This window comes from Pseudonocardia sp. Ae331_Ps2, from assembly GCF_001932405.1.
GTDB lineage: Bacteria > Actinomycetota > Actinomycetes > Mycobacteriales > Pseudonocardiaceae > Pseudonocardia.
This window is the reverse complement of the sequence record NZ_MCIM01000001.1, coordinates 4,772,344-4,887,686: the sequence shown is the minus strand read 5'-3', so window position 1 is coordinate 4,887,686 and position 115,343 is coordinate 4,772,344. Positions and strand designations below refer to the sequence as shown.

Here is a 115,343-nt window from a genome sequence, read left to right as displayed (position 1 = left end):
CGCACGGCCGCACCGACAGTCCGACACCCGGCCGAACCCTCACCCGCCATCCGCCCCGCTGCCCACGGGCTCGCGGTCCACCGGGCCCGCCGGCGGGCCCGCCTCCGACGTCGTGCCGCCACGGTCTGTGGGCACTAGCCTCACGCCCCGTGACCGACGCGACCCGCACCACCGTGCTCGACCTCGTCGCCGACCCCGGGTTGCCGACCGAGCTCGCCCACCGGCTCGTCCGCGACCTGCCGGCCGCGCTCGGCGCGCACGACGACGCCCGCTGGGAGGTCCGCGTCGCCGACGAGCCGATCGTGCTGGACGAGCGCGGCGCGCTGCCCGCTCTCGACATCGGCGACCGGGTGCGCGAGCGGGACGGTGCCGACGCCGTCGTGCTGCTCACCGACCTGCCGCGCCGCTCCGGGGCGGACCCGGTCGTGGCCGACGGCGGGACCGGGCACCGGGTGGGCCTGGTGTCGCTTCCCGCACTGGGCGCGATCAACCAGTACCGGCGGTGCCGCGACACGGTGGTCCGTCTCGTGACCGGGCACCTGATGCCCGCCGACCCCGCGCACGCCGGAGAGGCAGGAGCGCCGGACGCCGGCCATGCGGGCCCCCTGACCCGGATCGACCCGGGGTCGGGAGCCAGGTCCGACGACGACCGCCGGGGCCGGGACCAGGACCGGGGGCAGGCAGGCGCGGACGGGGACGACTCCGGCGCCGGCAGCGGCGGGGTCGAGGACGACATCGACGTCCGGCTGGCACTCACCGGGCTCCGCGGCCGGGTCCGGCTGCTGGCCGGGCTGGTCCGCGCGAACCGTCCGTGGCGGCTGGTGCCGAGCCTGTCCCCCGCCATCGCCGCGGCGGCGGCCGGGGCCGCGTTCGGGATCTTCTACTCCAACATCTGGGAGCTGGCGACGGCGCTCGGGACCGCCCGGCAGGTGACGGTCATGCTGATCGCCCTGGTCGGGATGACCGCGTGGCTGATCCTCGACAACCGGCTCTGGGAGTCGCGGCGACACCGCTCACTGCGCGAGGAGATGCTGCTGTCGAACCTGTCCACGGTGATCACGGTGGCCTGCGGGGTGCTCGCGATGTTCGCCCTGCTGTTCGTGCTCGCGCTGGTGGCGGCGTTCCTCGTGATCCCGCCGGACTACCTCTCCTCGAAACTCATGCGCGAGTCCGGGCCGGACGACTGGATCATGATCGCCTGGCTGTCGACGTCCATGGGGACCGTCGCCGGGGCGCTGGGTTCCGGGTTCGCCGACGACGGCGCGGTCCGTCAGGCCGCGTACAGCCGCCGGGAGCAGGAGCGGCGGGCACGGCTCGACCGGGCCGACGACCGCGACCGTGCCAGTGGCCACGACCGCGGCGGCGACCGCGACGGCGACCGTGGCGGCGACCGTGGCGGCGACACCCGGGCCTGACCCGCACCGGTCGCGTCCCCGGCTCCGCCGACCGCCCTGGATCCGGCAACGGACAGCGCCAACGGCCAGGACCCGGGCGGGTCAGCCCCCGACGAGTGCGTTCCGCAGGACGCGCAGCGCCGCGGCGTCCCTCGGCGCTCCGTCCGCGGCGGCGTCGAGCCGGGCGACCAGGTCGGCCGGCAGGTCGAGCACGATCCGGACCGGTGCCGCGTCCGGTGCCACCTCCGGCGCAGCGCCCGGGGTGCCGGTGCCGTCGTCCTCGGCAGTGGCCCCAGAGGAGGTGGTCCCAGAGGAGGCGGTCCCGGTGGAGGTGGTTCCGGTGGAGGCGGGCCCGTGCTCCCCTCGGCCGCGCAGGACCAGGGCCAGCACCGGCAGTGCGATGGTGCCGAGCGCGTCGACGATCCCGGCGACACCGAACCAGCGCCAGTACCACTCGCCGCCGCCGACCGCGCCGTCGGTGATCACCGGCAGCGCCAGCATCGTCGCGACGACGGCGATCGCGGCCAGGGTCAGCACCAGGCCCGTGCGGATCACGGTCCGCCGTCGCTCGGCGAGCAGCAGGAGCAGGTTCGCGTGCGCGAGGCTGATCGCGACGATCGTCGCCACCAGCAGGGTCTTCAGCACCGAGCCGTCGCCGTCGTCCTCGAAGAGTTCGTCGCCGCTCCAGACCAGCCACAGGGCCGCTCCCGCGGCGACGACGCTCGCCGCCAGGCCGGCGAACCCGAGGAGCCGCACGGCACGGGTGACGACGGCGAGATGGCAGAGCGCCGAGGTGCCGAACGCGGCGACGATCAGGGTGGTGGCGACGATCCGCGCCTGCAGGTCACCGAAGCCGCCGCCGAGCAGGGCGACGATCCCGCAGAGCGAGGCGACGAGCAGCGAGGCGACCACCGCGACGATCATCGCGCGGCGGGCCCCGCGGACCGGGGAGGCAGCTGGTGCGGTCATGCCGGCGAGGCTAGGGCCCTGCGGGGCGGTCGGGCCTCCGTAGGGCTACGGCAACCCGAACGGCATCCCTGGCGGCAGCCCGGGCAACGTTCCGGGGCAGCAGGGTGGCGACACCCTCCCGGTGCTGGGCGACGGCGTCGTCGACCCGCCCGCGCCGGGCCCGGCCCGCCGCCCGGGTGGAGACGAGTGCGGCGAGGGTCCGTCGGTCGGGTCCGGCGATCTCGACGCGGCCGAGGTCGTGGCCGGTGAGCAGGTCCATCGCGCGGGCCAGCACGTCGGGCGGGAGCGGCGCGTGGACGTGCAGCCGGGCCCGGGCGCGGCGGAGCCGGTCGGGGCTCCACGGGCCGGGGTCGGCGACACCGCGGTAGAGCTCGTCGAGCCGTGGGTCGCCGCCGGGCAGCCGCACCCGCACGTCCCGGTGGGTCTGGTTGAGCACCGCGTCGACGATCTCCACCAGCTCCCACCCGCGCGCATCGGCGTCGACGGTGGCGAGGACGTCGGGGACCGCGCCGGGCAGCGGTGCACCGCGCACGCCCGGGTCGGGGACGAGCGCGGCGATCCGGATCCGCTCACCGTCCTTGCCGCCACCCACCGTGTCGTGGTCCGCCGGGCGGCCACCCCAGTCGGGGCCGTCGTGCCAGGCCACCGCGGCCGGTTCGTGGACCAGCAGTGCCCCGTTGTTCCAGGCCCGGTAGGCCAGGTCCCAGTCCTCGCCGCCGTAGCCGACGTAGCGCTCGTCGAAGCCGCCGAGGTCGTCGAACAGGCCGCGGTGCAGGGCGAGCACGGCACTGATGACCAGCTGCCAGTCCGTGCCCGAGGCGTCGAGCAGGTCGCGGGTGCGCCGGTAGCCGTCGGCGAGCCAGGCCGGGTCGGGCAGCTGAGGTGCGGCGGCCGGATCGTCGCCCGGTGCGGTGCCGGACAGGTCGGCGTGCCGACGACGGCCGACGGCGAGCACGTCCGGGCAGGCCGCGATCCGTGCGGTGATCGCGGCGAGGAACCCGGGCCCGGGGACGGTGTCGGCGTCGAGGAACACCAGGATCTCGCCGTCGGCCCGTGCGGCACCGCGGTTGCGCGCGGCGGCGGCGCGGAAGCCGCGGTCGTCCTGGGTCACTACCCGCACCGGCACCGGTCCGGCGAGCGCGGCCGGGTCCGGCGGCTCCGGCGACCCGTCGTCGGCGACGACCACCGACACCGGCGGGAGCGTCTGGCCCTGCAGCGCGGCGACGGTGCGGGCCAGCTGCGCGGGCTGGCGGTAGTGGCACACCACCACCCCCACCAACGGCGGCGGCCCGGTGTGTGGCGCCAGCAGGTCCCAGCGGTTGCCCGGCACGCTCACCGGGCGAGCAGCCCGCGGTAGAGGGCGGCGTGCCCGGCCCCGGCGTCCGGCCAGTCCGGGACCGGGCCGCGGGTGGCGGTGGGCCGGGTCAGGGCGTCGGCGACGAGGGCGTCGCGGCGGTCCTCGTCGTCGTAGAGCGCCACCGAGCCCGGGGCGGCGACGGCGGCCTCGCGGGCGTAGGCGCCCACCGCCGCCAGCGGGTAGCGGCCGTGGGCCAGCCACGCCAGCAGCGAACCGCTGGCGCTGACGGTGCGGCCCGGCGCGACCGGGACGGTGACCGCCGCGGCAGCCGCGGCGAGCGCCGCCGGTTCCAGCTGCCCGGTCAGGATCCACTCCACCCCGCGGGAGCGGGCGTGCCCGGCGAGGGACCGGGCGAGGTCGTCGTGTCCGTCGGAGACCGCCCCCGCGGCGACGACCGCGGGCCGGTCCGGGTGCGCCGCGGCCGCGTCGATGACGGCCTCGTGCCCCTTGCCGGGGTAGACGAACCCGAGCACGCCGAGCGTGCGGAGCCCCGCCCAGCCCGGCGCCTGCTCCGCGGGCACGACGACCGGCAGCGGCAGCGCCACGGTCACCGGGTCGACCGCGCCGAGCGCGCGGGCCTTGTCGGCCTCGTGTCCCGCGGACACGACGACCGCGTCGGCGGCGGCGACCACACGCCGGTACCCGGCGCAGCGGCGGGCGTCGCGGGCCGGGTCGGGGTCGGCGCCGGGGAGGTCGTGCAGGGTCACGACCAGCGGCCGGGGCAGGACCCGCGCCTGCTCGACGAAGGCGTCGGCGGCCGCGGCGACATCGGCGCCCCAGAGCGCGTCGGTGAACTGGGCATGGGAGAGGTCGGCCTGGCCGGAGCCGACCGGGACGAGGCCCTCGGCAGCCACCGCGGCGGCGACGGCAGCGGCGTGCCGGACCACGCCGTGCCCGGACGCGCCGGGCGCGACGACCCGCACGGTGACGGTCACCGCGCCACCCCGGCCAGGACCCGGCGGTACTCGCGGGCGTGGGCGTCGGCGACCTCGGCGCGGAGCCGCTCCCGGTCGTCGGGGTCGGCCCGCCAGGCCGGGCGGGTCCGGTGGGCCAGCGCGACGGCGGCGCCGAGCGAGGCGCGGTCGGGGCCGTCCTCGGTGAGGGCGTAGGTCAAACAGGGCGCCTGCTCGTGGAAGTGCCCGACCTCGGGGACCAGCGCGGCCGTGCCGAGGTCGTGGCAGGCCTCCAGCCAGCCGGAATGAGTCCCCCACCGGTACGGGAGCACCGACACGTCGAGCTCCTGGAGGTAGGCGTGGAAGGCGTCGTCGTCGAACGGGGGGGTGCACCCGCAGCTCCAGGCGGGGCTCGTCGCGCAGGGCGTGGGCCACGGCGCGGCCGCGGGCGTCGTCGTGCGCGTCGACCCGCAGTGCCACCTCGGGCGGGGCGGTCGCGGCGAGCGCGCGGGCCACCCCGACCGGGCCGGCGTTGGTGCGGTGGCTCTTGGCGTGCAGGCCCACGACGAACCCGTCGGCGCGGCGGGGCCGGGGGCGGCGCAGCCAGTCCGGCCCGACGACGGCCGGGTGCCCCAGCACCAGCGCGTCGCGTCCCCAGCGCTCCCGGATCCGCGCGGCGGCCCCCGGGGTCAGCGTGACCAGCCCGGCGGCGGCCGGCACCAGCACGTCGAGGGCCGCGGCGTGCGGCGCCGGGTCGGCGTGGTGCGGGTTGCGCAGGTCGTGCACGGTCAGCACCAGCGGGACACCGGTCTCCTCCAGCGCCGCGACGAGTGCGCGCAGCTGGTCGGGGGTGCGGTCGTCGAAGCCGAAGTGGACGTGCAGCACGTCCACCTCCCCGGCGTGCGCGCGCAGGTGCTCGGCGTCGAGCCAGGGCGAGGGCCACCACACCCCCGGACGGGCGCCCGGGACCGGCGGGTCCGGGAGCCGGACCACCTCGGGGTGGTGCAGCGACGCCACGTAGGGATGGGCGGTGGGCACGGATGCCACGCGCACGCGACGGCTCCTCTCCTCGGATCCACCGGGATGCCCGTCCGGGCGCGGATCAACCGCGCGGGCCACGATGACCGGGTGACCGATCCGCGCCGCCGCCACTACGGCGTCCTCTACGGCCTCGACGCCCCGACGCCGGGACCGCTCGCCCTGGTGTGGGGCAACTGCCAGGCCGAGTCGGTCCGGGTGCTGCTCGCCACCGTCGCCGACCTGCCGGTCACCCCGGTCCGCATCCCGCCGGTGCACGAGCTCACCGCCGACGACCTGCCGCACCTGCGCCGGCTGCTGTCCCGGACCCGGCTGCTCGCGTCCCAGCCGGTCCGCGACGACTACCGCGACCTGCCCCTGGGCACCGCCCAGATCGCCGCCGGCCTCGCGCCGGGGGCGGTCGTCGCGCGCTGGCCGGTGATCCGCCATCCCGCGCTGCACCCGTGGTCGGCGATCGTGCGCCACGCGTCCGACCCGGCCGCCGTCCCGCCCGGGGTGCCCTACCACGACCTGCGGGTCCTCGCGGCCGCCGCCGGACGCCCGGCGGGTCCGCCGCCGACGCCGGACGCGCTGCGCGAGGTGGGCCGGCGCGGGATCGCCGAGCTCGCCCGGCGGGAGGCCCGCGACACCGACGTCGGGGTGTCCGACGCGATCGCGGGATTCGGCGCGGCGGCCGCGCACACCCTCAACCACCCCGGCAACGAGGTGCTGACGCTGCTCGCCGGGCGGATCCTCGACGCCGCCGGGATGCCGGGCGTCGTCGGTGACCCCGGACGCACCCTGCTGGGCGGGATCCGGGCCCCGCTGCGCGCCGACGTCGTCGACGCCCTCGGACTGGACGTGCCGCCGCGCCCGCACTGGTGCGTCTCCGGCCGGGCGGTCGCCGAGGACGAGGTCGCCGCGGCGCAGCGGGCCTGGTACGCCACGCACCCCGGATGGGTGGACGCCGGACTGGCCCGACACGCCGACACGCTGGAGGTTCTGGGGCTGTAGCCGGGTCCCGGCGACCATGGTCGAGTTGTGGGGGGCTCCGGGGAGCCGCATGATCGGTGGAACGTCCGGGTTCAGCCGCCAGCTCGCACGGTTCCGTCCTTCGAGCCTCGGAGCGTGTCGACCCATGACCCCGTCCGCCTTCCGCCGGTAACCTCCCGGATCGCGCTCATCGCCTCGGCCCGCTACCCGATCCGTGAACCGTTCCCGGGTGGGCTGGAGGCCCACACCGCCGGGCTCGCGTCCCGGCTGCGACGTCGTGGTCACGACGTGACCGTGTTCGGCGCGCCCGGTTCCGATCCGGGGCTGCGGGTCCGGGAGATGGCGGTGCTGCCGCCGATCTCGCCTGCCGCGCGCAGCGACGTCGGCATGCCGGCGGAGTGGTTCCTCGCCGAGCACCACTCCTACCTGGAGCTGCTGCTGGCGCTCTCCCGCGAGCGCGGACGCTTCGACGTGGTGCACAACAACTCGCTGCACTACCTGCCGCTCGCGCTGGCCGACACCCTCGACGCGCCCGTCCTGACCACGCTGCACACGCCGCCGACCCCGTGGATGGAGTCCGCCGTGCGGCTCGGCGACCCACGCCGGCTGCGGTTCGCCGCGGTCAGCGCGCACACCGCCCGCTCGTGGGCGCCGACCGGAGCCCGCGCGACGGTCGTCCGCAACGGCGTCGACATCGCGGCCTGGGAGTACGGGCCGGGTGGCGGGGTCCCGGTGTGGTCGGGCCGGGTCGTGCCGGAGAAGGGCCCTGTGGAGGCGATCCGCGCGGCGCGGCTGGCCGGGACCGGGCTGCGGCTGGCCGGGCCGTGCCCGGACCGGGCGTTCTTCGACTCCTGCGTCGCCCCGCTGCTCGGCGACGGCGTCGACTACGTCGGCCATCTCGACCACCGCGCGCTGGCCCGCCTGGTCGGGGACGCGACCGTCGCCGTCGTGTCGCCGTGCTGGGACGAGCCCTACGGTCTGGTCGTCGCCGAGGCGCTGGCCTGCGGGACCCCGATCGCCGGGTTCGCCAGGGGCGCACTGCCCGAGATCGTCGACCCGCTCAGCGGGGTGCTGGCCGAGCCCGGCGACGTCGAGGGTCTGGCCGAGGCGATCCGCGCGGCGTCGCTGTTGTCGCGCACCGACGCCCGCCGGCACGCCGAGGCGACCTGCTCGGCCGAGGTGATGGTCGAGGGCTACGAGCGCATCTACCGGGCCCTGGCCGCCGCATGACCGGCGGCACGATCGTCTACTACGTGCACCACCACGGCAGCGGGCACGCCCACCGCGCCGCCGCGATCGCCGCGCACTGCCGCACCCCGGTCGTCGGGGTGGGGAGCAGGCCCGCCCCGCCCGGCTGGCCCGGCGCCTGGCACGAGCTGCCCCCGACACCGGCGGCAGCGACACCTGCGCCAGTACCGGTACCGCCGATGTGACCGCGGGCGGGACGCTGCACTGGGTGCCGCGCCGGCACGACGGTCTGCGTGCTCGCACCGCCGCGGTCTCGGCGCTGCTCGCCGCGGGACCGGCCCGGCTGCTCGTGGCCGACGTGTCCGTGGAGATCGCCCTGCTGGCGCGGCTGCACGGGGTTCCGGTCGCCGTCGTCGCGCAGCCCGGGGAGCGGCTCGACCGGCCGCACCGCACCGCCTACGACCTGGCCGAGGTGCTCCTCGCGCCGTGGCCCGCGGACCCGCCGCGGCCGTGGCGCCCGGAGCTGACCGGCCGGACGGTGCACCTGGGCGGCCTGTCCCGCTACGACGACCGCACCGCCGGCCCGAGCCCGGGCCGGCGTCGGGTGCTGGTCCTGACCGGCAGCGGCGACGGCGGCGCCGACCCGGCCGCGCTCGCCGCCGCGGCCGCCGCCACCCCGGACTGGACCTGGCGGGTCGCCGGCGGCCTCACCGGCGCGCTGGCCGGCGCCCCGCCGAACCTCACCTGCGCCGGCTGGACGGGCGAGGTGTGGGCGGAGCTGGCCGACGCCGACGTCGTCGTCGGCCACGCCGGCCAGAACGTCGTCGCCGAGATCGCCGCCGCGCGCCGGGCCGCGGTCGTCGTCCCGGCCGAGCGCCCGTACGGCGAGCAGACCGCCACCGGTGCGGTGCTGCGGGCGGCGGGGCTCGCCACGGTCCGCGACCGCTGGCCCGCCCCGGCCGACTGGCCGGGGGTGCTCGACGAGGCGCTGTCCCGCGGCGGGGCGGGCTGGTCGCGCTGGTCCGACGGTCGGGCCGCGGAACGGGCGGCCGCGGTCCTCGACCGGATCGCCGCGTGAGGGCGCCCGCGACGCGGGTCGCCGTGGTCACCGTGGTGCGCGGCCGCACCGACCACCTCGCCCGCCAGCGACGTGTGCTCGCCGCGGGCCCGCCGGTGGGCCACGTCGTCGTCGGGATGGGCGAGGACCCCGTGACCGACGGCGAGGGCCCTCCGACCCGGGTCCTGACCGTCCCCGCACCGGGCCCGTTGCCGCTGGCCGCGGCACGCAACGCCGGGGCGGTCGCCGCGCTCGCCGACGGGGCGACGCTGCTGGTGTTCCTCGACGTCGACTGCCTGCCCGGTGACGACCTGGTCGACGGCTACCGCCACGCCGCGGCACGGCGCCCGGACGCGCTGCTGTGCGGGCCGGTCACCTACCTGCCGGCGGGGGTGCTGCCGGAGCAGGACCTGCACCGGCACACCGATCCGCACCCGGCGCGCCCGGCCCCGGCCGACGGAACCCTGGTGGCCGAACCGCGTCGCGAGCTGTTCTGGTCGCTGTCGTTCGCCGTCACCGCCGACGCGTGGCGGACCGGCGGCGGGTTCTGCGAGGACTATGCCGGCTACGGCGGCGAGGACACCGACTTCGCGCTGTCCTGCGGGCTGGACCTGGTGTGGGTGGGCGGGGCGCACGCCTACCACCAGCACCATCCGCCGGCCCGTACCGACCCGGCCCGGATCGCCGAGATCGTCGGCAACGCCCGGCTGTTCCACACCCGGTGGGGTTGGTGGCCGATGGCGGGCTGGCTGCGCGAGCTGCACGCGGCGGGCGCAGTGGAGTTCGACCCGCGGCGCGACGTGCTGCGGGTCGGATGAGACCGGTCGGGAACTAGCAGGCGGTGCGGGGCGGGCAGGCGCAGAACTGCACCGGCCGCATGCACGAGTAGCACAGGTCCGACGCCCGGCCCGGCCGCGCACGGCGGGCCAGGGCCCGGTGTGCGAACGCGAGGATCGACATGACCAGGATCTTTCCCGGCGACGCCGCGTTCACACGCCTCCGGCCCGGATATGGGACGGACGGCGGCGCGGCTGCGACGGACGGCCCCGGCCCGCGCGACGTCCGGTCGAGCGGTTGCCGCCGTCCGTCTCAGCGCGGTCTCACTCCGGGCCCTGCGAGCGCAGCTCCTCCACCCGCCCCATCGCCGCGCGCAGCTCGGCCAGCCACTCGTCGGTGTGCCGGCCGACCAGGCGCACCGACCAGGCCAGCGCGTCCGACCGGGACCGGGCCACCCCGGCGTCGACGAGGGTGTCGAGCACCGCCCGCTCGGGCTGGCGCAGCCGGGTCATCACCGGCACCGAGATCGTCGTGAACAGCTCGCGGGTCCCGCCGATCCGCGCGCCCCAGGCGACCTTGCGCCGGTAGCGGCTCTCGGCCTGGCGGGCGATCTCGATCCGCCGGTCCCGGGTCTCCTCCCGGAAGCGCGAGATCCGCCCGGCCTCGGCGGCCGCGGCGTCGGCCCGCCCCTCGTCGGTGTCGGGGTGGTCGGCATCGAGCGGGGGCAGCTCCCCCACCACGACGATCTCGTCCCGGTCGACCGTCACCTCCGGCGCCCCGGTGAACCACCCGTCGGGCAGCCGTCCGGAGAACCACGCCGCGGCGTCGTCGGCCGGGGGGAGGTCGGCCTGCTGCCAGCCGCCCCGCCCGCGTCCTCGTCCTGTCATCGCGCACCTCCCGCATCGATGCTCACATGATTACACCGTCGCGAGCTGGGATGCCAGCAGCACGGCGCCGAGGGTCACCATCGCGGCACCCGCGACCCGGGACACCACGCGCGCCGCGGCGGGCCGGGCGGCCAGGACGGCGCGGGCGCCGACACCCACGCCGGTGTAGACGAGCGCGCAGCCGAGGACGTGCACGAGGCCGAGCAGGAGGATCTGACCGCCGACGGGGACCGGCGCGGCCGGGTCGGTGAACTGCGGCAGCAGCGCCAGGAACAGCAGCAGCGCCTTCGGGTTGAGCCCACTGACCCCGGCGCCACGGACCAGGTCGCCGAGCCCGGACCCCCCGCCGTCGACGGCCGCCACGGCGGGACCGGCCGGTCGGAGCAGTGTCGTCGCACCGAGCACCAGCAGGTAGACCGCGCCGACGGCGGTGAGCACGGTGAGGACCTCCGGCCGGCGCGCGACGACCGCGGCGATCCCGGCCGCGACCAGCCCGGTGAGCGCCAGGTGCCCGCCGAGCAGCCCCGCCAGCGACGGCAGCACGGTCCGCCCGCGCAGCCCCGCGCGGATCATGTACGCCCAGTCCGCGCCGGGCGTCAGGACCAGCAGCAACGACAGGCCGGAGAACCCCAGCACACTTCCGATCGGCATGCCACGACGCTAGGCACGAGGCGCCGACAGGTGTTCCCGTTGTTCCCACCGAGCACCCGGCATGGTGCAAGATTCTTCTCCGTGGACACGATCGACCGGAAGATTCTTGCCGAGCTGCAGGCCGACGGTCGCCTGACCGTCACCGAGCTGGCCGAGCGGGTGCGGCTGTCGGTGTCGCCGTGCCACCGCAGGCTGCGTGCCCTGGAGTCCTCCGGGGCGATCGCGGGCTACCGCGCCCACCTCGACGCGCACCGGCTCGGCCTGGGGTTCGACGCGCTGGTGTTCGTGACCATGCACGAGGCCGTGCAGGACACGGTGCAGGCGTTCGAGTCGGCCGTCGACGACATCGAGCAGGTCGTCGCGGCGCAGCGGCTGTTCGGCGACCCGGACTACCTGCTGCGGATCATCACCCGGGACCTGCCCGCGTTCCAGCGGCTCTACGACGAGCGCCTCACCACGCTGCCCGGCGTGCAGCGGCTGTCCTCGACCCTGGTGATGAAGGACGTCGTCGCCGACCGGGGGCTGCCGCTGGAGCACGGGCTCGACACCGGACGACGAGGATCATGACGTGCTCAGGGGGTGAACAGCACCTTCACCGCGCCGTCGCTCTTGTCCTGGAACATCGAGTAGGCCTGGGCCGCCTCCTCCAGCGGGACCCGGTGGGTGGCGAAGTGGTCGACGCCGAGCGGGTCGTCGTCGCCGAGCAGCGGCAGCAGGTCCGGGACCCAGCGCCACACGTTGGCCTGGCCCATCCGCATCTGCACCTGCTTGTCGAACAGGGTGAGCAGCGGCAGCGGGGTGGCGCTGCCGCCGTAGACGCCCGACAGTGAGATCGTGCCGCCCCGGCGCACTGCGCCGATCGCCAGCTCCAGCGCCGCGGTCCGGTCACTACCGGCCGTCTCCATGACCGTGCGGCCCAGCCCGAAGGGCATCGCGGCCACGAGCTTCTGGGCCGCGGCCGCGACCGGGGACCCGTGCGCCTCCATGCCGACCGCGTCGATGACGGCGTCGGCGCCACGGCCCCGGGTCATCGACCGGATCGCGCCGAGCACCTCGTCGTCGCCGTGGCCCAGGTCCAGCGCGGTCACCCCGCGCGCCTCGACCCGGGCCAGGCGTTCCGGCACGACGTCCACGCCGACCACCCGCCGGACCCCCAGGTGCGCGGCGATCCGGGTGCACATGTCGCCGATCGGCCCGAGCCCCAGCACCACCAGCGTCCCGTCGGCGGGCGTCGCGGCGTACTGCACGGCCTGGTAGGCGGTCGGCAGCACGTCGGACAGGAACAGGAACCGGTCGTCCGGCGGCCCCTCGGGGACCCGGATGGGCAGCGAGTTGCCGAACGGCACCCGCAGGTACTCGGCCTGTCCGCCGGGCACCTGCCCGTATAGCTGGGTGTAGCCGAACAGGGAGGCGCCGGTCCCCTGCTCGCGGTTCTGGGTGGTCTCGCACTGCGACTGCAGGCCGCGCTCGCACATCCAGCAGTGCCCGCAGCTGACGTTGAACGGGATCACGACGCGGTCACCGACCGAGAGCTCGGTGACGGCCGATCCCACCTCCGCCACGACACCCATCGGCTCGTGGCCGAGGATGTCGCCGGGGGTCAGGAACGGGGTGAGCACCTCGTAGAGGTGCAGGTCGGAGCCGCACAGGCCGGAGCTGGTGATCTGGACGACCACGTCGTCCGGCTGCTCGATGACCGGGTCGGGAACGGTGTCCACCCGGACTTCGCGGCGGCCGTGCCAGGTCAGGGCACGCATGGGGTCTCCTCGGGGTCGCCGGTGGTGTGGGCGCCCGGCTACCCGGGCGCACCCCGGCGAAACCGGCACGGGCGTCCGGCCGGCAACCCGCATCCGGCGGTCCGTCCCACCGCGGCCCACCGCGTGGCCGTGGGAGTGGTGCCGGGCCGGGTCGGCATACTCGACCGGGTCCGTGGCACCGGTCGGTCGACGTGCCGGCGCGGCCACCCGCGCACCGGCGGGCTGCCCGTCGTGACCGGCATGACGTCCGTGAGCCCGGGTACCGCGGATGCACGGCGGGCCCGCGGGCCGTGGCACGGGAGGGGGACCGCGTGGCAGAACGGGTGGCAGAACGGGTCGACGCCGTCGTCGTCGGGGCCGGGCACAACGGTCTCGTCGCGGCGAACCTGCTCGCCGACGCCGGCTGGGACGTCCTGGTCTGCGAGGCCGCCCAGGCGCCGGGCGGCGCCGTGCGCTCGGCCGAGATCACCGCGCCCGGCTTCGTCAGCGACCTCGCCAGCGCCTTCCACCCCCTCGGCGCCGCGTCCCCGGTGCTGCGCGAGCTCGACCTCGGCGCGCACGGGCTGGTGTGGCGCCACGCCCCCGCCGTGCTCGCCCACCCCACCCCCGACGGCCGGTGCGCGGTGCTGCACCGCCGCCTCGACGACACCGCCGACGCGCTCGACGACGACCACCCCGGCGACGGCGCCGCGTGGCGCGCCCTCGTCGCGCAGTGGGACCGGATCGGCGACGACGTCCTCGCGGCCGCGCTGCGCCCGTTCCCACCGGTCCGCCCGGCGACCCGGCTGCTGCGCACGCTCGGCACCGGCGACGCCCTGCGGCTGGCCCGGATGCTGGTACAGCCGGTCGCCCGGATGGCCCAGGAGCACTTCGGGGGCCGGGCCGCCCCGCTGCTGCTCGCGGGCAACGCCCTGCACACCGACCTCGGGCCGGACTCCGCGGCGGGCGCCGCCTACGGCTGGCTGCTGGCGATGGTCGGGCAGCGCGTCGGCTTCCCCGTCCCGGAGGGCGGTGCCGGTGCCCTGACCGGCGCCCTCGTCGCCCGGCTCACGGCACGGGGCGGTCGGCTCGACTGCGGACGACCGGTCCGGACCGTGCTGGTCGGACCGTCCGGGCGGGCCAGCGGTGTCGTGGACGCGGCCGGGCAGCGTGTCCTCGCCCGCCGGGCGGTGCTCGCCGACGTCGACGCGCCCCGCCTCTTCCGCGACCTCGTCGGCGAGGAGCACCTGCCGGCCCGCTTCGTGGCCGACCTCGACCGGTTCCAGTGGGACCACTCGACGGTGAAGCTCGACTGGGCGCTCGACGGGCCGGTCCCCTGGACCGCGCCGGGCGCCCGGTCGGCCGGCACCGTGCACCTGGGCGCCGACCTCGACGGCCTGCGCCGCTACGCCGCCGACCTCACCGCGGGCCGGCTGCCCGGCGACCCGTTCCTGCTGTTCGGGCAGATGACCACGGCCGACCCGACCCGCTCCCCGCCCGGCACCGAGTCGGCGTGGGCCTACACCCACGTGCCGCGCGGGCTCGGCTGGGGCCGCGACGAGGTGCTGCGCTGGGCCGACCGGATGCAGCAGGTGGTGGAGGACCACGCCCCCGGGTTCGGGTCGCTGGTCCGGGCCCGCGCCGTCGCCGGGCCCGCGGACCTGCAGCGCCGCGACGGCAACCTCGTCGACGGGGCGATCACCGCGGGCACCTCCGCGGTGCACCAGCAGCTGGTGTTCCGTCCGGTGCCGGGTCTGGGCCGCGCCGACACCCCGGTGCCGGGCCTGTTCCTGGCCGGGGCGTCGGCGCACCCCGGCGGGGCGGTGCACGGCGGGCCCGGCGCCAACGCGGCGCGGGCCGCGCTGGCCGCGGCGGGGGCGACCGGTGCGCTCTACCGGGGCGCGGTCCGGTTCGCCCACCGGCGGCTGTACGGCTGAGCCCGACCACCCTCCGGTCGGGTTTGGACCCGCGGGGGACGGACATACGGTCATCCGTGACCATCGATCACCGACCCGCCGTCACCGGCACCGGCGTCCTGGACCCGGTGCCCGCGCCGACCGGCCCCACCGAGCCGTTCCCGGCCGCACCCGGGGCGACGCTCACGGCCGTCGTGGCCGCCGGTGAGCTGGACCTCCCGCTGCCCGGCGCCGGGGCGACCGCGACCCGGTGGGCCCGGCTGGCCCGCATCGCACGACGGGACCTGCCGGTCGCGCGGCTCGCCGAGGGGCACGCCGACGCCGTCGCGATCCTCGCCGACCTCCACCGCTCCCCCGCCCCGGGCGCCAGTTACGGGGTCTGGGCGTCGCGGTCCGGCGGCGGGGCCCGGCTCGACGGCGGCCGCGACGGGCTGCGCCTCACGGGCACCGTGCGGTTCTGCTCGGGCACCCACCTGCTCGACCGGGCCCTGGTCGTCGCCGGTGCGCAGGACGGCACCCGGCTCGTGGACCTGGACCTGCGCGCCCCGCAGGTGGAACGGGTGACCGCCTGGCGGGCGTCCGGGATGGCCGCCAGCGACACCCACGACGTCGTACTGCACGACGTGCCCGTGCCGGCCGAGGCCGTCGTCGGCGGCCCGGACGCCTACACCGCGCGCCCCGGCTTCGCCCACGGCGGCGCCGGGGTGGCCGCGGTGTGGCTGGGTGCCGCCGCCGCGGTCGTCGACCACGTCGCGGAACCCCTGCGCACCACCGACCCGGACCCGCACCGGCTCGCCGCGCTGGGGGCGGTGCACGCGGCCGTCGCCGCCGCCGACGCCCTGCTCGCCGTCACCGCCGCCCGGATCGACGCCGACCCCACGAGCCCCCACCACGACGCGGTCGCCACCGTGCGGGCCGCGGTGGAGCGGGCGTGCCGCACCGTCCTCGACGCCGCCCCGGAGATCGCCGGGGTGGCCGGGCTGGCCGGGTCGCCGCTGCTCACCGAACGTCTCGCGGACCTGCAGATCTACCTCCGCCAGCACCACGGCGGACGCGACCTCGCCGCCCTCGGGCGCGCCCTGGTCGCCCCGGTGACCTGATGGAGCCCGTACAGACCGCGCACGTCTGGGAGGACGCGGCCGTGACCCTCGCCCGGCGCGAGCTGGACCCGTCGGCGTTCGGCCGCCTGGTCGTGGTCTGCGCCCACCCCGACGACGAGACCCTCGGCGCGGCCGGGCTCATGCGCGGCGTCGTCGCCGCGGGCGGCACCGTCGAGATCGTCCTGGCCAGCGACGGGGAGGCCGCCCTGCCCGAGGTCGGGTCGATCGACCGGGCCGAGCTGGCCCGCACCCGCCTCGCCGAGCTCGACGCGGCGCTGGCCGAGCTGGGCGTCCCCGCGACGGTCCACCGGCTCGGGCTGCCCGACTCGGCGCTGCACGAGGACCAGCTCGTCGGGCCGCTGACCGGGCTGCTCGCCGGCGCCGACGCCTGGGCGAGCCCGTGGCGCGGCGACCCCCACCCCGACCACGCCGCGGTCGGGCGGGCCTGCCCCCGGGCCGCCCCGGTGACCGCCCACGGCTTCGGGTTCCCGATCTGGGCGCGCACCCGGATCCCACCGACCGACCCCGGCGTGCCGTGGGAGCGCGCCCACCGGCTGACCCTGTCGCCCGAGGACCGCGACGCCCGGCGGCGCGCGATCGCCGCGCACGCGTCGCAGTCCGCGGTGCCGCCCGGCGGGACCCGGGCGGTGCTGTCCGCGGCGACGCTCGCGCACTTCGACGGCGACCACGAGGTCCACTTCCGGGAGCCGTCACCCTCGGGGGCGCCGCCGGAGCTGTTCGCCGGGCTCTACCGCGACGGCGCCGACCCCTGGGACGTGCGCGGCTCGTTCTACGAGCGGCGCAAGCGCGACGTCCTGCTGGCCTGCCTGCCCCGGGACCACTACGCCCTCGCCGCCGAACCGGCGTGCGGGCTCGGCGAGCTGACCCGCGCGCTGGCGGCCCGCTGCGACCGGCTGGTGGCCTCCGACGTCGTCGACGAGGCCGTCGCCGCCACCACCGAGGCCGTCGGCGGGACCCCGGGCGTCGAGATCCTCCGGGCCGACGTCGACGACGACCGGGCCGTCCCCGGCGGGGTCGACCTCGTGGTGCTCGCGGAGTTCCTCTACTACCTGCCCGCCACGCGGGTCGACGCCGTGCTCGACCGCATCGCGGGTGCGCTGGTGCCGGGCGGCGACCTGGTGCTGGTGCACTGGCGGCAGTGGCCCGCCGAGGCACCAGCCGACGCCGCGGCCGTGCACGCACGCGTGCTGGCCGACGACCGCTTCGACACCCTCGTCGAGCACACCGACGAGCAGTTCCTGCTGCACGTGGTCCGGCGCCGGTGAGCCGGCCCGTGCGGACCCGTGGCGCACCGTCCGCCGTCGGGGTGCTCGTCCCCGCCCACGACGAGGCGGCCACCGTCGCCGCGTGCGTCCGCTCCGTGCTGACGTCCCTCGACCACACGCCAGGGCTCACCGCGCGGGCGCTGTGCGTGGTCGCCGACCGCTGCTCCGACACCACCGCCGCGCTCGCCAGGGCCGCGGCCGCGACGCACCCGGCCGCGGCCCGGGTGCGGGTGACGGTGCTCGAACCCACCGCCGGGGTGGCCCCGCTGCCCGGCGGCCGGCCCGTGCAGCGGCCGCACGAGGTCGCCGGACCGGTCACGATCGGCGCGGTCCGCGAGGTCGCCGCCCGCACCCTGGCCACGCTGCTCGCCGCCGACGGCGCCACCCCCGCCACGAGCTGGCTGCTCGGCACCGACGCCGACGGCACCGTGACCCCCGGCTGGGTGGCCGCGCACCTGGCGCTGGCCGCGGCCGGCGCCGACGCCGTCGCCGGTGGGGTGGTGCTCGACGTGCCCGGGCTGCCGCGCCCGCCCGGGGAGCCGGCGCCGCCCGAGCACCCGGTGTACGGCGCCAACCTGGGGGTGCGCGCCGACGCGTGGGCGGCGGTGGGCGGGTTCCCGCCGCTGGCCTGTGGCGAGGACCACGGGCTCGTCGCCCGGCTGCGGGCCGGTGGCTACCGCGTCGTCCCAGGTGCGCCCGGGACGGTCCGGACCAGCGCCCGCACCCGGGGCCGTGCCCGCGGCGGGCTGGCCGACCTGCTGCGCGACGCCGGTCCGGCGCTCCCCCAGCCCCGGCCGGGTGTCGGCGCGGGCGGGGCGGGCATGCCGGTCGCGTGAGCCCGGCGGGCGCCGGGGTCAGCGGGCCACGGCGTGCAGCAGCAGGCCGGTGACGGTGCCGTCGGCGATCAGCCGCCCGATCCGCTCGGACTGCTCGCGGGCCGCGGCGTGGCGCGGATCGTGCCCGTGGTCGCGGTCCAGGACCGCGTCCACCCGGGCCGTGCTGTCCCGCCAGTCCTGCGGGGACGGGGGAAAGGCGGTGAGCGCCGCCTCGTCGGTGAGCGCGAACCCGGCGTCGTGCAGCAAGGCGCGCAGCTCCGGCGCCGACGGGAACCGGTTGCCCTCCGGGGACCCGGCCGGGCGTTCGGTGTCGGCCAGGAACACCAGCAGCCCGAGCGACCCGCCAGGGCGGAGCACCCGGTGCAGCTCGGCCAGCACGGCGGCCTTGTCCTCGACCGTGCAGAGCACGCCGAGACACCAGCAGGCCGGGAACGCACCGTCGGCGAGCGGGACGGCGTCCCCGGCCCCGACCAGCGTCGGCAGCCCGAACAGGGCGGCCGCGGTCCGGCAGGCCGGTCGCTCCACCCGGCGGCACCGCAGGGCGCAGATCACCGGGCGGACCCGGACTGGACCGGCGGCGCGCGGGTACCCCGCGCGGATGACGACCCCGGACACCGCGGTGATCGACGTCGACGGCACGCTCGTCGACACGAACTACCACCACGCCCTCGCCTGGTCCCGCGCCCTGCGCCGGTTCGACGTCACGGTGCCGCTGTGGCGGCTGCACCGCGCCGTCGGGATGGGCGGCGACCAGCTGGTACCCGCCGTGGCGGGGCAGGAGTTCGAGGACGCCCACGGCGACGACGCCCGCGCGGCCTGGAAGGAGGAGTTCGACCCGCTGCTCGGCGAGGTCGTCGCGTTGCCGCAGGCCGCGGAGCTGCTCGCCGACCTGCGCGACGGCTTCGGGATGAAGGTCGTGCTGGCCAGCTCCGGCGACCCGGAGCACGTCGATGCCTACCTCGACCTGTTCGGCGGGCGCGAGCTGGCCGACGCCTGCCTCACCCGGGAGGACGCGCGCCGCACCAAGCCCGACCCGGACCTGGTCAGGACCGCGGTGCGCCGGGTCGCCGGGTCGACCGCGTTCGTGCTGGGCGACTCGGAGTGGGACGTGCGCGCCGCGGCGGCCGCCGGGCACCCGGCCTACGCGGTGCGCACCGGCGGTGCCGGTGTCGACGAGCTGACCGCGGCCGGCGCCGTCGAGGTCCTCACCGACCTCGCGGCGGTGCGGCAGGCGATCCCGCGGATCCTGCGCGGCTGAGGCGGCGCCTGCATCACGATGGTCGACCCGCCCGCCCGGCGGCACCGGGCGCTGCGACCCCGCCGTCCCTGCGGTGGCAGCATCGTCGTCGGCCCCGTGGTCGCGAGGCCGGTCCTCCGACAGCCGCGGGAGCACCCATGTCGATCATCGCCGTCGAGGAGCACTGGACCTCCCCCGCGCTGGACGCGGCGCTGGCCGCCCTGCCGGCGGACCGGCGGGACCCGAGCACCGCGCTGAACGACATCGGCGACCACCTCGCGCAGCTGCACGACCTCGGCGCGGGCCGGATCGCCGCGATGGACGCCCAGGGCGTCGACCTGCAGGTGCTCTCGATCGCCCCGCCCTCGACCGGGCCGCTGGACCCGGCGGACGCGGTCGCGCTGTGCCGCGAGCTCAACGACACCGCCGCCGCGGCCGTCGCCGACCGTCCGCGACGCCTGCGGGCGATGGCGACCCTGCCCACCGCGGCGCCGTCGGCGGTCGCGGCCGAGCTGGAACGCGCCGCCGACCTGGGCATGGTCGGGGCGATGGTCTACGGCCGCAGCGGCGAGCTCCTGCTCGACGACCCGCGCCTCGACGACCTGTTCGCCGTCGCCGCGGCGCGTGCGCTGCCGGTGTTCGTGCACCCGCAGGTCCCGCCGCCCGCCGTGCGCGACGCGTCGTACTCCGGGTTCGGCACCACCACCGACCTGGCGCTCGCGACGTTCGGGTGGGGCTGGCACGTGGAGGCCGCCGTCGCGGTGCTGCGCCTGATCGCCCGCGGTACCTTCGACCGGCACCCCGGTCTGACCGTCGTGCTCGGCCACTGGGGGGAGCTGCTGCCCTACTGGGCCGACCGGGCGAACGGCGTCGCCCGGGTCGCGGGGCTGGAACGCTCGGTGCCCGAGTACGTGCGCGAGAACATCGTGCTCACCTGCTCGGGCATGCTCGACCCCGCGCACCTGCAGCACGCGCTCGCGGTGACGACGCCCGACCGGCTGCTGTTCTCGACCGACCACCCCTTCCAGCACCCGTCGCGGGTGGAGGTCGAGGCGTTCCTCGACGAGTTCGACGCCACCGACCGCGCCCTGTTCACCGAGGGCAACGCCCGCCGGCTGTTCCGGATCGAGGGACCGGTCGGCCCGGACCGGTGACGGCAGTGCTGTCGGCAGGGGTATCGGCAGTGGTGTCGACCGCCACCGGTGTGTCACGCGCCGACCGGGCCCGCGCGGGGTAGGGTGGCACCCGGATCAGATCTGCCGCCCGTCCCGGGCGTTCCGACGGCCGGGGCGGAGAGCGGGTCCCGGACACCGTCGACGGCCTGTGGCGCTTCCCGCAGCCGGACCGCCGACCTCCGTGACTGCGATCCCCCACCGGCCGGTTCGTGGTGCGGAGGGGCCATCAGGCCCTTCGTCACGTCGAGCACGTCCGGCCGCGGCCCCCACAAGGGACGCGGCCACGGACCGGCGCCGCAGGACGTCGACAGGAGCAGTACGTGGCGCGAGGAGGCAGGCCCCGGACCGGGGCTCGCCAGGGCACCCCCCAGCGACGTCGCCGCCCGCGCGGCAACGACGTGATGTCGGTGCTGACCGGGGCCGCCCGCGAGGTGCGGACGGCTCTGCGGAGCGGCCGGGTCACCCCGGCCACCCGCACCAAGTTCCAGACGGTGGCGCTACTGCTGCGTGACGAACGGGCCCGGGTCCGTGACCGGCACGACGACGCGAAGCGCGCCGAGACCCTGCAGCGCCTCGACGAGATCGCGAAGGCGCTGGCGATGGACGCGGTGCGCGACGCCGGCCTGCTGGCACTGCTCGCCGACGACGCCGTCGTCTCCGACTCGGCGCGCGCGCTGAAGCGGGAGATGCTGCGTTCGGCCGGTATCGAGGTCGACGAGCCGGAGCCGGAACCGGAGCCCGTCGACGTCCCGCAGGTCCCGGCGAAGCCGCAGGTCGTGCCGCGGTCCGTGGTGGCCCGGCAGATGGCCAACCCGTTCCTGGCGCCCGACTTCTCCGCCGCCCCGCCGAGCGGCCCGCGCCCGACCCCGCTGACCGGCTGGGAGCTGCTCGGCCCGCTGCTGCGTTCCTTCGAGCGTGCCGGGGCCGGTGCCCCGGCCTGCATGGAGCTGCCCGAGCCGTCGACCCGCCCGATCCCGGGTGGCCGGGAGCTGATGCCGCACCAGGCGAAGCTCGTCGCCGCCGCCGAGAACGGGCACCGCACCTTCCTGCTCGCCGACGAGCCGGGCCTGGGCAAGACCGCGCAGGCGCTGCGCGCGGCGGAGGCGGCGAACGCCTACCCGCTGCTGGTGGTCGTGCCGAACGTGGTGAAGACCAACTGGGTGCGCGAGGCCGCGCTGTGGGCGCCGCGCCGGTCCGCGACCGCGATCCAGGGCAACGGCGACTCCGTCGACGGCTTCGCCGACATCGTCGTCGTCAACTACGAGGTGCTCGACCGGCACATCGGCTGGCTGGGCGACTTCGGGTTCCGCGGCATGGTCGTCGACGAGGCGCACTTCATCAAGAACCGCACCTCGCAGCGGTCCAAGCACGTCCTGGAGATCGCCGAGAAGATCCGGGCCTTCATCCCGCGACCGCTGCTCATGGCGCTGACCGGCACCCCTCTGATCAACGACGTCGAGGACTTCCTCGCCATCTGGCAGTTCCTCGGCTGGATCGACGCGACCAAGCCGCGCGCCGAGCTGCTCGACGCGCTGACCGCGACCGGGATGACCCCGGCCGACGGGCTGTTCGAGCGCGCCGCCCGCCAGTGCGTCGTCGACATGGGCATCGTGCGTCGTCGCAAGATCGACGTCGCCGCGGACATCCCGGCCCGGCGCATCGCCGACCTGCCCGTCGAGATCGACGGCCCGACCGGCCGGTCGATCCGGGCGGCGGAGAAGGCGCTGGCCCGGCGGATGGTGGCCCGCTACACCGCGGCGCTGGCGGCCCGGCGGTCCGGCCCGGGCGTCGAGGGCATCGACCACGGCCTGGTCCGCGACGTCGCGGGCTGGGAGCAGAAGGACGCGGCGGAGGCGGGCTCCGGGGACAACGTGTTCACGATGATGCGCCGCCTCGGCCGGGCCAAGGCCGGGCTGGCGGCGGACTACGCGGTGCAGATCGCGCGCAGCGCGGGCAAGGTCGTGTTCTTCGCCAAGCACGTCGACGTCATGGACGCCGCCGAGCAGACCTTCGCCAAGCAGGGCGTGCGGTACTCCTCGATCCGCGGCGACCAGACGCCGACGGTGCGCCAGCGCAACATCGACGCGTTCGTGAACGACCCGGGCGTCGCGGTGGCGGTGTGCTCGCTGACCGCGGCGGGGGTCGGGCTGAACCTGCAGGTCGCGTCGAACATCGTGCTCGCGGAGCTGTCCTGGACCGCGGCCGAGCAGACCCAGGCGATCGACCGCAGCCACCGGATCGGTCAGTCCGAACCGGTGACCGCGTGGCGGATCCTCGCCGCGCAGACGATCGACGCCCGGATCGCAGACCTGATCGACGCCAAGGCCGGTCTCGCGGCGGCGGCACTCGACGGCGCCGACGACGTGTCCGGCTCGTCGGCCGACGTGCAGCGCGAGGCGCTGGTCGCGCTGCTCACCGAGGCACTGGAGGCCGATCTGGCTGCCGCGTGAGCGGCGGTCGTCGTCGCGGCCGGGACCGACCCGCGCGTCCACCGTCGGGCGCACGCCTCACCGCGGGACCCGCTCCAGGAAGCGCCGCAGGTGCCCGGCGACGACGTCGAGGTGGCTCTCGAGCAGGAAATGGCCGCCGTCCACCAGGTGCACCTCGACGTCGCGGGCGTCCCGGGCGAACGCCCGTGCCCCGTCCGGTCCGAAGATCTCGTCGTTGCGCCCCCACACCGCGAGCACAGGGACCCCCGAGGTCCGCAGGAACTCGTGCAGGCGCGGGTACAACGGTCGGTTGGTGCGGTAGTCGCGGAACAGCGCGAGCTGGACCGCGTCGTTGCCCTCGCGCGAGACGAGCGCGTGGTCGTGGTGCCAGGTGTCCGGGTCCACCGTGCCCGGGTCGGGCACCCCGTGCAGGTACTGCCACCGGATCGCGTCGAGGCCGAGGGCAGCACGGACGGGGGGCTCGGTCTCCGGGCCGGGCGCGGCCCCGTAGGCCCAGACGTCGGTCCAGAAGGACTCGACGAACCCGTCCTCGTAGCCGTTGCCGTTCTGGGTGACGATCGCGGTGATCCGCTCCGGGTGGGAGAGGGCGAGCCGCCAGCCGATCGGTGCGCCGTAGTCCTGGACGTAGAGCGCGTAGCGGTCGACCCCCAGCAGCTCGAGCAGCCCGTCGGTGACGTCCGCGAGCGCGTCGAAGGTGTAGTCGAACTCGGCCGCCGGCGGGGCGGCGGAGTGCCCGAAGCCGAGGTGGTCCGGTGCGATCACGTGGTGGTCGCCGGCCAGCAGCGGGATCAGGTGCCGGAACATCGACGAGCTGGTCGGGTAACCGTGCAGGAGGACGATCGTGGGTGCGTCCGCGGGACCGGCCTCCCGGTAGAAGACCTCGTGTCCGTCGACGGTCGCGGTCCGATGGTGGACGAGCGGCATGGCTAACTCCTTCACGTGCTCGATGTGGTTAGACACCGTCACGGAAGCACGCTCGCATGTAACCTGTCAAAGAAGTCGATGCGGTTAGGAGGCGACGTGGACCTGCTACTGGACCTGCTCAACAGCAGACCCCTGGTCGACGGCACGGAGCGCGACGCCCTCCGCGACCCCACCTCGGGACGCCGCTGGGCACGGGGGCACGGCGGGGACGGCGACCCGGAGGAGCTGGCGGCACTGCGCCGCGCGCGGGACGCACTCACCCGGGTCGCACGGGGGGACGCCGACCCGGGTGTCGCGCTGGCCCCGCTCCTCGACGGCGTGCGCCGGACACCGGAGTTCACCGACGGCCGGCTGACCTGGCGGACCGTCACGCCCCCGCACGCCCGGCTCGCCGTCGAGGCCGTACTCGCCTGGGCCGCCGTCGAGGAGCAGCTGCCCGGGCGGCTGCGCCCCTGCGCCAACGACGCGTGCCGACTGTTCCTGCTCGACCGCAGCCGCGCGAACCGCGCCCGGTGGTGCTCAATGGCGGTCTGCGGGAACCGCGCCAAGGCGCGCCGGCACTACGAGCGGACCCGCTGAGCCGGCCTCAGCCGGCCGACCCGACCAGGGCGGTCACCCGGATCTCGATCCGCATGGTGGCGAGCCCGAGCACGGTGACCCCGGTCTGGGTCCACACCGGCGCGCGCCCGCCGAGCCGGTTGCGGAACTCCCGGACCATGACCCGGTTGTGCTCGTCGCCGATGGCCTCGGCCCCGGGCTCGACCTTGTGGTAGGAGTTCACGTGGACCACGTCGGCCCAGGTCGCGCCCGCCTCGGCGAGCGTGCGCCCGACGTTGTCGAACGCCTGCACGATCTCCTGTTCGAGGTCCTCGGCGACGACCAGGTCGTCGTTCCAGCCACCCTGGCCCGAGGTCTCCACCCGGTCGCCGATCCGGACCGCCTGGCTGTAGCCGAGCAGGTCGCGGGCCGTGACGCCGTAGCCCGGCGTGACGTGGAACGTGAGGGTCGCGTGGTCAATGACTTCACTCATGAATTCAAGCTACAACTCATGGCTTCACCTGTAAAGTACGAGCTCGGAACCAGGGACGGGGGCGACGGGTGACGACGGAGCGGGCGACGCCGGAGGTCGGTGGTGACGAGCCGACGTGGCTGGACGGCGAGGAGAAGGCGGCGTGGACGAGTGTGATTTCGCTGATCATGCTGCTGCCCGGCCGGCTGGAGGCCCCGCTGCAGCAGGCGCACGGCATCACGCTGTTCGAGTACCTGACGCTCAGCCATCTGTCCGAGGCACCGGGACGCAGGCTGCGGATGAGCGAGCTCGCCTTCCTGACGAACGGCTCGCTGTCGCGGCTGTCCAACGTGGTGAAGCGGTTGGAGGGCCGCGGCTGGATGCACCGCTCCCCCGATCCCGACGACGGCCGCTACACCCTCGCCGCCCTCACCGACGCCGGGTTCGACGTCGTGCACGCCGCTGCACCGACCCACCTGCGTGCGGTCCGGGACGTCGTCCTCGACCGGCTCGACGCGCAGGACCGGGCGGCGCTGGGCCGGATCGGCGTCGCGCTCGGGGTGCAGGACTTCCCGCCGCGCGCGGGGTCGCCACATTTCCGATCCGGAACCCCCGGGACGGAAGAGGATGGGCCTCCGGTTCGTTGACCGAGAGGTCACCGTGTCGATCCGTGAGGTGCTGTCATGCCGCTACCGCTGCCGTTGTCGATCCTGGACCTGGCCACCGTCGCCCGGGGTGAGACCGTCGCCCAGGGCCTGGAGGCCAGCACCAGGCTGGCGCAGCGCGCCGAGGACTGGGGGTTCCGGCGGATCTGGTACGCCGAGCACCACAACATGGGCTCGATCGCGTCGGCTGCGACGAGCGTGGTCATCGCCCACGTCGCCGCGCACACCGAGCGCATCACGCTCGGCTCCGGCGGGGTGATGCTGCCGAACCACTCGCCGCTGCAGATCGCCGAGCAGTTCGGCACCCTCGCCGAGCTCCACCCCGGCCGCATCGAGCTGGGGCTCGGCCGCGCGCCCGGCACCGACCAGGCGACCGTCGCGGCCCTGCGGCGGGATCCGCGCGCGTCGGAGACCTTCCCGCAGGACGTGCAGGAGCTGCAGGCCTTCCTCGGGACGACCAGCCTGGTCCCGGGCGTCGAGGCCCACCCGGGCCGCGGCACCGGGGTCCCGCTGACGATCCTCGGGTCCTCGCTCTACGGCGCGCAGGTCGCGGCCGCACTGGGGCTGCCCTACGGCTTCGCCTCGCACTTCGCGCCGGACGCCCTGGAGCAGGCCGTGGCGCTCTACCGCCGCGAGTTCCGGCCCTCGGAGCAGCTGTCCGCCCCGCACGTCCTGGCCGGGGTGAACGTGATCGCCGCGGACTCCGAGGACGAGGCGCAGCAGATCCAGCGCGAGGTGCAGCGGTCCCGGGTGCGGCTGTTCACCGGCCGACGGGGAGCCTCGCTGACCGACGCCGAGGCCGACGCGGTCCTCGACAGCGCCTCGGGCGAGCAGATCCGGTCGATGACCCGCTACACCGCGGTCGGGACACCGGAGACCGTCACCGCGTACCTGGAGGAGTTCGCCGCCCGCGCCGACGCCGACGAGCTGATCGTCACCGGTCCGGCGCCGCGCCGGGAGAGCTGGTGGCGCAGCTGGGAGCTGCTCGCGACGAAGGTGCAGACCACCGACTGACGGCGGCCGTCAGCGTTGCGGCGGGCCGACGCTGTCGCGGGACACCAGCACCGGGGCGATCCTCCGGTGCACCGCCTGCGGCGCGTCCGGACCGTCGCCGTGGTTCAGCAGCAGGTCGAGCGCCTCCCGGGCGACGGCCTCGAAGTCCGCGCGCAGACTCGTCAGCGGCGGGATCAGGTGCGCCGAGACGGGCACGTCGTCGAACCCGACGACGCTGACGTCGCCCGGGACCCGCCGGCCGCGGTCGTGGAAGGCGTGCAGCAGGCCGGTGGCCAGCGCGTCGTTCGCGGCGAACACCGCGGTCACCTCGGGCATCCGGGCCATCAGCTCCCCCGCCCGGTACCCGGCGTCCGCGCTCCAGTCCGCGGCCATCACCGGGGGCACCTCGGCCCCGGCCGCACGCAGTGCCGCGGCCCAGCCGGCCGCGCGGCCCGCCGCGTCGAACCAGTCGGTGGGGCCTGCGACGTGCCAGACGGTCGCGTGCCCCGCGGCCAGCAGGTGCTCGGTGGCGATCCGACCGCCCTCGACCTGGTCGACCGTCGCCATCGGCAGCTGCTGCTCGGGGTCGCCGTCGACGGTCACGAGCGGGACGTCACCCGGGACGGAGTCGAGCGCCTCGGCCACCGACGCGACCGGCGCGATCACGACGATCCCGGCGACCTGCCCGTCGAGGTGACGCTGGACGGCCTCGCGCACCGACCCGCCGTCGATCTCGCGGACCCGGACGACGCTGACCCCGAATCCGGCACCGACCGCCTGCTCCTCGAACGCGGCGAGCAGCGAGACCGGACCGAACAGGGTGGACCGGGGGGCGACGATCCCGAGCACCCGGTCACGGCCGGTCACCAGGGTGCGGGCGGCACGGTTCGGCCGGTAGCCGAGCTCCTCGATCGCGGTGCGGACCCGCACCCGGGTGCTCTCCCGGACGTTGGGGTGCGCGTTCAGCACCCGGGACACCGTCTGGTGGGAGACCCCGGCACGGCGGGCCACGTCGAACATGGACGGTGCCCGCCCCGGCCTCGGCCCAGGCTCCATCGCGATCCCCACGCCCACCCCCTCCGATCCGTGCAGCGTAGCCGTCCGTGACCGTCCCCCTGCCGAGGGCGTTCGCCGTGGCGGCACCCAGCCCCGACGCCGGGCGGGCGGGTCGTGCTCAGGCGTCGCCGCGGGCGCGGCGCTTGTTCCACACGTCGAACGCGACGGCGAACAGCAGCACGAGTCCCTTCACGACCGACTGCACGGACTGGTCGACGCCCATGAGCTGCATGCCGTTGCTCATCACGGCCATGATCAGACCGCCGACCAGCGCGCCGACCACGGTGCCGACACCGCCGGTCACCGCGGCGCCGCCGATGAACGCGGCGGCGATCGCGTCGAGCTCGAACATGTTCCCCGCCGCGGGCTGGGCACCGTTCGACCGGGCCGAGTAGATCACCCCGGCCACGCCGGCCAGGAAGCCCATGTTCACGAAGATCCAGAACGTGACGGCGCGGACCCGCACCCCGGACAGCCGGGCCGCGGCGGCGTTGCCGCCGAGGGCGTAGACGTGGCGGCCGAACACGGTGCGCCGGGTGAGCAGGCCGTAGGCGAGCACCAGCACCGACAGGACGACCAGCACCACGGGCAGCCCGCGGGAGGACGCCAGCTGCCAGGCGAACGCCATGACGACCAGCCCGACGAGTGCGATCCGGCAGGCGAACAGCGGGAACGACTCGACCTGCTGCAGGTCGAGGACCTTCGCGACCCGGCTCCGGTAGGCGAGCACCGCGTACCCGGCGACGCCGAGCGCGGCGATCAGGACGGTGAACGCGTCGTAGCCCTGGCCGCCGATGAGCCCGTTGAGGAAGCCGCCCGCGATCTGCTGGTACTCCGCGGGGAACGGCGAGAGCGAGATGTTGCCCAGCACCTGCAGGGTCAGCCCGCGGAACAGCAGCATCCCGGCGAGGGTCACGATGAAGGCGGGGATGCCGACGTAGGCGACCCAGAAGCCGTGCCAGACGCCGACCAGCACGCCGACGCCGACGGCCGCGACGACACCGACCCACCAGGGCAGGCCGCCACCGATCACGAGGACCGCGGCGACCGCGCCGGTGAGCGCGACCACCGACCCCACCGACAGGTCGATGTGCCCGCCGACGATGACGATCACCATCCCGATCGCGAGGACCAGGATGTAGGAGTACTGCAGGACGATGTTGGTGATGTTGCCCGGGCTCAGCGAGACGCCGCCGGTGAGGACCGCGAACAGCGCGACGATCGCCACGAACGCGATCACGATGCCGCTCTGGCGGACGTTGCCGGCCAGCAGCCGTCGCAGGTCGCTCGTGCCGGAGTGCAGGGCCGCCGCGCCGGCGCCGGGGCGCTCGTCGGAGGAGGGGTCCTTCTTCGGGAGGGTGCTGGTCATGCGGAGCTCTCCGCCTCCTGGGTCATGAGGGCCATCAGGCCCTCCTGGGTGGCCTCGGCGACCGGCACCTCGCCGGTGATCCGTCCGGCCGACAGGGTGTAGACGCGGTCGCAGATCCCCAGGAGCTCGGGCAGCTCGGAGGAGATGACCAGGACCGCCTTGCCGGCCTCCACCAGCCGGTTGATGATCACGTAGATCTCGTAGCGGGCGCCGACGTCGATCCCGCGGGTCGGCTCGTCGAGGATCAGCACGTCCGGCTCGGTGAACAGCCACTTGGCCAGGACGACCTTCTGCTGGTTGCCGCCGGACAGGGTGCCGACCCCGACACTCGTGCTCGCCGCCCGGATGCCGAGATCCCTCCGGTAGGACTCGGCGACGCGCAGCTCGGCGTCGGCGTCGACCCAGCCGTGGCGGGCGAGCCGGTGCAGGCCCGCGCCGGAGACGTTGCGCCGGATGTCGTCGACCAGGTTGAGGCCGAGGTGCTTGCGGTCCTCGGTGACGTAGGCGAGCCCGGCCTCGATCGCGTCGGACACCGAGCGGGCGCGGACCTCGCGACCCCCGATCCGCAGGGTGCCGCTGACGTCGCGGCCCCAGGACCGCCCGAACACGCTCATCGCGAGCTCGGTGCGGCCCGCGCCCATCAGCCCGGCGATGCCGACGACCTCCCCGGCCCGCACCGACAGCGACGCGGCGTCGACGACCTTGCGGTCCTGGGTCGGGTGCCAGACCGTCCAGTCGGTGATCCGCAGCAGCTCCTCCCCCGGGCTGCTCGCCCGCTCCGGGTAGAAGGAGGTGAGGTCACGGCCGACCATTCCGCGGATGATCCGGTTCCGCGGGGCGGGCTCGTCGGCGACGGTGAAGGTCTCGACGGTGCGGCCGTCGCGGATGACGGTCGTGCGGTCGGCGATCGAGACGATCTCGTCGAGCTTGTGCGAGATGATGATCGAGGTGATGCCGTTGTCGCGGAAGCGCCGGATCAGCTCCAGCAGGTGCGCGGAGTCGGTGTCGTTGAGCGCGGCGGTGGGCTCGTCGAGGATGAGCAGCCGGACGTCCTTGGTCATCGCCTTGACGATCTCGACGAGCTGCTGCTTGCCGACGCCGAGCCGCCCGACCGGCGTCGCGGGGTTCTCGGTGAGGCCCACCTCGGCGAGCAGGCGGGCGGCCTCGGCGTGGGTCCGTCGCCAGTCGACCAGCCCCAGCCTGCCGCGCCGCTCGTTGCCGAGGAACACGTTCTCGGCGATCGACAGGTGCGGCACCAGCGCGAGCTCCTGGTGGATGATCACGATGCCGTCGGCCTCGGAGTCGCGGATCCCGGCGAACCGGGCCGGTCTCCCGTCGAGGACGATCTCGCCGTCGTAGGTGCCCGCCGGGTGCACCCCGGAGAGCACCTTCATCAGCGTCGACTTGCCGGCGCCGTTCTCGCCGCAGATCGCGTGGATCTCGCCGCGGCGCACGGCGAGCGAGACCTCCGACAGCGCGGTCACCCCCGGGAAGGTCTTGGTGATGGCGCGCATCTCGAGGATGGTGTCCGGCAGGTCGCCGCCGGGGTCGTGGTCGGTCACGTCGTCCTCCGTCACGGAAGGTGGGGTGCGGCCGGTCGCGGGGCTCAGCCCTGGCGGCCGCGGGCGACGTCCTGCGCCGTGTAGTAGCCGGAGTCGACGAGGACGGGCCGGATGTCGGCCTTGAACACCGTCCGGACCGGCAGCAGGTAGGACGGCACGACCTTCACCCCGTTGTCGTAGGTGGTGGTGTCGTTGGCCTGCGGGGTGCCGCCGGAGAGGAACGCCTTCGCGGCGACGACGGCCTGCTCGGCGAGCTTGCGGGTGTCCTTGAAGACCGTGGAGCTCTGCACCCCGTCGTCGATCAGCTTGACCGAGGCGATCTCGGCGTCCTGCCCGGTGACGGTCGGCATCGGCTTGGCCGGGGTGCCGAAGCCCGCGTTCTGCAGGGCGGTGATGACGCCGCGGGAGATGCCGTCGAAGGGCGACAGGATGCCGTCGGGCCGGCTGCCGTCGTTGTAGGTGGAGGTGAGCAGGTCCTCCATCCGCTTCTGGGCGGTCTCCTGGCCCCAGCGCAGCGTGGCGGTCTGCTCGATGGTCGTCTGGCCGCTCTTGACCCGGATCGTGCCGTTGTCGATCAGCGGCTTCAGCACCGACATGGCGCCGTCGAAGAAGTAGAAGGCGTTGTTGTCGTCGAGGGAGCCCGCGAACAGCTCGACGACGACCGGGCCCTTCTTCGGACCGGGTGACCCGTCGGCGTTCTGCAGGCCCATGCCGCGCAGCAGCGCCTTCGCCTGGGCGACGCCGACCTGGAAGTTGTCGAAGGTGACGTAGAAGTCGACGTTCGGGCTCTGCCGGATCAGCCGGTCGTAGGCGATCACGGGGATGCCGGCGTCCTTGGCGGCCTGCAGCTGCCCGGACAGGGCGGTCCCGTCGATGGCCGCGACGATCAGCAGGTCCGCACCGCTGGTGACCATCTGGTCGATCTGCTGGGACTGGGTGGGGATGTCGTCGCCCCCGTACTGCAGGTCGACCTTGTAGCCGGCGGCGGTGAGCTGGTCGCGGACGGCGTTGCCGTCGGCGATCCACCGCTCGGAGGTCTGGGTCGGCATCGAGACGCCGACCGTCAGGTCGCCGGGTGCCGCACCGGCCCCGGCCCCGCCACCTCCCCCGGCTCCCTGTCCACCACAGGCGGCCAGCCCCAGCACCAGCAGGGCACCGACGGCGACGGTGCGCATCCTCGTGAACACAGGCGATCTCCTCGTCGAGACGGCGGCGGGTGGGTCCCGCCCGACCGGACCGGCGCACCCAGGAATGTGAACGCTAACTACAGACGCGCCGGCAGGGAAGGCGCCGTTACCGCTCCGTTATCCGGCCGGCCGGTCCGTGTCGATCAGCGACCTCATGATCGACGTGAACGTGTCGTACAGCCGGCCGTCGTCCACGGGGCATCCGCACCGGACCGTTGAGTTCGCCTTCTGTTAGCGATAACATTCGCTCGCCGTCCGATCGCTCGGCCGGCCGTGTTCGTGACCCGAGGAAGTGCTCATGATCCGACCACCGATCGACCTCGCCGACGCCCTCGTGGTGGGCGTCGACTTCGGGACGCTGTCCGGACGGGCGGTCGTCGTCCGTGCGGCCGACGGGGCCGAGCTGGGCTCCGCCGTCCACGCCTACACCCACGCCGTCCTCACCGACGCCCTGCCGGGGCGGCCGGACCTCCGGCTGCCGCCGGACTGGGCGCTGCAGGTGCCGTCGGACTACGTCGACGTCCTGCGCCACGCCGTCCCCGGTGCGGTCGCCGCCGCCGGGGTGGACCCCGTGCGGGTGGTCGGCATCGCCACCGACTTCACCGCCTGCACCATGGTCCCGACCCTGCGCGACGGCACCCCGCTCAACGAGGTGCCCGACCTGGCCGACGAGCCGCACGCCTACACCAAGCTCTGGCGCCACCACGCCGCCCAGCCGCAGGCCAACCGGATCAACGCCCTCGCCGCCGAGCGGGACGAGAGCTGGCTGCCCCGCTACGGCGGGTTCATCTCCTCGGAGTGGGAGTTCGCGAAGGGCCTGCAGATCCTGGAGGAGGCCCCCGCGGTCTACGCCCGGACCGAGCGCTGGGTCGAGGCCGCGGACTGGATCGTCTGGCAGCTGTGCGGCCGCTACGTCCGCAACGCCTGCTCGGCCGGCTACAAGGGCATCCTGCAGGACGGCGCCTACCCCGGCCGTGACTTCCTCGGCGCGCTGAACCCGGCCTTCGCCGGGTTCGCCGAGACCAAGGTCGCCCACGAGATCGGCGAGCTGGGCACCGTCGCCGGGACGCTGACCGCCGAGGCGGCAGGCTGGACCGGGCTGCCCGAGGGGATCGCGGTCGCCGTCGGCAACGTCGACGCGCACGTCACCGCCGCGGCGGCGAACGCCGTCCGGCCGGGACAGATGGTCGCGATCATGGGCACCAGCACCTGCCACGTCATGAGTTCCGACGTGCTGCGCGAGGTGCCAGGCATGTGCGGGGTCGTCGACGGCGGCATCGTCTCCGGGCTCTGGGGCTACGAGGCCGGGCAGAGCGGCGTCGGCGACATCTTCGGGTGGTTCGTCGAGCACGGCGTGCCGCCCGCGTACCACGAGGCGGCCCGCGCGCGGGGGCTCGACCTGCACGAGTACCTGACCGAGCTGGCCGCCGGGCAGGCGGTCGGTGAGCACGGGCTCGTCGCGCTGGACTGGCACTCGGGCAACCGCTCGGTGCTGGTGGACCACGAGCTGTCCGGCGTCGTCCTCGGACAGACCCTCGCGACCCGGCCCGAGGACACCTACCGGGCGCTGCTGGAGGCCACCGCGTTCGGCACCCGGATGATCGTGGAGACCTTCGCGGCCTCCGGCGTCCCGGTGACCGAGCTGATCGTCTCCGGCAGGCTCACCCGCAACGCGCTGCTCATGCAGATCTACGCCGACGTGACCCGGCTGCCGCTCACCGTCGTCGAGGCCGGGCAGGGCCCGGCCCTGGGCTCGGCGATCCACGCGGCCGTGGCCGCGGGCGTCCACCCCGACGTTCCCACCGCGGCCGCCGCGATGGGTCGCGTCCGCGAGGGCGCACACCTGCCCGACGAGGAGTCGGCGAAGTCCTACGACGCCCTGTTCGCCGAGTACACCCGCCTGCACGACCACTTCGGCCGGGGCGGCGACGACGTGATGCACCGCCTGCGCGCGATCCGCCGCGAGGCCCGCGCCCAGCGAGAAGGAGACCTCGACGCATGACCGACACCCTGGCCTCCCCCGAGCTCGCCGCCACCGTGGCGCGGCTGCGCGAGCAGGTGTGCGCGCTGCACGCCGAGCTGGTGCGCTACGAGCTCGTCGTCTGGACCGCGGGGAACGTCTCGGCCCGCGTGCCCGGCCACGACCTGATGGTCATCAAGCCCAGCGGGATCTCCTACGACGACCTGACCCCGCAGAACATGGTGCTGTGCGACCTGCACGGCGCCCCGGTCGAGGGCGACCTGACGCCGTCGTCGGACACCGCGGCGCACGCCCACGTCTACCGGGCCATGCCCGAGGTCGGCGGGGTGGTGCACACCCACTCCACCTACGCCAGCGCGTGGGCGGCGCGCGCCGAGCCGATCCCCTGCGTGCTCACCGCGATGAGCGACGAGTTCGGCGGGGACATCCCGATCGGCCCGTTCTCGCTGATCGGCGACGAGTCGATCGGCCGCGGCGTCGTGGAGACCCTGACCGGCAGCCGCTCCCCCGCCGTGATCATGCAGAACCACGGCGTGTTCACCGTCGGCGCCGACGCCCGCTCCGCGGTCAAGGCCGCGGTGATGTGCGAGGACGTCGCCCGCACCGTGCACCTCGCCCGCCAGCTCGGCGACACCGTGCCCATCCCCCAGGACCAGATCGACAGCCTCTGGGACCGCTACCAGAACGTCTACGGGCAGCGCTGAGCTCCGCCCGACCCCGAAGGAGGGAAGTCTGATGAGCGGCTCGCTGCTCGACAGCTACGAGGTCTGGTTCCTGACCGGGAGCCAGGGCCTCTACGGCGAGGAGACCCTCGCCCAGGTCGCCGACCAGTCCGCGGCCGTCGCCGCCCGGCTCGACGCCGCCGACGAGATCCCGGTGCGGGTGGTGTGGAAGCCCGTGCTCACCGACGCCGACGCGATCCGACGGATCTGCCTGGAGGCCAACGCCGACGACCGGTGCCTCGGCGTCATCACCTGGATGCACACCTTCTCCCCGGCGAAGATGTGGATCCCCGGGCTCGAGGCCCTGACCCGGCCGCTGCTGCACCTGCACACCCAGGCCGACGTCGACCTCCCCTGGTCGGAGATCGACATGGACTTCATGAACCTCAACCAGGCCGCGCACGGCGACCGCGAGTTCGGCTACGTCCAGACCCGGCTCGGCCTGGCCCGCAAGACCGTCGCCGGGCACGTGTCCGACCCGGTGCTCCGCGACCGCATCGGGACCTGGACGCGTGCGGCCGCCGGTGCCGCGGAGCTGCGCGCGCTGAGGCTCGTCCGGTTCGGTGACACCATGCGCGACGTCGCCGTGACCGACGGCGACCGCGTCGAGGCCACCCGGGTCTTCGGGATGTCGGTGCAGACCTACGGCGTCAACGACCTGGTCGCCGTGGTGGACCAGGTCTCCGACGCCGACGTCGACAAGCTCGTCGGCGAGTACGCCGAGGTCTACGACGTCGCGTCCGAGCTGCTCCCCGACGGCGCCCGGCACGACGCGCTCCGCTACGGCGCGCGGGTCGAGATCGGGCTGCGCTCGTTCCTGGAGTCCACCGGGGCGCAGGCGTTCACCACGAACTTCGAGGACCTCGGCGGTCTGCGTCAGCTCCCCGGGCTCGCGGTGCAGCGCCTGATGGCCGACGGCTACGGCTTCGGCGCCGAGGGCGACTGGAAGACCGCGGCCATGCTGCGCGCGGTGAAGGTCGTCGCCACCGGGCTGCCCGGCGGCACGTCGTTCATGGAGGACTACACCTACCACCTGCGTCCCGGCCACGAGCGCATACTCGGGGCGCACATGCTGGAGGTCTGCCCGAGCATCACCGGGTCCCGGCCGTCGCTGGAGATCCACCCGCTGGGCATCGGCGGGCGGGAGGACCCGGTCCGGCTGCGGTTCACCGCCGACCCCGGCCCGGGCGTCGTGCTCGGCATCTGCGACCTCGGGGAGCGGTTCCGCCTGGTCAGCAACGACATCGAGGTCGTCGACCCGGACGAGCCGATGCCGAGGCTCCCGGTGGCGACGGCGACGTGGGTCCCGGAGCCCTCGCTCGCGACCTCGGCCGAGTGCTGGCTGATGGCGGGCGGCCCACACCACACGGTGCTGTCGACCGCCGTCGGGGTCGAGGCCGTCGACGACCTCGCCGAGATCGTCGGCACCGAGCTGGTGCACATCGGCGACACCACACGGCCGCGGACGTTCCTGCACGAGCTGCGCTGGAACAACGCCTACCACCGGCTCGCGCGCGGCTTCTGAGCTCCGCCGCCCGGCGACGGGCCGGCGGTCCGGGTCACTCGTGCCCGGGGGTGCGGAACCTCAGGTCGCCCGCCATGTCGATCCGTGCGAGCTCGGCCCGGGAGGTGACGCCGAGCTTGGGGTAGACGCTGCCCAGGTGGTGCCCGACCGTGCGGTGGCTGATCAGCAGCCGGGCCGCGATCTCCCGGTTGGTGAGCCCCTCGGCGGCCAGCTGGGCGACCCGCAGCTCCTGGGCGGTGAGCCCGGCGGCGGCCGGCTCGTGCCGCACCCCGGACTGCGCGGCCAGCCCCAGCTCCCGCAGCGCCCGCGCCCGCAGCGGCTCCGCGCCGAGGCGGCCGAAGGCCTCGGCCGCCCCGGCGAGCTCGTGCCGGGCGTCGGCGCGACGGCGGACCCGACGGAGCCATTCGCCATACAGCAGCCGGGTACGGGCCCGCTCGAACGGATCCGGGACGGCACCCGCGCCGTCGAGCGCGGCGCGGTACGCGGCCTCCGTGTCCGGCCCGCCGGCGACCAGGGCGCGCAGACGGTGCGCAGCGGTACGCGCCCAGTGGGCATCGGTCCGCCGGGCCCACCTCTCGACGGCCGCCAGCCGGGCCGAGGCCGTCTCCGTGCGCCCCTCGTGCGTCGCGGCCTCGGCGGTGTCCGGGGCGGCGAGCAGCGCGAAGGTGGGGTGTGCGGCCTCGTGGCCGGGCTCGTCGAGCGGCATCAGGTGGTGCAGTGCGTCGCGGGGCCTGCCGTCGAACAGCGCCGCCCGGCCGCGCACCCAGTACACCGACGCGGTGAGCGCGCGCACCTCCTGCCGGACCGAGACCGCCAGCGCCCGGGTGGTGTGTTCCTCCAGGCCGGGGGCGTCGCCGCGGGCTGCGGCCAGGTTCGCCAGACAGAGCCGGCACTGGCTCGCCACGTGGTTCGCCCCCACCTCCTCGGCCAGCCGCAGGCCCTCGGTGGCGCCGGCCTCGGCGGTCTCCCACCGGCCCGCCGCGGCGTCGAGGACCGCGCTCTGTGCGAGCACCATCGCGAGCGCGGCGAACTCGTGCCGCCGCCGCAGCTGCGCGGCCTGCACCCGCAGCACGTCGTGCAGCGGCCCCTCGACCCCGCAGGCCTGGACCAGCGGCACGGGCGGCAGCAGCTCCCACGGCACGGTCCCGAGCAGGCCGACGGTGGCCGCGTCCGGGGCCGGGAGCGACCCGGCCGCCCGGCCGGTCCCGTCGTAGCAGGCCCACCAGGCCCGCAGTGTCGGCATGACCGGTGCCAGCTCCGGGACGCCGCCGGGGTCGAGGGCGAGCAGCCGCTGCAGCGCGGCCTGCTGCAGGTCCGGGCGGCCCGCCGACCACGCCGCGCGGGCCGCCACCGTGCCCAGCTCCATCGCCGTGCGGGTCCCCGCGACGACGGCCATGTCCCCCACCAGGTAGTGGTGGGCGCGTTCGGGGAGACCCGTGGTGAACTCGAGGATCCCGCGCAGCCCGCCGCTGTACCGCACGACGGGCTCCGCCCCGCCCCGGCCCTCGGCGTCGTCGAGCAGTCGCCGGGCTCCCTCGGCGTCGCCGGCGCCCCAGGCGGCGCGGGCGGCGACCGCCAGCCGGCGTGCGGCGTCCGCGGGGTCCGGCGACAGGTCGGCCGCCCGCCGCAGCGTGCGTGCCGCCAGTGGACCGGCGCTGCGCTCCAGGCACCTGGCGGCCGCCTGCTCCAGCAGCGCCGCGACGTCCTCGTCGGGGCCGTCCGCGGCGGCCGCCAGGTGCCAGGCGCGGTGCTCGACGTCCTCGGCCGGCAGCGCCGCGGCCAGCGCCCGGTGCGCGGTCCGGCGGTCGGTGACGGGGGCGCCGTCGTAGAGGGCGGCCGGGACCAGCGGGTGGCGGAACCGGAGGCGGGTGCCCGAGGCGTGCAGCAGGCCGGAGCGCAGCGCCTCGTCCCAGGTGGAGGCGTCGACACCCCACCCGGCCCCGGCCCGGTCGACGACGTGCCGGTCGCCCCGCCCGTCCGCGGCCGCCAGCAGCAGCAACGCTCGGGTGGCCGGTTTCAGCGCCTCGGCGCGGGCGCAGAACGCCTGCCGCAGCCGGGGCCCCACCGGCATCGGCTCCCCGGACGCCTCGTCGTCGGCCTCGCGCCCGACGGTGGGCAGCTCCTGCAGCGCGAGCGGGTTGCCCGCCGCCATCGCGACCGTGTCGTCGACGAGGGCCTCGTCGGCGTCGGGGACGGCGGCCGCGACCAGCCGGCGGGCGTCGTCGTCGGCGAGTCCCACGACCTCCAGCGCCGGCACCCCCTCCCAGGGCCCCTGGGCCGGGTCGGCGTGGTCGGTCAGGATCACCACGACCGGCTCGGTCCGCACCCGACGCGCGAGGAAGCCCAGACAGTGCGCGGTCGCCTCGTCGACCCACTGCGCGTCGTCGACGACGACGAGCACCGGCCGGTCTCGGGCCAGGCCGGAGAGCAGCGACACCACGGCCGCGCCGATGAGGAAGCGGTTGGCCGGGTCCCGGCTGACCCCGAGCGCGCCGCGCAGTGCGGCGGCCTGCGGGTCCGGGAGCGCGTCGAGCCGGTCGAGGACCGGCCAGAGCAGCGCGTGCAGTGCGCCGAAGGCGAGCCCCGTCTCCATCCGGGTGCCCCTGGTCCGCAGCACCGTGGCCCCGGACGCGGCGTCGACGACGTGGTCGACCAGTGCGGTCTTGCCGATCCCCGGCTCCCCCCACAGCACGAGCGCCGCACCCGCGCCGTCGGCCGCGCGTGCCAGCAGCCGCTCCAGTGCCGCGGTCTCGGCACGCCGTCCGAACAGCTCCATGACCCCCCGCAGCCTCGTCCCGCCTGCTCCCCGTGGCACGGCGGATCCGTCGGGCCACCGTAGCCGCGTCGTCCGGATCGTCCGGTGACCGATCCGGCGACCGATCCGCCGGGACCGGCCGGACCCGACACTCGCCGGGTGATCCGACCCGCCCCCACCGATGCGCCCGGGACGTGCGGGGGTCCCGACGTCACCGGTGTTCCGCGCGACCGGCGTCGAACCCGGTCGTCGACCGCGGCAGCGCGATCGTGACCGATAGCCTGACCCACCTCGCCTCGATGATCCGGGGCGCGGGCGGGGTCCCGGCCCCGGACCACCCCCGAGTACCGCCGGCCCGGTCGACGGGCGACCACGGAGAGAGGCCCCACATGATCGTCGTCACCGACAACCGCTCCGCGAACCGGTTCGAGGCCCACGACGGCACGACGCTCGCCGGCGTCGCCGCGTACGTACGCACGCCGGAGCTCGTCGCCTTCGTGCACACCGAGGTCGACCCGGCCTTCGAGGGACGCGGGGTGGGATCGGCGCTGGCCCGCGAGGGCATCGCGTCGGCGCAGGCCGACGGGCTGCGGGTACTCGCGATCTGCCCGTTCGTCGCTGCCTGGCTGGCGCGCCATCCCGAGCTCGCCCACCTCGAGTACCGGGCGACCAGCAGGGTCACCGACTGACCGGTCGCCGGCGCCACATCCGCGGCCCCGGTGGACACCACCCGGGCCGCGTCACCGCCGGGACCGGGAACGCGACCCCGGTCCGGCCGATCCACGAGGAGACCGATGAGCAGCACGACGACGAGCTGGCCGAGCCTGCGCGTGGCGGACTGGACCACCACCCGCGAGACCCTGCACATGTGGACCCAGATCGTGGGCAAGATCCGGATGGCACACGCCCCGCTGATCAACCACTGGTGGCAGGTGACCCTGTACCCGAGCGCGCGGGGCCTGACGACGTCGGCCGTCCCGTACGGCACCGGGGCCTTCGAGATCGAGCTCGACCTGCTCGGCCACCGGCTCGAGGTCCGCAGCAGCGACGGCGGCGCGCTCGGCTTCGACCTGGCGCCGATGTCGGTGGCCGAGTTCTACGGCGCCGTCCTGGACGTGCTCGGCCGGCTCGGCATCTCCGCGCCGATCCGGCCGCACCCCAACGAGGTCGACCCGGCGATCCCGTTCGCCGAGGACCTCACCCACGCCTCCTACGACGCCGAGGCCGCCACCCTGTTCTGGCGGCAGCTGCTGCAGGTGAACCGCGTGCTCGGTGAGTTCCGGGCGCACTTCGTCGGCAAGGTCAGCCCGGTGCACTTCTTCTGGGGCAGCATGGACATGGCCTGCACCCGCTTCTCCGGGAGGCCGGCGCCGGCGCACCCGGGCGGGGTGCCCAACTGCGGCGACTGGGTCATGGTCGAGGGCTACTCGCGGGAGCTGTCCAGCTGCGGGTTCTGGCCCGGTGGCGGCGAGGAGGGCGCCTTCTACTCGTATGCGTACCCCGCGCCCGACGGCTTCGCCGAGGCCCCGGTCGGCCCCGACGGTGCCTTCTACAGCCCGGACTTCCAGCAGTTCCTGCTGCCCTACGAGGTCGCCCGCGCCGCACCCGACCCGGACCGCGCGGTCGCCGAGTTCCTCCGCACGACCTACGAGGCGGCCGCGGACCTCGGGCGCTGGGACCGCTCCGCGCTGGAGGACGACCCGCTCCGCTGGGCGTGACCGCCTAACCGGCGGTCGGGGTGATCCGGTAGAAGAACGGGCCGGTCCCGTTGCGGGCGATCGCGATCAGCAACGGGCCGGCGTCCTCGATCGCCCGGGCCGCCTCCAGGCCGCCGACGTGGATCGGGTCGAACCCCGCGTCCCGGTTGAGCCGGTCGACGAGCGTACGGATAGCGGGGTCGGCCGCCACCAGGTTGCCCGGGGGCGTGGTCTGTGTCGCCAGGCGCGGGTACTCGGACGCGAAGTTCGCGCAGAAGGACTTCGCGACGGGCCCGCCCGTCCGGGAGCGGACGAGGTGCGCGTTCGACTCGTGCTCCGGGTCGCGCGGTCCGTAGACGTTGGTGGCGTCGATCGCAGGGACGCCGGCGATCCCGGTCGTCCGGCCCAGCGCGTCGGCGACCTGGTCCCCGGGGACGGCGACGACGAGCACGTCGGCCCCGGTCGCGTCACCACCGTCGCGGCCCAGACCGGTGACGGTGTGCCCGGCGGCCGACCAGAGCGCGGCCAGGCCGCCGCCGACGGTGCCGCGTCCCAGGATCGTGATCCTCACGTCTACCCCTCTCCCACCGGGACCGTGGCGGGCCCGGTGCACCAGCCGGGCGATCGGTCGCCGCGGGGGCCTCCCGTCGCGCTGTCGCGTGCCGAGGTGCGGGACGGGCGACCCGGCGGTGACGTTACGAAGGGCGCGGTCCCCGGGGATCGGTCACGCAATCGGTCGTCCGTGCTTCCCGATGTCCTCCTCTGTACTTCCCGATGTCCTCGACACGGTCCACCATGATCCGCAGGCCGTGGCAGCGAGGTGACGGCCCCACACGAGCGACGTGACCTACGGCGCGCCCGTCCGGCAGGAGAGCATCTGACCATGGTGTCCATGGACGCGGTCCTCGACGACCTGGAGGCCGAGAGCGCGGTCGTCCGGGCGATGGTCGCCGACCTCGACGACGCCGGGATCGGCGCGCCGACCCCGGCCGAGGGCTGGAGCGTCCGCGACCAGCTCACCCATCTCGCCTACTTCGACGAGGCCGCCGCCCTCGCCGCGACGGACCCGGAGACCTTCCGGTCGCGGGCGGCCGCGCCGCGGGAGCTGGGTCCCGGCTTCCCCGACCGGGTCGCCGCGGACCACGCCGGGCTCGGGGCGGAGGAGGTCCGGGCGTGGTTCGCCGGGGCCCGCGACGCCCTCGTCGGCACGTTCCGCGGCATCGAGCCGAAGACCCGGCTGCCCTGGTACGGGCCCGACATGAGTGCCCTGTCCTCGGTCACCGCCCGGCTGATGGAGACCTGGGCGCACGGCCAGGACGTCGCCGACGCGCTCGGGGTGCTCCGGGAGCCGACGGACCGGCTGCGCCACGTCGCCCACCTCGGCGTGCAGACCTTCGGCTTCACCTTCCGCAACAACGGCCGCGAGGTCCCGCAGGTGCCCGTGCGGGTCGAGCTGCTCGCCCCCTCCGGCGCCTCGTGGACCTGGGGCCCGGAGGACGCCGCGGACCGGGTCACCGGTTCCGCGCTCGGCTTCTGCCTGGTCGCCACCCAGCGCCGGCACGTCGAGGACACCGACGTGACCACGACCGGTCCGGTGGCCGCGGAGTGGGTCGCGATCGCCCAGACCTTCGCCGACACGCCCGGCCCCGGCCGCGCCCCCGGCGCCGTCGCGGCCGCCTTCCCGGCGCCGACCCGGACGCCCACGGGAGGACCCGCGTGACCCGAGCGCCGGGGCGCAACGGGCGCGGCGGCCGCGCTCCGCCGGGGGACATCGCGCGCGGACGGGCGCCGCGGGTGTGGGGAACGCCGCTCGCCGGAACCGGGAGCGGCCCGCGGACGACTGCCGGAACGTGCACACCCCACCGCTCGGCCCGGCCCGCCCGTCGGTCGTCGCCACCGTCGTCGCACTCGTCGTCGCGGCCATGCTGCTCGTCGCCGGATGCTCCGCCGCACCGCAGGCGGCCGGTCCGCAGGGAGCGGACGCCGCGTTCCCGCTGACGCTGGACCACGCCTTCGGGACGACGACGATCCCGGCCCGTCCGCAGCGGGTCGTCGCGCTGGGGTCGGCCGACGTCGCGGTCGCCAGGGCGCTCGGGGCGGACGTCGTCGGTGGCCTGCGCAACGCCGGGGAGTCGCAGCCGCAGGCGCCCTACCTCGCGCCGTTCCCGGACGGGGTGCTGACGATCAGTGAGCTGGAGCCGCTGCCGCTGGAGCGGATCGCGGCGTACCGCCCGGACGTCATCCTGGCCGTGTCGTCCTACCTGGTGACCGACCGCGACGCCTACGAGCGCCTGAGCGCGATCGCCCCGACCGTCGTCTACCGCGACGTGCTGTTCGGCGCCCCGATGGAGGACGACGCCCGGCGGATCGGCGCGGCCCTCGGGGCACCGGAGCGGGCCGAGGAGCTGGTGGCGCGGGCCGACGGCGCCGTCGGCGCGTTGCGGGCCCAGCTGCCCGGTCTCGCCGGCCGGTCGGTGCTGGTCGGACAGGCACGGGGCGACGTCATCCCGGTCATCGTCGACCCCGCGAACCAGTCCACCGCGCTGACCCGCGCGCTCGGGCTGGGCCTGCCGCCGACCTTCGCCACCGACCCGCCCGCCGGTGACGAGGTCGCCCCCGGCACGGTCGCGCTGTCCTACGAGGAGGCGGGTCGCCTGGCCGAGGCCGACCTGGTCGTCATGAGCTTCCCGACCCCGGCCGACCGACGGCGGTTCGAGGGCAACCCGGTGGTCGCGCGGGCGCTGGCCCGCACGACCTACGTCCCGATCGGCCTCGACGAGGCGATCGCGCTGCAGGCACCGAACGTGGTGTCCACCGGCTGGCTCCTCGACCGGCTGCGCCCGGCGCTGGAGCGGGTGGCCGCCGCGCCCGCTACCGGCCGCTGAGGAACGCGACCGTCGCCCGGTTCACCTCGGCGGGCCGCTCGAGGTAGCCGTAGTGCCCGGCGTCGGCGATCTCGACGTACCGGGCACCGGGCACGGCGTCGGCGACCTCGCGGCTCAGGTGCCGCGGGATCGCGGCGTCGTCGGCGAAGGCGAGCACCAGCAGCGGCACGGCGAGCGCCCGGTAGGCCTCGGTCCGGTCCCCCAGGTCCATCGACACCTGCAGCTGGGCCCGGTGCCCCTTCGACACCCCCGCCCCGGCGAACGCCAGGACGTCGAGCCAGTCCTGGGCCTCCCGGTCGGCACGCACGGTCGACGGCGACAGGTACTGCAACGCGGACACCGCGGCGTGGTAGTCCTCGGGCAGCTCGACCCCGGCGTCGGCGAGTGCGATCTCGCCCGCGGTGATCGCCCGCTGCACGGGGCCGAGCCGGGCGTGCGCGGCCATCGCGACGACCCGGGTGACCAGGTCCGGCCGGGCCAGCGCCGCCTCGATCACGACGCGGGAGCCGAGCGAGGTGCCGACGAGCGCCGCCGGGCCCGCGTCGAGGTGGGTGACCAGGGCGAGCACGTCGGCGGCCATGTCGTCGACGGTGAACCCGTGCGCGCACTCGTCGGTCGGCGGGATGCCCCGGTTGTCGAGGGTCACGACGCGGTGGCCGGCCTCGCGGAGTGCGGGCACCTGGTGGGTCTGCCAGACCCGTCCCGGGCTGCCGGTGCCCATCACCAGGACGACGGGCGGGCCGTCGCCTCCGTGGTCGGTCCAGGAGAGCCGGATGCCGTTGAGGGTCGTGACCGTCATCCGCGCACCTCGCTCTCGGCGGCGAGCAGCGCACCCAGTGCCCGCTTGTCGATCTTACCGACGGCGGTGAGCGGCAGGTCGTCCCGGACGACGACCCGGTCCGGGGACATGAAGCGGGCCAGCCCGCGCTCGGTCAGGAAGGTGCGCAGGTGACGCCGCTTCGGCGGGGTCGCGCCGGGCGCCGGGACGATCACCGCGCACACCGCCTCGCCCAGGTCGTCGTCCGGGATCCCGATGACGGCCGCGCCGGCGATGTCCGGGTGCGCCAGCAGGTGCTCCTCCAGCTCGGTGGCCGCGACGTTCTCGCCGCCGCGGTTCACAACGTCCTTGATCCGGCCCTCGACCACGAGGTGCCCGGTCGGAAGGCGGCGCACCAGGTCGCCGGTGCGGTAGTAGCCGTCCGGGGTGAACGACGTCGCGTCGTGCTCGCGGGCCCGGTAGTAGCCCCGCAGCGTGTACGGGCCACGGGTCCACAGCTCCCCCGCCGTCCCCTCCGCGACGTCGGTGCCGTCGCGGTCGACGACCCGGACCTCGTCGGCCGGGCTGAGCGGGCGCCCCTGGCTGACCGCGACGAGGTCGTCGGGGTCGTCGAGCCGGGTGTAGTTCAGCAGCCCCTCGGCCATCCCGAAGACCTGCTGCACGGCGGCGCCGAGCTCGGGACGGACCCGGCGGGCGAGCGTCGCGTCGCACTTGGCCCCACCGACCTGGACCAGGCGCAGGGTCGACAGGTCCCAGGACCCGCGGCCGTCGCCGGCGAGGTCGGCCCAGAGCCGCAGCAGCGGCGGCACCATCGCGGTGACCGTGACGCCCTCGGCCGCGACCAGCCCGAGGGTGACGTCGGGGCTCGGGACCGGCGCGAGGACGACCGTGGCCCCGACCCCGAGGGCGCCGAGCAGGCCCGGGCAGGCCAGCGGGAAGTTGTGCGCCAGCGGCAGGCAGGCGAGGTAGACGTCGTCGGCGGTCAGCGCGCAGACCTCGGCGCTGGCCCGGGCGTTGTAGGCGTAGTCGCGGTGGGTGCGCGGGATCAGCTTCGGCTTGCCCGTGGTGCCGCCGGAGACGAGCAGGACCGCGACCTGTCCGGGGTCGGGCCGCGGGAGCGGCTCGGCGGTGCCGGCGGGCAGGTCGGCGATCGCGGTCGTCCCCGGCAGCGGCTCGCCGTCGACGAGGAGGTGCCGCAACGAGGGGACCGCCTTCGCCACCTGCAGTGCGAGCTCGCGGTGGTCGAAGCCCTCGACGACGTCGGGTCCGACGTAGGCGACGGCCCCGGAGAGCGCGGCGAGGTGCTCGATCTCGGCCTGCCGGTGCGCGGGCAGGGTCAGCACCGGCACCGCCCCGGCCCGCAGCAGCCCGAACAGGGTCACCGGGAACTCGGCGGTGTTGGGCAGGTGGACCACGACGCGGTCGCCCTCGGCGATGCCGAGTGCCCGCAGCGAGCGGGCGCGGGCGTCCGCGGCCCGGTCCAGCTCGGCGTAGGTCCGCCGGCTGGGCCCCGCGACGACGGCGACGGCGTCGCCGTACCGCCCGGCCCACTGTCCCAGCAGGTCACCGAGGGTGTCCTCGCCCCAGTAGCCCTCCCGCCGGTAGCGCTCCACGTCCGCGTCGGGCCAGCCGAGCGCCCCGTCGATGAGCACGGTCACGTCGTCTCCTCTCCGACCAGGAACCGGCTGACGCTGCGCAGCTTCTCCCGGGTCTCCTCCAGCTCCCGTTCCGGGGTGGACGCGCCGACGATGCCGGCCCCGGCGCGGAGCCAGGTCCGGCCCTGCGCGCGGTAGATGGCGCGCAGCACGAGCGCGGCGTCGAGCGCACCGGTGTGGTCGACGGTCAGCACCGCGCCGCTGTAGAGGCCGCGTGCTCCCTCGTGGCGGCTGATCGCCTCGCACGCCGGGGCCTTCGGCAGCCCGGACGCGGTGACCGCGGGGAACAGCCGTCCCAGCGCGTCCCAGGCGGTGGCGCCGGGCCGGAGCCTGCCGCGGACGCGGGACGCGAGGTGCTGCACGCTGCCGCGCTCGACCACCCGCATGAACTCCTCCACGACGACGGCGTCCGGGTCGCTCACCTCGCACACCTCGTCCTGGGCGACCTGGACCGACACCGCGTGCTCGTAGATCTCCTTGGGGTCGCGCCGCAGCTCGTCGGACAGCTCGGCGTCGCGTTCCGGCTCGCCGGACCGGGCCCGGGTGCCGGCCAGCGGCTGGGTGGAGAAGGTCCCGTCCGCGGCGACCTCGACGACGGTCTCCGGGCTGAACCCGGCCGCCTCCAGCCCACCGAGGCGCAGCAGGAACGAGCGGGCCGGGGTGTTGTGCGCCCGGCCGTGCCGGTAGGTGGCGGGCAGGTCGACCGGCTCGGTGACCGGGACGGTGCGGGACAGGATGACCTTGCGGAAGCGGTCCTCACCGATCTCGGCGACGGCGGCGGCCACCGAGCCGCGGTAGGCCTCGGCGCGGGCGGACTCGTCGACGGTCACCGCCGGCCCGGTGCGGGGTGCTGCGTTCCCGGCACCGAGGATCGCGTCGCGCCAGGCCCGTGCGACGGCGTCGTCGGCGGTGTCGACGTCCACGCCGCCGGGGTGCAGGTGCGCGGTGTGGCGGGGAAGCAGCAGGTGCAGCAGGGTGCCGGTGTCCGCGGGCAGCTCCCCGCCGTGCAGGAGGTGGGCCAGCTCGAACGACGCCCAGCCGAACGCCTGCCACCCGGTGCCGCCGACCTCGGCGAGGGCGGCGGAGACCTGGCCGAGCGGGTCCGCGCCGAGCGGTTCGTGCCGGGTGCCGGTGGGCGCGGTGACGGTCAGGCCGTCGGGACCCAGCACGATCTCGGCGGCGGTGCCCGCGGCCAGGAACACGTCCTCGCCGCGCTCGTAGAGCACGTAGGGGTCCGAGTCGGGCACCGTGCGGGCGACGGCGGTGGCGCCGGCGATGCGGTCGGTGGCGGTGCGGTCGGTCGTGCTGCGGTCGGTCGTGCTGCGGGTCCGCTCGGTGGGGGCCGGCTGGGTGCGCGGCGGGCCGGCCGCCTCGGTGGTCGTGGACATGGTCGGTTCTCCTTCGGGCCGGCGCTCGTGCCACCGGGGTGGGGGTCGTCGTGGGGTGCCGAGGCGTGGTGGGCCGGGCGTCGACGGGCAGGTGGGACGGCGGGCTCAGCGGCCCCAGGCCGTCGCGGCGTCGGGGTAGTAGTCGGCGAACATCCCCAGGTCGGTGGCCTGGTCGTAGCGGGGGTGGCCCCGCATCCCGGCGAGTGCGAGTCCCTCGGCGAGCCCGTAGTAGCCGGGTTCGCCCTCGGGCCGGCGGGCCGGTCCGGCGGTGCCGTCGACGACCGCGCCGAGGTTCTCGGTGAACGCCCGGTGCGCGGCCTCGACGAGGTCGGACAGCACGTCCTCCAGCACCGCGTCGGGGTCGATCGGGAACCGCGCCTCGGCCAGCACCGGGCCGGTGTCGATGCCGGCGTCGATCTCGTGCAGGGTCGCGGCGAAGCTGGTCTCGCCGTGCAGCACGGCGTAGGCAGCCGTCACCGGCGGGAGGCCGCGGTAGGACGGCAGCGGCCCTCCGTGCACGTTGAGCAGCCGCAGCCCCGAGGCCAGCACTTTCTCCCGGAACAGGAACGGGTTGTCGATCGACCACAGCAGGCCGTCGGTGCACCGCTCGGCGAGCTCGCCGGCGAGCGCGTCGAGGTCGGCGCCGCTGCGGACCTCGCGGGCGGCGCCTGGGTCGAACCCCGGCGGTGGGGTGGTGCGGGGCCCGTGGCAGACGAGGTCGACGGGGTGGCCGTCGGCCCGGGCGTGCCGCACGGCGCGCCACAGCAGGGCGCCGTCGCCGACGAAGATCATCGTTCCTCCTCGATGGATGCGCGGGTGACCCGGCGCAGCGGTCCGAGCAGCAGTCCGGTCGCGGCGGCGACCAGACCGGTGACGGTGTTGTAGAACCAGAGCGCGTCGCCGTCGCCGACGAGGCCGCCGACGAACCCGGCGACGACGGCGCCGATTGCGGCGCCGGTCATGGCCTGGGCGGCGAACAGGCTGTTCACCCGGCCCAGCAGGGCGTCGGGGGTGCGGAGCTGCAGCAGCGTGTAGCGCAGCACCTCCTCGATCGCGTTCGTCGCGCCGGCGGCGACCAGGGCGGCGAGGACCAGCGCAACGGTCGGTGCGGCGCCGGCCAGCGCGTAGCAGGCATAGCAGAGGACCATCAGGGCCAGCAGGAGCCGGCCGGGACGCGGGCTGCGCCGGACCCAGCCGCTGCCCAGCGAGCCGAGCACCACCCCGGGCGCGAGTGCCGAGTACATGAGGCCGACGACGGTGGACGAGCCGCCGAAGCGGGCCTCGACGAAGGCCGGGACCAGCACGAACGAGCCTCCGCCGACCATCCCGACGAGGCCGGCGACCATCACGCCGAACACCACCGGCTCGCGGACCGCGAACCGGGCACCGGAGCGCAGGGCGGCCAGCGGGCTCTCCACCGGTTCCTGCGGAGCGCCGTCCCCGCCGCCCGCGCCGGGCTGGTCGCCGTCGGGACCGTCGCCGTCCGGACCGGCCGAGGCGGCCGCGGTCGTCCGTCCCCGGCCCGGTGGCGGCGCGACCATGAGCAGCGCCCACGTCACGGCGGCGGCGAGTGCGCCGGCCGTGTAGTTCCAGGCGGCGGAGGCGACCGCGAACACGATGCCGCCGACGGCCGGGGCGACCACCGCGCCGAGGCGCAGCGACACGGTGTTCAACGCCCCGACCGCGTGCAGCTTGGCCCGGTCCACGATGGACGGGGTCACGGCGAGCATCGCGGTGATGCAGGTGGCGCCGGACAGCCCGTTCGCGGCGACCAGTGCGGCGGTCAACGGGGTCGACCCGATCCAGGCGGCGTTCACCGCGAGCCCGGCGAACGTCGTCCCGCTGATCAGCCAGGTGACGCGCACCAGGAGCCAGCGGTCGACCCGGTCGGCGAGGACCCCACCGCCGAGGTACCCGACGACGAACGCCACCGACTCGATCGCGGTCACCATCCCGACGACCGGGGTGGAGCCGGTGCGGCCGTAGACCTCCAGCGGCACGGTGACCGCGACGATCCCGACCCCGAACAGCAGGATGGTCCGGGCGACGAACAGGTTGCGGAACGTCCGGTCCTCGCGCAGCGGGCTGACGTCGACCAGCAGGGACGCCATCAGCCACGCACCGACCAGGTCATGAGGACCTCGGCCCAGCGCTGCGCGACCCGGTCGACCGTGCCGGCGTCGAGGACGCCGGTGGGGTGGCCGAAGGTCGTCTCCAGGACGGGGCCGTCGATGGTGTCGCGCAGCAGCACGTCGACGACGAGCGAGTGCCCGACCCGCACGCCGGGCGCGGGTCCGACCCGTACCGCGGTCTGCTCGGGGGCGAGCTCCCAGCCGCCGCTCGCGGTCCCGGCGGGCCGGGTGGTGCGACCGAGCCAGTTGAGCGCGACCTCCGCTCCCGGGCCGGTGACCCGGGGCGTGCCGTCGGCCGGGTACCGCAGCAGGCCCCAGCCCAGGCCGCGCCCGGGCGGTGCGGCGACGGCGTCGCGGGCCCTGGCGATCGCGGGGGCCGCGTCGGGTACCTCCGGACCGGGGGTGCCGCGCACTGGGACCGGGGCGAGCACGGTGAGGCAGCCCACCGTCCGGGCGAGGTCGATGTCGTCCCCGAGTTCCTCGGCGCGGCCGTGGTGTTCGAGGTCGACCAGCAGCGGGCCGTCCGGCGCGGTGACGGTGAGCGCCTCCCCGAGAACGGCGAGCAGCACCGCCTCGGCGCCGGCGCCGTGCCTCCCGGCGAGCGTGGTGACGACGTCCGGGCCGGTCACGACGGTCTGCCGGAGGTCGGCGTGGGTGTCCCGGTGGTCGCGGGGCCGCAGCGCCGGCAGCGGGGCCGACGAGGAGAGGGTCTCGGTCCAGAAGCCGGTCTCCGCGGTGACCTGTGGTCCGGCGCCGTGGGCGTGGAGCCGCGCGGCGAACGCGGCGAAGCCGGTGGCCTCCGGGGCCGGTTCGGTCCCGGTGCCGTGGGTCGCGATGTCCTCGGCGAGCACCCGCCAGGACGTGCCGTCCACGGCGAGGTGGTGCGCCACGACCGCGAGCCGTCCCGGCTCGGTGCCGCGGTCGAACCAGAGCAGCCGCAGCATCCCGCCGGGTCCCGCGTCGAGCTCGTCGCGGGCGGCGACGGTCGCCTCGGTGACGGCGCGGGTGAGTGCGTCGGCCCCGGCGGCCGGGTCGACGGGAACCCGCCGGACCAGCGCAGCCGGGTCGGCGTCGTGGCGCGGGAGGATCTGCAGGCCCGTCCAGCGCCCGTCCGCGTCGGTCTCCAGGGCCGAGTGCAGGACCGGGTGCCGGGTGACCAGGGCGTCGGCCAGCGCGGTGAGGTCGTCGGCGTCGAACCCGGCGGGGGTGGTGACCAGCACCGCCTGTGCCCGGCCGGCGACCGGGCCGCCCACGGATCCCAGCCAGGACAGGACCGGAGTGAGCGGCGCGGTGCCGGGCTCGTCGGCGGCCGGGGTGGCCGATGCCCCGGCACCGACCGTGCCGGCGGTACCGGCTGTGTCACCGCCCTCGCCCTCGCCGGCGTCGAGCGCCGCCGCGACCGCGGCGACCGTCCCGGCGACGAGCAGGTCCCGGACGCGCAGCTCGATGCCCTCGCGCCGGGCGGTGGCGGCGATGTCGATGGCGCCGAGGCTGTCGCCGCCGAGGCCGAAGAAGTCGTCGTCGATGCCGACCGTGTCCAGTCCGAGGACGGCGGCGACGATCGCGCACAGCCGCTGTTCGAGCGGGGTGCGGGGGGCGCGGGAGGCGCGGTGCGCGATCGGTTCGGGCTCGGGCAGCGCACCGGTGTCGAGCTTGCCGTTGACCGTCAGCGGCAGCGTGTCGACCACCGCCCACAGGGTGGGCACCATGTAGTCGGGCAGCACGCGGGCCACCGCGTCGCGGACCGTCTCCGGGTCGGGGTCGCCGACCAGGTAGGCCGCGAGCCGCTTCGTCGTCCCGGTCGTGCGGATGACGACGGCGGCCTGGTCGACCCCCTCCACCGCGCCCAGCGCGGTCTCGACCTCCGCCGGTTCCACCCGGTAGCCGCGGATCTTCACCTGGTCGTCGCTGCGGCCGAGGAAGTCGAGGTTCCCGTCGCCGCGGCGCCGCACCAGGTCACCGGTCCGGTACATCCGGCCACCCGGGGTCCACGGGTCGGCGACGAACCGCTCCGCCGTCGAGTCCGGCCGGTCCAGGTAGCCGCGGGCCAGACCGGTCCCGGCGATGTAGAGCTCACCGACGACGCCGTCGGGCACCGGCCGCAGCCAGCCGTCGAGGACGTAGGCGGTGGTGTTGGTGATGGCGGTGCCGACCGTGGAGGTGGCGCTGTCGGTGGTGCCCGCGCCGAGAGTGTTGATCGTGTACTCGGTCGGACCGTACAGGTTGTAGCCCCACGTCCCGTCGGTGTCGCGCAGCCGCGACCACACCGACTCCGGCACCGCCTCACCACCGAGCAGCACCAACGGCGGCACGTGCGGGCCGTCCAACAAGCCCGCGGCGAACAGGTGATGGGCGTAGGTCGGGGTCACGTTCACCACGTCCACCCGATGCTCACCGCAGTACTCCACGAGCCGCTCCGCATCACGACGCAGCTCCTCGTCGCACACATGCACCTCATGCCCCTCCACCAGCCAGAGCAGCTCCTCCCACGACATGTCGAACGCGAACGACACCGTGTGCGCAATCCGCAACACCCGACCACCCGCCGCCTCGATCGTCGGAGCGAAAATCTCCCGACGATGGTTGACCTGCATGTTCGTCAACCCACGGAACGGAGTCACCACACCCTTCGGCTTCCCCGTCGACCCCGACGTGAAGATCACATACGCGGGATGGTCCAGCCGACCCGGAGTGCCGGGCGCGAACGACCCCAGCTCCTCATCGGTCAGCGGCGTGTCCGGGACACCGTCGAACAGACCCGGCTCGTCCAGACACACCTGCGGCACGGACGGATCGAAACGGGCGGCGACGGTGGAATCGGTCACCAACAACGCCGCCCCCGACGCGGTAAGAATCTCCGCGAGCCGCTCGTCGGGATGGTCCAACTCCAACGGCACATAGGCCGCGCCGGCACGCAGCACCGCGAACAACGCGACGACGTTGGCCGTCGACCGCGGCAGACCCAGCGCCACGACGGTCTCGGGGCCGGCACCGCGGGCCCGCAGGACCCGCGCGGTGCGGGTGACCCGGGCGTCGAGCTCGGCGAAGGTCAGCCGGGACTCCCCCGCCACCAGGGCGGTGCGTTCCGGGCAGGTCGCGGCCCGCTCGGCGAGCAGCTCGGCGATGGTGGCGTCCGGGACCGGGGTGGCGGTCGCACCGGTGTCCACGGCGACGCCGAGGTCAACCGCGGCGAGCGGGGCGTCCGGCGCGGCGGTGAGGGCGTCGAGCACCGCGACGAAGCGGTCCATCAGCGACCGTGCGGTATCGGTGTCGACCGCCTCCGGACGGTGGTCGACGGTCAGCTCCATGTCGTCGAACGGGTTGACCGCGAACGACAGCGGGAAGTGGGAGTCGTCGAGGGTCTCGACGTCGGCCATCCCGTGCCGCTGCGCGGCCTCGGCGAACGCGTCCCAGGCGTTGCGCAGGGTGAACAGGGTGTCGAACAGCCGCGGACGGCCGGTGGCCTGCTGGATCTGCCCCAGCCCGAGGTACTCGTGCGCGACGAGGTCGGCGCGCTCGTCGGCGAGGCGGCGCAGCACGTCGGCGCCGGTGTCGGTGGGGGCGAGCCGGACCCGGACGGGGACGGTGTTGAGGAAGAGCCCGACGGAGTGCTCCACCCCGGCGATCTCGTCCGGTGCGACGGCCATCGGCGTGCCGAGCACGACGTCGTCGCCGCCGGTGGCATGGCCGAGCACGACGCCGAGCGCCGCGATCAGGACGGTGTTGACGGTGACCCCGTGCCCGGCGGCGACGGCCCGGACCCGGTCGGACAGCGGGACCCCGAGCCGGGTCCCGATCCGGGCCGAGGGTTCGGTGAAGGACCGCTGCTCCTCGCCCGCGACCAGGGTCGGGGCGGCGAGGTCGGCGTAGGCCCGCTCCCACACCTCGCGCGAGGTCTTCTCGTCCTGGTCGGCGGTCCAGCGCAGGTACGTGTCGTAGCCGGGCGCCGCCGGGGGCTCGCCACCGTCGTGCAGGGTGAGCAGGCGGTCGACGACGCGCATGGCCGACGCGCCGTCGAACAGCTGGAAGTGGTTGGTGAGCACCAGCCGGTCCCGGCCGTCGGGCAGGTGCACGAGGAGCAGGCGAAACAGCGGCGGCGCGTCGAGCGGGATGGGTCGCCCCCGCTCCTGCTCGGCGGCCTCGCGGGCACCGTCCACGGACGCCACGGACAGCTCCGGCACCGGCAGGTCGGGGAGGTGGTCCCGGACGACCTGGACCGGGCGGCCGCGGTCGTCGGTGGTGAACCCCACCCGCAGCAGCGGCGTGGCCGCGACCAGCCGGGCCAGCGCGTCCCGGAGCCGCTCGCGGTCCAGGGTGCGGTTCAGGGTGAACACGGTCTGCAGGATGTAGACGCCGCTGCCGGCCGTGTCACCGCCGGTGCCCTCGGCGGCGTCGTAGACGGACTGGAAGTAGAGGCCCTCCTGCAGCGGGGACATCGGCCAGACGTCGGTGGCGGTGCCGCCGACCCGCTCGCCGAGCGCGGCGACGTCGGCCGGGCCGAGCCCGAGCAGGTCGCGCAGCAGCCGGGTGTCGGTGCGGACCGTCTGCGGTGCCGTGCCCGCGACGCGGGCCATCCCGGCCGGGGTCCGGTGGGCGAACACGTGCGAGGTGCGGACGTCGAGTCCGGCCTCGCGCGCGGCCCGCACGACCCGGGTGGCGAGGATGCTGTCGCCGCCGAGGGTGAAGAAGTCGTCGTCCGGGCCGACCCGGGCAGCGCCGAGGACCTTCGCGAACGCGGCGCACAGGGTCCGCTCGACGTCGTCGGCGGGCTCGCGGTCCGCGGTGACGGGGCCCCCGCCGAAGTCGGGCTCCGGCAGGGCGCGGCGGTCGAGCTTGCCGTTGACGGTCAACGGCAGCCGCTCCAGCACGACGATCGCGGCCGGGACCATGTACCCGGGCAGGACGGCGCCCAGGGCGGTGCGCACGGCGGCGGGGTCGGCCGTGGTGCCGGGGGTCGGCACGACGTAGCCGACGAGCCGCCGGTCGGCGGCGTCGGTGCCGGTGTGCACCCGGGTGACCGCCTGCGCGATCCCCGGCAGCGTGAGCAGGCCGGCGTCGACCTCCCCCAGCTCGACCCGGTACCCGCGGATCTTCACCTGTTCGTCGGCGCGGCCGGCGAACTCCAGCTCCCCGGCCCGGTCGAACCGGGCGAGGTCACCGGACCGGTAGAGCCGGGTGCCGGGTGGGCCGTCGGGGTCGGCCACGAACCGGACGGCGGTGAGGTCGGGGCGGTCGGCGTAGCCCTGGGCCAGCTGGGCTCCGGCGACGTGGATCTCTCCGACGACGCCCTGCGGGACCGGTCGCAGCCGCCGGTCCAGCAGCCGTACCTCCAGCCCGGCCAGTGGGCCACCGACCGGGCTGACCGGCCGGTCGAGGTCGGCGGGGCCGATCTCACGGTAGGTGGTGTGCACCGTGGTCTCGGTGATGCCGTAGAGGTTGGCCAGCACCGGGGCGCCGGGGGCGTGCCGGGCGCACCAGTCCCGCAGCAGCCGCGGCTCCAGTGCCTCCCCGGCGAACACCACGTAGCGCAGGGTCTCGGCCGCCGCGCCGCCGGTGGGCTCGGCGAGGGCCAGGGGGCCGAACGCCGAGGGCGTCTGGCTGAGCACGCTGACCCGCTCGGCCGCGATCAGTGCCCAGAGGCGCTCCGGGTCACGTGCGGTGTCGCCGTCGACGACCACGACCGTCGCGCCGGTCGCGACCGCGCCCCACAGCTCGAACACCGACACGTCGAAGGCGATCGAGTGGACCAGGGAGAACACGTCGTCGGCGGTGACGTCCATGGTGCCGCCGGGTGCCACGGTCGCCGCCAGCAGCGACAGCACCGCACGGTGCGGGACCTCGACGCCCTTGGGCCGGCCGGTGGACCCGGAGGTGTAGACGATGTACGCCGGCTGCGCTGCGGGGACGGCGACGGGCTCGGGCAGCGGTGCGACGTCCGCCGGGAGCGCGTCGACTGCGACCACGCGCGGGCCGAGACCGGTCACGCTCTGCGGGGTCGTGGCGACGGCCAGCAGGCTGTGCGGCCGGGCGTCGCCGACGATGAGCGCGAGGCGACCGGCCGGGGAGTCGACGTCCAGCGGGACCGCGGTGGCCCCGGCGAGGGCGACGGCGAGCACCGCGACGACCATGTCGGCGCCGCGCGGGACGCCGACGGCCACCCGGTCCCCCGGGCGGACCCCGTCGGCGACGAGCACGGCGGCCAGCCGCCCGGCGCGGTCGCCGAGCTCGCCCCAGGTCAGCCGCTCCGCCCCGGCGACCAGCGCGGGGCCCTCGGGCCGGGCCGCGACGGTCGCGGCGAACAGTGCCGCGAGGGTGGCGGGGAGGGTCCCGGGGAGCCGATCGGTGCCGGTCGGCGCCGGAGCGGGTGCCGGGGCCGGCGGGTCGAGCCGCAGCTGGGAGAGCCGGGTGCCGGGCGCCGAGGCGACCAGGTCCAGCAGACGCTCCAGCCGCGCGAGCACCGCCTCGATGGTCGTGGCGTCGTAGAGCTCGGTGGCGTACTCGACGATCACGCCCAGCCGCGGGTCGCCGGTCTCGGTGACGGACTCGTGGAAGGCGAAGGTCGCGTCGAACTTCGCCGAGCCGGTGCCGGTGCGCCGGGCCGTGGTGACGGCGCCGTCCAGGTCGAGCTCGCTGCGGTCGGGGTCGGTACGCAGGTAGAGCAGCTCCACCTGGAACAGGGGCGAGGCCGCGCCCCGCTCCGGGCCGATCCGGTCGACGACGCGGTCGAAGGGGACGTCGGCGTGCTCCATCGCGGCCAGGTCCGCGGTGCGGGCCCGGTCCAGGACCTCGGCCAGGGTCGGGTCACCGTGCAGGTCCAGCCGCAGCGCCAGGGTGGTCAGCGCGAACCCGACGACGTCCTCGGCCCCCGCGTGCCGCCGCGCCGAGACCGGGGTGCCGACCACGACGGCGTCCCCGGCGTCGTCGCCGGGGTCGCGGTCGGCGTCGGCGTGCGCCTCCAGCAGGACGGCCAGTGCGGCGTGCAGCAGCATGAACATGCTGGTCCCGTGCCGCTGGGCGGCGACGCCGAGCGCCGCGGCCAGCTCGGGGCCGAACTCGGAGCGGACCTCGGCGCCGTTCCCGCCGGGCGTCGCGGGCCGGGGCCGGTCGGGGGGGGGAGCGTGGTGACCGGCGGCGCGCCGGTCAGCCGGTCGGCCCAGAACTCCAGCTGGCGCCGTGCGCGGTCGGTCGGCTCCTGCGGGGTCCCGACGAGCGCGGCCTGCCAGGCGGCGACGTCGCCGAAGCGCAGCGGCGGTGCGGGCAGGGCGGGGGCGCGCCCGGCGCGGCGGGCGGCGTAGGCGGTGCCGAGGTCGGCGAGCAGGACCCGCAGGGACCACTCGTCGACGGCGATGTGGTGGCAGACGAGCCCGATGCGGTGGCGGTCGTCGGCGGTGCGGGCGATCTCGGCGCGGACCGGGGCCTCGCGCTCCAGGTCGAAGCGGTGCCCGACGAGCGCGGCGAGCGTCGCGGCGGCGCCCGCCTCGTCCGAGGCTCCGGTCCCGACGTGCACCGGCAGCTCACCGGGCGGATGGACGTCCACGGTGACCGTGCCGTCGGCGGTCTCGCCGTAGGTGGTGCGCAGCACCTCGTGACGGGCGACGACGTCGTGCAGCGCGGCACGGAACGCCTCGGGGTCGAACGGGCCGGTGACGGTCCACTCGCGGGGGACGTTGTAGGCCGCGCCGGGGCCCTGCATCCGGTACAGCGTCCACATCGGATGCTGGGCGGGGGCGAGGACCGCGGGTGCGGTGTCCGGGCGGCGGACCGGGCCGTCGGCGGCAGCCGGGTCCCGGTCGTCGGTACCGGCGGGGGCGTGGTCCGCGACCAGCGCGGCGAGTCCGGCGACGGTCGGGCGGGCGAAGACGTCCGGGACCGTGACCGGGGCGCCGAGCCGTGCCCGCACCCGGTTGGCCAGCCGCAGCGCGGACAGCGAGTGCCCGCCGAGGACGAAGAAGTCGTCGTCGACGCCGACCCCGGTGCGGTCGAGGAGCTGTTCGAACAGTGCGCACAGTGCGCGCTCGCGGTCGTCCCGGGGCGGGCGCGAGCCACCGTGGACGCGGTCGGGCACCGGCAGCGCACGCGTGTCGATCTTGCCGCCGGGGGTGCGCGGCAGCTCCGGGAGCACGACGACCGTGGCCGGCACGAACTGCGACGGCAGCCGCTGCGCGACGGCCGTGCGCAGGTCCTCCCCCACGAGCTCGGCGGTGTCGTCGGCGGGGACGACGTAGGCGACCAGGGACGGTCCGTCGCCGACCGTGCGGGCGACGACCACGGCCGCGCGCACACCCGGCTGTGCGACCAGGGCGGCCTCCACCTCGCCGGGTTCGACCCGCACGCCGCGCACGGTGACCTGGTCGTCGGCGCGGCCGAGCAGCTCGAACCGGCCGTCGGGCAGGCGCCGGGCGAGGTCACCGGTGCGGTAGAGGCGGGCGCCGGGCACGGCCGGGTCGGCGACGAACCGGGCGGCGGTCTCGGCCGGCCAGCCGGCGTAGCCGCGGGCCACCTGCTCGCCGCCGACGTACAGCTCGCCGACGACGCCGTCGGGTACCGGGGCCAGGAACCGGTCGAGCAGCGCGACGGTGCTGCCGGGCACCACCCGCCCGGCCGTGACGCGCTCGTCGCCGTCGACCTCTCCGGCGAGCACGTCGCCGTCGACCTCGGAGGATCCGTAGGAGTTCACGACGACCGAGCCGGGCGCCCACGCGCGCGCGGCCGCGACGGCGGTGGCGGTCAGCGGCTCGCCGGAGCAGATCCAGCGGCGCACCGCGACCGGGCCGGGGGTCTCGGCGAGCACGGACACCAGCGACGGGACGGCGGTGACCTGCGCGACCGGCTCGGTGCGCAGCAGCCGGGCCAGTGCCTCCGGCTCCGTCGCGGTGGCGTCGTCGGCGACCAGCACCCGCGCCCCACCGGCCAGCGCGGCGAGCAGTTCAGTGACCCCGTCGATGAAGGCGATCGAGCTCTTGGCGACCCGGACGTCACCGGGCTCGACCGGCCAGGCCCGGCCCGCCCAGTCCAGCCGCCGGGCCAGGCCGCGGTGGGTGCCGAGGACGCCCTTGGGCACGCCGGTCGATCCGGAGGTGTAGACGAGGTGGGCGGCCTGCTCGGGGCGCGGCCGGTCGAACGGCCGGTCCGGGGCCGGGCCCGTCGCCAGGTCCGCGACGCTCGCCGTGGCCGCACCGGTCGCGACGGCGGCACCGTCGGTGATCACCAGGGCGGGCGCGGAGTCGGTGAGCACGTGCCGGATCCGTGCGGCCGGGTAGCCGGGATCCACCGGTACGAGGGCCGCGCCGGCGCGCAGGACGCCGAGCACGGCGGCGACCAGGCCGGTGGTGCGGGGCAGCAGCACGGCGACCCGGTCCTCCGGCCCGATGCCGCGCGCACGCAGCGCGGCGGCGACGCGGTCGGCGGTGTCGTCGAGCTCGGCGACGGTGACCTCCACCGGAGCCTTCCCGGGGCCGGGCGCGGCGACCAGGGCCACCTCGTCGGCGCGGTCGGCGACGCCCGGGCCGAGCGCGTCGGCCGGGTTCCAGCGTGGCCCGCCGTCGGTGGCGGTGACCGACCGGTGCACCGGGCGGGTGGTGAAGATGTCGGCGAGCCGGCGGTCCGGGTCGTCCCCGGCGTCCTCGAGCAGTGCCTCGAGGTCGGCCAGCAGGGTGGACACGGCGTCCGCGGTGAGGTGCGCCGCGGCGTAGGTGGCCTCGACGTCGAAGCCGTCGTCGGTGAGGAACACCTCCAGCGCCAGCGGGTGCTGGGCGGTGCCGTTGTCGGTGCGCAGCCAGCTCGTGGTGGCACCGGGCAGCTGCGGGCCGTCCAGCTTCTGGGTGAGGAACAGCAGCTGGGCCTCGAACAGCGAACGGTCCTGTCCCGACGCCGACGGGTTCAGCTGCTCGACGAGCCGGTCGTAGGGGAAGCCCTGGTGGGCGAACCCGTCGGCCGCGACGCCCGCGACCCGGCCGGTGAGCGACCGGACGGTGTCGTCGGACCGCACCTGCGAGCGCAGTACGACCAGGTTGCCGAAGTTGCCGACGAGCTCGGTGACCCCGCCCTCCTCGCGGTTGACCACGGCGGTGCCGACGGCGACGTCGCCGGTGCCGGCGAACCGGCTCAGCACGGCGCTGTAGCAGGCGAGGACCACCGTGTACGGCGTCGTGCCCAGCTGCGCGGACAGCTCCCGGACCGCGCGGGCGGCGGCCGGGGAGAAGCGCCGGTCGACCCGTCCGCCCGTCTCGACGCCGGCCGTGGGGTCCTCGGCCGGCAGCCGGTCGAACAGCGCGGGGACCGGTTCGGCGAGCCGCTGCCGCCAGAACGCGGCGTCGGCGTCGTGGCCGCTCCCCTGCCCGGCAGCGGCCCACGCCCGCTGTTCGGCATCGGCGAAGTCCGCGACCTGGCGCTGCGGTGGGGTCGTGGTCACCGCCCCGTCCAGGGCCTGCCGGTAGGCGCGCTCCAGGTCGCGGGAGATCACGGCGAAGGTGAGGCCGTCCCAGGCGATGTGGTGGACCTGCAGCAACACCGTCGTGCGTGCCGGGCCCTCCCGGAGCACCGCCACCCGCAGCGCGGAGTCCGCGGCGAGGTCGTAGGGCCGCGACGCCCGCTCGCGGGCCAGCTCGCGGACCCGGGCACGACGCGCGTCGGCGTCGGCCCCGGGCGCGTCGAGGACCTCCCAGGGGTAGTCGAGCGAGTCGTGCACCCGCTGGAACGGGTCGCCGTCGTCGCCCGCGTGATAGGTGGTGCGCAGCACCTCGTGCCGGGCCACCAGCGCGTCGAAGGCCGCCCGCAGGGCCGCCACGTCGAGGTCGCCGTCGACGGTCAGCTCGATGCACAGGTTGAACGCGGTGCTGCCCGGCACGATCTGGTGGTGCAGCCACATCCGTCGCTGCGCGAACGACAGCGGGAACTCGGTCCGACCGGCCCGGCGCGGCGCGGCGCCGGGGTCGCTGCGGCGCAGGCCGGACTCGGCCAGGCGCCGGGCGATCAGGGCGCGCTTGCGCTCGTCGAGACTGGTCATGGTGGTGGCCTCCGGTGTCCCGGGCGGGACGGATGGGTGCGGTCGTTCGGGTGCGGTCGGTTCGGGTGCCGCAGTTCGGGTGCCACGGTCCGGGCGCTGCGCGGCGGCGGGGCTCAGCCGTGCGGAGGACCGCTCACCGGTCGGCCAGCGCCCGGTCGACCTCGTCCTCGGCGAGCGACTCGATCTCGTCGACGACCTCGGCGACGGCGTCGAGACGTTCGGGCTCCTGCGCGCGCAGGGCCCGGCACAGCTCGCGGACCGTCGGGTGGGCGAAGACCGTGCGTGCGGAGACGGCGTCGGTGTCGAGCAGCTCCCGCAGCTGGGAGACGATCACCGTGACCAGGACCGAGTCCCCGCCGAGGGCGAACAGCGGGGTCTCGACGCCCACCGGGCCGTCGTGCTCGAGCACCTGCGCCCACACCCGGGCCACCACCCGTTCCAGGGCGGAGTCGGGCTCGACCCGGTCGCCGCCGTCGGCCACCCGCTCGGCGACGGCGGCCCGCACGGCCCGGCGGTCGATCTTGCCGTTCGCGGTCAGCGGCATCCGGTCCAGCGCGACGACCGCCCGCGGGACCATGTGCGGCGGCAGCGCGTCCGGGAGCGCGGCCGCGACGGTGTCGGGGTCGGCGGTGCCGTGCACGGCGACCGCGAGCACCGCGTCGCCGACGACGACGGCGACCGCGCGGGCCACCCCGTCGACGGCGGCGGTGGCGGCCTCGACCTCCCCCAGCTCGACCCGGAAACCGTTGAGCTTGACCTGGTCGTCGCGACGGCCGAGGAACTCGACGGTGCCGTCGGATCGGTAGCGGGCGAGGTCCCCGGTGCGGTACCAGCGGCGCCCGTCGAGCGTCAGGAAGCGGTCCGCGGTGCGGTCCGGGTCGCCGCGGTAGCCGTGCGCCACCCCGGCGCCGCCGATCCACAGTTCGCCGGGAACGTGGTCGGGTGCGTCGCGGCCGAGGTGGTCGACGACGCGCAGCGCGACCCCGTCGAGCGGGGTGCCGTAGGGAACGCACCGCCAGTCCGGGTCGACGGCACCGGGGCCGTCGCCGACCTCGGTGACGGTGGAGTGGATCGCGGTCTCGGTCGTGCCGCCGAGCCCGGCGAAGCCGCAGCCGGGCACCCGCTCGCGCAGCCGGCCCGGCAGGTCGGTGCCCACCCGGTCGCCGCCGAGCAGGACCTGGCGCAGGGTGTCGCCGAGGTCGTGCCCGGTGGCCAGCAGCGCGTCGAGCAGCGCCGGCACGCAGTTGAGGATCGTGACGCCGTGCTCGCGGATCGCGCGCGCCCAGTGGTCGGGGTCGCGCTGGGCGCCCTCGGGCACGACGACGGCGGCACCGCCGGTGCCGAGCACCACGAACAGGTCGAACACCGACAGGTCGAAGTCGAGTGCGGAGACCGTGAGCGTCCGGTCGCCGCTCCCGATCCGGTAGCGGCGGACGAGGTCGTCGAGGGTGGCGACGGCGGCGCGGTGCGGGACCTCGACTCCCTTGGGCTCGCCGGTGGAGCCGGAGGTGAACAGCAGGTAGGCGGCCTGTTCCGGGTCCGGGCCGGCCGCCTCGGGCAGCGGCGAGTGGGCCATGAGCTCGGTGAGCGTCACCCGGTCCTCCCCCGGCTCGGCGGTGATCGCCCACCGGTGCCCGGACACCGCCCGGATCCGCTCGACCCTGGCGGGGGGCTGCTCCACGCCCAGCGGCACGTAGGTGCCGCCCGCGGCGAGCACACCGAGCACCGCGACGACCTGCTCCGGTCCGCGCGGCAGCGTCACCGCGACCGGCTCGCCCGGCGCGACCCCGCGCTCGCGCAGCCCGGCCGCGACCCGCAGTGCCCGGTCGGCCAGCTCGGCGTGGCCCAGCACCCCGGAGTCGGCGACGACGGCGGGGGCGTCCCCGCTGGCGACGGCGCTGGCGAAGAAGTCGTGGTGCAGCGGTCGCGCCGGCGGCAGCTCGGCGGTGGTGTTGACGCGCTCCCGCACGGCGAGCTGGTCGGCGGGCAGCAGCGCCGGGACGGGCACGGACCAGGTCCGCTCCTCGCCCAGACCGCGCACGAGCCGGCTGAACGCGGCGAACATGGCCTCGCCGACGCCGTCGGGCAGCAGGTCGGCGCGGACGTCCCAGTTGACCAGGATCTGCCCGCCGACCTCGGTGATCTGCGCGTCGAGCAGGACCTGCGGCCCCTGCGAGATCATCCACACCGGGTCGCCGAACAGCGCCCGCGCCTGCTCGTCGAACAGCTCGCCGAGGTTCAGCCCGCTGGTGAAGACCACCGGTGCGAGTACCTGCTCGCCCGCGCGGCGGCCGAGCTCGCGCAGCACCTCCACACCGGAGAAGGCGGCGTGCTCGGCGTCGGAGTGCAGCCGGTGCTGGACGGCCCGTGCCCGTTCCAGGAACGTCGCGGGCGTGGTCAGGTCGACCTCGAGCAGGACCGAGCCGGTGAAGTCACCGACGACCCGGTCGATCTCGGGGTGCACCGGGTCGCGGTCGAACAGCGGGACGTTCACCACGAACCGTGGCTGCGCGCTCCACGCGCCGATCACCTCGGCGTAGGCGGTGGCGATGACGGCGGCCGCGGTCAGACCGTGGCGGCGGCACGCGGCGAAGACCGCGTCCCGCTCGTCGCCGGCCAGGGTGAACGCGAGCCGCTGGGCGCGCGGCCGACCGGTGCCGTGTTCCACCACGGGCAGCTCGGGCGCCCCGGGCAGGTCGGCGGCCCGGGTCTCCCAGTAGGCACGGGCGGCGTCGGACACCGCCCGGCGTGCAGCCGGCCTGGCCTGCAGGTACTCCCGGTAGGTGACGCCGATCGGTTCGGTCTCGGGCGCGTCGAGGCGGTGGGCGTAGCAGTGGGCCAGGTCGGCGAGCAGCACCCGGAAGCTGACGGCGTCCGCGGCGACCATGTCGACGTCGACGTGCAGCCGGGCTCCGTCGGGCAGCAGGCTCACCGCGACCCGGAAGACCTCGCCCCGCTCGATCGCGAGCATCTCGTGCGACATCGCGTCCCGGGTCGCGGCCAGCCGCTGCTCGCGCTCGGTGTCGGACACCGCACGCAGGTCGTGCACGACGGGCGTGCCCTGGCCGTCGGCGGGCAGGATCTCCTGGCGGCCGTTGTCGGTGATGCGGGCGCGCAGCATCGGGTGCCGGTCGACGAGCCGGCGCACGGCCGCGGCCAGCCGGTCGGGGTCGAGACCGGGCCCGTCGAACTCCAGGTACAGGTGCGGGGCCACCCCGCCCAGGGGCTGGGCCGGGTCGCGGCCGGCCCAGTACGCGTGCTGGAGCAGGGCCAGCCCGAACTCGGCGGACTCGTCGGTCGCGGCGGGCCGGCCCGCGTCGGTGGGCTGCTCGTCGGTGCCGTCCGTCGCCGGGGCGGCGTCGGGACGGCGGGCCAGGAGCGCGGCCCACGCCGCGACGGTCGGGCGGGCGGCGAGGTCGCCGAACCCCACGTCGAGCCCCTCGTCGCGCCAGCGCGAGACCAGGCGCATGAGCGCGATGGACTGCAGGCCGAGCTCGAACAGGTCGTCGTCGTCGCCGACGTCCGCGGGCTCCTCGTCGACCAGGTCGGCGATCAGCTCACGGAGTTCGTCGGTGGACACGGGGCTCATCGGGGTGGTTCCTCCTGCGCGGTGGTTGCGGACGCTCAGCGACCGGCGAACTGGTCGAGGGCTCCGGGCACCGGAGCGGCGGGGTCGGTGTCGAGCTCGACGATCCGGTTGTGGGCGTCGACGTGGACGACCCGCGGCACGTGGTCGGCGACAGCGGACTGCGGGACCTGCTGGTAGGCGACGATGATCGTGAGGTCGCCGGGGTGCACGAGGTGTGCCGCGGCCCCGTTGACACCGATCACGCCGGTACCGCGCTCACCGGTGATGACGTAGGTCTCGAGGCGGTTGCCGTTGTCGATGTCGAGGACCTGGACCTTCTCGCCCTCGACCAGCCCGGCCGCGTCCATGAGGTCCTCGTCGACGGTGAGCGAACCGACGTAGTGCAGGTCGGCCTGGGTGACCGTGGCGCGGTGGATCTTGCCGCTGAGCAGCGTGCGGTACACCTGCGGGACGACATCGGCGACGCCGGACATGGGGGTTCCTTCCGTTTCGGGGGTGAGGGGTGGAGCGGGTCAGCCGGTGCGGTCGGCCAGGCTGCGCGGTCGCAGGTCGGTCCAGTGCTGCTCGACGTGCGCGAGGCAGGACGCGCGGTCGGCCGGACCGTGCGTGACCTGCCAGCCCGCGGGGACGGCGGCGAACCCGGGCCACAGGGAGTACTGACCCTCGTCGTTGACCAGGGCGTAGAACGTCCCGGTCTCGTCGTCGAACGGGTTGACGGACATGGCTGTCTCCTCTGTCGTCGGTCGGGTCGGATCAGCGCGCGGCGCGACCGGCGGGACACGGGCCGGACCGCTCGGTGCCGCCGGACACCGGCCGCTCGAGCTGGTCGTGGCCGTCCCGGGTCGACGGTCGAGGGCTGCGGGTCCCACGGAGAGCGACCGGGCTCCCGAGGCTCGCGCTCCCCGTCGTGGTGCCCTCGGTGAGCCTGCCGTGGTGCCGCCCGACCGCGCTCCGACACTCGGCGAGGCAGCCGGTCGTCCGACCGCCACCGCTTCGCACCCTCGCGGGGTCGGCCATCACTGTCCCTTGCACATGGTCGGCTGCACTTCTCTAAGGCGAGCCTAACTTCATCACATCGATCAACATCCCGCCTAGAGAGTGACATCACGCAGAACACCCACACCGACCGAAACGCCAGGTCGGAGTAGCGTGAGGAGGCCAGCGTCACTCGTTTGACTGATCTCGTCGCGCGTTGGCGTTACTGCGTCCTGGTGTGACGTCCCGGGCCTCCTCGGCCCGTTCGACGGAGGCCCCGGCCCCGGGGATCAACCCTCCGCACACGACTGCGGCCGGCACCGGGGATGCCGGAGCCGGCCGCAGTGGAGGACGAGGGACTACTTGGACACGGCGTCCGACAGACGCGGGGCGATCCGGTCGACGATCCACGGGATCGACAGCGGGGACGGGTTGCGCAGCCCGATGAACTCGTCGTAGTCGTAGGTCACGACCGCGCCGCGCTGCACCACCGGCAGCCGCTCGTACAGCGGGTTCTGCTGGAGGGTCCTGAGTGCCTCCGCGTCACCGCCGTCGAACAGGACGAGGGCGTCCGCGTCGAGCGAGGCGATCTGCTCGGAGGAGAGCTGCACCCCGAACGACTCCCCCTTCGGCAGGGCGAGGATCTGCGGCGACAGCGAGAGCCCCAGCGCCGCGGGCACCGAGTTCATCGCGTCGTCCGGGTCGCGCAGGGCGGTCACCGCACCGGGCTGCACGAAGCCGAAGGTGTAGGTGGCACCCTGCAGCGCCGGGTGCGCGGCCCGCGTCTCGTCGAGCTTCGTCTGCACCTGGCCGATGACCCGCTCGGCGTCGGCCGGCCGGCCGAGCGCAGTCGCGAGCTGCGTCGTCATCTCCTGCCAGGTGTCCTGGGCCGGGCCCTTCTGGTAGCCGATCGTCGGCGCGATCGCACTGAGCTGCTGGTAGGACTTCTGCAGCGCGAAGTAGCCAGGGGCGAAGATCAGGTCCGGCTTCAGGGCGGCGACCTGCTCGATGTTCACCTCGGTGGCCTCGCCGGTCACGGGGAGCACCTCGACGTCCTTGGCACCCGGGGCCTGCGACGTCCACGGGGAGAGACCGGACTCGCTGCCGCTGGAGGACGCTCCGACGACGGGCGCCTGCAGCGCCAGTGCGACGTCGAACCCGGTGGGCCCGAGCGCCACGATCCGTGAGACACCGGGCGGCACGGTCGTGGTGCCCAGTGCGTGGGTGACCGTGACCGAGCCCTGGGCGGTGTCGGGGGCACCGGAGGACTCACTGCCGCAGGCGACGGTTCCGAACAGCAGCGCGCCGCACACGGCGGCACCGAGGAGTCCTCGGCGACTTAACTTAGGCATACCTCGTAAGTTACGCAGGAGGTACTCGTCCGCGGAAGATCGGTCGCGGTATCGGTGCGGTACCGCACAGTCACGACGGTCCGATGAGGACCGACGCGCACGATCAGGGGCCCCGGGCCGTGACGGCCCGGGGCCCCTGCTCATGCGGTCGGAGGCGAGCGTTGGTCGGGGCGCACTCTTCGGCGCCCGGCGTCGTGCCGCGTTGGTCGCGTTCCCGGTCCGGCGCGTCCCGGTCCGGCGCGGTCGGGCGTGTCCTCGGTGGCGGTGGCGGTGTCGGTGCGAGGACGCCGGATCGTGCGACGGCGGGCGGTCCGAGGCCGGGCTTCGGGCCACGGACCGGACGCGGCGACGATGGCGAAGAACGCGGCGTCGGTGTCGGGCCCGGTCTCGACGTGGGCGGTGACCCCGCAGTCGGGTGAGGTACGGCCGTCGAGCGGCATCTCGACGACGGGGGCCGTGTCGGCTCGGGCCGGAACACCCGAGGGCGCTGCACACGGGGCGTCCAGCATCGTCATCACCTCACGAGGGTCGAGGAGCGGAGTCGCCCCGGTCGGAGCACCGGGGACGGTGCCCGACCCGTGGGCGACTCCACCGTGCGGTTCGAGTGATGGTCGGTCGATGATCAGAAGTCTCGAGGTGGCTGCCACCCCCTTCCGAACCTGTCGTCGTGGCCGTTCCGTGGCGACTCCGTGGCCGTTCGGTGGCTGCTCGGGGGCCGCGGCCTCGGCGGACCGCCGCGTCAGCGAGGACCGGGCCAGGAGCTGTCGTCCGCGATCGTCGACCCGATCGCGACGTGCGTCGGCCAACCCGGGGCCGCCGGGACGAACGGTCTGGCGTCCGGGTCGAGGAACCGGTCCAGCGCACGGAACGGATTGGCCCGCATCACCAGGTTCTCACCTCCCTTTCCGACCTGTTCCACGCACACCGGGAAACGGGGCACGGCACGGACGACGTCACCATATCTGTCGCCCGGGCTCACTTCGGCCTGCCATTCCCGGCCTGCTCGGAGGAACCGTCGCTCACACTCGGTCGGTTGTCGTGCGGTGTCCGATCTCTCGGACATCTCCACTAATAAGACACTCCACGGCGGTTGTCAAGGACGCGGATCCGACACCGGAGAACCGTCGTCGCGAACCGGTTCCACCCACTCGACGTCGCCCTCCCCGATCACGGTTTCCTCCGGGTGGGGCTCGGGCGCGACGAGCCGCACCCGGGCGTCGGCGCCGGGGCTGTAGAGCGACTCCGCCCCATCGGCCCACCGGACCCGGTACGGCGGCTCCCCGTTCCGTCCCAGCACGCCGAGCACCTCACCGAGTCGGGCGGTTCGCCCCAGCGTGGCGGACTCGACGACGATGTGGTCGCCCACGACTGCCTGCATCGTTCTCCACCTTCCTCCTTTTCCTGCGGTGCTCACCCTCGGGACCGGGGGCTCGGTGACGCGACGCCCCGGCTCGGGCGCGGTGACCGGCCCCCGTCGCGATGGTCCGGGGCCGTGACCAGCGCGTCCAGTGCAGCCGGCAGATCGGGGAACTGCCCGATCCGCTCCAGCACGGCGTGGGCCCGCACCCCGGCCCGTGCCGCGAGGTGCCCCGCACCGACGAGGTGGAAACCCACCCCGCGGCGCGCGGTCGCGTAGGTGGCGTGGCGCAGAGCGGACAGCCCCGGCGAGGTCGCAGCCGCGACCCCGGCCAGGTCGGCCAGGATGTGCCCGGCCCGCACACGGGCGTCGTCGAGCAGGGCGAGGCGGGCGTCGACCTGGCGCAGGATCCGCGCACCCGCTGTGGTGTCCAGGAAGCCCCACACCCGGATCCGGTACACGTCCGGATGTGGGGAGTCCACTCTGATCCGTTCAACTCCCATCACGAAACCCCTCCTTCTCGCACCCCTGTTCCGGCGATGTCCGCGCGGCACCCCGGCCCTCGCGGAACCGATCGAACGGCGTTCTCACACCGCCATCTCGATTTATAGGAACCGATTCCGACAACGGCCCTATTCCTGGCGGGGCCGACGTCGGAGGAAACAGACGATCGCGCTGAACATCTGCCAGGAACCGGAATCCGCACATCGCACGCGGCCCCGTTCCTCCACGCGGTCGGCGGACGACGGCTCGACGCGCGATCACGTGATCCACCGGATCCCGCCCGGCCGCGCCGGGGGGGCGCACACCCGCACCGGAGGGATCGAGCGCGGAGCCGGACCCGGGGCGGCGACGATCGTGGGTCATGGCGAGCGGACTACCCGGCTGCGCCGAGAGCATGCCGGAGGTGCGGCCTCCGTCGTCACACCCGCGACCAGGATCTCGCGAACGGTCGTCGGGCCGTCGCCGCGCGCCTCGGCCGAGGTCTCACCTGATGGGCTCGCGATCGAGGCGAGGCAGGCGTCGTACTCCTCGGCCGCGCCGGGGCCGGGCTGCCACTGTTGGCGGGTCGACTCGACGGCGATTCTGACGAGCCTCCTGCGGTCGGGGTCCTGCGGGTCGGGCTCACCGACGTCGGGGCTCGACGGCATCGCGCGGTCACGCTGGTACTGAAAGAGCCGTGCGAAATGCACTTCGGCACCGTCGGCGGTGACATCGACGACATGCCCGCGGACGGTCGGTCACGCATTCGTGGGGGTTGTCGCTCGCCGAGACCCCGAGCGTGACCCGCGCGTCACGCACCAGGTTCCGGACCCAGGCCTGTCGGGGTGTGCTGTTCAGTAGGACATCACCGTCCTGCCAGTCGACCCGGGTCGGGGTAACCGGGGCGCTGCCGTCAGCGCGGGCGGTGGGCACGTGAGCGGAATGGGGCGCCAGCAGGAGGGCACGGACCCTCTCGTCGATGGTGTCTCCCGGAGTCGTCGGACCACCTGGTGGTCGCGTCGTCGGTGACGGTGCAACCGACCGACTCAGTGGTGGTCCAGCTCGTCGCCCGACATGAGGGCGAGCAAGCCGGCGGGAGTGTGCTCGTCGAAGAGCAGTCCGAGGTTGCGGTGGGACTCGGCCGCGAACTGCGCGCTCCGCGCGAACAGGGCCGTCTCGTAGGAGGCGAACGCGGCCTCGATGTCGTCGGGGTGCTCGGCGATGACTCGGCCGAGTTCGGCGCCGTCGAACATGGCGAGGTTGACGCCTTCCCCGGCGAACGGCGACATAACGTGCGCGGCATCCCCGAGCAGGGTCACCCCGGGCACGCGGTCCCAGCGGTGCCCGATGGGCAGGACATGGATGGGGCGCAGCACGGGAACGGTGTCGCCATCGGTGATCAGAGCAGTGAGCGCGGGAGACCAGCCTCCGAACTCGGCGGCGACGCGTGCCGTCGTCATGGCGGCGTCCGCGCCCTCGATCTCACGGAACCAGCCCCGCGGTTCGACCAGGGCAATGTAGGCGTGCAGGACACCTCCGGGCTCGCGGTGGGCCAGCACCCCGCGGCCCGGCGCGAGCGCGAACAGCGCCCCGTCCCCGACCGCCGCGGCCGCGTCCGGGTGCCGTACGTCGGCATCGTGCAGCGAAGTCTCGACGAACGAGATACCGGCGTACTCCGGGGTCGCGTCACTGAGCAGCGGCCGGATCCTCGACCAGGCGCCGTCGGCGCCGACGAGCACGTCGGTGGTCACGGTGGCGCCGTTGTCGAAGCGCAGCGTGTGCCGCCCGTCGCCCGCGGGAGCGACCCCGGCGAGCCGGTGCCCCCATCGGACAGTGCCCTCGGGAAGCGACTCGAGCAGGATCCGGCGGAGGTCGCCACGCAGGACCTCCGGACGGCCTCCGATGCCCTCGTCGGGCTCGTCGAGCAGGACGGTGCCGTCGGCCGTCAGAACGCGGGTGGCCTCGCCGCCACGGTGGATGATCCCCTCGAACTGTGCGGTCAGACCGGCGGCCGCCAGGGCGGGTTGCCCGTTGTACTGGTGCAGGTCGAGCTGACCGCCCTGTGTGCGGGCCTGCGGCGAGCTCTCCGCCTCGTAGACCGTGGCACCGACACCGCGGACGTGAAGGACGCGAGCGAGGACGAGCCCTCCGAGACCCGCTCCGACGATGGTGACCGATCCGGCCATGACAGCTCTCCCGACGGTGTGCGGATGGCACGTCGTACCAGATTGGTACGACGTACCATCCGTGTCAATATGAGTCGTGCCCAGGACGTCGCGCCGCGCGGAGCGGAAAACGCTGACCCGGCAGCGCGTCGTCGAGGCGGCCGCCCAGCTGCTCGACACCGTGGGCGAGGACGGTCTGACCTTCCGGGCACTCGCCGCGAAGCTGGAGACCGGACACGGCGCGATCCAGTGGCACGTGGCGACCAAGGACGAGCTGCTCGTCGCCGCGACCGAGATGGTCGTGTCCCGCGCGCTCGGACGCGCTGACCCGGCCGGCTCGCCGCAAGCCGCGATCCGCGCGGTGGCCCTCGGCGTGTTCGATGCGATCGAGGCGCACCCCTGGGTCGGCGCCCAGCTGGCGAGGCCGCCGTGGGACGCGACGGCCCTAGTCGTGTTCGAGCTGATCGGTCGCCAGGTCCAGGCACTGGAAGTGCCGTCCGACGCCCAGTTCACCGCGACGTCCGCACTGCTGGTGCACATCATCGGCGCCGGTAGTCAGCAGGCAAGGAACGCCCGCTCCCCCGAGGCCGCTCTCGGGCGCCAGGAGTTCCTCGACCGGCTGGCCGTACGGTGGGAGGAGCTCGACGGCGAGCAGTACGCGTTCACCCGCACGGTCGCGGGACGGATGCGCGATCACGACGACCGGGCCGAGTTCCTCGCCGGGATCGACCTCATCCTCGCCGGGCTCACCCGGCTCCCCTGAGCGGACGACCCAGGGCCGCCGGTCGGCGGGCCGCCGTCAGCGGAGCGAGCAGAGCAGGCCGTGGAACGCTGCCCAGACTGCCTCGCTGTCCACCGTCCCCCGCGCCTCGGCCAGCCACAGGGCAGCCTCGTTCATCGCACCGGACAACAGCCTGGTCAGCGGCTCGACCGGCTGCGCCGCGATCACCCCGTCATCGACGAGTTGCTGCAGCGACTCCGCCAGATGCCGCGCGGAGGTCTGTTCGTCCAGCCGCCGCCACTCCGCCCATCCCAGGACCGCGGGCCCGTCGATCAGCATGATCCGGGACAGCTCGGGGTCGTTCGACACCGACAGGAACGCCCGGCACCCCTCGACGAAGGAGACCCAGGAGTCCGCGTCGTCGGACACCGACGTGGCCACCCGCTCGGCGACCTCCGACTGGACCTGCGCGAGGACCTCGCGGAACAGGCCGATCTTGCCGTCGAAGCTGTGGTAGAGGGCCCCCTTGGTGACACCGGCGGCGGCCACGATCTCGGCCAGCCCGACCGCGCCGTAGCCACGCTGGGCGAACAACGTCCGCGCCTCCTGGATCAGCGCCTGGCGCGTCTGCTCCCGTTGCCGGACCCGCACTCCGGTCATCGACCCTCCCCGATTTCATGTACCGACGGTATGTGAACGTGCTACGGTCCCCTTGTACGTACCGATGGTACGCCAACTTCGACCAAGGAGTCCCGTCATGACCACCGTCGCGCCTCGCGAGCAGCGCGCCGGTACCCGCGAATGGCTCGGCCTCGCGGTACTGGCACTTCCCACCCTCCTCGTCTCGATGGACGTCAGCGTCCTGCACCTGGCCGGTCCCGCGATCACCCTGGATCTCGGCGCCACCGCACAGCAGATGCTGTGGATCATCGACATCTACGGCTTCATGATCGCGGGCCTGCTGGTCACGATGGGCAGCCTCGGCGACCGCATCGGGCGGCGGAAGCTGCTCCTGATCGGCGCGGCCGCCTTCGGCGACGCATCGATCGTGGCCGCGCTGGCGACCAGCCCGGAGGCTCTCCTGGTCAGCCGGGCCGCTCTGGGGATCGCCGGCGCGACCCTGATGCCCTCGACCCTGTCGCTGATCAGCGCAATGTTCGGCGACCCACGCCAGCGCGGCATGGCGATCGGGCTGTGGGTCACCATGTTCTCGGTCGGGATCGCGCTCGGTCCGGTGATCGGCGGCGCGCTGCTGCAGGTCTTCTGGTGGGGCTCGGTCTTCCTGATCGCGGTGCCGGTCATGGCGCTGCTGCTCGTCGCCGGACCGCTCCTGCTGCCGGAGTACCGCGCCGAACAGGCCGACCCGATCGATCTGGCGAGCGTCGCCCTGTCCCTCGGCGCGATCATGCCCGTCGTCTACGGCCTCAAGGAGCTCGCGGTGGGCGGCAACGCCGGCATCGCCGCAGTGGCGATCGTCGCCGGTCTGGCACTCGGCGTCGTCTTCGCCCGCCGGCAGCGGCGCCTGACGACCCCGCTGATCGACCTCACCCTGTTCCGGAGCCGGGCCTTCAGCACCGCCGCCGTGGCCATGCTGCTGGCGATGTTCGTCGCCGGCGGCACCTACCTCTACGTGACCCAGTACCTGCAGCTGGCACAGGGACAGTCCCCCATGGCGGCCGGCCTCTGGCTGCTGCCCGCGGCGCTCGGGCTGATCGTGACCTCGATGGCCGCTCCGGCCCTGGCCGGACGCTTCGCGCCGGCCCACATCGTCGCCGGCGGTCTCCTGATCTCCATCGTCGGACACCTGATGCTCGCAACGGTCGGCCCGGAGACCGGACTGTGGGTGGCGGTGGTCGGATTCAGCCTGACCTACGCCGGTGGCGGCCCGCTGATCGCCCTGGGCACCGACCTGATCGTCGGCTCCTCCCCGCCGGAGAAGGCCGGCTCGGCGGCCGCCGTCTCCGAGACCGCGACCGAGCTGGGCATGGCACTGGGCGTCGCGGTGCTCGGCGCGCTCGGCACGTTCATCTACCGCACCCAGCTCGCGGGATCCCCTGTCGGAGCAGAGGCGGGAGGTGCCGACACCTTCGCCGGCACCGTGGAGGCCGCCGGCCAGCTCCCCGGCACGGAGGCCGGAGAGCTGGTCGCGGCGGGCACCCAGGCGTTCACCTCGTCGCTGTCGACGATCGGCCTGGTCAGCGCGGCGCTGTCCGCCGTCATGGCGGTGGCGATCGTGCTGGGTCTGCGCACCAGGAGCTGACCGGCTCGGCGCGGTGATCGGGCGACCCGCCCCGATCACCGCTGCCGCCGCCGTATCGGACATCCAGCTCGATAGGGCCCTGATAGACCACACACCTACGGTCGGACGTACCGAACTCACCGCCCAAACCGGGCAGGAGTCCGATACGCCGTGGAGGCGCTGTGGGGGAGCTCGCGCACAGGGTGGTGGGTCAGGCGGAACCGTTGCCGGCCCGCCGCCCCGGGAACATCGGGACGTCGAGTCGGACGGAGTTCCCGGACCTGCTCGGCGATCTCGTCCGGAGAGGACAGCTGTCCTACACCCGGACGTCGTTCGCCGAGGGGAGCACCGTGTACCGCGGACAGCACCCCGACGAGTCGATCTACCTCGTCCTCACCGGACGGGTGAAGACCATCGTGCACTCCCGGTCGGGGAAGATGTGCCTGCTCCGCATCTACGGTGCCGGGGAGGTCGTCGGGGAGCTCGCACTCCTCGACGGCGCACGCACCGAGACGGCCGTGGCGATGGACCCGGTGGACATGCTGAGGTTCTCCGCCGAGGCGCTCTTCCGGGCTCTCGACGGCCGGGTACTGCACCGGCATCTCATCCAGCACCTGGCGGGCCGGCTCGCCGAACAGCAGACCTCGATCAGCCATCTCGTCACCGATGACAGCGAGCACCGCCTGGGTGTGACCCTGCTCGACCTGGCCCACCGACTGGGCCGCGCGGGGCCGACCGGGGTGACCATCCACGACCGCATCACGCAGGAGGAGCTGGCGCACATCGTCGGCACCACCCGGTCGCGAGTCGGGTACTTCCTGCGCCGGTTCGAGGAGGCGGGGGCCGTCGAGTTCCGGACCGGCCGCGTGCTGCGGGTCCGTCCGGCGGCACTGCGCTTCTACCTCGATGCCCGCGCCGACGCCGGCTGACCGTCACAGACCGCCGGGAACGGTCCACCACCACCACGAAGGAGCCGACCGGTCATGACGCACACACCCACCAGGTCCACCACCTCCCCACGGCGACCGCGCAACACGGTCTGGGACTGATGAGGACGCCCCCGAGGTCAGGCCGGCGGTCGCGTACGCCCCGCGGCTCCTCCCGGGGCGTCACCACGGGCCACGGCCAGGGCGGCGCGGCACTGGTCCTCGAGCAGTGTCAGGCCCGCCCCCTCGATCACGTCCAGTGCCTGGACCGCAGCAGCGGCCGCCGCCGCACGGTCGCCGAGGCCCAGGTCGAGGCGACCGATCGCGAGCAGCGCGTGGGCCCGCATCCGCTTCTCGCCCAGGCTCTCGGCGAGGACGGCGGCCTGTTCGAACGACCGGCGCGCCGCGACCGGGTCTCCCCGCAGCTCCAGCGCCTCACCGAGTCCGACCATCCCGTGCAACGCGGCCGACCGGTCGTCGACCGCGCGGGCGAAGGTGAGCACCCGGTCGAACAACGCCTCCGCGGTCTCGCCCTCGCCGCGGCGGAGATGGACGAGCCCGCGCCGGTGGGTGATCTGCGCGGCGAGCCTGCGATTGGGCAGGTCCTCCACCGCACGTGCGGCATCCTCGATGACCGCCAGCGCCTCGTCGACCCGGCCGGTGTCCATCGCGAGCTGGGCCAGGTTGGCCAACACGTGTGCCGCCCCGGACCGGTCACCGTGCGACCGCAGCACCACCAGGGCGGCCCGGGACCGCTGGCACGACCGGTCGAAGTCCCCGGTGAGCCGATCGAGGATGGCGAGGTTGCGGTCCACGAGAGCCCGGCCGTACTCGTCGGCGAGGTCGGCGAACAACTCGGCGGCCCGGTCGAGGTCGACCCGCGCCCGTCCGTAGCGCTGCTCGAACAGCTCGAGGGACCCGAGCGAGTAGCGGACGGCCGCCTCGCCGCGGTGGTCCCCCGCCCGGACCACCGCGCTGAGCGCGGTGAGGTGGGTCGAGCGCCACTCGTCGTAGAAGCCGTACGCCTCGAACAGCACCACCGCGGTGACGGCCAGGGACCAGCACTCGGTGTGCAGCCCGAGCGCCGATGCCTGGGAGACGGCGGCGACCAGGGCGGCGCGTTCACGCCGCAACCAGGCGAGTGGCTCGACCGGCAGTCGGTCGGCGGCGCGGCGGTCCGCCTCCGGCCGCGGCCCGTCGCCCGGCAGCCCATCGCTCCGCAGCAGCAGATCCCCGCCGTACTCGTGGACATGGGTCTGCTCGACCAGCCGCAGGAACGCCCGCACGACCCGGGTGATGGCCTCGACCCGACCGGACGGCGTCTCCTCGACCATCGCGCGTTCGCGGGCGAACAACCGGACCAGCTCGTGCAGCCGGAACTGACCGGACAGGGGATCGTCCGAGCCGACCTCGACGATCTCGAGCAGGTGCAGCTCCACGAGCTCGTCGAGATGCCTCTCCGCCGTACGTCCGTCGCAGCTCAGGAGCACCGCGCACACCCACCCGCCGGTGCGGGGAGTGTCGAGCAGCGCCAGCAGCCGCAGCAGTCGGCGGGCCTCGGGGGCCAGCGACTCGTAGGTCAGGAGCAGACTCCCCCGCACCGCCATGTCCCCGTGCTGGAGTTCGTCCAGCTGTATCGAGTCGTCGGCCAGGCGCGAGCACATGGCGCGCAACGTCCAGTGCGGACGGGCGGCGAGCCGGGCCGCCGCGATCCGCACCGCGAGCGGCAGGTGCCCGCAGAACCGCGCGAGGGTGCGGGCGGCCTCGGGATCGGCCCCGATGCGTTCGCACCCGAGGATGCGTTCCAGCAGCGCCATCGACTCGGCAGGGGCGAACGCTCCGACCTCGAAGCGGGTGGCGCCCGGGAGGGCGGTCAGTCGCCGCCTGCTCGTGACGATCAGCGCGCTCCCCGGGCCCGGGGGGGACCAGAGGGAGCAGCTGCGACTCCACGGTCGCGTCGTCGACGACGATCAGGACCGACCGGCCGGCGATGCGTTCGTGGAACGCCGCGTGCCGTTCGTCCGACGACTCGGGGATGAGCTGGGGCGGAGTCCCCAGAGCCCGCAGGAAGCGCTCGAGCGCCCGGTCCGTAGCGGCCGGGTCGCTGCCGATCGAGGCGTAGAAGCAGCCGTCGGGGAACCTGTCGGCCGTGCGGTGCGCCAGGTGCAGCGCGAGTGCCGACTTGCCGACCCCGCCGTGCCCGGACAGAACGAGCACCGCGGCGGCGCTGCGGCCCCGGGTACTCGAGCGGATCACACCCAGCATGCGACGGATCGCGGCCTCGCGGCCCGTGAAGTCACCGACGCCCGCCGGGAGCATCGCGGGAGCCGACGCGGCCGGCGCGGCCGGCGACGGGCCCTGCAGCAACGAGGAGTCGCCGCGCAGGATCGCGGCCTCCAGCGAGCGCAGCGGCTCGGCGGGTTCGATGCCGAGCTCGGCGATCGACACGTCACGGGCACGCCGGTACTCCCGCAGCGCGTCGGCCTGCCGGCCGGCTCCGAACAACGCCAGCATGAGCTGGCTGCGCATCTGCTCGCGCAGCGGGTAGTCGAGGATCTCGCGGCTGAGCAGCGGTACCAGCTCCGAGTGCCTGCCGTTCGCCAGCATCAGCGCGGCCAGCTCCTCGATCACGACGGCGCGGCTCTCCTCCAGGGCCACTGCCCTGTCGCGGACGGCGGGACTGGTGATCTCCGGGAGGACGACGGGCCCCCGCCACAGCGCGAGGGAACCGCGCAGGACGGTGACCGCCTCACTGGATCTGCCGGCCCGTACGAGCTCGCGGGCGCGGTCGACGGCGCGCTCGAACTCCAGCCGGTCCAGCTCCGCCGCGCCGGGTTCGAGGGCGTAGCCGGCGCGTCGGGTCACGATCCGGGCCACGGCGGTCCCCAGCCGCTGCCGGAGGTGCGAGACGCAGATCTGGATCTGGCTCCGGGCCGTCGCCGGCGGAGCGTCCGGCCACACCGCGTCGATCAGCCGTTCGGTCGAGACCGTCGCGGGACAGTCGAGCAGCAGACAGGCGAGGACGATCTGCAGCCGAGGCCCTCCCGGGTCCACGGCCTGACCCGTCATGCGCTGGACGTCCAGCACGCCGAGAACCCGCAGTCGCACGGACGCCCCCCATGGCCACTGCCGCGATACGCCGTGAAAGCATTACCGACAGTAGAGATGCTGTTCGAAGAAGTCCACGAACGAGTGGCACACAGCGGACGAAACGGTAGTTACGCATCGTCCGTTCAGCCGAGCGTCGCCCTCGTGAGCCGCCGAACGGCGGTATCGGACCGGCCCGATGGCGGTGCGTCCCGATGACACTGACGCTTCGGGTGTACGACCTGTTGCACGGCCGCCCGGCGGCGGAGGTCCAGGCCCGGATGGAGTACGAGGTGGACGGCTGCTGGGAGCTCGCCCGCGTCGCGCTGACCGACGGCACGGGACTGCTGACCGAGACGGGGCCCGACCGCCATCGGCTGCCGGTCCGCATCGTGATCGACGCCCGCCGGTACTTCGCCGCGCAGGGCGTCGCCGTCACCACCGACGAGATCACGGTCGACGCCGGGACCGCCGGCCCCGGGGTCAGCCGGGACGTCGTACTGCAGATCGCCCCGCACGGCTACGCGGTCTGGACCGGCCACTCCGGGTGAGCGGCGGCCGGCCGGCCGCCGCCCGGGCTGCGCGGGGCGGTCGCCCCGGCCCTCGACGCCGGGGGCGCCGAGACCGTCCCGGCCGCCGCCGCGAGCACGGCGATCAACGCGGCCAGCTCGTCGTCGGTGGGTGCGCCGCGCAGTACCCGCACGTCCGGCGCCGCCTGCGCACTCACTGGGGCGGGTTCCCGTGCCGCGCCGCGTCGCCGACGTGCTTGTCGCTCAGCATGTCCAGCGTCCGGTGGATCAGCCTCCGGGTGTCGCGGGGGTCGATGACGTCGTCGACCAGGCCTCGCTCGGCCGCGTAGTAGGGGTGCACGAGCTCCTGCCGGTACTGCGCCGTGCGTCGGGCGCGGACGCCCTCCGGGTCCTCGGCCTGGTCGATCTCACGGCGGAAGATGACGTTGGCCGCCCCGTCGGGGCCCATGACGGCCACCTCGTTGCTCGGCCACGCGAAGGACACGTCGCACCCGATGGAGCGGGAGTCCATCACGATGTAGGCGCCGCCGTAGGCCTTGCGGAGGATGACCTGGATCCGGGGCACCGTCGCGGCGCAGTAGGCGTAGAGGAGCTTCGCGCCGTGCCGGATGATCCCCCCGTGTTCCTGGCGGGTGCCGGGCATGAAGCCGGGCACGTCGACGAGGGTGACCAGCGGGATGTTGAAGACGTCGCAGGTGCGGACGAACCGGGCCGCCTTCTCCGACGCCGGGATGTCCAGCGCCCCGGCCTGGGCGAGCGGCTGGTTCGCGACGATGCCCACCACCCGCCCGCCGATCCGCGCGAGGGTGCACAGCACGTTGGGTGCCCAGAGCTCGTGGAGTTCCATGTGCTCCCCGTCGTCGACGATGTCCTCGACGACCTCCCGCATGTCGTAGAGCTTCGACGGGTCTGCGGGAACCAGGTCCAGGAGTCGTTCGCAGGTCCGCTCGGGCGGGTCATCCACCCGCGTCGCGGGCGGTGACTCGTCGCCGTGGGCGGGTAGCAGGGCGATCAGGTGGCGGACGTCGAGCAGGCAGGTCGCCTCGTCGTCGTGCACGAAGGTCGCGACGCCGGTCGTCGCGTGCACGTCGGCACCGCCCAGGGCATCGTGCCCGATCTGCTCACCGGTCACCGCGGCCACCACGTCGGGGCCGGTCACGAACATCTGGGCCACGTCGCGGACCATGAACACGAAGTCGGTCAGCGCCGGGGAGTAGGCGGCACCGCCCGCGCACGGCCCCAGCATCACGCTGATCTGGGGGATGACCCCCGAGGCGGCCACGTTCCGCCGGAAGATGCCGCCGTAGCCCGCGAGCGCCGTCACCCCCTCCTGGATGCGCGCGCCGGCCCCGTCGTTCAGCGACACGAGCGGGGCGCCGGCGGACAGCGCCAGGTCCATCACCTTGTGGATCTTCTCGGCGTGCGCCTCACCGAGCGAACCCCCGAAGATCCGGAAGTCGTGCGCGTAGGCGAAGACCGTCCGGCCGGGCACCGTGCCCCAGCCCGCGACGACGCCGTCGGTCTCGGGCCGCCTGCGGTCCATCCCGAACGCGGTCGCCCGGTGCCGCCGCATCGGCTCCACCTCGACGAACGACCCCTCGTCGAACAGCAGGTCGAGCCGCTCGCGCACCGTCAGCTTGCGCCGTGCGTGCTGCCGGGCGGTGGCCTCGGCCTCCCCCTCCACGACGGCGGCGCGGCGGCGGTGCAGGTCCTCGACCAGCCCGCGCAGCGTAGGTGGTGCCGTCTGGTCGGACGGACGGTTCTCCACGGCGGTCACGGGCCGCTCCTCTCTGTTCCACGGTTCGCGCCACCGACGCTAGGACGCGGCCGACCACTCCCCCGCGCAGTTCTGAGCACTCCCCCGGCGGCTCGTCCCGACGCGCACTTCTGAGCGGTCGCCCCGGCGCGGCGTGCGTACCAAGGGCACCGGGACACAGTCGGGCACCTCGCCCGGCGCCCGACCGAGGAGGAGCACCAGCATGTACGACGCGATCATCGTGGGAGCCCGGTGCGGGGGAGCCCCGCTGGCCATGCTGTTGGCCCGGCGCGGCCACCGCGTGCTCGTCCTCGACCGTGCCGCGCTGCCGTCGGACACCGTCTCGACCCACTACCTCCACCAGGCCGGGCTAGCCCGGCTCCAGGCATGGGACCTGCTGGACGAGGTCGTCGCGGCCGGCACACCCGCGTCCCGGTCGATGCACTACGCGCACCGCGACGTGACGATGATCGGTTTCGCCGACCCCGTCGACGGCATCGACGCGGTCTACTGCCCGCGCCGGGTGGTGCTCGACGAGATCCTCGTCAACGCGGCACGCCGCGCCGGTGCGGAGGTCGTCGACGGCTTCGCGGTGACCGACGTGATCTGGGACGACGGGCGGGTCGTCGGGGTCCGGGGGCGCTCGGGCTCCGGTACCGAACAGGAGTTTCGCGGAGCGCTCGTCGTCGGGGCGGACGGGGCCCATTCGACGATCGCGAAGCGCGTCGGTGCGGAGACCTACAACGTCCGTCCGGCCGCGGGGTTCACCTACTACTCCTACTTCGAGGGTCTCGACGACTGGGGCATGCACCACCGGACCGGGCACCACGGAACGTGGGCCGGGACGTGGCCCACGAACGGTGGCCAGCTCGTCGCCGTGATCGGGCGCAAGGACCTGCTGCGTGAGTTCCGTCAGGACGTGCCCCGTCACTTCCAGGCCGTGCTGGACGACGTCGCCCCCGAGCTCGGCGAGCAGATGCGTGACCGCGGCCGGGCGCTGGAGCCCTTCGTCCCGATGCGGTACCCCGACAACTTCTACCGTCAGGCAGCCGGTCCCGGCTGGGCCCTGGTGGGCGACGCGGGCTACCACAAGGACCCGCTGACCGGCTGGGGCATCACCGATGCGTTCCTGCAGGCCGAGATGCTCGCCGACGCGGTCACCCGGTCCGCGTCCGGCGAGACCGACCCCTCCGCGGCACTCGCCGAGTACGGCAAGCGCCGTGACGAGGACACCGCGGTGCTCTACGACTACACCACGACCGTCGCCGAGCTCGACGAGCTGCCGCCCTTCTTCCAGGCGGTCCTGGAGGCCGCCGGATCCACCGAGCGGTGGACGACCGCGATGCTCGGCTGGATCGCCGGCGGGGTCCCCGACCACGAGATCTTCTCCCCCGAGGGGCTCCAGGCCCTCTACGACGACGCCGGCCTCCCCGAGGAGCGGCGCGTCTACGACCCCACGGCCTGACCGTCACCCGCCCGCCGCGAGGAGCCCACGATGACCAGCGTCCCCAGCATGTTCGACCGCATCGGTGAGCAGGATCCCGACCGCGACTACTTCGCCACCGGCGGTACCGGCCGCTCCCACGAGTTCTACACCGGCGAGGAGCAGTTCCGCCGGGAGATGAAGGAGATCTACGGCCGTCGTTGGCTCCCCGTCGACCACGTGTCGCGGCTCGGCGACAAGGGCAGCTACACGACGCTCGACATCGGCACCGGCTCCATCCTGCTGATCCACGGCGACGAGGGTGTCCAGGCCTTCCACAACTACTGCCGGCACCGCGGCTACAAGCTCGTCGAGGAGCCGACCGGGCGGCGCCAGAGCATCGTCTGCCTCTACCACTGCTGGGTCTACGACCGGAACGGGGCGTTGAAGAGCCTCAACGGCACCTATCTGGACCACTTCTTCGACAAGGGCGAGAACGGTCTGATCCCGATCCGCACCGAGGTCCGCTTCGGTCTGGTGTTCGTCAGCTTCTCCGACGACGCCCCGGACCTCGACGACGCGCTCGCCGAGTTCGGCGAGTTCGCCCGTGCCTACGAGCTCGCCGACCTCCAGGTCGTCCAGGCCAAGGACTATCCCGTCGCGTCGAACTGGAAGCTGGTCGCCCACAACGTCAACGAGAGTCTGCACTTCCCGACCGCGCACAAGGACCTGCACCGCGTCACGGACTTCGACGACGCGGGCACCTACATGCTCGGTGGGGACCTCGTGGGTGCCTGGCAGGTCATCCGCGAGGGCTACAACTCGGTGTCCTCGACCGGACGCAGCGAGAGGCGCCCGATCCCGTCGGTTCCCGAGGGCGACCTGCAGAAGATCAACTGGATCACGATCCTCCCGAACCTGCTGTTCGGCTTCACCGCGGACTACGTGATGGCGCAGTGGGTGTGGCCGGAGAGCCCCGCGACCTGCACCGTCCGCCACTTCTGGCTCTTCCACCCGTCGGAGACCGCTCGTCCCGACTTCTCCCACGAAGCGGTCTTCGCCCTGTGGGACAAGGCCAACCACGAGGACTGGGAGCTGTGCGAGCGCACCCACCGGGGGCTGTCGAACCCGCTGTGGAGCCCCGGACAGCTCTCGCTCGACGAGGAGGTCGTGTCCCAGATCGACGCCTGGGTCGCCCGGGCCACCGACCCGGCCACCGGGGGAACGGGGACTGCGACGTGAGCGCCCGCTGCCACCTCCTGGGCGGGACGCGGGTCCTCACGCGCTGTGGTGACGCGCTGCTGGCGGCCGGGGCGACCGTCCGCGGTGTGTTCAGCGACGACCCGTTGGTCGAGGCGTGGGCGTCCGGACACGGCATCCCCTGCCGCCCGGCGTCGTCCGACCTGGTCGCCGCGCTGTCGGCCGAGCCGGCCGACTTCCTGTTCAGCATCGTCAACCAGCAGGTCCTCTCCCCCGAGGTGCTCGCACTGCCGGCGATAGCGGCGGTGAACTTCCACGACGGTCCGCTCCCGCGCTACGCCGGCAGCAACGTCGCGGCCTGGGCGGTCTTCGACGGCGCGGTCCGGCACGCGGTGACCTGGCACGTCATGGCGGAACAGGTCGACGCGGGGGCGGTGCTCGCCGAGCGGTGGTTCCCGGTACGGCCCCACGCGACCGGCCTGTCGCTCACCTGGGAGTCCACCGAGGCGGGAATCGCGCTGTTCGGCGAGATCGTCGACGACCTCGCACGGCGGTCGCTGCCGACCCCGGTCGACGTGGCCGGACGTGACCGGCGGTTCCACCCGCGCTCGGCCCGGATGGACGACGGGCTCGTCCACCCCGGCACCCCGGCCGACCGGGCGGAACGGCTGGGCCGGGCGATGGACTTCGGCTCCTTCCCGAATCCGCTGGGCATCCCGGCTGTGCTGACCGGCGCCGGGGCGGTGCTGTGCCGTCAGCTGCGCGCGGCCGCGCGGGACGCGCACCGGGCCGCTCCCGCGGTCGCCGCCGTTCTCCCGTCCTCGATCACCGTGTCCGGCACCGACGCCGACCTGGTCCTCTCGGACTTCCTCGCCCCGGACGGCAGCAGCCTGTCCGGGACCGCCGCGGCGCAACGGCTCGGGGCGGTCGTGGGCGCGCCGTTGCCGCCCGTCGACGCGCCGCGGCTCGCCGCCGTCGCCGCGACGCTCGATGCGGCGCGCCGGCACGAGACCTGGTGGCGGGACCGGCTCGACCGGATCCGTCCCCTCCCGATCGCCGCCGGCGACTTCTCCGCCGCGACGGCCCACTACACCCGGCTGCCGTTGGCCCTGGTGCCCGCCGCGCCCGAGGAGACCGCTGTCGTCGAGCAGTCCCTGTTGCGCGTGCTGTCCCGGCGCACCGGTTCCCGGAGCTTCGACGTGGCCTGGTCGACGGCCGCGGCGCAGGAGTCGGGACGGATCACCTCCCAGCTGGTGGTGGAACGCGTCCCGGTCCGCTGGGACGACTCGGACCGCCACGCCTTCGAGCGCGCCTGCGCCGAGGCCGACGAGCGGGTGGGCTACGTCGCCGACCTGGAGATCCGCGCCGGGCTCGCTCCCCGCCCGCTCGGCTCCGACCTGCCCTCCTTCACCCGGGCGGCGCTGCTGCGCCGCGAGCACGAGCAGGACGCGTCCATCGACTCGGACACCGAGGTCGCGCTGGTGTCGGTGGCGGGGACCGCCCCGCTGCTGTGCGTGCGCGCGACGTGGCTGGACGGGGCCGCCGCGCTCGAGCTGGCCGAGGAGGTCGAGGAGGCGGCCCGCCAGGCACTCGCCGGCACCGAGCCGGCCGAGCACGTCGTCGCGGTCCCCACCGCGGACCCGCAGGAGGATCCCGCACCGGCACCGACGGTGCTGGACCTGTTCGACGCCGTCGTGGCGAGCCGCCCGAACGCGGACGCCGTCCGCTGTGGAGGACGGACGCTCAGCTACACCGAGCTGGACCGCTGGGGCGACGCGGTCGCGGCCTCGCTGTACGAGGCGGGCGTCGGCCCGGGCGACGTCGTCGGGGTCCTGTCCGACCGGGGGCCCGACCTGCTGCCGGCGCTGCTCGGTGTGCTGCGCTGCGGCGCGGCGTTCCTCCCGCTCGACCCGGGATTCCCCCGGGAGCGGCTGCAGCGCTACCTGGAGGTGGCAGGGGCGGGCCCCGTCCTCGTCGACGAGGCGTGCGAAGGACTCGGCCGTGAGCTCGGCGAGGTGCGGCGCATCGGACCCGACGACGGGCGGGCGCTCGCCGTCCCGCCCGTCGTGCGACCCGGTGACCTCGCCTACGTGCTGTTCACCAGTGGTTCCACCGGTGAGCCCAAGGGCGTGGAGATCGAGCACGCCGCGCTGGGCAACTTCCTGACCGGGATCGCCGGTGTGCTGGGGAGCGCCCCCGGTGACCGCGTCCTCGCCCACACGACACTGGCGTTCGACATCTCGTTGCTGGAGCTGCTCCTGCCCCTGACCACCGGCGGCAGTGTGGTGCTCGCCTCGCGCGCCGAGGCCTCGGACCCGGCGCGGTTGTCGGGGCTGCTGGCCGACGTCGTCGTCGCCCAGGCGACCCCCAGCCTCTGGCGCATCCTGCTCGACGCCGACTGGACACCGCACCCGGATCTGACGGTGCTGTCCGGTGGCGAGGCCCTCCCCCGGTCGGTCGCCGAGAAGCTCCTGGGCGGACGAGCCCTGTGGAACCTCTACGGCCCGACCGAGGCGACCATCTGGGTCTCCTGCGCCAGGATCGACGATCCCGCCGTGATCGGCCTCGGGGCGGCCCTGCCCGGGATCGGGCTGCACGTGCTCGACCACGACCTCGCACCGGTCGCCCCAGGAGGGACCGGGCAGCTCCACCTCTCGGGTGCCGGGCTCGCCCGCGGCTACGTGAACCGCCCCGATCGCACCGCCGAGGTGTTCGTGCGAGACCCGCGCAGCGGCGCCCGGTACTACCGGACCGGTGACCTGGTCGCGGTGCATCCCGACGGCGGCCTGGAGTGGCTCGGACGGGTGGACGCACAGGTCAAGGTCCGCGGGTTCCGTATCGAGCCCGGCGAGATCGAGGCGGTGCTCGAACGCCACCCGTCGGTCGGCTCCGCGGTCGTCGTGGCGACGGCCTTCGAAGGCACCGGCGAGCCTGCGCTGACCGCCTACCTCACGACGAGGGGCGACTGCGACCGCGAGGATCTGGTCGCGGCGCTGCGGCGCGAGCTGCCCGGTTACATGATCCCCGCTGCCTTCGTCCCGATCGAGCGGTTCCCGCTCACCGGCAACGGCAAGATCGACCGGGCACGGCTGCCGGTCCCCACCCGGGACACCGTCCTGCGCGCCGGAGTCGCGCGGCCCGCGGTCGCGCCGCCGGCGGTCGAGCCCGTCCTGCCGGTCGAGACCGCCCGACCGGCAGGAGCCGTCGCAGCACCGGCCCCGGCCGATCCGGTGGCCGTGACCGGCGAGGTGCTCGGCGAGGTGCTGGGCATCGGGGCGCTGGGGGCGACCGACGGCTTCTTCGACCTGGGCGGCAACTCGATCACCGTCGTCACTGCGGCCACCGCACTCACCCGCCGGCTCGGGACCGCGGTCGGGCCGACGGACATCCTCGCGACCGGAACCCCGGCGCGACTGGCCGAGCTCCTCGGCCTGTCCGGGCCGTCCCGGGGGACGGCCGACGTCGTCGCCGGTAGGAGCACGCCTGCGCCCACCGCGGCCCACACCCCGTCACCGACGACGGACACGGGCGAGCGCGGCGTGCCGTCCGTGCCGGTGCACGACCGGCACGCGGCGGTACCTCCACGGGAGACGGCCGCCGACGAGCCGATCGCCGTGGTGGGCATGGCCTGCCGGTTCCCCGGCGCGGCCACCCCCGACGAGTTCTGGGCGTCCCTGACCGCCGGTCACGTCTCGATCGGCACGGCCCCGGTCGGGCACCGGGGCTGGGGCTCACTGTGGTCCGACGACGACCCGACCACGGCCGGCTGGCTGGCCGGCGTCGAGCTGTTCGACGCGGACCGCTTCGGGATGTCGGACCGCGAGGCCCGCCGTACCGACCCGCTGCAGCGGCTGCTGCTCACCGTCACCGCGGAGGCCGTCGAGTCGGCCGGGCACGATCCGGTGTCCCTCGGACGTCGCACCGGGGTGTTCGTCGGGACCATCGCCAGCGACTTCGGTGAGCTCGTGGCCGCCGCTGACGGCCACGCCGACCCGCACGCGGCGACCGGCTCGGCGATGGCGCTGCTCGCGAACCGGGTCTCCCACGTCTTCGACTGGACCGGCCCGAGCTTCTGCCTGGACACCGCATGCTCCTCGTCCCTGGTCGCCCTGCACCAGGCGGTGCTGCAGCTGCGCGCCCGGCAGAGCGACGCGGCCGTGGTCGCGGCGGCCAATCTCATCCTCACCCCGTCCAAGTCCCGGTCCTTCGCGCGCAACGGGATGCTCTCGCCGCGCGGCCGCTGCCGGGCGTTCGACGAGGAGGCCGACGGGTACGTCCGCGGTGAGGGCGCCGCCGCCGTCGTCCTGAAGCGGTACTCCGACGCCGTCCGTGACGGCGACGCCGTCCTGGCCGTGGTCCGCGGCGTCGCGGTGAACCACACCGGTGCCAGCACCGGATTCCTCACCGCTCCGAACGGGCCGGCCCAGACCGAGGTCGTCCGGGAGGCGCTGTCGGCCGCGGGGATCGGCCCGCACGGCATGGGCTACGTCGAGGCGCACGGCACCGGGACCCGCCTCGGCGACCTGGTCGAGCTCGAGGCACTCGGCGATGCCCTCGGCCCGGCCGCCGCAGGATCGGTGCCGATCGGCTCCGTGAAGAGCAACATCGGCCACCTGGAGCCCGCCGCGGGGCTGGCGGGTCTGATCAAGACCGTGCTGGCCCTGCAGGCCGGCACGGTTCCGGGGACGCCCGGGATCGAGACCCCGAACGCCCGTTTCCGGTTCGAGAACTCGCCGCTGTTCGTCCCGGACCGGACCGTTCCCTGGACGGGTCCCCGGGTGGCGGGGGTCAGCAGCTTCGGGTTCGGCGGGGTCAACGCACACGCGGTGCTCGCCGCCGCCCCCACCGCGGTGCACGACGACGACGTCCTCGGGCTGCTGGTGCTCTCGGCCGGGTCGGAACGTGCGCTGCACCGGCTCGCCGAGCGGTTCCTGATGCTCCTGCGGTCCGAGCACCGTCCCGCGATCGCGGCGTTGTGTGCCACCGCGCTGCGCCGTCGCCACGGTCACCACCGGTTCGCCTGCGTCGTCGACTCGGCGGAGCAGGCGGAGGACAAGCTGATGCTGTTCCTCACGGGCAACCGCGACAGTCGGTCGAGCCACACCGGGGTCACGAACCCCACGGCGGCGACGGGGACGTTCTCCGTGACCGGCGTGGACCGCACGGACCTCGACGAGGCGGCGAGGCGGTTCGTCGCGGGTGAGCACCCCGTGGTCACCGGACCCGCACGCACGGTGCGGATCCCGACGGTGCCCCTGGAGGAGCGCCACCTCTGGATGGAACGTCCGGCCGCGGCCCCCGCCACGATCACCGCAACGGCGCGGCGCGGGGGGCCGGCCCATCCCGGCGCGGCCCTGGGTGCCGTCGGATCGTTGTTCGGTGGGCTCCGCGAACGGGAGTGGGCCGACCTCCCCGAGGCCGAGGGTCACGTGGTGCTGGGGTCCCGGGTGCTGCCGGGCGCGGCGTACCCGCAGAAGGTCGTGGACCTGCGCGGAGGGCTGCCCCTCGCGCTGCAGGACATGACGTTCCGGGCCGTGGTCAGCCCTCCCACCGGTCTGACCGGGCGGCTCGAGGACGGGGCCGTCCGGTTCCGCGACGACGCCGGGGTCCTGGTGTGCGACGCCCGGCTGCTCGACACCGTCCCGGCGCGGCCGGTCGTCCCGGCCCCGTCCGACGGTGTCCCGGCCGATGTCGCCGCGTTCCATCTCGACCTGGAGCGGCACGGACTGCACTACGGCGAGCGGTTCCGCTGCCTGCACACACTCGTCGTCGGCGACGGGGTCGCCTCCGGCGAGCTCGCGCGGGTCGGCGACGGCACCGCGGCCCTCGAACCGACCCTCATCGACGGCGCCTTCCAGGTCGCGCTCGCCGCCTGCGGCACGTCGGGCCTCTACGTGCCGTTCTCCGTGCAGCGGCTGGCCGTGTACGGGCCGCTGCCCTCGCGGGTCACCGTGCACGCACGACGGGTCGACCGCGGCACCGGGGAGGACCGCACCGTCACCGCGGACATCACCGTCAGCGCGGACGGGCAGGTGCTCCTGCGGGCCGAGCGGGTCACCTGGACCCGCCTCACCGCGACGGAGGGCACCGCACCCGGGAGCGACGCGACCGGGTCGGCCGCGGACGGTCCGGGTCCCGGCGGGACGACCGTGCCGCCACGGGCACCCGCGACGAACGGGGCACCGGCCGCCGGTCCGGTGCGGGACACCGGCGGAGGGAGCCGGGTGCCCGCGGGCGCGCGGGACCTCGGGACCGCTGTGGCGGAGTGGGTCGCCCGGGCGTTGGAGGTCGATCCCGCCGAGATCGAGCCCGACCGGCCGCTGCAGGACCTCGGCCTCGACTCGATGCTGGCCGTGTCCGTCGCCCAGGACCTGCGGGACCGGCTCGGTGTGGCCCTTCCGATGACGCTGGTGCTGGAGGTCGGCACGCTGGACGGGCTGGTGCGGGAGCTGGCCGAGGTCTACGGCGTGACGTCCGCGCCCGGGTCCGTCGGCGACGCCGGGGCCGACGGCGGAGCCGGGACCGGTGGGGCCGCCGGGTCGGATCGCACACCGCCTCCGACGCCGGTCGACCCGCCGGTCGCCGCGCCACCGGATCCCGCGCCGCCGGCCCCCGCCCCGGCGGCCCGGAGCACCGGGCAGGGTCCGCGAGGTCCGGTGTCCGACGACCGCGACCTGCACGACATCGCGATCATCGGCGTCGACGGGGTGTTCCCGGGTGCCGGGGACGTCGACCGGCTGTGGGACGTGCTCGTCGAGGGCCGCGACTGCCTACGCGAGGTACCCGCAGACCGTTGGAACCTCGACGAATACTACGCGACCGACTCGACCCCCGGCACCGTCTACCTGCGCCGTGCGGGGTTCGTCGACGACCTGGAGGGGTTCGACGCGTCGTTCTTCCGGGTCGCACCGGCCGACGCGGGCTGGATGGACCCACAACAGCGTCACCTGATCCAGTCGGCCTGGCGGGCGCTGGAGGACGCCGGTCTGTCGGGGCGTACCGCGGACACCACCGTCGGCGTCTACGTCGGCGCCAGCTACCAGCACTACCGCGACCAGGTCGTGGGTGACGTGGTCCAGACCGCCGCCGGGCTCGGCAACCACAACGCCATGCTGGCGAACCGCGTGAGCTGGTTCATGGACCTGCACGGTCCCAGCATGACCATCGACACGCTCTGTTCGTCCTCGCTGGTCGCCCTGCACACCGCCGTCCGCAGCCTGCGTGAGGGCGAGTGCGGCATCGCGCTCGTCGCCGGGGTCCACATGGCCCTGTCGCCGCAGTACTTCCAGCTCGGCTCGCGTCTGCGGTCGTTCTCCCCCACCGGGTCGTCACGGGCGTTCGACGACGGCGCCGACGGCTTCGTCCCGGGAGAGGGTGTGGTCACCGTGGTGCTCAAGCCGCTGCGCGACGCACTCGCCGACGGGGACCCCGTCCACGCCGTCGTCACCGGCACCGCGGTCAACCACGGCGGCCGGGCCGCCGGGCTGACGGTGCCCACCACCAACGCCCAGCGCGACGTCGTCGACGCCGCCCTGCGCGACGCCGGCGTGTCCCCGGACTCCATCTCGCTGGTGGAGGCGCACGGCACCGGGACCGGGCTGGGCGACCCCATCGAGATCGACGGGCTGACCCGGGCATGGCGCCGGCACACCGACCGCCGCCAGTTCTGCGCGATCGGCTCGGTCAAGTCGAACATCGGCCATCTCGAGCCTGCCGCTGGCCTGGCCGGGCTCGTCAAGATCCTGCTCGCCCTCGAACACCGGACGATCCCCGCGACCCTCAACCTCGCCCGGCCGAACGACCACATCCGGTTCGAGGACACCCCGTTCTTCCCCGTGGTCGCCCCCCTGCCCTGGAACCGGGACGAGCGGCCCCGTCGGGCAGCGCTGTCCGCGTTCGGGATGGGCGGGGTCAACGCCCACGTCATCATCGAGGAGCCGCCGGCGCGCACCGCCCCCCTGCGTCCGGGCGAGCGGTCCGACGGTTCGCACCTGCTGCGGGTCACGGCGCCGACCGAGGACGGTCTGCGTGCCGTGGCCGCGGCCTACGCCGGCCATCTGCGGGCCCGGCCCGCCGACCGGGTCGACGACGTCGCTCGTACCGCCAACACCGGGCGGGCGGGGCACGGGCTGCGGCTGCTGCTGCATGCCCGCGGCCGGGACGGGATGGTCGCCGCCCTGGACTCCGTCGCCGAGGGTCGGGGGCCCGTGCCGGCACGTGCCCGCCGCGCGCGCACCCCGGTCACCTTCGCCTTCACCGGCCAGGGGGCCCAGTGGCCGGGTATGGCCCGGGAGCTCCGCCGGTCCGAACCGATCTGCGCGGCGGTGCTCGACGAGTGCGCCGCGGTCCTGCGCGGTCACCTCGACGTGCCGTTGGAGACCCTCCTGGAGGAGGATCCCCTCGTCGGGACCGACCGGGCCCAGCCCGCGATCGTGGCGACCCAGGTCGCCCTGGTCACGCTGCTCCGCAGCTGGGGTGTCCACCCCGACGCGGTCGTCGGTCACAGCGTCGGTGAGCTGACGGCCGCCTGGGCCGCGGGCGTGCTGGACCTGCCCGACCTCATGCGGGCCACCGCCCTGCGCGGACGGCTGATGGCCTCCGCGCCCGGGCCCGGCGCGATGGCCGTCGTCCGCGGTGACGTCGACACCGCGCGGGAGGCTATCGCGGCCCATCCGGACCTGGAGATCGCGGCCGACAACGGTCCCGGTGCGACGACCGTCGCGGGCCCGGCCGTCGCGATGGCCGCGTTCCTGGACTCGGGCACGGTGCGGGCCACCGCGCTGCCCGTCGCGCACGCCTTCCACTCGGCGGCGATGGCCGGCGTCGTCGGCCCGTTCGCCGACCATCTCGCGGGACTGGCGCTGCAGCCGCCGTCGATCCCGTTCGCCTCGACCGCGAGCGGGCGGCTGCACACCCCCGGGACCGCCACCGACCCGGCCTCCTACGCGGGAGCGGTCCGTGCTCCGGTCCTGTTCGGACCGGCGGCGGCGGAGCTCGACGCCCGTGTCCCGGACGAGCAGGACCACGTCTGGTGGGAGATCGGTCCACAACCCGCGCTGCTCCCGCTGCTGCGCCGGATCGCCTCCCCGCGCGACGGGCGGACCCGGTTCCGCTCCACGCTGCGCCGGGAGGAGGGCACGGCACCGCTGCACCGTGCCCTGGCCGACCACCACGACGAGACCGACGCGACGCTGGACCCGGCTGCCCACCACCGGGGCAAGCCGCACGTCGGCGTGCGGATCCCGACCTATCCGTTCGCCCGCATCCGGCACTCCGCCCTGCCCGACGCGTCCGTGGTGGGCGCCCCGGGCGACGGCGCCGCGGTAGCGGCCGGCCACCCCTTCCTCGACGGACGTTCCGGAGGCCTGGCGTCATGACCGACTCGCAGCTGCTCCAGCTGACCCTCACCGAGGCCGACCCGCTGGTCGGCGAGCATCGCAAGGACGGCAGGGCGCTGCTCCCGGCCGCCGTGCAGATCGAGCTGGCGCTGGTCGCCGCGGGCGGCACCGAGCTGCGGGGCGTGTCGTTCCGCAGGCCGGTCGTGGTGCCGCCGGACGCGCCGACGACGGTGCGGGTCGTCCGCTCCGGTGCGGGCGCCGGGTCCGTGCAGCTCCTGGCGGACGGGACGAGCGGACCGGTCGGGGCGGCGACCCCGGCCGCCGCCGCGTCGCCGCCCGGCACGGCACCACCCGCCGTGGCCGGTACGGCCTGGGACCCGCACCTGGTGTACGCGGCCTGGTCGGGAGCCGGCCTGGAGTACGGACCCTCCTACCGCACGCTGACCTCACTGGTCGTCGGTGAGGGGGCGGCGGAAGCCGTGCTGCACAGCGCGGACGCCCGTCCGTGGATCGGGCACCCCCTGCTTCTCGACGGGGTGCTGCAGCTGTCGTCGGTGGTCCTGCAGGAGGCGACGGCGCCGGGAGGACTGCGCCCGCTGTACCCGGTCGGGGTGGACCGGCTCGTGGTGCACGCACCCCTGCGTGGTCCGGAGGTGTCGGTCCGCGCGTGGCGCACTGCGCCGGCCGAGCACGGGACGGGCCGCTGTAACGCCGTGGTCCTCGACGGGACCGGCCGGGTCGTGGCCGAGCTGGTGGGGCTGCGGATGCGTGGGGTCCCCATGACGGCCGCAGCACCGTCGGAGGCCGTCACGGCCAGGACGCCGGTCCCTGCTCCTGCTCCTGCTCCTGCTCCTGCTCCTGCTCCTGCTCCTGCTCCGATGAGGGTTCTGCGCTGGTCGCCGTCCGGACCCGGTTCCGCACCGGCACCCGGCGGCCGCTGGGTGGTCCTGCACCACGGCGGCCCACGGTCCCCCGGTGCCGAGGCCGCCGCTGCGTTGCGGGCGGCCGGCTCCCGGGTGGACGAGGTCGCGGACGGGATCCCCGACCTCGACGGGCTCACCCGCCTCTGGGACGAGGCAGCTGCCGGCCGGCTGGACGGAGTCGTCATGGCGACCGCGGTCGGGGACCCCGCCGACGACGGGGAGCGGGACCTTCTCGATGCATTGCACGTCGTCCGGTCCCTCACCGAGCGTCGCCGGAAGGGACTGCGGCTCGTCGTGCTCACCGAGCGGGCCGCCGCGGCGGCCCCGGGCGACCGGCCCGACCCCGGCCGCGCGTCGGTCTGGGGGTTGCTGCGGACCGCGGCCGTCGAGTACCCCGGGCTGTCGCTGCGGATGATCGATCTCGCCGGCACCGGGACCGTGGGTGCCGATGATCTGGGGATCGGCCCGGCCGAGAGCGCGATCCGGGGCGGGGCACGACTGTGCCCCGCCTGGGAACCGCTGCCCGCCGGGCCCGGGACCGCCCTGCCGGTCCGGGCCGACGGCGCCTACCTCGTGCTCGGCGGGCACGGCGGGCTCGGGCTCGCCGTGGCGGAACGGTTCGCCCGTGACGGCGCCGGCGAGATCCACCTGGTGAGCCGGTCGGGGGGCTCGCGGCTCGCCCCGTCGGCGACCACCGCGATCGCCGCACACGGTGCCCTCGTCCGGTCGCACGCGGTGGACGTCGCAGTACCCGGCGCCCTCGCCGAGCTCGTCGCCGGACTGGGCGGGCGGCCCCTGCGCGGAGTCGTGCACGCGGCGGGGGTGCTGCGCGACGGCCTGCTGCGGGGTGTCTCCCCCGGGGACCTGCGCTCGGTGGTCGCGCCCAAGGCCGACGGTCTGCGCGAGCTCGTCGCCGCCGTCGACGGGGTCGAGCTGGACCTCGCGGTGCTGTTCGGGTCGGTGTCGGGCGCGTTCGGCAACCTCGGGCAGGCCGGGTACGCCGCGGCGAACGCCCACCTCGACGGTGCCGCCCACCTGCTCGGCGCACCGTGGATCAGCATCGACTGGGGGCTGTGGGGCGAGATCGGGATGGGTGTGGAGGTCGCCGCGCAGCTCCGCCGTCGGGGGGTGGAGCCGCTGGGCACGGTCGAGGGACTCGACGCGCTGACCGCCGCGGTCCTGTCCGGCGAACGACAGGTGGTGGTGGCCCACCCCGACCGAGCAACCGGTACCGAGGAGGTCCGTCCCGACGCGCCCCCGGCCGCGTCGGCCCGCCCGGCCGATCCGAGCCCGGCACCGCCGCCGGACGCCGGCACCGACCCGCTCACCGCCGAGGTCACCGCTGCGCTGGTCGACCGCCTGGGTGTCGAGGACCTGGCCCCCGACACCTCGTTCGCCGAGTTCGGCATGGACTCGATCACGAGCGTCGAGCTGACCGAGGCCCTCGGTGCGCGCTGGGGCCTGACCCTGCCCCCCACGCTCTTCCTGGAGCATCCCGACGTGCGCGGCGTCGTCGACGCGCTCCGCGACCGGCACGGCGTCGCACCGGCATCCGGAGTCCCCACACCGGACCCCGCTCCCGCGACCGCCACCGATGTCTCCCGGGCCGGACGGCCCGAGCCACGGCGGGAGCCGCCCGAGGGCGCGATCGCCGTCGTCGCGGTGTCCGGCGACCTGCCCGGCGCCGAGGACCTCGACGACTTCTGGGCGATGCTGCGGCGGGGCGACGACGCCTTCGGCCCCGTCCCGGCCGACCGTTTCGACATCGGCGAGGTCCTGCAGGACCGGGACACCGCCACGACCGGCACCTACTGCGGCAACGGCGCGTTCGTCCGCGACATCGACCGTCTCGACCCGCGGTTCTTCGAGCTCGCCGTCCGTGAGGTCGCCGAGATGGACCCGCAGCAGAAGCTGCTGCTGGAGCACGCCTGGTCGGTCGTGCAGGAAGGCGGAGCGGCGGACCGGCGCGACGTCGGTGTGTTCGTCGGGGCCACCTACACCCACCACCGTGACGCGGCCGGCCTCGACCGGGTCGGGCCGCACACCGCCCTGGGCTCGATGAACGCGTTGCTCGCCAACCGGATCTCCTACGCGCTCGACCTGACCGGGCCCTCGATGACCGTGGACACGCTGTGCTCGTCCTCGCTCGTCGCCCTGGAGCAGGCGGTGTCGGCGCTGCGGGCCGGCCGGTGCTCGACCGCCGTCGTCGCTGCCTGCCACGTCGGTCTCACCTCGTGGTACTACCGCAGTCTCAGCCGCCTCGGCGCGCTCTCCGCGGACCTGCCGCGCCCGTTCGACGCCGCGGCCGACGGGTTCGTCCCCGGCGAGGGTGCGGTGGCAGTCCTGCTCCGGCCGCTGGCCGACGCGCTCCGCGACGGCGACCACGTCTGGGGGGTCATCCGTGGGGTCGCCACCAACCACGGAGGTCGTGCGGGCGCCCTCTCAGTCCCGCGCAGCGCTGCGCAGGCCGACGTACTGCGGGCCGCACTCGCCGACGCCGGGCTCTCCCCGTCGTCGGTGGACCACGTGGAGACCCACGGAACGGCGACCCCGCTCGGCGACCCGATCGAGATCGCCGCACTGGCCGAGGTGTTCGGGCCGGACCGGGCCGCACCGGTGCTGCTCGGCGCGCTGAAGGGCAACATCGGGCACCTCGAACCGGCCAGCGGGCTCGCCTCCCTGGTCAAGGTGCTGCTGTCCCTGCGTCACGGCGAGATCCCGCCCGTCGCCGGACACCGGGGGCCCGGCGAGCGGCTCCGACTGCCCGCGGGCGTGCTGGCGATCCCCACCGCGTCGACCGCCTGGCCGGCCGGCGACCGGCCCCGACGGGCCGGGATCAGCGCGTTCGGCATGGGCGGCACCAATGCCCACGTCGTCGTCGAGGACTGGCCGGCGCCCGTCGCGACCGTTCACGACCCGGGCGCGGCCGGCGTCCTGCACGTGTCCGCGCACACGCCGGAGGCGTTGACCCGGCGCCTCACCGACCTGCTCGCCGCCGTGCACGACGGCCTCGACCCCGGAGTACTGCACACCTCGGCCGGGGTGGGCCGCAGGCACCTGGCGCTGCGGGTGGCGGTCGTCGCCCGCGGTGCCGAGGAGCTGGCCGACGGGCTGCGCCGCGCGCTCGGGTGCGGGCCGGGGTCCGTCGTGCACCCCGACGGGGCGGACGACACCGTCGCAGGACTCGTGCAGACCGCCCGGGTCTGGGTCGACGGCGGCCCCCGCGGCCCCCTCGGCCCGGGTGCCGCCGCGCGGCGTGCGCCACTGCCGTCCTACCCGTTCCGTACGCCGGCGACCCCCTCTCCGTCCACCGCCCCCGACCCGGCCGGAGCCGCCGCGCTGATCGCGGGACACGAGGTCTTCGGGCTGCCGACGGTGCCCGCGGCGCTGCTGCTGTCCCTGGGCCTCGACCGGGCCCCGGTGCTGCGTGACGTGGAGTTCCCCGCCCGAGGGACGGCGACGTCCCTGCCCGAGCACGACCTGGACGACACCATCGACGGTGCGGTCGCGACCCTGCACCAGCAGGGCCGGGTGATCGCCCGGCTGCGTCCGGAGCCCGGTCCGACGCAGGTGCCTGCACCCGACGTGACACCGTGCCCCCGCGTGCTCGACCCCGCCGGGCTGTACGCGTGGTTCGACACCCACGGCACCCGGTATGCGCCGGCACTGCGCCGCATCGGCGGTGTCCGGCACGGCGAGGGGGCGGTCGCCGCCGATCTGCTGCCGGGGGCGGTACCGGCGACCGACCGGGTCACCGCCGTCGACGCGGCGCTGCAAGCCATGGCGGTGCTGACCCTGGGAGATCCCACACTGTCCGACACCGCCCTCCTTCCGGTGGGCATCGGCCGGGTCACCGCGACCGGTGATCCCGCCGAGGCGCTCTCGCTCCGGTTGCGCTCGCGAGGGTGGCAGGACGGCACGCACGTCGCCGATGCGTGGCTGCTGGGCGTCGACGGCCCGGTCCTCGTCCTCGAGGGCATCCGGTTCCGACCGGTGGCCGGCGCCGGCGGAGCATCACCGCCCGCGGACGCCCCCGGGACGTCGCTCACTCCGGAGGGTCTGCTGGAGATCCTGCGCGGGGTCCTCGCCGACCCCTCGGTCACGGTGACCACGCCGCTGTCCGCGGTGGGGATGGACTCCCTGCTCGCCGGCGAGATCGCGGCCGAGATCGGGGCTGCCGCGGGCACCCCGGTGTCGGCGGTCGAGGTACTCGCCGCCCGCGACGGCCGTGCCCTCGCCGACGCGCTCGGGCTCGAGGTCGGCCCGTCCGCCACCCGGGAGGACGCCGCCCTCCGGTCCACCCACCCGGACCGCGCGGACGAGCAGTCCCTCGCTCCCCTGACCGCGGACCCCGCGCTCGTCGAGGCGGTGGAGGAGGCGGTGGCCCCCGCGGTGTCCGCGCGCAGGCGGCCACCCGTCGCACCGTCGGGGGACCGCCACGACATCGCCGTCATCGGCCTCGCGGGTGTCCTGCCCGGTGCCGACGACATCGACAGCCTGTGGCCGTTGCTGCGGGACGGGAGCGATGCCCTGCGCCCGGCGCCCGCGGATCGGTGGGACCGGCCGGACCGGCCGGTCGGCGGGTTCGTCGACGGCGTCGCCGGCTTCGACGCCGACCTGTTCGGACTTCACCCGCGCCAGGCCCGCCTGCTCGACCCGCAGGCACGGTGGCTGCTGCGCACGGCCTGGCAGGCGTGGGAGTCGGCCGGCGTCGACCCGACCTCCGCACCCCGCCGGACCGGGGTCTTCGTCGGTGCCAGCTACCAGCACTACCGCGAGTTCAACGTGGACCGTGAGCTGGACGCCGCCGCGGGCCTGGGGAACCACAACGCCTTCCTGGCGAACCGGGTCAGCTGGTTCTTCGACCTGCACGGCCCGAGCCTCACCGTGGACACCCTGTGCTCGTCGTCGCTGGTCGCGCTGCACACCGCCGTGCGCAGCCTGCGCGACGGCGAGTGCGACCACGCCGTCGTCGGTGGGGTGCGGCTCGCACTGTCGCCGCTGCACTACACGGCGATGACCAACCTGGGGGCGCTGTCCCCCAGCGGATCCCCCCGGGCGTTCGACCAGGACGCCGACGGGTTCGTCCCCGGGGAGGGCGCCGTGACCGTCGTCCTCCGACCGCTCCACGACGCACTCGCCGACGGCGACCCGGTGCACGCCGTCATCACCGGCACCGCGGTCAACCACGGCGGCCGGACGTCCGGTCTGACCGTGCCTGCGGTGTCGGGGCAGCAGGAGGTGATCACCGCGGCGCTGCGCGATGCCGGCGTGTCCCCCGACACCATCAGCTACCTCGAGGCCCACGGCACCGGGACCGCCCTCGGCGACCCGGTCGAGATCGACGCGCTCACCCGGGCGTGGGCCCCCCACACCACCCGGCGGCAGTACTGTGCGATCGGGTCGGTCAAGACGAACATCGGTCATCTCGAGCCGGCCGCGGGACTCGCGGGACTCGCCAAGATCATCCTCGCTCTCCGGCACGACACCCTTCCGCCCACCCGCAACCTGGACCGCCCCAACGAGCACATCCGCTTCGAGCGCACGCCCTTCCACCCCCTCCTCACCCCCACCCCCTGGCGCCGCAACGGCACCCCCCGCCGCGCCGCTCTCTCGGCCTTCGGCATGGGCGGCGTCAACGCCCACGTCGTCATCGAGGAGCCGCCGCCGATCGGGCCGCGCACGCCGGTCCCGCCCCGGGAACACGCGTTGCGGATCTCAGCGGCGACCGAGGAGGGCGTACGCCGACTGGCTCGTTCCTACGCCGACCGGATCGGCGAGACCGGCGACGACACCGGAGACGACACCGACCTCGCCGACGTCGTGCACACCGCCAACACCGGACGCGCCGAGCTCTCCCACCGCGCCGCCGTCGCCGGTGGGTCCGCGACCGAGCTGCGCGCCGGGCTGCTGGCAGTGGCCGACGGGACCGCCCCGGTGGTGTGCGGCGGGGGCGCTCCGCCACCGGTGGCGCCACGGGACCCGGCGGACCTGGTCGCCGCGGCACTGACCGGTGCCGACGGGCTGGACTGGTCGCTGTTCTCGGCACCGACCGCACGGCGGACCGCGGTGCCCGGTTACCCCTTCGCCGACGAGGACCACTGGAACACGGTCGGCCGGCCGCCGCAGGACCCGGTGATCGCACCGTCCGCCGCCCGTCCGGTGTGGCGCACGGCGTGCGTCCCGCCGGCCAGGCCCCCGGCCGGACTGTCCGTCTTCGTCGACGGGGGAACCGTCCCGCGGGAGACCCTGATCGCCCGACTCGTCTCCGACGGCTGCGTCCCCGCGACCGAGCTGTCCACCGCCGACGCCGTGGTCGTGCTCGACGACCCGGATTCCACCACGGCCACGTTCTGGGACCGGCTGCGCGGCGTCGCCGCCGTCGGGTCGCAGGAGAGGCCCGAGCTGCGACCGTGGTCGGTCGCGCGCGGCGCCGCCGTACGCGCGGCGGCCGCGGAACGAGGCTGGTCGGCGGCCAGCGTGGACGTCCGGGTCGACGATCCCCGGGCGGCCAAGGCGCTGCCCGGCGAGCTGTACTCGCTGGTGACCGGGCAACCCGCCGAACCGGAGGAGCGGGCGCTGCGGTCCGGTGATCGTCTGCAGCGCAGCCACGAGCCGCTCCCGGAACCGACCCCCCGCGACGCCGACGCGTCCGGCTTCCACCTGGTCCTCGGCGGTCACGGAGCGGTGGGCCGCGAGCTCGTCGCGGCGCTGGCCGACCACGGGGCACGGGCGATCGGGGTGGTCGGCCGTTCGGCCGTCGAGCCGCCGACCGTCCCCGGTGCGGAGGTGGCCTGCGACCGCGCCGACGTGACCGACCCGGACGGGCTCGACGCCGTCGTGGCCCGGTTCGTCGAGCGGTGGGGGCCCCTGCGCGGGATCGTCCACTGCTCCGGGGTGGTGAACCCGGTGGGGGCGCTCACCCGCCGGAGCCCCGCGGACGCCGAACGGGTGCTCGCCCCGAAGTGCGTCGGTTCCGACGTGGTCGTCGCGCTCGCCCGCCGGCACGCCGCACGCTGGGTCGTACTGGTGTCGTCCATCGCGGGCTGGCTCCCGGAGGCGGGTCGCGGGGTGGTCGACTACGCCGCCGCGAACGCCTACCAGCTCGCGCTGGCCGAACGGGAGGACGGCCCGTCCCTGCGGGTGACCGCACACGCCTGGCCCGACTGGACGGGCACCGGCATGGCCGCCGATCCGGCCTTCGCCGCCCGCCACTCGCTCACGCCGCAGGAGGGCCGGGCCGCGTTCGGTGCCTCGTTCGACCTCGGCGGTGCGGTGGTGCTCCTCGGCTCCGCCACCCGGGCCGGCGACGGTGCCCCGGTCCCGGCGGCGCACGGCTCCCCTCACCAGGAGGTCGGGCCGAAGGGGGCCGCCGGCCTCGGCTCCGCGGCGCCGGATCGTGCACGGGCGGTCTCTGCGGTCTCCGGAGCGTTCCGGGCGGTGCTGGGCGAGGACCCCGGGGAGGTCGCACTCGAGGCACTGGGCCTGGACTCCATCACGGTCGCCGAGCTCGCCGCGGCGATCGAGTCCCGCACCGGCAGCCCGCTGGACCCCTCAGTGCTGTTGCGGGCCCGCGGCGTCGCCGACGTCGCCGACGTCGCCGCCGGCACGGCACCGCGCTCCCCGTCGACCACGACGGACCACACCCCCGCGGCGACGGCACCGGGGGCCGACCTCCGGACCCTGCTGACCGAACTCGACGACACCCCTCGCACGGACGGGAAGGCCTGACATGTCCGACCACCCGACCCATGACCTGGCCGTCATCGGCCTCGCCGTCCGGCTCCCCGGAGCAGAGGACGTGACCGACCTGCGCACGTTCCTGGCCGGCGACACCGTCGCGGTGTCGCCGGTGCCGGCCGCCCGCTGGGCGCCGGGCCTGCTGCCGCGCCCGGGCCTGCGCGGGGGCTTCCTGCAGGATCCGCACTCGTTCGACCACGAGGCGTTCGGCCTGTCCGCCGAGGACGCGGTCCGCATCGACCCCCAGCACCGCGTGATGTTGGAGATCGGGGCGCGCGCCCTCGAGGAGGCCGGCTATCGGGGCCGCCGGCGGCTGCGGGCCGGGGTGTTCGTCGGCAGCAGGATGAACGCCTACGGCTACGACGCGGCCCTCCCGGGCCCCGGGTCCCCCACCGGGCCGCCCGCCGCCACGCTGTGGGGCCGGTCGCAGAACTTCGCCGCGGCCTGGCTGGCCGACCGGCTCGACCTGGCGGGGCCGGCGCTGGTGCTCGACACGGCCTGCTCGTCCTCGCTCACCGCCCTGTGGGCGGCCTGCCTCAGCCTGCGCAGCGGTGACTGCGACCTGGCCGTGGTCGGCGGCGTGGACCTGCTCGTCGACCCGCTCACCTACCGACTGCTCGACGGGGCCGGGGCCCTGTCCGCCGACGGGCTGTGCCGCACGTTCGACCGTCGCGCGGACGGTTACGTCCCCGGGGAAGGGGCGGTCGCCCTGGTGCTGAAACCGCTGGCGGCGGCGCAGCGCGACGGCGACCGTGTGCTCGGGACGATCGTGCACGTCGCCGCCAACAACGACGGCGCGACCATGGGTGTCACGACGCCCAACCTGGAGGCCCAGGTCGAGCTCCTCGACGGGGTCTACCGGCGGGTCGACCCCGACACGGTCCAGATGGTGGAGACACACGGCACGGGCACCGCGATCGGCGACCCGATCGAGGTCCGCGCCCTCTCCGAGGTGTTCACCCGGCACGGGATGGCCCCGGGTTCGGTCGCGCTCGGCTCACTCAAGAGGCGGATCGGGCATCTGCACTCCGCTGCCGGCCTGGCCGGGCTGGCCGGCCTGCTCTGCGCGCTCGCCGAGGAGATCGTCCCCGGCCTGCACGTCGAACAGCCCAACCCACGCCTGCAGATCGACGGAGGGCCGCTGCGGCTGACCGGGGCGGCCGAGACGTGGCCCGCGGCGACGGTCCGAGGGGCCGGGCTGAGCGCGTTCGGCTTCGGCGGGACGAACGTCCACGCCGTGGTCACCGGGGCGCCGCCGGTCCCGCCGCGTGCCGGCACCGGTCCCCACGTGCTCACGCTGTCCGCCCGGACGCCGTACGGGGTGCGTGAGCTCGCCACCCAGTGGCTGGAGCTGCTCCCCCGGCTCGGTCCCGGTCTCGACGACGCCTGCGCCACCACCCGGCTCTCCCGCCCGCACCTCGCGGCACGGATCGCGGTGTCCGGTGACGGCGCCGACGCGCTCGCGGCAGCCCTGCGGGACACGCTGTTGCGCACCGGGCCGGGGTCGGCACCACACCGGGCACCGGCGCCACCCGTCCCGGGCGGCGACGCCGGGACCTGGCTGCCCTGGCTGGCCGAACAGGTCCCGGCCGTCGCACGGCTGGTGGACCGGTTCGTCACCGCCACCGGGGATCCGATCGGCGCCTGGGGGGCCCGCCGTACCGCGCTCTGCGGCGCGATCGCCTGGCCGGTCGCGCTGGTCGCCCTGGGGGCACCCGACGCGGCGCTCCCCGGGGAGGGGCCGGGTGCGGTGACCGCCGCCTACGCACTCGGCGACGACCCCGACCCCACCGCGGCGGTCGCGGCGCTGCTCGCCGCCGGCACCCCGGTCGAGGGCCCCGGTCCTCTCGACGGCACGACCGGCCCGGCCGACGTCGCCGGCAGGATCGCCGCGGTCCTCGCCGCCCTGTACGCCGACGGGCACGACGTGGACTGGAGCCGCCACCGCGCCGGCCGGCCGTTCCGGACGGCCGAGGTCCCGATGACCCAGGCCGACGGGCGGGTGCTGGACCTGCGGGAGCCGCAGCGGTCGGCCGAGTCCGGCGGGCCGCTGCGGGTACTGCAGCCGCTCGGGGCGGACGGCTTCGCCTTCGAGCGGGTCCACGGCCCCGGCGAGGTTCCCATCGCGCAGCACTCGGTGTTCGGCGAGGCGATGCTGCCGGGAATGGCGTGGCTGGACCTGCTGAGGGCCGGAGCGGTGGCCGCCGGCGGGACGTTCGGTGGCCTCGCCGACCTGGTGTTCCACCGCCCGTTGCGGGCGGCGCAGCCGGAGGTCGTGACGTGCAGGACCACCGGCGACGGCGCCTTCGAGCTCCGGGGACCGGACGGCCCGTACGCGCACGGGCGCTACGTCACCACCGCCGTCGCCCGGCCCGCCCGTCTGGACCTGGGCCCGCTGCTGGAGACCTGCGGGCCACTGAGGTCCGGTACGACGCTCTACCGCAGACTGCGTGCGCTCGGCTATCGGCACGGCCGCTACTACCGCAACATCTCGTGGGTCGCGGCCGTACCCGACGGCACGCTCGCCCGCGTCGAGGGAGCGCGTCAGCGCAGCTGGAACGACGACGGGGTCGAGCTGTTCCCCGGCCTGCTCGACAGCGTCACGATCGCCGCACTGGACCTGGACCATGCGATCGCGGGCCGGGCCGACGCCCCGGTGTTCATCCCCTTGTCGATCGGCGCGGTGGAGGTGCACGGATCTCTGGAACGAGCCGCGTTCGTCCACACCCGGGTCGGGTTCTGGAACGAGGAGGCCTGCCGGGTCACCCAGACCGTCACCGACGACGCCGGGTCGGTCGTGATGGTGCTGCGTGACATCTCCTCGAAGCGGGTACCGGCAGCCGCCTTCGCGCCGACCGATGCGGCGACGTCCGCGCCGACGGCGCCGGAACGGGCCCCCACCCCGGCGGAGGTCACCGCCGAGGCGGCGGTTCCGGCGGTTCCGGCGATCGGTCCGTCCTCGCGGACCGGCGTGGTGGCATCGTCCGGCGCGGACGGGCGACCGGCCCCCGCCGTGGTGCTCGACTGGTTCCTGGCCGAGGCCGGGCTCGGTCACGACGACACCGACGAGGAGTTCCTGTCCACCGGGTTCGACTCGGTGGGCCTGGTCGACCTCAGCGAGCGTCTGTCCCGCGAGCGCGGCCTGTCGCTCTACCCGACGGTGTTCTTCGAGTTCCCGACACCAGGACGGTTCGCCGCTTTCCTGGCCGAGGACGCGCCGGAGCTGGTGCGCGCGCTGCGGGCAGAGCGGCCCGGCGCCGGCGGCCGGACCGACGACGCGTCCCGACAGCCGACGGGCGGCCCGCCACCCGCGGACCCACCCGGCTCGGACCGGCCGCCCGTACCCCCGTCGAGATCCCTGGCCGCGGGGCCGACCACCCCGGCACCGGTGGCCGCCACACCGACGCCGGCACCCACCGTGGCCCCGGCGGGCGAGCCGGCCGGGAGACCCACCGGCCCGCGCCCGGCCGACCCGGCGGACCGGGATCCGTCGCGCGACGTCGCGGTCGTCGGCATGGCCGTCCGTGTGCCCGGTGCCTCCACCCCCGAGCAGATGTGGCAACTGCTGCGGGACGGCGTCGACACCGTCGACGAACTCCCCGCCGGCAGGTGGGCCGGCCACCCGGACTCCGCCCCACGCGCATCGTTCCTGCCGGAGGTCGACCGGTTCGACCCGACACCCTTCCGGATCTCGCCGCGCGAGGCTCCGATGATCGACCCGCAGGCCCGGATCGTCTACGAGACGATCTGGGAAGCGTTGGAGGACGGCGGTCGGATCGGCCCGCGGGCCGAGGGCAGCAGGACCGGGCTGTGGATCGCCTACAGCCACGACCACTACCACTACCACGAGGAACGCGCCCGGCTCGGTGTCGGTGACGGCCGCGGGCTGGGCCTCGAGGCGATGATCCCGAACCGGCTGTCGCACCTGATGGACTGGACCGGACCGAGCATGGTGGTCAACACGCTGTGCTCCTCTGCCCTGGTCGCCCTGCACACCGCGCTGGCGCACCTGCGCTCGGGGGACATCGACACCGCCGTGGTCGCCGGGGTGCATGCGGCGATCAGCCCTGAGTACTTCGCCTCGATGACGGCGATGCGGGCCCTGTCCCCGCAGGCCCGGTGCGCCGCCTTCGACGCGGGTGCCGACGGTTTCGTACCCGGTGAGGGTGCCTCGGCCGTCGTGCTGCGCCGCTCGGCCGACGCCACCGCCGAAGGCGACCGGGTCCGCGGACTCGTCATCGGCGCAGCCGTCAACCACGGCGGCCGCACCAGCCGGTACTCGGCCCCGAGCCCGACGGCCCAGCGCGACGTCATCACCGCGGCACTGCGGGACGCCGACGTGTCGCCGGACTCCATCTCCCTCGTGGAGGCACACGGCACGGGCACCACGCTCGGCGATCCGATCGAGGTCGACGGGCTGACCCGGGCCTGGCGTCGGCACACCGACCGCCGCCAGTTCTGTGCCATCGGCTCGGTCAAGTCGAACATCGGCCATCTGGAGCCCGCCGCCGGTCTGGCCGGTCTGGTCAAGGTCCTCCTCGCCTTCGAGCACGCCACGATCCCGGCCACCTTGCACCTGACCAGGCCGAACGACCACATCCGGTTCGAGAACACACCGTTCTTCCCCGCCGTCGACGCGCTGCCCTGGCACCGGGGCGACGGTCCCCGGCGCGCGGCCCTGTCGGCGTTCGGGATGGGCGGGGTGAACGCCCACGTCGTGCTGGAGGAGCCCTCCCCCCTGGTGCGACCCGCCGTTGCGGCCGGACGCAGCCATGTCCTCACCGTGTCGGCTCCCACCGAGGACGCCGTGCGGGACCTCGCCGACCGCTACGCCCGGTCCGTCACCGCTCTCCCGGACGACGACGACCTCGCCGCCGTCGCCTGGACCTCGCGTGCGGGGCGGGCCCGCCAGCGCCACCGCGTGGCGGTCCACGGCACGACGCGCGCCGAGCTCGCCGCACGGCTCACCGCCGTCGCGACGGGGGCCGCGGACGCGGCACCGGTCATCCGGACGGGTACGGGAGCAGGAGGTCCGACGGTGTTCCTGTTCACCGGCCAGGGCTCCCAGTACCCGGGCATGGGCGCCGACCTCTACCGCGACGAGCCCGTGTTCCGTTCCGCCGTCGACGACTGCACGGCGATGCTGGCGCCCTGGCTCGCGGTCCCGCTGCCGGAGCTGCTGTTCCGGTCCGAGGCCGGGGTGCTGACCCGGACCGACCACGCGCAGGTCGCGATCGTCGCCGTCCAGGTCGGGTTGGTCCGGCTGCTGGACTCCTGGGGGATCCGTCCCGGGCACGTGATCGGGCACAGCGTCGGCGAGCTCACCGCCGCATGGGCCGCGGGGTGCCTCGCGCTGCCCGACCTCATGCGGGTCACCGCCTGCCGGGGGCGGGCCATGCTCGCCCAGCCGGCGCCCGGCTCGATGGCCGTCGTGCACGCCGACCGGGTGACCGTCGCCGAGATCCTGCGCGACCACCCGGGGCTGGAGGTCGCCGCGCACAACGGGCCGCGCAACACCGCGGTCGCCGGCCCGCGGGAGCACATCGTGGCACTGCGGGACCGGCTCACCGCGACGGCGCAACCGGTCGCGGTGACACCGCTGAGTGTCAGCCACGCGTTCCACTCGCGGGACATGTCGGGCGCCGTGCCCGCGCTGCGGTCGGAGCTCGCGACGGCCGGGTTGCGGCCACCGGAGATCGCCTTCACCTCCACCGTGACCGGGACCCGGCACACGGCGGAGACCGCGACCGACCCGCAGACGTGGGCCGACGGTCTGGTCGAGCCGGTGCTCTTCCACGAGGCACTGACCGAGGTCCACCGGAGCCGGCCGGCGGGCTACTGGGAGATCGGGCCGCAGCCCGTGCTCGCCCGGCTCGCCGCCGACCTCACTCCCGAGGCGGGGTTCGTGCGCTCGACCCTCGCCCGCGGCCGTACCGACGCGCTGTACCGGCACCTGTGCGACCACCACAACACCACCGACCCCGAGGTCGTCCTCGCGGGCACACCGCGGACGCCCGGGCCGGGTATCGCCGACCTGCCCCGGTTCCCGTTCGCCCGGACCCGCTACTGGGTCGACGACACCGGACGTCAGGACCGAAAGCCGACCGATAGGACAACCCTCTAACGTCGACGACCGGTTCCCCCGCGACCCCGGAGAGTGAGTACGTCCATGACGGAGTACGGCCTGAAGCGACACTTCGACAGCGGAGCGGCCCGCCTGCTCGGAGACCTGGTGACGCAGGTGCACCCGCAGTTCGACCTCGAGGGATACGTCACCGAGGTCGCGGCGCTGGTCCCCCCGCTCGAGCTGAAGGACCGCGTCCGGGTCCTCTCCGACGGCCTGCGCAGCAGGCTCCCGCAGGACTATCCGCAGGCCCTGGCGACGTTGCTGTCGATCCTCGGCGAGGAGCTGGCCGAGGGCGACGGAATGTTCAACACCAGCTGGTACCTCATGCCGGTGGCCCGGTTCGTGGAGGACCACGGTCTCGGTCACCCGGAGATCTCGCTCGACGCGATCGAACAGATCACCCGGCGGCACACCGGTGAGTACGCGATCCGGCCCTACCTCGACCAGCACCACGAGATCACGATGGAGCGGGTCCGGACCTGGGCCGGATCACCGAGCCTCAACGTGCGCCGGCTGGCGAGCGAGGGGATCCGGCCGCGGTTGCCGTGGGCGCGGACCCTGCACCGGTTCGTCCAGGACCCCACCCTTGTCCTGGAGGTACTGGAGGCACTGCGTTCGGACCCCTCGCCCTACGTCAGGAAGTCGGTCGCCAACAATCTCAACGACATCGCCCGCGACCACCCCGACGCCGTACTGGACGTGCTCGAACGGTGGGCCGCGGAGAGCCCGACCCCGGAGACGGAGTGGATCAGCAGGCACGCGCTGCGGGTTCTGGTGAAGAACGGCGACCAGCGAGCACTCGCCCTGTCCGGTGTGACCGGGGGCGAACACGTCCGGGCGGACCGGCTGGTGCTCAGCCCCGCCACCATCCGGCTCGGCGAGTCGGTCACCCTGCGTGCCGAGATCCGCAACACCGATCGGCACGCGCACACCGTCGCCGTCGACTACGTCGTGCACCACGTGCGCAACAACGGGCGCACCCTCCCCAAGGTCTTCAAGCTCGCCTCGGTCGAGCTGGGGCCCGGCGAGAGCCGGGCGGTGGAGAAGCGCCACCCGGTCCGGGAGATCACGACCCGCCGCTACTACCCCGGTACCCACGTCATCGACCTCCAGGTCAACGGTCGGGTCGTCGCCGCCGACGGATTCGAGCTCGTCACATGACCAGCCGGCGGACGCTCACCGCGGACGATCCGGTGGTCGCCGACCACCGCATCGACGGGGTCGGGGTGCTCCCGGCGGCGGCACAGATCGACCAGATGCTGCGGGCCGTCAGTGCCGGCGCACCCTCGCGGCGGTGGTGGCTGGAGCACGTGGTCCTCGCCGAGCCGCTCGTCGTCACCGACCGCGGGTCGGCTCTGGAGGTCGACGTCGCTGACGACGGCGCGGTGGTCCTGCGGGCCCGCCGGGCGGACGACCCGGACTCCCCGTCCCGGCTGCATGCCCGTGCGGTCGCGGCCGGGGCACCCCTTCCCCCGCCGACCTACCTCGACACCGCCGCGCTCGAGGCCTCCGCCGGACCCGAAGCGCCGCTGGCGGTCCTGGACGGCTGGCGCGCGGGCAGCGGGATCGTCTACGGCGAGCGGTACCGGGTGATGCGTTCGCTGCGACGCGACGGTGACCGGATGTTCGCGGTACTGCGACCGACGACCGACGAGCCCGGCGCCGTGATCGACCCGGCCGTGCTCGACGCCCTCCTCCAGGGGTTGGGGCTGCTGGACGACGGCGCCGCCGGGCGCTGCCTGCCGTGGTACATCGGGCGGATCTCCGTCCGTCGTCCGGTCCGGGGAACACTGCTGGCCCTCGTCGAGCGGACCCCGGGCGGCCCGGACGCCGCCGGATGCCGGGGGCGGGCGACGGTCTGCACCGAACAGGGTGAGGTCGTCCTCGAACTCGACCGCATCGTGCTGCGGACGGTCGGCCCGCCGGGCCGCACCGCCGCCGGTATGCCGACCCGCGCGTCCGGGACGGCCGGCTGCACGACGGTCCCCGGCTGGCGGGCCGCTCCGGCACCCGCGCCGACACCTCAGGACACCTCGAGGATCCTGGTCCTGGGCGACGCCCCCGGGATCAGGGGACCGGTGCGACGTCTCGGGCTCGAGGTCATCACCGACGGGACATTGCAGTCCCACCTGGCCGAGGAGCCGCCGGAGCTCGTCGTGCACGCCCCGGCCCCCGGCGGGGACGCGTGCACCCAGGTGCTGCAGGCGGCCGCACTGGCACGCACGCTGTCCGGCATCCGACCGTTCCCCGCCCTGACCGTCGTGACCCGCGACGCCCACGGGGAGCGTCCCGATCCGTCGCACACCGCGCTGTGGGGCCTGTTCCGTTCGGTGCGGACCGAGCACCCCCGGACGCCGGTCACGCTGCTGGACCTCGGCGGCGAACCGTCGGGGTCGTTCTCCGTCCCGCACGACGGCGGCGAGTACCGCCGGCACGGCGACGAGCTGCTCGTCCCCCACCGTCGCGACGCCGGCCCCGGCGACGGGCCACCGTTCGACCCGAGGGGGCGGCGCGTGCTGGTCACCGGGGGTCTGGGCGGACTCGGGCTGCTCGTCGCGGAGCTGCTGGCGGAGCTCGGGTGCGCACACCTGACCCTCGTCGGCCGCACCGCGCCGTCGGGGCGTCGGGGGGAGCGGATCGACCGGCTGCGCGAGCGGTGCGAGGTCCAGGTCCTGACGACGGACGTGGCCGCTCCCGACCCGGCGCTGGGTCGGGAGCGCTTCGACCTGGTGATCCACTCGGCCGGGGTGCTGAGGGACGGCCTGGTCCGGACGCTCACTCCTGAGCGGATCGCGGAGGTCCTGGCCCCCAAGATCTCGGGTGTGCAGGCACTCGATGCGATGCTCGACCGCGACCACCGCCCCGGCGCGGTGGTGCTGTTCAGCTCGATCAGCGCGGTCGAGGGGAATCTGGGCCAGAGCGCGTACGCCGCCGCGAACGCGTTCCTCGACGGCTACGCGGCCCGCCGCCGCTACGACGGCGAGCACTGGTGGAGCCTCGACTGGGGCCTGTGGAACGCCGGGATGGGCGAGGGCGTGGTCACTGCGGCCGCGGCCCGCGGCATCCCGGCGCTCGAACCGGACGCGGGTCTGGCGCTGCTGCGTGAGGTGCTGACCCGCCCACCCGGCCAGTACGTCCTGTCCGCACCCGCCCGACCGAAGGACGAACCGATGACCAGCACGCTGGACACCACCGACGCATGGACGTCCGTGAGCGCGATCCTCACCGGCACGATGCACCTGCCCGCGGTCGCTCCGGGCGACGACCTGCTCGAGCTCGGGCTGGACTCGATGATGGCCGTCGAGATCACCGCCGGCCTGGCGAAGGCCGGCTACGAGCTGGACCCCGCGCTCCTCTTCGAGCTGACCAAGGTGCAGGACCTGCTGGACCACCTCCGGTCCCTCCCCGTGCCTGCCCCGACTCCGGGCGGCGGGGCCCCGTCCGTGCCCACGACCGATGCCGGGGCCTCCTCGGTCCCGACGTCCGCACCTGCCGGATCCACGACCTCCGACGTGCGCCCCGCGTTCCGGCCCGACTGGGACCGTTTCCGTACGGAGCCGGTCGGTCCCGGGCACCCCGCGCCCGCCCCCTCGATCACACTCTCGTCGACCACACCCCCGTCGACCCCGGCCGCGGTGATCGCGCCGGCGCCCGCGGTGGTGCCGTCACCGCGCCCGGTCCCGGCACCGCCCGCGGTGACGCGGCCGATGCCGCACACAGCAGCGGCCGGCGCTGTGGGATCGGACGTCCTCGACCGGCCCGGCCCGCGCCCCGAGGGAGGCGCAGCAGGGGCCCCGACCGGGCCTCGGAGCGTGCCGGGACGCACACTGCCGGGCCGGCTGACCGACCGCCCCGGCGGGGGCTTCCTCGACCGCCGTATCGACGACCTCTCCCGGGAGGACCGGGCCGTCGTCGCCGAGGGTCGCTACTTCTACGAGCCGGTGGTCGAGGAGGAGACGGGCTCCTGGATCCGCTTCGACGACCGCTGGTACCTCAACTTCGCCTCCTACAGCTACCTCGGCCTGATCGGGCACGACTACATCGGGGCCCGGGTGCAGGAGGCCGTGCGCCGGCACGGCACGGGTGCGCACGGTGTCCGCCTGCTCGCGGGCACCCTCGGCCTCCACCGCGAGCTGGAGCTCGCGATCGCCCGGTTCCTGGGCACGGAGGACGCCATCGTCTACTCCAGCGGGTACATGGCGAACGTGGCCACGGTCGGCGCACTGGTGGGGCCCGGCGACACGGTGATCGGCGACGTCTACAACCACGCCAGTATCCTCGACGGGTACCGGCTGTCGGGGGCCCGGGTCCTGACCTATGCCCACAACGACCTCGACGATCTCGAGCGGGCGCTGCGCCAGTCCGGCGACGGCGGCAGGCTCGTCGTCACCGACGCCGTGTTCAGCATGGACGGCGACATCGCGCCGCTGCCGGGCATCGTCGATCTCTGCGAACGCTTCGACGCCCCGCTGATGGTGGACGAGGCCCACAGCCTGGGGGTGCTCGGCCGGACCGGACGAGGCATCACCGAGCACTTCGGCATCGGCGCCGACCGTGTTGCGGTCAAGATGGGAACACTGTCCAAGACCGTGCCCAGCGCCGGCGGCTACGTCGCCGGGAGTGCGGACCTGGTGTTCGCGCTGAAGAACAACGCCCGCGGCTGGATGTTCTCCGCCGCGGTCACCCCGGCGAACGCGGCCGCCGCGCTCGCCGCCGTCGAGGTGATGACGGCCGCACCGGGGATGGCCGAGCAGCTGCGCGGCCGCACCGGGCGCTACCGCGACGCGCTGCACCGGTCGGGCTTCGACACCCTGCACAGCGAGTCGCCGGTGGTGCCGGTCCTCTGCCGCGACGACGGCCAGGCCCAGGACCTCGCCCGGCTGTGCCAGGCCGACGGGGTGTTCGTCCAGCCCATCGTCTACCCGGCCGTGCCGCGGAGCCTTCCGCGGCTGCGGACCATCGTGAACCTGTCCCACACCGATGACGACATCGACCTCGCCGTGGAGGTCCTGACCCGCGCCGGCCGCCGGCTCGGGCTCGTCTGATCCGTCCGTTCCGTCCCGAAGGGAAGCATCATGGGTGACATCAACGGCAAGGCGTTCTTCGGTGCCGTGCTGCGGGCAGTGAGGTGTTCTCAGTAGCGGGGTGGCAGGTCGTGGCGACACGCCGAGGGTGGTGAGATGAGCGGGAACGGGGCAGGACCCCGGTAGATCGGTTCGGTCCAGCACAGATCGACACCGTCACCGAGGTCCTGCATGTCTGATCCTGTCACCTACACCGCTGTCCTCCCGATCGGGGAGCGCACCGTGGCCTATCTGGCGCGGCTCCTGGTCCTTCAACGCCGTCGACGTGGCACCCGGCGGCGGGCGTTGACCCCGTTCGCCCAGGCAGTGCTGGTGATCCGCTGGTTCTGTGATGCTACCCGGGTCCGATGTTTGGCCGGTGACAACGCGATCAGCACTGCAACGGCCTACCGTTACCTGCACGAAGGCATCGACGTCCTCGCCGCGGCCGCACCCGGCCTGCACGGAGCCCTGCTCGCCGCCCGCACAGCCGGGCACACCCACGTGAATCTCGACGGCACCCTGATCGCCACCGACCGGTGCCGCGCGCTCGGCCTCACCCCCGGGGTCGACCTGTGGTGGTCGGGCAAGCACCGCCGCCACGGCGGGAACATCCAGGTCCTCACCGCACCTGATGGATGGCCGCTATGGACCAGCGACGTGCGGCCGGGCCGCGAGCACGACACCCGCTGCGCCCGTACCCACCCCGGGCTGCTCGAGGGCCTGGCCGCGTTCACCGACGACACCCACGCCGCGCTGGGCGACCTCGGCTACGAAGGCGAAGCCGACCGGCTCACCGTGCCCATCAAACTCGCCCCCGGCCGCGGGCAGACGGTCAACCAGCGCACCGTCAACACCCTGCACTCAGCCCTTCGTGCTCTGGCCGAACGCGGAAACGCCCTGCTCAAGACCACCTTCGCCGCGTTGCGGCGAGTCACGCTATGTCCCTGGCGCACCGGCGCGATCACCGCAGCTGCGCTCGTACTACTCCACACCGAGTACGACCGCACGACATGATCAACCCGCTACTGAGAACACCTCACTGACCCGGATTAAATGAGCAGGGCCGGTTCAATGTCGGAATCAGGCCGTTCGGAGTAGCGACCGTTGACAGGTGGGTACTGTCAGCACCAGGTCGATCACGACGAGCTTCCTGGCGCCCCGCGCTTTGCCGCCCGACCAATGCGCTGCGGATCGAGACGACTGTCACGTTCCCCTCGATCGCCGAAATCGGACGGGAACATCATCGACAAGCCGACCGAGGAGCCACCATGAACCGACGGTCCCTGCTGAAGATCGCCGCAATGACGGCATTCACCGCAGCATTGCCGGAATCATCGGAACGCGGAGAGGGCGACCTGGCCACATCGACCGCCGAGCACCGTGGCGGATCGAACTTCGGCTGGTACGACCTGGCAGCGGGCTGCCGCCGTGAACCGTACGGGGTGATCAGCGCCTACCACCGGGCCCCGCGGCGGATCCTGGACCGGCTTCGGCAGATGCACGCCGCGGGGCAGCGACGGCTGCGCATTCCGGTGTTCCACAAGCACGGACCCGACGAGGGGACCTTCATCGACTCGACCGGTGGCCGGATGAGCGACCGGTCGGTCGCCGCGCTCGCCGGTCTGCTCGCCGCCGTCCGCGCGACAGGCTTCCAGGAGGTGGAGATCGGGCTGTTCCCCGGCAAGCAGAACTCACCGAAGAGCTGGTCGCGCTGGGAGCAGGGCCTCTACCTGGAGAACCTCGGCATCGTCGAGCACGCCCGAGCCGTCGTACGGGCCTCCGGCCTGCCCTACCTGCTGGACCTGTCCAACGAGCTCGTACCACCACCGGGCCGGCCGATGGCGCTGCGCTGCGCCCGACAGCTGTGGCAGGACTACACCGAGCGCCACGGCACCGCCGACACCGTCGGGTTCTCGTGCATCGGCGACACCGAACGGTTCACCATGCTGCCCGAGATCTACCGCGACGTCGCGCCCGACCGTCTCGAGTTCCACTTCTACGGCACCCCGGCCAACGACGAGTGGGCACGTTTCCTGTCCGCGCACCGAACCATCCGTGCCGCCGGACACGGGGCACGGCCATGGGTGATCGGCGAGGTGTTCTCCGACGACGCCGTCGCCGCCGCGAACCTGGCACGGGCGGTGCGGGCGACGGGGCAACGAGTGCACGCCCTCTACCAGTGGCCGCTGACCCGGCGACAGCTCTGCGCGGACGTGGAGACCGTGCCCGTGTCGTTCGCGGCCTACGCCGCTCACGGGTTCTGACCGTGGGAAGCACGGTGACCCGGCGTGCCGGGTCCTTCACCGGCTGCAGTTCTGTCACATCGGCGACATCGCTGTGACACGGCTAGGACAGTTCCGTGACCTGCCGACGACGACCGCCGTGCAGCCTGAGCTGAGCTCAGCCCCGGGCCCGGCTCAGCCGCGCCGAGCGATGCCCGGATGCCCCACGGCCCCGTCCGCCCGCCCGAGGGGTGAGTCCGGCCCGTCCAACAGCCAGCAGTAGGTGAGGGAGCATGCGCAATCGCGAACTGGTGCTCAGTTCGATCCAGCAACACCCCAATGTGACCCGGTCACAGATCGCTGAGCTGCTGGGATTGCCCCGCACCACCGTCACCGCCGCGGTCGCGTCCCTGGTCTCGGACGGCAGGGTGGAGGAGAACCCCACCCGACCCACCCACCGACGGGGCCGACCGGCGATGCTGCTGCGTGCCAGCGAGGCCGTCCGCCTCGTCGCGGCGGTGATCGTCCACCGCCACCACGTGCGGGTGACCCTCCACGACTCCGACGCCAAGCAGTGGGGCAGCGGGCGGAGAAGCCTGGCGCAGCTCGCGGAGGGCAGTGTGCTCCCCGTCGCGCGCGCTCTCCTGGACGAGCTCCTCGCGGAGGTGCGCACCCCACTCACCCCCGTCCTCGAGCGCGTGGTGGTCGGCGTCCCCTGCTTCCCCGACCCCGAGGGACAGATCTCGATGACCACCCTGGTCGAGGAGGCGCTCTCGGACCGCACGCGGGCCGGCGTCCTCGGCGAGGCCCACCGACCCGCGCTCGTCGCCTACCACGCCAGCCTGGCCGCGCTCGGGGAGTTCGAGTTCGGCGCGGCCCGCCGGAACCCGGAGTTCGTGTACCTGAAGTGCTCGCGGAACAGCATCGGAGCCGCAGTGGTCATGAACGGCACGGTCCGCCGCAGCGGGCGGGAGCTCACCGGATCCATCGCGCACCTGCACGTCGAGGAGGACGGCCCGCCGTGCCTCTGTGGCAGGCGGGGGTGCCTGGGCAGCGTCCTGGGCCCGACACGAGCCGAGATCCCCCGTCAGCGTGACTCGGAGGACGTCGCCACCGATGAGGCCGACCGGGACGGCCGTCCCCTGTCGCGGCGCGGGCGACGCGCGCTGGGCACCACTCTCGGCCGTCTCCTCGCACCCACCTGCGCGATCCTCGAGCCACAGGCCATCGTGATCGACTCGGCTCTCCGCCCGTTCGACGACGAGATCAGAAGGGCCATGACCGCCACGCTCCGGGACCACGCCGGCCCGGCAGCCGTCCGTGGGCTGGAGATCATCACCGGTGCTCTTCCCGACGCCGAGAGCGCCGGCGCCACCGCGCTCTCCCGCCGCGCCGCGATCTGAACCGGCACCACCGGGGACCGACCGCTGTGGACAGTGGAGCGACATGGAGGACACGAAGCAGAATCGCCACCGTCGGACCGCGGGCGACCCCGAAACGATTGTCGCCGTCAGCCGTGGTTCTTCCAGAAAGCGATCGACCTCTGCTTCATCTGAGCGACGAAGTCGACTGCCGAGGGCGAATTCAGGCGGTCGAAGCATCTAGCTCAACGAGTTCGGCGAATATCTCGGAGGGCTTCTTCCAGTTGTGGATCTTACGGGGTCGGTCGTTGATATCGCAAGCCACCATCGCCAGATACTTCGGGTCCGAGGTGATTTCCGTGCCTTTCGGGAAGTACTCGCGCACGATGCGGTTGAGGTTCTCGTTGCTGCCGCGTTCCCACGGCGAGTGCGGGTGGGCGAAGTACACCGGCATCGACCCCTTGGTGACGGCGGCGTGGCCGGCCATCTCCGCCCCGCAGTCCCAGGTCAGCGAGGCCCGCATGTGGGCGGGCAGGCCACTGGTGGCGGCGATGAC

The 115,343-nt window shown here is 74.7% G+C and carries 73 protein-coding genes and 2 pseudogenes; 38 read left to right on the top strand and 37 right to left on the bottom strand.

The features are described from left to right. Positions 1-149: 149 nt before the first annotated feature. On the top strand, positions 150-1,415 hold the full coding sequence (locus Ae331Ps2_RS22865; RefSeq protein ID WP_175581801.1) for a hypothetical protein: 1,266 nt from the start codon (positions 150-152) through the stop codon (positions 1,413-1,415). A gap of 81 nt (positions 1,416-1,496) precedes the next feature. Here Ae331Ps2_RS22865 and Ae331Ps2_RS22860 read toward each other — a convergent pair whose 3' ends face one another. The 4 genes from Ae331Ps2_RS22860 to Ae331Ps2_RS32720 are packed head-to-tail and all read right to left on the bottom strand — an operon-like array spanning position 1,497 to position 4,951. Continuing rightward, the gene (locus Ae331Ps2_RS22860; protein ID WP_139318723.1) at positions 1,497-2,363 is read right to left on the bottom strand and encodes a hypothetical protein; all 867 of its coding nucleotides are present in this window, start codon (positions 2,361-2,363) and stop codon (positions 1,497-1,499) included. Positions 2,364-2,373: 10 nt separating this feature from the next. Beyond that, positions 2,374-3,699 carry a glycosyltransferase family 2 protein gene (locus Ae331Ps2_RS30655; protein WP_158071488.1) on the bottom strand — a complete coding sequence of 442 codons (1,326 nt, stop codon included), beginning with the start codon at positions 3,697-3,699 and terminating at the stop codon, positions 2,374-2,376. Further along, the gene (locus Ae331Ps2_RS32200; protein ID WP_075306610.1) at positions 3,696-4,655 is read right to left on the bottom strand and encodes a hypothetical protein; all 960 of its coding nucleotides are present in this window, start codon (positions 4,653-4,655) and stop codon (positions 3,696-3,698) included. Before Ae331Ps2_RS32200 ends, Ae331Ps2_RS30655 begins: the two co-directional genes overlap by 4 nt. Continuing rightward, complete coding sequence (locus Ae331Ps2_RS32720; protein WP_212611721.1) at positions 4,652-4,951, bottom strand: hypothetical protein; 300 nt, start codon at positions 4,949-4,951, stop codon at positions 4,652-4,654. Before Ae331Ps2_RS32720 ends, Ae331Ps2_RS32200 begins: the two co-directional genes overlap by 4 nt. A gap of 49 nt (positions 4,952-5,000) precedes the next feature. Here Ae331Ps2_RS32720 and Ae331Ps2_RS32715 point away from each other — a divergent pair, with 49 nt between their 5' ends. The 5 genes from Ae331Ps2_RS32715 (at position 5,001) to Ae331Ps2_RS22820 (ending at position 9,686) form a co-directional block, all read left to right on the top strand. After that, a complete protein-coding gene (locus Ae331Ps2_RS32715) occupies positions 5,001-6,644 on the top strand; it encodes a WcbI family polysaccharide biosynthesis putative acetyltransferase (protein WP_217695648.1) in 1,644 nt (547 codons plus the stop codon). A gap of 114 nt (positions 6,645-6,758) precedes the next feature. Further along, positions 6,759-7,853, top strand: coding sequence for a glycosyltransferase (locus Ae331Ps2_RS22830; protein WP_075306612.1), 1,095 nt, complete (start codon positions 6,759-6,761; stop codon positions 7,851-7,853). Then, on the top strand, positions 7,850-8,056 hold the full coding sequence (locus Ae331Ps2_RS32710) for a hypothetical protein (protein ID WP_212567657.1): 207 nt from the start codon (positions 7,850-7,852) through the stop codon (positions 8,054-8,056). Before Ae331Ps2_RS22830 ends, Ae331Ps2_RS32710 begins: the two co-directional genes overlap by 4 nt. Before the next feature lie 23 nt (positions 8,057-8,079). Beyond that, the gene (locus Ae331Ps2_RS22825; protein ID WP_212567656.1) at positions 8,080-8,889 is read left to right on the top strand and encodes a glycosyltransferase; all 810 of its coding nucleotides are present in this window, start codon (positions 8,080-8,082) and stop codon (positions 8,887-8,889) included. Further along, positions 8,886-9,686 (top strand): glycosyltransferase family 2 protein, encoded by an 801-nt coding sequence (locus tag Ae331Ps2_RS22820; RefSeq protein WP_075306613.1) that lies wholly within the window; start codon positions 8,886-8,888, stop codon positions 9,684-9,686. The genes Ae331Ps2_RS22825 and Ae331Ps2_RS22820 overlap by 4 nt, the downstream gene beginning before the upstream one ends. Positions 9,687-9,968: 282 nt before the next feature. Here Ae331Ps2_RS22820 and Ae331Ps2_RS22815 read toward each other — a convergent pair whose 3' ends face one another. Next, positions 9,969-10,532, bottom strand: coding sequence for a hypothetical protein (locus Ae331Ps2_RS22815; protein WP_075306614.1), 564 nt, complete (start codon positions 10,530-10,532; stop codon positions 9,969-9,971). A gap of 30 nt (positions 10,533-10,562) precedes the next feature. After that, the gene (locus Ae331Ps2_RS22810; protein WP_043276884.1) at positions 10,563-11,183 is read right to left on the bottom strand and encodes a LysE family translocator; all 621 of its coding nucleotides are present in this window, start codon (positions 11,181-11,183) and stop codon (positions 10,563-10,565) included. 81 nt (positions 11,184-11,264) lie between these two features. On the opposite strand from Ae331Ps2_RS22810, the gene Ae331Ps2_RS22805 reads away from it, so the two are divergent. Further along, positions 11,265-11,750, top strand: coding sequence for an Lrp/AsnC family transcriptional regulator (locus Ae331Ps2_RS22805; protein ID WP_075306615.1), 486 nt, complete (start codon positions 11,265-11,267; stop codon positions 11,748-11,750). A 5-nt stretch (positions 11,751-11,755) separates the two neighbouring features. On the opposite strand, the gene Ae331Ps2_RS22800 is transcribed toward Ae331Ps2_RS22805, so the two are convergent. Then, a complete protein-coding gene (locus Ae331Ps2_RS22800) occupies positions 11,756-12,940 on the bottom strand; it encodes an alcohol dehydrogenase catalytic domain-containing protein (RefSeq protein WP_075306616.1) in 1,185 nt (394 codons plus the stop codon). Positions 12,941-13,251: 311 nt separating this feature from the next. Here Ae331Ps2_RS22800 and Ae331Ps2_RS22795 point away from each other — a divergent pair, with 311 nt between their 5' ends. Genes Ae331Ps2_RS22795 through Ae331Ps2_RS22780 form a run of 4 tightly spaced genes read left to right on the top strand, consistent with a single transcriptional unit; the run spans position 13,252 to position 18,057 of the window. Then, positions 13,252-14,856: an NAD(P)/FAD-dependent oxidoreductase gene (locus Ae331Ps2_RS22795; RefSeq protein ID WP_233147527.1), complete on the top strand. Its 1,605-nt coding sequence runs from the start codon at positions 13,252-13,254 to the stop codon at positions 14,854-14,856. A 56-nt stretch (positions 14,857-14,912) separates the two neighbouring features. Next, the gene (locus tag Ae331Ps2_RS22790; protein ID WP_083695880.1) at positions 14,913-15,935 is read left to right on the top strand and encodes an acyl-CoA dehydrogenase family protein; all 1,023 of its coding nucleotides are present in this window, start codon (positions 14,913-14,915) and stop codon (positions 15,933-15,935) included. Continuing rightward, positions 15,935-17,221 carry a bifunctional PIG-L family deacetylase/class I SAM-dependent methyltransferase gene (locus Ae331Ps2_RS22785; RefSeq protein ID WP_083695879.1) on the top strand — a complete coding sequence of 429 codons (1,287 nt, stop codon included), beginning with the start codon at positions 15,935-15,937 and terminating at the stop codon, positions 17,219-17,221. Before Ae331Ps2_RS22790 ends, Ae331Ps2_RS22785 begins: the two co-directional genes overlap by 1 nt. Next, positions 17,218-18,057: a glycosyltransferase family 2 protein gene (locus Ae331Ps2_RS22780; protein WP_212567655.1), complete on the top strand. Its 840-nt coding sequence runs from the start codon at positions 17,218-17,220 to the stop codon at positions 18,055-18,057. Before Ae331Ps2_RS22785 ends, Ae331Ps2_RS22780 begins: the two co-directional genes overlap by 4 nt. An 18-nt stretch (positions 18,058-18,075) precedes the next feature. Here the strand turns inward: Ae331Ps2_RS22780 and Ae331Ps2_RS22775 are convergent, their stop codons facing one another. Beyond that, positions 18,076-18,582 (bottom strand): class I SAM-dependent methyltransferase, encoded by a 507-nt coding sequence (locus Ae331Ps2_RS22775; protein ID WP_158071486.1) that lies wholly within the window; start codon positions 18,580-18,582, stop codon positions 18,076-18,078. Between the two features lie 73 nt (positions 18,583-18,655). Between Ae331Ps2_RS22775 and Ae331Ps2_RS22770 the strand changes: the two genes are divergently transcribed. From Ae331Ps2_RS22770 to Ae331Ps2_RS22760, 3 genes are all read left to right on the top strand, one after another. Then, the gene (locus Ae331Ps2_RS22770; protein WP_075306619.1) at positions 18,656-19,315 is read left to right on the top strand and encodes an HAD family hydrolase; all 660 of its coding nucleotides are present in this window, start codon (positions 18,656-18,658) and stop codon (positions 19,313-19,315) included. 137 nt (positions 19,316-19,452) lie between these two features. After that, positions 19,453-20,448 (top strand): amidohydrolase family protein, encoded by a 996-nt coding sequence (locus Ae331Ps2_RS22765; RefSeq protein ID WP_075306620.1) that lies wholly within the window; start codon positions 19,453-19,455, stop codon positions 20,446-20,448. 341 nt (positions 20,449-20,789) lie between these two features. Continuing rightward, positions 20,790-22,919 (top strand): DEAD/DEAH box helicase, encoded by a 2,130-nt coding sequence (locus tag Ae331Ps2_RS22760; RefSeq protein WP_075306621.1) that lies wholly within the window; start codon positions 20,790-20,792, stop codon positions 22,917-22,919. A 57-nt stretch (positions 22,920-22,976) separates the two neighbouring features. Here Ae331Ps2_RS22760 and Ae331Ps2_RS22755 read toward each other — a convergent pair whose 3' ends face one another. Next, positions 22,977-23,843 carry an alpha/beta fold hydrolase gene (locus Ae331Ps2_RS22755; RefSeq protein WP_075306622.1) on the bottom strand — a complete coding sequence of 289 codons (867 nt, stop codon included), beginning with the start codon at positions 23,841-23,843 and terminating at the stop codon, positions 22,977-22,979. A 96-nt stretch (positions 23,844-23,939) separates the two neighbouring features. On the opposite strand from Ae331Ps2_RS22755, the gene Ae331Ps2_RS22750 reads away from it, so the two are divergent. Further along, positions 23,940-24,422 carry a CGNR zinc finger domain-containing protein gene (locus Ae331Ps2_RS22750; RefSeq protein WP_075306623.1) on the top strand — a complete coding sequence of 161 codons (483 nt, stop codon included), beginning with the start codon at positions 23,940-23,942 and terminating at the stop codon, positions 24,420-24,422. 7 nt (positions 24,423-24,429) lie between these two features. Here Ae331Ps2_RS22750 and Ae331Ps2_RS22745 read toward each other — a convergent pair whose 3' ends face one another. Next, on the bottom strand, positions 24,430-24,873 hold the full coding sequence (locus Ae331Ps2_RS22745) for a Rid family hydrolase (RefSeq protein ID WP_075306624.1): 444 nt from the start codon (positions 24,871-24,873) through the stop codon (positions 24,430-24,432). A 68-nt stretch (positions 24,874-24,941) separates the two neighbouring features. Here Ae331Ps2_RS22745 and Ae331Ps2_RS22740 point away from each other — a divergent pair, with 68 nt between their 5' ends. Then, entirely contained in the window at positions 24,942-25,499 is a 558-nt protein-coding gene (locus Ae331Ps2_RS22740) for a MarR family winged helix-turn-helix transcriptional regulator (RefSeq protein WP_233147526.1), read from the top strand. Positions 25,500-25,535: 36 nt separating this feature from the next. Then, positions 25,536-26,531 (top strand): LLM class flavin-dependent oxidoreductase, encoded by a 996-nt coding sequence (locus tag Ae331Ps2_RS22735; RefSeq protein WP_075306625.1) that lies wholly within the window; start codon positions 25,536-25,538, stop codon positions 26,529-26,531. A 9-nt stretch (positions 26,532-26,540) separates the two neighbouring features. Here Ae331Ps2_RS22735 and Ae331Ps2_RS22730 read toward each other — a convergent pair whose 3' ends face one another. The 4 genes from Ae331Ps2_RS22730 to chvE all read right to left on the bottom strand — a co-directional run bounded on the left by Ae331Ps2_RS22730 (position 26,541) and on the right by chvE (position 31,672). Beyond that, complete coding sequence (locus Ae331Ps2_RS22730; RefSeq protein WP_139318726.1) at positions 26,541-27,530, bottom strand: LacI family DNA-binding transcriptional regulator; 990 nt, start codon at positions 27,528-27,530, stop codon at positions 26,541-26,543. Positions 27,531-27,684: 154 nt separating this feature from the next. Further along, positions 27,685-28,935 carry a multiple monosaccharide ABC transporter permease gene (gene mmsB / locus Ae331Ps2_RS22725; RefSeq protein WP_075306626.1) on the bottom strand — a complete coding sequence of 417 codons (1,251 nt, stop codon included), beginning with the start codon at positions 28,933-28,935 and terminating at the stop codon, positions 27,685-27,687. Next, positions 28,932-30,449, bottom strand: coding sequence for a sugar ABC transporter ATP-binding protein (locus tag Ae331Ps2_RS22720; RefSeq protein ID WP_170917149.1), 1,518 nt, complete (start codon positions 30,447-30,449; stop codon positions 28,932-28,934). The genes mmsB and Ae331Ps2_RS22720 overlap by 4 nt, the downstream gene beginning before the upstream one ends. A gap of 92 nt (positions 30,450-30,541) precedes the next feature. Then, positions 30,542-31,672, bottom strand: a complete 1,131-nt coding sequence (gene chvE, locus Ae331Ps2_RS22715; protein ID WP_075306627.1) for a multiple monosaccharide ABC transporter substrate-binding protein — start codon at positions 31,670-31,672, stop codon at positions 30,542-30,544. A gap of 310 nt (positions 31,673-31,982) precedes the next feature. On the opposite strand from chvE, the gene araB reads away from it, so the two are divergent. Genes araB through araA form a run of 3 tightly spaced genes read left to right on the top strand, consistent with a single transcriptional unit; the run spans position 31,983 to position 35,912 of the window. Further along, positions 31,983-33,686, top strand: a complete 1,704-nt coding sequence (gene araB, locus Ae331Ps2_RS22710; protein WP_075311862.1) for a ribulokinase — start codon at positions 31,983-31,985, stop codon at positions 33,684-33,686. Next, positions 33,683-34,369, top strand: a complete 687-nt coding sequence (locus Ae331Ps2_RS22705; RefSeq protein WP_075306628.1) for an L-ribulose-5-phosphate 4-epimerase — start codon at positions 33,683-33,685, stop codon at positions 34,367-34,369. Before araB ends, Ae331Ps2_RS22705 begins: the two co-directional genes overlap by 4 nt. 31 nt (positions 34,370-34,400) lie before the next feature. Further along, positions 34,401-35,912: an L-arabinose isomerase gene (gene araA / locus Ae331Ps2_RS22700; RefSeq protein ID WP_075306629.1), complete on the top strand. Its 1,512-nt coding sequence runs from the start codon at positions 34,401-34,403 to the stop codon at positions 35,910-35,912. A gap of 34 nt (positions 35,913-35,946) precedes the next feature. On the opposite strand, the gene Ae331Ps2_RS22695 is transcribed toward araA, so the two are convergent. Continuing rightward, positions 35,947-38,688, bottom strand: a complete 2,742-nt coding sequence (locus Ae331Ps2_RS22695; protein WP_075306630.1) for an AAA family ATPase — start codon at positions 38,686-38,688, stop codon at positions 35,947-35,949. 368 nt (positions 38,689-39,056) lie between these two features. Between Ae331Ps2_RS22695 and Ae331Ps2_RS22685 the strand changes: the two genes are divergently transcribed. Together Ae331Ps2_RS22685 and Ae331Ps2_RS22680 are read left to right on the top strand one after the other, a co-directional pair. After that, positions 39,057-39,356 carry a GNAT family N-acetyltransferase gene (locus Ae331Ps2_RS22685; protein ID WP_020625919.1) on the top strand — a complete coding sequence of 100 codons (300 nt, stop codon included), beginning with the start codon at positions 39,057-39,059 and terminating at the stop codon, positions 39,354-39,356. 105 nt (positions 39,357-39,461) lie between these two features. Next, positions 39,462-40,385: a DUF5996 family protein gene (locus tag Ae331Ps2_RS22680; RefSeq protein WP_075306631.1), complete on the top strand. Its 924-nt coding sequence runs from the start codon at positions 39,462-39,464 to the stop codon at positions 40,383-40,385. A gap of 4 nt (positions 40,386-40,389) precedes the next feature. On the opposite strand, the gene Ae331Ps2_RS22675 is transcribed toward Ae331Ps2_RS22680, so the two are convergent. Then, entirely contained in the window at positions 40,390-40,935 is a 546-nt protein-coding gene (locus Ae331Ps2_RS22675; RefSeq protein WP_020625921.1) for an NADPH-dependent F420 reductase, read from the bottom strand. A gap of 312 nt (positions 40,936-41,247) precedes the next feature. Between Ae331Ps2_RS22675 and Ae331Ps2_RS22670 the strand changes: the two genes are divergently transcribed. Both Ae331Ps2_RS22670 and Ae331Ps2_RS22665 read left to right on the top strand, forming a co-directional pair. After that, positions 41,248-42,084, top strand: coding sequence for a TIGR03084 family metal-binding protein (locus Ae331Ps2_RS22670; protein WP_075306632.1), 837 nt, complete (start codon positions 41,248-41,250; stop codon positions 42,082-42,084). Positions 42,085-42,214: 130 nt separating this feature from the next. After that, on the top strand, positions 42,215-43,249 hold the full coding sequence (locus Ae331Ps2_RS22665) for an ABC transporter substrate-binding protein (RefSeq protein WP_139318727.1): 1,035 nt from the start codon (positions 42,215-42,217) through the stop codon (positions 43,247-43,249). Here the strand turns inward: Ae331Ps2_RS22665 and Ae331Ps2_RS22660 are convergent. From Ae331Ps2_RS22660 to Ae331Ps2_RS22565, 15 genes and pseudogenes are all read right to left on the bottom strand, one after another. Next, positions 43,236-44,048, bottom strand: coding sequence for an alpha/beta fold hydrolase (locus Ae331Ps2_RS22660; protein ID WP_075306634.1), 813 nt, complete (start codon positions 44,046-44,048; stop codon positions 43,236-43,238). The two genes, Ae331Ps2_RS22665 and Ae331Ps2_RS22660, sit on opposite strands and share 14 nt — an antisense overlap. Further along, positions 44,045-45,685 carry a (2,3-dihydroxybenzoyl)adenylate synthase gene (locus tag Ae331Ps2_RS22655; RefSeq protein WP_075306635.1) on the bottom strand — a complete coding sequence of 547 codons (1,641 nt, stop codon included), beginning with the start codon at positions 45,683-45,685 and terminating at the stop codon, positions 44,045-44,047. Before Ae331Ps2_RS22655 ends, Ae331Ps2_RS22660 begins: the two co-directional genes overlap by 4 nt. Beyond that, complete coding sequence (locus Ae331Ps2_RS22650; RefSeq protein WP_083695876.1) at positions 45,682-47,070, bottom strand: salicylate synthase; 1,389 nt, start codon at positions 47,068-47,070, stop codon at positions 45,682-45,684. The genes Ae331Ps2_RS22655 and Ae331Ps2_RS22650 overlap by 4 nt, the downstream gene beginning before the upstream one ends. A 105-nt stretch (positions 47,071-47,175) precedes the next feature. Further along, positions 47,176-47,862 carry a formyltransferase family protein gene (locus Ae331Ps2_RS22645; protein ID WP_075306636.1) on the bottom strand — a complete coding sequence of 229 codons (687 nt, stop codon included), beginning with the start codon at positions 47,860-47,862 and terminating at the stop codon, positions 47,176-47,178. Continuing rightward, positions 47,859-49,181 (bottom strand): MFS transporter, encoded by a 1,323-nt coding sequence (locus Ae331Ps2_RS22640; RefSeq protein ID WP_075306637.1) that lies wholly within the window; start codon positions 49,179-49,181, stop codon positions 47,859-47,861. The genes Ae331Ps2_RS22645 and Ae331Ps2_RS22640 overlap by 4 nt, the downstream gene beginning before the upstream one ends. Beyond that, positions 49,181-56,359: a non-ribosomal peptide synthetase gene (locus Ae331Ps2_RS33520; protein WP_254864921.1), complete on the bottom strand. Its 7,179-nt coding sequence runs from the start codon at positions 56,357-56,359 to the stop codon at positions 49,181-49,183. The genes Ae331Ps2_RS22640 and Ae331Ps2_RS33520 overlap by 1 nt, the downstream gene beginning before the upstream one ends. After that, a pseudogene (locus Ae331Ps2_RS30650) lies at positions 56,335-60,207 on the bottom strand (amino acid adenylation domain-containing protein); the annotation flags it as partial. The gene Ae331Ps2_RS33520 and the pseudogene Ae331Ps2_RS30650, both read right to left, overlap by 25 nt. Before the next feature lie 133 nt (positions 60,208-60,340). Next, the gene (locus Ae331Ps2_RS22610; RefSeq protein WP_075306640.1) at positions 60,341-63,796 is read right to left on the bottom strand and encodes a non-ribosomal peptide synthetase; all 3,456 of its coding nucleotides are present in this window, start codon (positions 63,794-63,796) and stop codon (positions 60,341-60,343) included. Positions 63,797-63,831: 35 nt separating this feature from the next. After that, positions 63,832-64,239: an aspartate 1-decarboxylase gene (panD, locus tag Ae331Ps2_RS22605; RefSeq protein WP_043282205.1), complete on the bottom strand. Its 408-nt coding sequence runs from the start codon at positions 64,237-64,239 to the stop codon at positions 63,832-63,834. A 69-nt stretch (positions 64,240-64,308) separates the two neighbouring features. Next, the gene (locus tag Ae331Ps2_RS22600) at positions 64,309-64,518 is read right to left on the bottom strand and encodes an MbtH family protein (protein ID WP_075306641.1); all 210 of its coding nucleotides are present in this window, start codon (positions 64,516-64,518) and stop codon (positions 64,309-64,311) included. A 612-nt stretch (positions 64,519-65,130) separates the two neighbouring features. Further along, positions 65,131-66,123, bottom strand: a complete 993-nt coding sequence (locus tag Ae331Ps2_RS22595; RefSeq protein ID WP_170918283.1) for an iron-siderophore ABC transporter substrate-binding protein — start codon at positions 66,121-66,123, stop codon at positions 65,131-65,133. A gap of 1,093 nt (positions 66,124-67,216) precedes the next feature. Next, positions 67,217-67,501: a DUF1918 domain-containing protein gene (locus Ae331Ps2_RS34370; protein ID WP_075306645.1), complete on the bottom strand. Its 285-nt coding sequence runs from the start codon at positions 67,499-67,501 to the stop codon at positions 67,217-67,219. 32 nt (positions 67,502-67,533) lie between these two features. Then, positions 67,534-67,962 carry a hypothetical protein gene (locus Ae331Ps2_RS22575; RefSeq protein ID WP_139318728.1) on the bottom strand — a complete coding sequence of 143 codons (429 nt, stop codon included), beginning with the start codon at positions 67,960-67,962 and terminating at the stop codon, positions 67,534-67,536. A gap of 381 nt (positions 67,963-68,343) precedes the next feature. Then, the gene (locus Ae331Ps2_RS22570; RefSeq protein WP_075306647.1) at positions 68,344-68,673 is read right to left on the bottom strand and encodes a hypothetical protein; all 330 of its coding nucleotides are present in this window, start codon (positions 68,671-68,673) and stop codon (positions 68,344-68,346) included. Positions 68,674-69,009: 336 nt separating this feature from the next. Beyond that, complete coding sequence (locus Ae331Ps2_RS22565) at positions 69,010-70,149, bottom strand: NAD(P)/FAD-dependent oxidoreductase (protein ID WP_075306648.1); 1,140 nt, start codon at positions 70,147-70,149, stop codon at positions 69,010-69,012. A 76-nt stretch (positions 70,150-70,225) separates the two neighbouring features. Here Ae331Ps2_RS22565 and Ae331Ps2_RS22560 point away from each other — a divergent pair, with 76 nt between their 5' ends. Further along, positions 70,226-70,891: a TetR/AcrR family transcriptional regulator gene (locus Ae331Ps2_RS22560; RefSeq protein WP_075306649.1), complete on the top strand. Its 666-nt coding sequence runs from the start codon at positions 70,226-70,228 to the stop codon at positions 70,889-70,891. Positions 70,892-70,927: 36 nt separating this feature from the next. On the opposite strand, the gene Ae331Ps2_RS22555 is transcribed toward Ae331Ps2_RS22560, so the two are convergent. Then, the gene (locus Ae331Ps2_RS22555) at positions 70,928-71,509 is read right to left on the bottom strand and encodes a TetR/AcrR family transcriptional regulator (RefSeq protein ID WP_075306650.1); all 582 of its coding nucleotides are present in this window, start codon (positions 71,507-71,509) and stop codon (positions 70,928-70,930) included. A 97-nt stretch (positions 71,510-71,606) separates the two neighbouring features. Between Ae331Ps2_RS22555 and Ae331Ps2_RS22550 the strand changes: the two genes are divergently transcribed. Together Ae331Ps2_RS22550 and Ae331Ps2_RS22545 are read left to right on the top strand one after the other, a co-directional pair. Beyond that, entirely contained in the window at positions 71,607-73,109 is a 1,503-nt protein-coding gene (locus Ae331Ps2_RS22550; RefSeq protein WP_075306651.1) for an MFS transporter, read from the top strand. Between the two features lie 203 nt (positions 73,110-73,312). Then, the gene (locus Ae331Ps2_RS22545; protein ID WP_139318730.1) at positions 73,313-74,017 is read left to right on the top strand and encodes a Crp/Fnr family transcriptional regulator; all 705 of its coding nucleotides are present in this window, start codon (positions 73,313-73,315) and stop codon (positions 74,015-74,017) included. 137 nt (positions 74,018-74,154) lie between these two features. Here the strand turns inward: Ae331Ps2_RS22545 and Ae331Ps2_RS33510 are convergent, their stop codons facing one another. After that, positions 74,155-75,831, bottom strand: a complete 1,677-nt coding sequence (locus tag Ae331Ps2_RS33510) for a tetratricopeptide repeat protein (RefSeq protein WP_075306653.1) — start codon at positions 75,829-75,831, stop codon at positions 74,155-74,157. A 625-nt stretch (positions 75,832-76,456) separates the two neighbouring features. Further along, positions 76,457-77,083 (bottom strand): annotated as a pseudogene (locus Ae331Ps2_RS34365) (BTAD domain-containing putative transcriptional regulator); the annotation flags it as partial. A 233-nt stretch (positions 77,084-77,316) separates the two neighbouring features. Here Ae331Ps2_RS34365 and Ae331Ps2_RS22520 point away from each other — a divergent pair. Beyond that, positions 77,317-77,652 carry a hydroxyisourate hydrolase gene (locus Ae331Ps2_RS22520; protein WP_139318733.1) on the top strand — a complete coding sequence of 112 codons (336 nt, stop codon included), beginning with the start codon at positions 77,317-77,319 and terminating at the stop codon, positions 77,650-77,652. On the opposite strand, the gene Ae331Ps2_RS22515 is transcribed toward Ae331Ps2_RS22520, so the two are convergent. Beyond that, positions 77,622-77,828, bottom strand: coding sequence for an acyl-CoA carboxylase epsilon subunit (locus tag Ae331Ps2_RS22515; protein ID WP_075306655.1), 207 nt, complete (start codon positions 77,826-77,828; stop codon positions 77,622-77,624). The genes Ae331Ps2_RS22520 and Ae331Ps2_RS22515 overlap by 31 nt on opposite strands. Then, the gene (locus Ae331Ps2_RS22510) at positions 77,825-79,408 is read right to left on the bottom strand and encodes an acyl-CoA carboxylase subunit beta (protein ID WP_170918284.1); all 1,584 of its coding nucleotides are present in this window, start codon (positions 79,406-79,408) and stop codon (positions 77,825-77,827) included. The genes Ae331Ps2_RS22515 and Ae331Ps2_RS22510 overlap by 4 nt, the downstream gene beginning before the upstream one ends. A gap of 202 nt (positions 79,409-79,610) precedes the next feature. Here Ae331Ps2_RS22510 and Ae331Ps2_RS22505 point away from each other — a divergent pair, with 202 nt between their 5' ends. From Ae331Ps2_RS22505 to Ae331Ps2_RS22460, 10 genes are all read left to right on the top strand, one after another. Beyond that, positions 79,611-80,852, top strand: a complete 1,242-nt coding sequence (locus Ae331Ps2_RS22505) for an NAD(P)/FAD-dependent oxidoreductase (protein ID WP_075306656.1) — start codon at positions 79,611-79,613, stop codon at positions 80,850-80,852. A gap of 30 nt (positions 80,853-80,882) precedes the next feature. Beyond that, the gene (locus Ae331Ps2_RS22500; RefSeq protein WP_139318734.1) at positions 80,883-82,052 is read left to right on the top strand and encodes an SRPBCC family protein; all 1,170 of its coding nucleotides are present in this window, start codon (positions 80,883-80,885) and stop codon (positions 82,050-82,052) included. Then, a complete protein-coding gene (locus Ae331Ps2_RS22495; protein ID WP_075306657.1) occupies positions 82,049-91,387 on the top strand; it encodes a type I polyketide synthase in 9,339 nt (3,112 codons plus the stop codon). Before Ae331Ps2_RS22500 ends, Ae331Ps2_RS22495 begins: the two co-directional genes overlap by 4 nt. Continuing rightward, a complete protein-coding gene (locus Ae331Ps2_RS22490) occupies positions 91,384-100,002 on the top strand; it encodes an SDR family NAD(P)-dependent oxidoreductase (protein ID WP_075329787.1) in 8,619 nt (2,872 codons plus the stop codon). The genes Ae331Ps2_RS22495 and Ae331Ps2_RS22490 overlap by 4 nt, the downstream gene beginning before the upstream one ends. A 1-nt stretch (position 100,003) precedes the next feature. Beyond that, entirely contained in the window at positions 100,004-106,135 is a 6,132-nt protein-coding gene (locus tag Ae331Ps2_RS22485) for a type I polyketide synthase (RefSeq protein ID WP_075306659.1), read from the top strand. 45 nt (positions 106,136-106,180) lie between these two features. Continuing rightward, on the top strand, positions 106,181-107,299 hold the full coding sequence (locus Ae331Ps2_RS22480) for a DNA alkylation repair protein (RefSeq protein ID WP_075306660.1): 1,119 nt from the start codon (positions 106,181-106,183) through the stop codon (positions 107,297-107,299). Continuing rightward, a complete protein-coding gene (locus tag Ae331Ps2_RS22475; protein WP_075306661.1) occupies positions 107,296-111,183 on the top strand; it encodes an aminotransferase class I/II-fold pyridoxal phosphate-dependent enzyme in 3,888 nt (1,295 codons plus the stop codon). The genes Ae331Ps2_RS22480 and Ae331Ps2_RS22475 overlap by 4 nt, the downstream gene beginning before the upstream one ends. A 210-nt stretch (positions 111,184-111,393) precedes the next feature. After that, entirely contained in the window at positions 111,394-112,218 is an 825-nt protein-coding gene (locus Ae331Ps2_RS22470) for a transposase family protein (protein WP_075313133.1), read from the top strand. A gap of 254 nt (positions 112,219-112,472) precedes the next feature. Beyond that, positions 112,473-113,468, top strand: a complete 996-nt coding sequence (locus tag Ae331Ps2_RS22465; protein ID WP_139318736.1) for a hypothetical protein — start codon at positions 112,473-112,475, stop codon at positions 113,466-113,468. A 251-nt stretch (positions 113,469-113,719) separates the two neighbouring features. Beyond that, positions 113,720-114,829 (top strand): ROK family transcriptional regulator, encoded by a 1,110-nt coding sequence (locus tag Ae331Ps2_RS22460; RefSeq protein WP_075306663.1) that lies wholly within the window; start codon positions 113,720-113,722, stop codon positions 114,827-114,829. A 181-nt stretch (positions 114,830-115,010) separates the two neighbouring features. Here the strand turns inward: Ae331Ps2_RS22460 and Ae331Ps2_RS22455 are convergent. Continuing rightward, the coding region (locus Ae331Ps2_RS22455; protein ID WP_217695647.1) for an IS30 family transposase at positions 115,011-115,343 on the bottom strand (333 nt) is incomplete at its 5' end.

Bases quoted from the DNA above. Each gene is read 5' to 3' on its own strand.
- Ae331Ps2_RS22785 (WP_083695879.1), top strand. From the start codon at position 15,935: ATGGAGCCCGTACAGACCGCGCACGTCTGGGAGGACGCGGCCGTGACC.
- Ae331Ps2_RS22685 (WP_020625919.1), top strand. From the start codon at position 39,057: ATGATCGTCGTCACCGACAACCGCTCCGCGAACCGGTTCGAGGCCCAC.
- Ae331Ps2_RS22595 (WP_170918283.1), bottom strand. From the start codon at position 66,123: ATGCCTAAGTTAAGTCGCCGAGGACTCCTCGGTGCCGCCGTGTGCGGC.
- Ae331Ps2_RS22500 (WP_139318734.1), top strand. From the start codon at position 80,883: ATGACCAGCGTCCCCAGCATGTTCGACCGCATCGGTGAGCAGGATCCC.
- Ae331Ps2_RS22505 (WP_075306656.1), top strand. From the start codon at position 79,611: ATGTACGACGCGATCATCGTGGGAGCCCGGTGCGGGGGAGCCCCGCTG.
- Ae331Ps2_RS22470 (WP_075313133.1), top strand. From the start codon at position 111,394: ATGTCTGATCCTGTCACCTACACCGCTGTCCTCCCGATCGGGGAGCGC.
- Ae331Ps2_RS22670 (WP_075306632.1), top strand. From the start codon at position 41,248: ATGGTGTCCATGGACGCGGTCCTCGACGACCTGGAGGCCGAGAGCGCG.
- Ae331Ps2_RS22565 (WP_075306648.1), bottom strand. From the start codon at position 70,149: ATGGCCGGATCGGTCACCATCGTCGGAGCGGGTCTCGGAGGGCTCGTC.
- araB (WP_075311862.1), top strand. From the start codon at position 31,983: ATGATCCGACCACCGATCGACCTCGCCGACGCCCTCGTGGTGGGCGTC.
- chvE (WP_075306627.1), bottom strand. From the start codon at position 31,672: ATGCGCACCGTCGCCGTCGGTGCCCTGCTGGTGCTGGGGCTGGCCGCC.
- Ae331Ps2_RS32710 (WP_212567657.1), top strand. From the start codon at position 7,850: ATGACCGGCGGCACGATCGTCTACTACGTGCACCACCACGGCAGCGGG.
- Ae331Ps2_RS22765 (WP_075306620.1), top strand. From the start codon at position 19,453: ATGTCGATCATCGCCGTCGAGGAGCACTGGACCTCCCCCGCGCTGGAC.
- Ae331Ps2_RS22730 (WP_139318726.1), bottom strand. From the start codon at position 27,530: ATGTTCGACGTGGCCCGCCGTGCCGGGGTCTCCCACCAGACGGTGTCC.
- Ae331Ps2_RS22640 (WP_075306637.1), bottom strand. From the start codon at position 49,181: ATGGCGTCCCTGCTGGTCGACGTCAGCCCGCTGCGCGAGGACCGGACG.
- Ae331Ps2_RS22485 (WP_075306659.1), top strand. From the start codon at position 100,004: ATGTCCGACCACCCGACCCATGACCTGGCCGTCATCGGCCTCGCCGTC.
- araA (WP_075306629.1), top strand. From the start codon at position 34,401: ATGAGCGGCTCGCTGCTCGACAGCTACGAGGTCTGGTTCCTGACCGGG.
- Ae331Ps2_RS22480 (WP_075306660.1), top strand. From the start codon at position 106,181: ATGACGGAGTACGGCCTGAAGCGACACTTCGACAGCGGAGCGGCCCGC.
- Ae331Ps2_RS22610 (WP_075306640.1), bottom strand. From the start codon at position 63,796: ATGAGCCCCGTGTCCACCGACGAACTCCGTGAGCTGATCGCCGACCTG.
- Ae331Ps2_RS22490 (WP_075329787.1), top strand. From the start codon at position 91,384: ATGACCGACTCGCAGCTGCTCCAGCTGACCCTCACCGAGGCCGACCCG.
- Ae331Ps2_RS22815 (WP_075306614.1), bottom strand. From the start codon at position 10,532: ATGACAGGACGAGGACGCGGGCGGGGCGGCTGGCAGCAGGCCGACCTC.
- Ae331Ps2_RS22680 (WP_075306631.1), top strand. From the start codon at position 39,462: ATGAGCAGCACGACGACGAGCTGGCCGAGCCTGCGCGTGGCGGACTGG.
- Ae331Ps2_RS33510 (WP_075306653.1), bottom strand. From the start codon at position 75,831: ATGGCGCTGCTGGAACGCATCCTCGGGTGCGAACGCATCGGGGCCGAT.
- Ae331Ps2_RS22770 (WP_075306619.1), top strand. From the start codon at position 18,656: ATGACGACCCCGGACACCGCGGTGATCGACGTCGACGGCACGCTCGTC.
- Ae331Ps2_RS22600 (WP_075306641.1), bottom strand. From the start codon at position 64,518: ATGTCCGTCAACCCGTTCGACGACGAGACCGGGACGTTCTACGCCCTG.
- Ae331Ps2_RS22555 (WP_075306650.1), bottom strand. From the start codon at position 71,509: ATGACCGGAGTGCGGGTCCGGCAACGGGAGCAGACGCGCCAGGCGCTG.
- Ae331Ps2_RS22735 (WP_075306625.1), top strand. From the start codon at position 25,536: ATGCCGCTACCGCTGCCGTTGTCGATCCTGGACCTGGCCACCGTCGCC.
- Ae331Ps2_RS22475 (WP_075306661.1), top strand. From the start codon at position 107,296: ATGACCAGCCGGCGGACGCTCACCGCGGACGATCCGGTGGTCGCCGAC.
- Ae331Ps2_RS22695 (WP_075306630.1), bottom strand. From the start codon at position 38,688: ATGGAGCTGTTCGGACGGCGTGCCGAGACCGCGGCACTGGAGCGGCTG.
- Ae331Ps2_RS22465 (WP_139318736.1), top strand. From the start codon at position 112,473: ATGAACCGACGGTCCCTGCTGAAGATCGCCGCAATGACGGCATTCACC.
- Ae331Ps2_RS22645 (WP_075306636.1), bottom strand. From the start codon at position 47,862: ATGATCTTCGTCGGCGACGGCGCCCTGCTGTGGCGCGCCGTGCGGCAC.
- Ae331Ps2_RS22720 (WP_170917149.1), bottom strand. From the start codon at position 30,449: ATGCGCGCCATCACCAAGACCTTCCCGGGGGTGACCGCGCTGTCGGAG.
- Ae331Ps2_RS22550 (WP_075306651.1), top strand. From the start codon at position 71,607: ATGACCACCGTCGCGCCTCGCGAGCAGCGCGCCGGTACCCGCGAATGG.
- Ae331Ps2_RS22705 (WP_075306628.1), top strand. From the start codon at position 33,683: ATGACCGACACCCTGGCCTCCCCCGAGCTCGCCGCCACCGTGGCGCGG.
- Ae331Ps2_RS22755 (WP_075306622.1), bottom strand. From the start codon at position 23,843: ATGCCGCTCGTCCACCATCGGACCGCGACCGTCGACGGACACGAGGTC.
- Ae331Ps2_RS22800 (WP_075306616.1), bottom strand. From the start codon at position 12,940: ATGCGTGCCCTGACCTGGCACGGCCGCCGCGAAGTCCGGGTGGACACC.
- Ae331Ps2_RS22660 (WP_075306634.1), bottom strand. From the start codon at position 44,048: ATGACGGTCACGACCCTCAACGGCATCCGGCTCTCCTGGACCGACCAC.
- Ae331Ps2_RS22860 (WP_139318723.1), bottom strand. From the start codon at position 2,363: ATGACCGCACCAGCTGCCTCCCCGGTCCGCGGGGCCCGCCGCGCGATG.
- Ae331Ps2_RS22520 (WP_139318733.1), top strand. From the start codon at position 77,317: ATGACACTGACGCTTCGGGTGTACGACCTGTTGCACGGCCGCCCGGCG.
- Ae331Ps2_RS22810 (WP_043276884.1), bottom strand. From the start codon at position 11,183: ATGCCGATCGGAAGTGTGCTGGGGTTCTCCGGCCTGTCGTTGCTGCTG.
- Ae331Ps2_RS34370 (WP_075306645.1), bottom strand. From the start codon at position 67,501: ATGCAGGCAGTCGTGGGCGACCACATCGTCGTCGAGTCCGCCACGCTG.
- Ae331Ps2_RS22745 (WP_075306624.1), bottom strand. From the start codon at position 24,873: ATGAGTGAAGTCATTGACCACGCGACCCTCACGTTCCACGTCACGCCG.
- Ae331Ps2_RS22650 (WP_083695876.1), bottom strand. From the start codon at position 47,070: ATGTCCACGACCACCGAGGCGGCCGGCCCGCCGCGCACCCAGCCGGCC.
- Ae331Ps2_RS22460 (WP_075306663.1), top strand. From the start codon at position 113,720: ATGCGCAATCGCGAACTGGTGCTCAGTTCGATCCAGCAACACCCCAAT.
- mmsB (WP_075306626.1), bottom strand. From the start codon at position 28,935: ATGACCAGCACCCTCCCGAAGAAGGACCCCTCCTCCGACGAGCGCCCC.